This is a genomic window from Roseibium sp. ROS1 (assembly GCF_054658215.1).
Genome location: NZ_BAAGIG010000002.1, coordinates 1,462,284 through 1,564,510, shown reverse-complemented (window position 1 = coordinate 1,564,510; position 102,227 = coordinate 1,462,284). Strand labels below are relative to the sequence as shown.

The 102,227-nt window shown below is 57.5% G+C and carries 98 protein-coding genes and 2 tRNA genes (1 of these 100 only partly in view); 80 read left to right on the top strand and 20 right to left on the bottom strand.

The features are described from left to right. From ACYQ6M_RS15225 to dnaE, 26 genes are all read left to right on the top strand, one after another. A tRNA-Asp gene (locus ACYQ6M_RS15225) sits at window positions 1-77 on the top strand. 55 nt (window positions 78-132) lie between these two features. Further along, window positions 133-209 (top strand) — tRNA-Asp (locus tag ACYQ6M_RS15220). Between the two features lie 510 nt (window positions 210-719). Beyond that, window positions 720-1,085 carry an NADH-quinone oxidoreductase subunit A gene (locus tag ACYQ6M_RS15215; protein ID WP_006934719.1) on the top strand — a complete coding sequence of 122 codons (366 nt, stop codon included), beginning with the start codon at window positions 720-722 and terminating at the stop codon, window positions 1,083-1,085. Beyond that, a complete protein-coding gene (locus ACYQ6M_RS15210) occupies window positions 1,076-1,654 on the top strand; it encodes a NuoB/complex I 20 kDa subunit family protein (protein WP_006934718.1) in 579 nt (192 codons plus the stop codon). The genes ACYQ6M_RS15215 and ACYQ6M_RS15210 overlap by 10 nt, the downstream gene beginning before the upstream one ends. Window positions 1,655-1,835: 181 nt before the next feature. Then, window positions 1,836-2,441: an NADH-quinone oxidoreductase subunit C gene (locus tag ACYQ6M_RS15205; RefSeq protein ID WP_022998427.1), complete on the top strand. Its 606-nt coding sequence runs from the start codon at window positions 1,836-1,838 to the stop codon at window positions 2,439-2,441. Between the two features lie 14 nt (window positions 2,442-2,455). Next, window positions 2,456-2,899 carry a GFA family protein gene (locus tag ACYQ6M_RS15200; RefSeq protein ID WP_209171478.1) on the top strand — a complete coding sequence of 148 codons (444 nt, stop codon included), beginning with the start codon at window positions 2,456-2,458 and terminating at the stop codon, window positions 2,897-2,899. Further along, complete coding sequence (locus tag ACYQ6M_RS15195) at window positions 2,892-4,076, top strand: NADH-quinone oxidoreductase subunit D (protein WP_022998429.1); 1,185 nt, start codon at window positions 2,892-2,894, stop codon at window positions 4,074-4,076. Before ACYQ6M_RS15200 ends, ACYQ6M_RS15195 begins: the two co-directional genes overlap by 8 nt. An 81-nt stretch (window positions 4,077-4,157) precedes the next feature. Next, window positions 4,158-5,432, top strand: a complete 1,275-nt coding sequence (locus tag ACYQ6M_RS15190; RefSeq protein WP_022998430.1) for an NADH-quinone oxidoreductase subunit E — start codon at window positions 4,158-4,160, stop codon at window positions 5,430-5,432. Between the two features lie 9 nt (window positions 5,433-5,441). Continuing rightward, window positions 5,442-6,743: an NADH-quinone oxidoreductase subunit NuoF gene (gene nuoF / locus ACYQ6M_RS15185; RefSeq protein ID WP_022998431.1), complete on the top strand. Its 1,302-nt coding sequence runs from the start codon at window positions 5,442-5,444 to the stop codon at window positions 6,741-6,743. Between the two features lie 26 nt (window positions 6,744-6,769). Next, window positions 6,770-8,833, top strand: coding sequence for an NADH-quinone oxidoreductase subunit NuoG (nuoG, locus tag ACYQ6M_RS15180; RefSeq protein ID WP_062488657.1), 2,064 nt, complete (start codon window positions 6,770-6,772; stop codon window positions 8,831-8,833). Between the two features lie 16 nt (window positions 8,834-8,849). Then, the gene (nuoH, locus tag ACYQ6M_RS15175; RefSeq protein ID WP_031268412.1) at window positions 8,850-9,908 is read left to right on the top strand and encodes an NADH-quinone oxidoreductase subunit NuoH; all 1,059 of its coding nucleotides are present in this window, start codon (window positions 8,850-8,852) and stop codon (window positions 9,906-9,908) included. Continuing rightward, window positions 9,905-10,141: a hypothetical protein gene (locus ACYQ6M_RS15170; RefSeq protein ID WP_006934710.1), complete on the top strand. Its 237-nt coding sequence runs from the start codon at window positions 9,905-9,907 to the stop codon at window positions 10,139-10,141. Before nuoH ends, ACYQ6M_RS15170 begins: the two co-directional genes overlap by 4 nt. 20 nt (window positions 10,142-10,161) lie before the next feature. Then, the gene (nuoI, locus tag ACYQ6M_RS15165) at window positions 10,162-10,650 is read left to right on the top strand and encodes an NADH-quinone oxidoreductase subunit NuoI (protein WP_006934709.1); all 489 of its coding nucleotides are present in this window, start codon (window positions 10,162-10,164) and stop codon (window positions 10,648-10,650) included. Between the two features lie 89 nt (window positions 10,651-10,739). Beyond that, entirely contained in the window at window positions 10,740-11,354 is a 615-nt protein-coding gene (locus tag ACYQ6M_RS15160) for an NADH-quinone oxidoreductase subunit J (RefSeq protein ID WP_460074641.1), read from the top strand. Window positions 11,355-11,451: 97 nt separating this feature from the next. Further along, window positions 11,452-11,760, top strand: a complete 309-nt coding sequence (gene nuoK / locus ACYQ6M_RS15155) for an NADH-quinone oxidoreductase subunit NuoK (protein WP_006934707.1) — start codon at window positions 11,452-11,454, stop codon at window positions 11,758-11,760. Window positions 11,761-11,766: 6 nt separating this feature from the next. After that, the gene (nuoL, locus tag ACYQ6M_RS15150) at window positions 11,767-13,770 is read left to right on the top strand and encodes an NADH-quinone oxidoreductase subunit L (RefSeq protein WP_460074499.1); all 2,004 of its coding nucleotides are present in this window, start codon (window positions 11,767-11,769) and stop codon (window positions 13,768-13,770) included. After that, a complete protein-coding gene (locus tag ACYQ6M_RS15145; RefSeq protein WP_022998436.1) occupies window positions 13,770-15,296 on the top strand; it encodes an NADH-quinone oxidoreductase subunit M in 1,527 nt (508 codons plus the stop codon). The genes nuoL and ACYQ6M_RS15145 overlap by 1 nt, the downstream gene beginning before the upstream one ends. Window positions 15,297-15,318: 22 nt before the next feature. Then, the gene (gene nuoN, locus ACYQ6M_RS15140; RefSeq protein WP_022998437.1) at window positions 15,319-16,758 is read left to right on the top strand and encodes an NADH-quinone oxidoreductase subunit NuoN; all 1,440 of its coding nucleotides are present in this window, start codon (window positions 15,319-15,321) and stop codon (window positions 16,756-16,758) included. An 8-nt stretch (window positions 16,759-16,766) separates the two neighbouring features. Continuing rightward, a complete protein-coding gene (locus tag ACYQ6M_RS15135) occupies window positions 16,767-17,540 on the top strand; it encodes a biotin--[acetyl-CoA-carboxylase] ligase (RefSeq protein WP_075282115.1) in 774 nt (257 codons plus the stop codon). 42 nt (window positions 17,541-17,582) lie between these two features. Then, complete coding sequence (locus tag ACYQ6M_RS15130) at window positions 17,583-19,268, top strand: ribonuclease J (RefSeq protein ID WP_055654514.1); 1,686 nt, start codon at window positions 17,583-17,585, stop codon at window positions 19,266-19,268. 44 nt (window positions 19,269-19,312) lie between these two features. Continuing rightward, window positions 19,313-19,717, top strand: coding sequence for a methylmalonyl-CoA epimerase (gene mce / locus ACYQ6M_RS15125; RefSeq protein WP_006934701.1), 405 nt, complete (start codon window positions 19,313-19,315; stop codon window positions 19,715-19,717). A gap of 3 nt (window positions 19,718-19,720) precedes the next feature. Then, window positions 19,721-20,011: a DUF1467 family protein gene (locus ACYQ6M_RS15120; protein ID WP_022998440.1), complete on the top strand. Its 291-nt coding sequence runs from the start codon at window positions 19,721-19,723 to the stop codon at window positions 20,009-20,011. 561 nt (window positions 20,012-20,572) lie between these two features. Next, on the top strand, window positions 20,573-21,901 hold the full coding sequence (gene proS / locus ACYQ6M_RS15115; RefSeq protein ID WP_055656575.1) for a proline--tRNA ligase: 1,329 nt from the start codon (window positions 20,573-20,575) through the stop codon (window positions 21,899-21,901). A gap of 124 nt (window positions 21,902-22,025) precedes the next feature. Then, a complete protein-coding gene (locus tag ACYQ6M_RS15110; protein WP_460074495.1) occupies window positions 22,026-23,330 on the top strand; it encodes a lipoprotein-releasing ABC transporter permease subunit in 1,305 nt (434 codons plus the stop codon). A gap of 11 nt (window positions 23,331-23,341) precedes the next feature. After that, window positions 23,342-24,058: an ABC transporter ATP-binding protein gene (locus tag ACYQ6M_RS15105; protein WP_022998443.1), complete on the top strand. Its 717-nt coding sequence runs from the start codon at window positions 23,342-23,344 to the stop codon at window positions 24,056-24,058. A 507-nt stretch (window positions 24,059-24,565) separates the two neighbouring features. After that, window positions 24,566-28,069 carry a DNA polymerase III subunit alpha gene (gene dnaE, locus ACYQ6M_RS15100; protein ID WP_436718047.1) on the top strand — a complete coding sequence of 1,168 codons (3,504 nt, stop codon included), beginning with the start codon at window positions 24,566-24,568 and terminating at the stop codon, window positions 28,067-28,069. A gap of 83 nt (window positions 28,070-28,152) precedes the next feature. On the opposite strand, the gene ACYQ6M_RS15095 is transcribed toward dnaE, so the two are convergent. After that, window positions 28,153-29,067 (bottom strand): LysR family transcriptional regulator, encoded by a 915-nt coding sequence (locus tag ACYQ6M_RS15095; RefSeq protein ID WP_022998446.1) that lies wholly within the window; start codon window positions 29,065-29,067, stop codon window positions 28,153-28,155. 123 nt (window positions 29,068-29,190) lie between these two features. On the opposite strand from ACYQ6M_RS15095, the gene ACYQ6M_RS15090 reads away from it, so the two are divergent. Genes ACYQ6M_RS15090 through atzF form a run of 5 tightly spaced genes read left to right on the top strand, consistent with a single transcriptional unit; the run spans window position 29,191 to window position 36,214 of the window. After that, window positions 29,191-30,795, top strand: a complete 1,605-nt coding sequence (locus tag ACYQ6M_RS15090) for an ABC transporter substrate-binding protein (protein ID WP_460074492.1) — start codon at window positions 29,191-29,193, stop codon at window positions 30,793-30,795. A gap of 3 nt (window positions 30,796-30,798) precedes the next feature. Then, window positions 30,799-31,824: an ABC transporter permease gene (locus tag ACYQ6M_RS15085; RefSeq protein ID WP_022998448.1), complete on the top strand. Its 1,026-nt coding sequence runs from the start codon at window positions 30,799-30,801 to the stop codon at window positions 31,822-31,824. Next, a complete protein-coding gene (locus tag ACYQ6M_RS15080) occupies window positions 31,821-32,711 on the top strand; it encodes an ABC transporter permease (RefSeq protein WP_022998449.1) in 891 nt (296 codons plus the stop codon). Before ACYQ6M_RS15085 ends, ACYQ6M_RS15080 begins: the two co-directional genes overlap by 4 nt. Before the next feature lie 11 nt (window positions 32,712-32,722). Then, entirely contained in the window at window positions 32,723-34,354 is a 1,632-nt protein-coding gene (locus tag ACYQ6M_RS15075) for a dipeptide ABC transporter ATP-binding protein (RefSeq protein WP_460074490.1), read from the top strand. 21 nt (window positions 34,355-34,375) lie between these two features. After that, window positions 34,376-36,214 (top strand): allophanate hydrolase, encoded by a 1,839-nt coding sequence (gene atzF, locus ACYQ6M_RS15070; RefSeq protein ID WP_460074488.1) that lies wholly within the window; start codon window positions 34,376-34,378, stop codon window positions 36,212-36,214. 19 nt (window positions 36,215-36,233) lie between these two features. Here the strand turns inward: atzF and ACYQ6M_RS15065 are convergent, their stop codons facing one another. Continuing rightward, window positions 36,234-37,703, bottom strand: a complete 1,470-nt coding sequence (locus ACYQ6M_RS15065; RefSeq protein ID WP_460074486.1) for an aminotransferase-like domain-containing protein — start codon at window positions 37,701-37,703, stop codon at window positions 36,234-36,236. A 105-nt stretch (window positions 37,704-37,808) separates the two neighbouring features. On the opposite strand from ACYQ6M_RS15065, the gene ACYQ6M_RS15060 reads away from it, so the two are divergent. Further along, window positions 37,809-38,171, top strand: a complete 363-nt coding sequence (locus ACYQ6M_RS15060) for a cupin domain-containing protein (protein ID WP_460074640.1) — start codon at window positions 37,809-37,811, stop codon at window positions 38,169-38,171. 67 nt (window positions 38,172-38,238) lie between these two features. On the opposite strand, the gene ACYQ6M_RS15055 is transcribed toward ACYQ6M_RS15060, so the two are convergent. Continuing rightward, window positions 38,239-38,640 (bottom strand): VOC family protein, encoded by a 402-nt coding sequence (locus tag ACYQ6M_RS15055; protein ID WP_460074484.1) that lies wholly within the window; start codon window positions 38,638-38,640, stop codon window positions 38,239-38,241. Between the two features lie 321 nt (window positions 38,641-38,961). On the opposite strand from ACYQ6M_RS15055, the gene rpsB reads away from it, so the two are divergent. The 14 genes from rpsB (at window position 38,962) to lpxB (ending at window position 53,490) form a co-directional block, all read left to right on the top strand. Continuing rightward, entirely contained in the window at window positions 38,962-39,762 is an 801-nt protein-coding gene (gene rpsB / locus ACYQ6M_RS15050; RefSeq protein WP_031268422.1) for a 30S ribosomal protein S2, read from the top strand. 144 nt (window positions 39,763-39,906) lie between these two features. Continuing rightward, window positions 39,907-40,824: a translation elongation factor Ts gene (gene tsf / locus ACYQ6M_RS15045; protein ID WP_062488667.1), complete on the top strand. Its 918-nt coding sequence runs from the start codon at window positions 39,907-39,909 to the stop codon at window positions 40,822-40,824. 69 nt (window positions 40,825-40,893) lie between these two features. Continuing rightward, window positions 40,894-41,613 (top strand): UMP kinase, encoded by a 720-nt coding sequence (gene pyrH, locus ACYQ6M_RS15040; RefSeq protein WP_022998459.1) that lies wholly within the window; start codon window positions 40,894-40,896, stop codon window positions 41,611-41,613. A 111-nt stretch (window positions 41,614-41,724) separates the two neighbouring features. Beyond that, window positions 41,725-42,288, top strand: a complete 564-nt coding sequence (frr, locus tag ACYQ6M_RS15035) for a ribosome recycling factor (RefSeq protein ID WP_022998460.1) — start codon at window positions 41,725-41,727, stop codon at window positions 42,286-42,288. Between the two features lie 31 nt (window positions 42,289-42,319). After that, window positions 42,320-43,087: an isoprenyl transferase gene (locus tag ACYQ6M_RS15030; RefSeq protein ID WP_370200109.1), complete on the top strand. Its 768-nt coding sequence runs from the start codon at window positions 42,320-42,322 to the stop codon at window positions 43,085-43,087. A gap of 15 nt (window positions 43,088-43,102) precedes the next feature. After that, window positions 43,103-43,945 (top strand): phosphatidate cytidylyltransferase, encoded by an 843-nt coding sequence (locus tag ACYQ6M_RS15025; RefSeq protein WP_460074480.1) that lies wholly within the window; start codon window positions 43,103-43,105, stop codon window positions 43,943-43,945. A 16-nt stretch (window positions 43,946-43,961) separates the two neighbouring features. Then, window positions 43,962-45,161 (top strand): 1-deoxy-D-xylulose-5-phosphate reductoisomerase, encoded by a 1,200-nt coding sequence (locus tag ACYQ6M_RS15020; RefSeq protein ID WP_460074478.1) that lies wholly within the window; start codon window positions 43,962-43,964, stop codon window positions 45,159-45,161. A gap of 112 nt (window positions 45,162-45,273) precedes the next feature. Beyond that, window positions 45,274-46,416, top strand: a complete 1,143-nt coding sequence (rseP, locus tag ACYQ6M_RS15015) for an RIP metalloprotease RseP (protein WP_055654491.1) — start codon at window positions 45,274-45,276, stop codon at window positions 46,414-46,416. A 302-nt stretch (window positions 46,417-46,718) separates the two neighbouring features. Then, window positions 46,719-48,962: an outer membrane protein assembly factor BamA gene (gene bamA, locus ACYQ6M_RS15010; RefSeq protein WP_416384140.1), complete on the top strand. Its 2,244-nt coding sequence runs from the start codon at window positions 46,719-46,721 to the stop codon at window positions 48,960-48,962. A gap of 79 nt (window positions 48,963-49,041) precedes the next feature. Beyond that, window positions 49,042-50,079, top strand: a complete 1,038-nt coding sequence (gene lpxD / locus ACYQ6M_RS15005; RefSeq protein WP_055656567.1) for a UDP-3-O-(3-hydroxymyristoyl)glucosamine N-acyltransferase — start codon at window positions 49,042-49,044, stop codon at window positions 50,077-50,079. Window positions 50,080-50,128: 49 nt separating this feature from the next. Continuing rightward, window positions 50,129-50,593: a 3-hydroxyacyl-ACP dehydratase FabZ gene (gene fabZ / locus ACYQ6M_RS15000; RefSeq protein WP_022998467.1), complete on the top strand. Its 465-nt coding sequence runs from the start codon at window positions 50,129-50,131 to the stop codon at window positions 50,591-50,593. Between the two features lie 6 nt (window positions 50,594-50,599). Then, window positions 50,600-51,397, top strand: a complete 798-nt coding sequence (lpxA, locus tag ACYQ6M_RS14995) for an acyl-ACP--UDP-N-acetylglucosamine O-acyltransferase (RefSeq protein ID WP_460074475.1) — start codon at window positions 50,600-50,602, stop codon at window positions 51,395-51,397. A gap of 3 nt (window positions 51,398-51,400) precedes the next feature. Continuing rightward, the gene (locus tag ACYQ6M_RS14990) at window positions 51,401-52,306 is read left to right on the top strand and encodes an LpxI family protein (protein ID WP_460074473.1); all 906 of its coding nucleotides are present in this window, start codon (window positions 51,401-51,403) and stop codon (window positions 52,304-52,306) included. 11 nt (window positions 52,307-52,317) lie between these two features. Next, window positions 52,318-53,490: a lipid-A-disaccharide synthase gene (gene lpxB / locus ACYQ6M_RS14985; RefSeq protein ID WP_286133740.1), complete on the top strand. Its 1,173-nt coding sequence runs from the start codon at window positions 52,318-52,320 to the stop codon at window positions 53,488-53,490. Here lpxB and ACYQ6M_RS14980 read toward each other — a convergent pair. The 7 genes from ACYQ6M_RS14980 to gltX all read right to left on the bottom strand — a co-directional run bounded on the left by ACYQ6M_RS14980 (window position 53,471) and on the right by gltX (window position 61,776). Beyond that, on the bottom strand, window positions 53,471-54,520 hold the full coding sequence (locus ACYQ6M_RS14980; RefSeq protein WP_460074470.1) for an aminotransferase class I/II-fold pyridoxal phosphate-dependent enzyme: 1,050 nt from the start codon (window positions 54,518-54,520) through the stop codon (window positions 53,471-53,473). The genes lpxB and ACYQ6M_RS14980 overlap by 20 nt on opposite strands. After that, the gene (locus ACYQ6M_RS14975) at window positions 54,495-54,827 is read right to left on the bottom strand and encodes a glycine-rich domain-containing protein (protein WP_077292780.1); all 333 of its coding nucleotides are present in this window, start codon (window positions 54,825-54,827) and stop codon (window positions 54,495-54,497) included. The genes ACYQ6M_RS14980 and ACYQ6M_RS14975 overlap by 26 nt, the downstream gene beginning before the upstream one ends. 86 nt (window positions 54,828-54,913) lie before the next feature. Beyond that, on the bottom strand, window positions 54,914-55,075 hold the full coding sequence (locus ACYQ6M_RS14970; protein ID WP_228868016.1) for a hypothetical protein: 162 nt from the start codon (window positions 55,073-55,075) through the stop codon (window positions 54,914-54,916). Between the two features lie 68 nt (window positions 55,076-55,143). Beyond that, window positions 55,144-55,449: a hypothetical protein gene (locus ACYQ6M_RS14965; RefSeq protein ID WP_460074468.1), complete on the bottom strand. Its 306-nt coding sequence runs from the start codon at window positions 55,447-55,449 to the stop codon at window positions 55,144-55,146. Between the two features lie 510 nt (window positions 55,450-55,959). Beyond that, window positions 55,960-58,386 carry a methyl-accepting chemotaxis protein gene (locus ACYQ6M_RS14960; protein WP_460074466.1) on the bottom strand — a complete coding sequence of 809 codons (2,427 nt, stop codon included), beginning with the start codon at window positions 58,384-58,386 and terminating at the stop codon, window positions 55,960-55,962. A 436-nt stretch (window positions 58,387-58,822) separates the two neighbouring features. Further along, window positions 58,823-60,115, bottom strand: a complete 1,293-nt coding sequence (gene gltA / locus ACYQ6M_RS14955) for a citrate synthase (protein WP_022998477.1) — start codon at window positions 60,113-60,115, stop codon at window positions 58,823-58,825. Window positions 60,116-60,351: 236 nt separating this feature from the next. After that, window positions 60,352-61,776 (bottom strand): glutamate--tRNA ligase, encoded by a 1,425-nt coding sequence (gene gltX, locus ACYQ6M_RS14950; RefSeq protein ID WP_209171494.1) that lies wholly within the window; start codon window positions 61,774-61,776, stop codon window positions 60,352-60,354. Between the two features lie 131 nt (window positions 61,777-61,907). Here gltX and ACYQ6M_RS14945 point away from each other — a divergent pair, with 131 nt between their 5' ends. Then, window positions 61,908-64,316 carry a ComEC/Rec2 family competence protein gene (locus ACYQ6M_RS14945; RefSeq protein ID WP_460074463.1) on the top strand — a complete coding sequence of 803 codons (2,409 nt, stop codon included), beginning with the start codon at window positions 61,908-61,910 and terminating at the stop codon, window positions 64,314-64,316. A gap of 4 nt (window positions 64,317-64,320) precedes the next feature. On the opposite strand, the gene lexA is transcribed toward ACYQ6M_RS14945, so the two are convergent. The 3 genes from lexA to ACYQ6M_RS14930 form a co-directional block, all read right to left on the bottom strand. After that, the gene (gene lexA / locus ACYQ6M_RS14940; RefSeq protein ID WP_460074461.1) at window positions 64,321-65,031 is read right to left on the bottom strand and encodes a transcriptional repressor LexA; all 711 of its coding nucleotides are present in this window, start codon (window positions 65,029-65,031) and stop codon (window positions 64,321-64,323) included. A gap of 121 nt (window positions 65,032-65,152) precedes the next feature. Next, window positions 65,153-65,956, bottom strand: a complete 804-nt coding sequence (locus ACYQ6M_RS14935) for a hypothetical protein (protein ID WP_460074459.1) — start codon at window positions 65,954-65,956, stop codon at window positions 65,153-65,155. Window positions 65,957-66,048: 92 nt separating this feature from the next. Then, window positions 66,049-67,629 carry an acyl-CoA synthetase gene (locus ACYQ6M_RS14930; protein ID WP_460074458.1) on the bottom strand — a complete coding sequence of 527 codons (1,581 nt, stop codon included), beginning with the start codon at window positions 67,627-67,629 and terminating at the stop codon, window positions 66,049-66,051. A gap of 152 nt (window positions 67,630-67,781) precedes the next feature. Here ACYQ6M_RS14930 and ACYQ6M_RS14925 point away from each other — a divergent pair, with 152 nt between their 5' ends. Further along, window positions 67,782-68,591: an alpha/beta hydrolase gene (locus tag ACYQ6M_RS14925; RefSeq protein WP_152506474.1), complete on the top strand. Its 810-nt coding sequence runs from the start codon at window positions 67,782-67,784 to the stop codon at window positions 68,589-68,591. Between the two features lie 21 nt (window positions 68,592-68,612). Next, window positions 68,613-69,998 (top strand): class II fumarate hydratase, encoded by a 1,386-nt coding sequence (gene fumC, locus ACYQ6M_RS14920; protein ID WP_022998489.1) that lies wholly within the window; start codon window positions 68,613-68,615, stop codon window positions 69,996-69,998. A 59-nt stretch (window positions 69,999-70,057) separates the two neighbouring features. Here fumC and ACYQ6M_RS14915 read toward each other — a convergent pair whose 3' ends face one another. From ACYQ6M_RS14915 to ACYQ6M_RS14905, 3 genes are all read right to left on the bottom strand, one after another. Further along, window positions 70,058-71,209 carry a fumarylacetoacetate hydrolase family protein gene (locus ACYQ6M_RS14915; RefSeq protein WP_460074457.1) on the bottom strand — a complete coding sequence of 384 codons (1,152 nt, stop codon included), beginning with the start codon at window positions 71,207-71,209 and terminating at the stop codon, window positions 70,058-70,060. Window positions 71,210-71,405: 196 nt separating this feature from the next. Further along, entirely contained in the window at window positions 71,406-72,164 is a 759-nt protein-coding gene (locus tag ACYQ6M_RS14910; RefSeq protein ID WP_022998491.1) for a FadR/GntR family transcriptional regulator, read from the bottom strand. 244 nt (window positions 72,165-72,408) lie between these two features. After that, entirely contained in the window at window positions 72,409-72,777 is a 369-nt protein-coding gene (locus ACYQ6M_RS14905) for a PilZ domain-containing protein (protein WP_228930302.1), read from the bottom strand. A gap of 748 nt (window positions 72,778-73,525) precedes the next feature. Here ACYQ6M_RS14905 and flgB point away from each other — a divergent pair. From flgB to ACYQ6M_RS14750, 31 genes are all read left to right on the top strand, one after another. After that, complete coding sequence (gene flgB / locus ACYQ6M_RS14900) at window positions 73,526-73,906, top strand: flagellar basal body rod protein FlgB (protein ID WP_022998493.1); 381 nt, start codon at window positions 73,526-73,528, stop codon at window positions 73,904-73,906. Between the two features lie 12 nt (window positions 73,907-73,918). Continuing rightward, window positions 73,919-74,335 carry a flagellar basal body rod protein FlgC gene (gene flgC / locus ACYQ6M_RS14895; protein ID WP_022998494.1) on the top strand — a complete coding sequence of 139 codons (417 nt, stop codon included), beginning with the start codon at window positions 73,919-73,921 and terminating at the stop codon, window positions 74,333-74,335. A gap of 2 nt (window positions 74,336-74,337) precedes the next feature. Then, entirely contained in the window at window positions 74,338-74,670 is a 333-nt protein-coding gene (locus ACYQ6M_RS14890; protein ID WP_022998495.1) for a flagellar hook-basal body complex protein FliE, read from the top strand. A gap of 48 nt (window positions 74,671-74,718) precedes the next feature. Then, a complete protein-coding gene (flgG, locus tag ACYQ6M_RS14885; protein WP_075282136.1) occupies window positions 74,719-75,507 on the top strand; it encodes a flagellar basal-body rod protein FlgG in 789 nt (262 codons plus the stop codon). Window positions 75,508-75,520: 13 nt separating this feature from the next. Beyond that, entirely contained in the window at window positions 75,521-75,976 is a 456-nt protein-coding gene (flgA, locus tag ACYQ6M_RS14880; RefSeq protein WP_055654468.1) for a flagellar basal body P-ring formation chaperone FlgA, read from the top strand. Window positions 75,977-75,980: 4 nt separating this feature from the next. Further along, window positions 75,981-77,087 carry a flagellar basal body P-ring protein FlgI gene (gene flgI, locus ACYQ6M_RS14875; RefSeq protein ID WP_055654466.1) on the top strand — a complete coding sequence of 369 codons (1,107 nt, stop codon included), beginning with the start codon at window positions 75,981-75,983 and terminating at the stop codon, window positions 77,085-77,087. Between the two features lie 192 nt (window positions 77,088-77,279). Then, complete coding sequence (locus ACYQ6M_RS14870) at window positions 77,280-77,822, top strand: MotE family protein (RefSeq protein ID WP_055654463.1); 543 nt, start codon at window positions 77,280-77,282, stop codon at window positions 77,820-77,822. Next, window positions 77,822-78,526, top strand: a complete 705-nt coding sequence (gene flgH, locus ACYQ6M_RS14865) for a flagellar basal body L-ring protein FlgH (RefSeq protein WP_022998500.1) — start codon at window positions 77,822-77,824, stop codon at window positions 78,524-78,526. The genes ACYQ6M_RS14870 and flgH overlap by 1 nt, the downstream gene beginning before the upstream one ends. 30 nt (window positions 78,527-78,556) lie before the next feature. Then, on the top strand, window positions 78,557-79,057 hold the full coding sequence (locus ACYQ6M_RS14860) for a flagellar basal body-associated FliL family protein (protein WP_055654461.1): 501 nt from the start codon (window positions 78,557-78,559) through the stop codon (window positions 79,055-79,057). Next, complete coding sequence (gene fliP / locus ACYQ6M_RS14855; RefSeq protein WP_460074456.1) at window positions 79,054-79,797, top strand: flagellar type III secretion system pore protein FliP; 744 nt, start codon at window positions 79,054-79,056, stop codon at window positions 79,795-79,797. The genes ACYQ6M_RS14860 and fliP overlap by 4 nt, the downstream gene beginning before the upstream one ends. Window positions 79,798-80,104: 307 nt before the next feature. Further along, window positions 80,105-81,007 carry a flagellin N-terminal helical domain-containing protein gene (locus ACYQ6M_RS14850; protein ID WP_031268437.1) on the top strand — a complete coding sequence of 301 codons (903 nt, stop codon included), beginning with the start codon at window positions 80,105-80,107 and terminating at the stop codon, window positions 81,005-81,007. A 167-nt stretch (window positions 81,008-81,174) separates the two neighbouring features. Continuing rightward, window positions 81,175-82,821 carry a flagellar basal-body MS-ring/collar protein FliF gene (fliF, locus tag ACYQ6M_RS14845; RefSeq protein WP_460074455.1) on the top strand — a complete coding sequence of 549 codons (1,647 nt, stop codon included), beginning with the start codon at window positions 81,175-81,177 and terminating at the stop codon, window positions 82,819-82,821. Continuing rightward, on the top strand, window positions 82,821-83,459 hold the full coding sequence (locus tag ACYQ6M_RS14840) for a hypothetical protein (RefSeq protein ID WP_055654457.1): 639 nt from the start codon (window positions 82,821-82,823) through the stop codon (window positions 83,457-83,459). The genes fliF and ACYQ6M_RS14840 overlap by 1 nt, the downstream gene beginning before the upstream one ends. Continuing rightward, window positions 83,459-84,955 carry a MotB family protein gene (locus ACYQ6M_RS14835; RefSeq protein ID WP_460074454.1) on the top strand — a complete coding sequence of 499 codons (1,497 nt, stop codon included), beginning with the start codon at window positions 83,459-83,461 and terminating at the stop codon, window positions 84,953-84,955. Before ACYQ6M_RS14840 ends, ACYQ6M_RS14835 begins: the two co-directional genes overlap by 1 nt. Then, window positions 84,955-86,190: a chemotaxis protein gene (locus tag ACYQ6M_RS14830; RefSeq protein ID WP_447238153.1), complete on the top strand. Its 1,236-nt coding sequence runs from the start codon at window positions 84,955-84,957 to the stop codon at window positions 86,188-86,190. The genes ACYQ6M_RS14835 and ACYQ6M_RS14830 overlap by 1 nt, the downstream gene beginning before the upstream one ends. Beyond that, entirely contained in the window at window positions 86,180-87,469 is a 1,290-nt protein-coding gene (locus tag ACYQ6M_RS14825; RefSeq protein WP_460074453.1) for a flagellar hook-length control protein FliK, read from the top strand. Before ACYQ6M_RS14830 ends, ACYQ6M_RS14825 begins: the two co-directional genes overlap by 11 nt. Further along, window positions 87,423-87,998, top strand: a complete 576-nt coding sequence (locus ACYQ6M_RS14820; protein WP_062488687.1) for a transglycosylase SLT domain-containing protein — start codon at window positions 87,423-87,425, stop codon at window positions 87,996-87,998. The genes ACYQ6M_RS14825 and ACYQ6M_RS14820 overlap by 47 nt, the downstream gene beginning before the upstream one ends. A gap of 169 nt (window positions 87,999-88,167) precedes the next feature. Further along, the gene (locus ACYQ6M_RS14815) at window positions 88,168-89,442 is read left to right on the top strand and encodes a flagellar hook protein FlgE (protein WP_022998510.1); all 1,275 of its coding nucleotides are present in this window, start codon (window positions 88,168-88,170) and stop codon (window positions 89,440-89,442) included. Window positions 89,443-89,475: 33 nt separating this feature from the next. Beyond that, window positions 89,476-90,966, top strand: a complete 1,491-nt coding sequence (gene flgK, locus ACYQ6M_RS14810; RefSeq protein ID WP_460074451.1) for a flagellar hook-associated protein FlgK — start codon at window positions 89,476-89,478, stop codon at window positions 90,964-90,966. Window positions 90,967-90,971: 5 nt separating this feature from the next. Continuing rightward, window positions 90,972-92,018 carry a flagellar hook-associated family protein gene (locus ACYQ6M_RS14805; protein ID WP_460074449.1) on the top strand — a complete coding sequence of 349 codons (1,047 nt, stop codon included), beginning with the start codon at window positions 90,972-90,974 and terminating at the stop codon, window positions 92,016-92,018. 51 nt (window positions 92,019-92,069) lie between these two features. After that, complete coding sequence (flaF, locus tag ACYQ6M_RS14800; RefSeq protein ID WP_022998513.1) at window positions 92,070-92,420, top strand: flagellar biosynthesis regulator FlaF; 351 nt, start codon at window positions 92,070-92,072, stop codon at window positions 92,418-92,420. Window positions 92,421-92,424: 4 nt separating this feature from the next. After that, window positions 92,425-92,898: a flagellar biosynthesis repressor FlbT gene (flbT, locus tag ACYQ6M_RS14795; protein WP_022998514.1), complete on the top strand. Its 474-nt coding sequence runs from the start codon at window positions 92,425-92,427 to the stop codon at window positions 92,896-92,898. Window positions 92,899-92,909: 11 nt separating this feature from the next. Beyond that, the gene (gene flgD, locus ACYQ6M_RS14790) at window positions 92,910-93,305 is read left to right on the top strand and encodes a flagellar hook assembly protein FlgD (RefSeq protein WP_022998515.1); all 396 of its coding nucleotides are present in this window, start codon (window positions 92,910-92,912) and stop codon (window positions 93,303-93,305) included. A 14-nt stretch (window positions 93,306-93,319) separates the two neighbouring features. After that, a complete protein-coding gene (gene fliQ, locus ACYQ6M_RS14785; RefSeq protein ID WP_022998516.1) occupies window positions 93,320-93,586 on the top strand; it encodes a flagellar biosynthesis protein FliQ in 267 nt (88 codons plus the stop codon). Between the two features lie 385 nt (window positions 93,587-93,971). Further along, window positions 93,972-96,062 carry a flagellar biosynthesis protein FlhA gene (gene flhA / locus ACYQ6M_RS14780; RefSeq protein ID WP_055654445.1) on the top strand — a complete coding sequence of 697 codons (2,091 nt, stop codon included), beginning with the start codon at window positions 93,972-93,974 and terminating at the stop codon, window positions 96,060-96,062. Continuing rightward, window positions 96,059-96,835, top strand: coding sequence for a flagellar biosynthesis protein FliR (gene fliR / locus ACYQ6M_RS14775; protein WP_022998518.1), 777 nt, complete (start codon window positions 96,059-96,061; stop codon window positions 96,833-96,835). Before flhA ends, fliR begins: the two co-directional genes overlap by 4 nt. A 30-nt stretch (window positions 96,836-96,865) precedes the next feature. Further along, on the top strand, window positions 96,866-97,246 hold the full coding sequence (locus ACYQ6M_RS14770) for a hypothetical protein (RefSeq protein ID WP_055656561.1): 381 nt from the start codon (window positions 96,866-96,868) through the stop codon (window positions 97,244-97,246). Between the two features lie 179 nt (window positions 97,247-97,425). Then, a complete protein-coding gene (locus ACYQ6M_RS14765) occupies window positions 97,426-97,848 on the top strand; it encodes a rod-binding protein (protein ID WP_031268441.1) in 423 nt (140 codons plus the stop codon). Further along, the gene (locus tag ACYQ6M_RS14760) at window positions 97,848-98,276 is read left to right on the top strand and encodes a hypothetical protein (protein WP_022998521.1); all 429 of its coding nucleotides are present in this window, start codon (window positions 97,848-97,850) and stop codon (window positions 98,274-98,276) included. The genes ACYQ6M_RS14765 and ACYQ6M_RS14760 overlap by 1 nt, the downstream gene beginning before the upstream one ends. Next, window positions 98,273-98,728 (top strand): hypothetical protein, encoded by a 456-nt coding sequence (locus ACYQ6M_RS14755; protein ID WP_460074447.1) that lies wholly within the window; start codon window positions 98,273-98,275, stop codon window positions 98,726-98,728. The genes ACYQ6M_RS14760 and ACYQ6M_RS14755 overlap by 4 nt, the downstream gene beginning before the upstream one ends. Window positions 98,729-98,928: 200 nt before the next feature. Continuing rightward, a complete protein-coding gene (locus tag ACYQ6M_RS14750) occupies window positions 98,929-99,123 on the top strand; it encodes a hypothetical protein (protein ID WP_228868038.1) in 195 nt (64 codons plus the stop codon). A 67-nt stretch (window positions 99,124-99,190) separates the two neighbouring features. Here the strand turns inward: ACYQ6M_RS14750 and ACYQ6M_RS14745 are convergent, their stop codons facing one another. From ACYQ6M_RS14745 to ACYQ6M_RS14730, 4 genes are all read right to left on the bottom strand, one after another. After that, window positions 99,191-99,448, bottom strand: coding sequence for a hypothetical protein (locus ACYQ6M_RS14745; protein WP_229003966.1), 258 nt, complete (start codon window positions 99,446-99,448; stop codon window positions 99,191-99,193). A 229-nt stretch (window positions 99,449-99,677) separates the two neighbouring features. Further along, complete coding sequence (locus ACYQ6M_RS14740; RefSeq protein ID WP_022998525.1) at window positions 99,678-100,124, bottom strand: hypothetical protein; 447 nt, start codon at window positions 100,122-100,124, stop codon at window positions 99,678-99,680. A 25-nt stretch (window positions 100,125-100,149) separates the two neighbouring features. Next, window positions 100,150-101,223: a flagellar biosynthesis protein FlhB gene (gene flhB, locus ACYQ6M_RS14735; protein WP_055654437.1), complete on the bottom strand. Its 1,074-nt coding sequence runs from the start codon at window positions 101,221-101,223 to the stop codon at window positions 100,150-100,152. A 52-nt stretch (window positions 101,224-101,275) separates the two neighbouring features. After that, a protein-coding gene (locus tag ACYQ6M_RS14730; RefSeq protein WP_022998527.1) for a flagellar motor switch protein FliG crosses the window boundary here: on the bottom strand, window positions 101,276-102,227 show its 3' portion. 113 nt of this gene lie beyond the right edge of the window; the window shows 952 of its 1,065 coding nt (coding positions 114-1,065); its start codon lies off the right edge, out of view; the stop codon is at window positions 101,276-101,278.

The window sequence follows — 102,227 nt, the reverse complement described above, 5'->3', positions numbered from 1 at the left end:
GTGGGTGTAGCTCAGTTGGTTAGAGTGCCGGCCTGTCACGCCGGAGGTCGCGGGTTCGAGCCCCGTCACTCGCGCCACTTCCCATAGAAGTGCTTTGGTACTTTCGGGAATTGGCGCATATACCGTGAATGTGCGGGTGTAGCTCAGTTGGTTAGAGTGCCGGCCTGTCACGCCGGAGGTCGCGGGTTCGAGCCCCGTCACTCGCGCCACTCACGGTACCTCTTGTTTCCCCAGACTGTTCAATCGAAAACATCAAGCCTCGCGCAAAGCGAGCGCTTTGCCGCGCAGACAGGCAACCCCTTGGCATTGTCGCCAAGATGGCTATCATGCGTTCAAGGCAGGGGCGACGCAGTCCATTCAAATTTCAGCTCTTTTGGTGTTTGTCTGGCGTTTGCTTCGATTCTGCGAGGGGGGTGGAAAACGAACGCAGGTGCGGCATATTTCCTGAAGGGTTGTGCAAAGTTTTTGCCTTCCTGCAAACTGGCTGAAATTAAGGATTTGTCGGGGGTAGGTGCGAAACAGGTGCAAACATGGCAAGAGTTTGACCGCATGTGGGTCTTGCGTTGCACCAAGTCGTAAGCTAAGCGTGCGCTCGCATGTTGGTTTCATAACGCCGACGGGCACAGCGTGACCTGCCGGTATAATGAAGGCAACGGGGCGCGCAGCCCTGGCACCGGATCGCCTCCCGATCCGCCTCCATATGCAAGGACGCGAAAGACATGGAAGAACTCTTGCGGGAATATGTCCCGATCGTCGTGTTCATCGGCATTGCGCTGGTGATCGGCCTTGCGCTGCTGATTTCGCCTTTCATCCTGGCCTACAAGAATCCGGATCCGGAAAAGCTGTCGGCCTATGAGTGCGGCTTCAACGCTTTCGACGATGCACGCATGAAATTTGACGTGCGCTTTTATCTGGTCTCGATCCTCTTCATCATCTTCGACCTGGAAGTCGCGTTCCTGTTCCCCTGGGCAACCGTGTTCGGTGACCTGGGTTGGTACGGCTTCTGGTCCATGATGGTCTTCCTCGGTGTCCTGACCGTCGGCTTCATCTACGAATGGAAAAAGGGAGCGCTGGAATGGGATTGACCACGACCGAGCCGCTCGTTGCACCGCAGCCGCAAGGTATTATCGACCCGAATACGGGCAAACCTGTCGGCGCGGATGACGCATTCTTCCTGGAAGTTAATAACGAGCTGGCCGACAAGGGCTTTCTCGTAACCTCCACCGACAACCTCATCCAGTGGGCTCGTACCGGCTCGCTGATGTGGATGACCTTCGGCCTGGCCTGCTGCGCCGTTGAAATGATGCAGATGTCGATGCCGCGCTATGACGCCGAGCGTTTCGGTTTCGCGCCGCGCGCTTCACCGCGCCAGTCGGACGTGATGATTGTTGCCGGCACGCTGACGAATAAAATGGCACCTGCGCTGCGCAAGGTCTACGACCAGATGCCTGAGCCGCGGTACGTCATTTCCATGGGGTCGTGTGCCAATGGTGGCGGCTACTACCACTATTCCTATTCTGTGGTGCGCGGTTGCGACCGCGTTGTGCCGGTCGATATCTACGTTCCAGGCTGTCCTCCGACAGCCGAGGCGCTGCTCTACGGCGTGTTGATGCTTCAAAAGAAGATCCGCCGCACGGGCACTATCGAAAGATAAGGATCTGCCGCCGAAGAGGCGGCGGATTTTTGAGGGAGTGGGCGCCTGGCGCCCGTTCAACTGACTCTCCGGGTCGCGTCCAGCGGGGCGCAACAAAGACCCGGCAAACTGGATCGATCGGCAGTCGGCACTCAATCGGAACCGGTTGAACGCTGCAGATCTACGAGTGAGGTCGAACACGATGGACGAGACGTTGAAGGAACTCGCTGAGCATATCGAGCTCGGTCTGGGTGAGTCCCTTGTGTCCTGGAAGGTCGAATACGGCGAGCTGACGCTGACCGTAAACGCGACCGACATTCTCGATGCGATCCGCTTTCTGCGCGACAACAGCTCGTGCAAGTTCGTCAATCTGACGGATATTTGCGGTGTGGATTACCCTTCGCGCGAGAAGCGCTTTGACGTTGTCTACCACTTCCTGTCTCCCGTTCAGAACCAGCGCGTTCGTGTGAAGGTCGCAACCGACGAAAATACGCCGGTTGCTTCTCTGACCCCGCTGTTTCCAGGTGCTGAATGGTTCGAGCGTGAAGCCTACGACATGTACGGCATTCTGTTCTCCGGCCATCCGGACCTGCGCCGCATCCTGACCGACTACGGTTTTGACGGATATCCGCTGCGCAAGGACTTCCCGGTTACGGGCTTTGTCGAAGTTCGTTATGACGACGAGAAGAAACGCGTTGTCTACGAACCGGTACGCCTGAACCAGGAAATGCGCTCCTTCGACTTCCTCTCGCCCTGGGAAGGCACGGACTACGTGCTGCCCGGTGACGAGAAGGCAACGACCAACTGAAGGGCGGGGCAGGGATGAGCGAACGGCTTTCAGGTGGGTGTCTTTGCGGCGAGGTGCGGTTTGCCGCAACGCCGGTAGACGGCGAAATGGGAGTCTGCCACTGCGCCATGTGCCGCCGCTGGACCGGTGGTACCTATATGGCTGTCAGCTGCGGATCGATGGACGGTCTGGATGTTCAAGGCAAGGATGCCCTCGGCGTCTACAAGTCATCCGACTACGGCGAACGGGTTTTCTGCAGCAAGTGCGGTTCCTCGCTGATGTGGCGAATGGCCGACGGCTCACACGTGAGCGTCTCCGCGCAAGCCTTTGACGATCCGTCCGTTTTCAAATTCACGTCCGAAATTTTCGTTGACGAACAGCCGGCAAACTACGCTTTCGCTAATGAAACCCGCAGAATGACCGGTCCCGAAGTCATCGCCTATTTCACGCAAAAAATGCAGGAACCTCAAAATGGCTGAGGCTCAGGTTCGTAACTTCAACATCAACTTCGGTCCGCAGCACCCGGCGGCGCACGGCGTGCTGCGCCTCGTGCTTGAGCTCGACGGCGAAGTGGTAACGCGTGTGGATCCGCACATCGGTCTGCTGCACCGTGGAACCGAAAAGCTGATCGAGCAGAAGACTTATCTGCAGGCTGTGCCTTACTTCGACCGCCTCGACTACGTGGCGCCGATGAACCAGGAACACGCTTTTGCGCTTGCAGTCGAGCGTATGCTTGGTGTGGAAGTGCCCAAGCGCGGCCAGCTGATCCGTGTCCTTTATTCGGAAATCGGTCGTCTGCTGTCTCATCTTCTGAACGTGACGACGCAGGCCATGGACGTGGGCGCGCTGACACCGCCGCTCTGGGGCTTTGAGCCCCGTGAAGAGCTGATGGTGTTCTACGAGCGTGCTTGCGGTGCCCGCATGCACGCAGCTTACGTTCGTCCGGGCGGTGTTCACCAGGATCTGTCTCGTGACCTGCTCGACGACATCTGGGACTTCTGTGATCCGTTCCTGCAGACGCTTGACGATATCGAAGGTCTCCTGACCGACAACCGTATCTTCAAGCAGCGCAACGTGGATATTGGCGTTGTCGACCTTGACGATGCCTGGGCCTGGGGCTTCTCTGGCGTGATGGTTCGTGGATCCGGTGCACCTTGGGATCTGCGCAAGTCGCAGCCTTACGAATGCTATTCCGAACTTGATTTCGATATTCCGATCGGCAAGAACGGCGACTGTTACGACCGCTACCTGATCCGCATGGAAGAAATGCGCCAGTCAGTCCGGATTATGAAGCAGTGCCTGGAAAAGCTGACGGTCGAAACTGGTCCGGTCTCGTCCATCGACGGCAAGATCGTGCCGCCGAAGCGCGGTGAAATGAAGCGTTCGATGGAAGCGCTCATCCACCACTTCAAGCTCTACACCGAAGGCTATCACGTCCCGGCTGGTGAAGTTTACGCAGCCGTCGAAGCACCCAAGGGTGAGTTCGGCGTCTATCTGGTCGCGGACGGTACCAACAAGCCGTACCGTTGCAAGATCAAGGCGCCTGGCTACAGCCACCTTCAGGCCATGGACTTCCTGTGCCGCGGGCACATGCTTGCCGACGTTTCGGCAGTGCTGGGGTCTCTGGACATCGTGTTCGGTGAGGTCGACCGCTGATGCGGACGGCACACAACCAATTTTCGACCCTGGCAGCCGCCCGTCCGGCTCCGGTCATTTTGACAGAACGGGGATAACACCATGGCAGTTCGCCGACTTGCCGCGGAACAACCAGAAAGCTTCGCGTTCACCGAGAAGAACCTCGACTGGGCAAAGAAGCTGATCGACCGTTATCCGGCAGGCCGTCAGGCCTCCGCGGTCATTCCGCTTTTGTGGCGTGCGCAGGAACAGAACGAAGGTTGGGTGAGTGAGCCGGCAATCCGCTATATCGCGGACCTGCTCGACATGCCGAAGATCCGCGTTCTGGAAGTGGCGACGTTCTACACCATGTTCCAGCTGCAGCCGGTCGGCAAGAAGGCCCATATTCAGGTTTGTGGCACGACGCCGTGTCAGCTGCGCGGGTCGGAAGACCTGATCAAGATCTGCAAGAGCCGCATTGCCAAGCACATGCACGAGATTTCCGAGGATGGCATGTTCTCCTGGGAAGAAGTCGAGTGTCTTGGCGCCTGTGTGAATGCGCCGATGGTGCAGATCTTCAAGGATACCTATGAAGACCTGACTGAAGACAGCTTCAACCAGCTGATCGACGATATCGCCGCTGGCAAGGAAGTAACGCCGGGCCCGCAGAACGGTCGCCGTTTTGCAATGGCCGAAGGCGGTCAGACGTCGCTCACTGAAATCGATGACAACACGAAGGGTGAGCTGCCGGTTCCCCACTTGGTCGACGGTTCGGAAAAGGCGTCTCATGCTTTTGCCGGCGCACCGATCAATGCAGGTGGCAACGACTATGATGGCGTGCCGACCCCTGCAGAAGATGCTGTTGCCAAGGTAAAGGCGGCGCATGCAGCCAAATCGGCCAAGGCAAGCGAAGCGCCAGCGGCAGCTGCGCCCAAGAAGGCTGAGGCAAAGGCTGAACCGGCCAAGAAAGCCAAGGCAGAAAAAGCAGCTACGCCTGCAGCGCGCAGTCAGAACAAGGGCAAGCCTGATTCCGACGACCGTGCCGAAGTTGAAGTTGCCCGCACAGCCGACACCAGTGGAAGCACCGACGGTCAGGAAAAAGAACCTGAACTTCTGAAGGAAGCGCGCGGCGGCAAGCCGGACGACCTGAAGAAGCTGAAGGGTGTCGGTCCGAAACTGGAAGCGACACTCAACGAACTCGGGTTTTTCCACTTCGATCAGGTGGCCTCATGGGGACCGCAGGAAGTTGCCTGGGTCGACAGCCGTCTGAAGTTCAAGGGCCGTATCGAACGTGATGGCTGGATTGAGCAGGCCAAGGTTCTGGCATCCGGCGGTGAAACAGATTTTTCCAAGCGCGTGGAAGCCGGTGAAGTGGCCTCCTCCAAGAGCGAAGACTAGGGGGAAGAGATGCTGAAGGATCAGGATCGGATCTTCACCAATATCTACGGTCTCCACGACTGGGGCCTGGAAGGCGCCAAGAAGCGCGGACAGTGGGACAATACCAAGGGCCTCATCGACAAGGGGCGCGACTGGATCATTCAGGAAATGAAGGATTCAGGTCTGCGTGGCCGCGGCGGTGCCGGTTTCCCGACCGGCCTGAAATGGTCGTTCATGCCCAAGGAATCCGATGGCCGTCCGGCATATCTCGTCGTCAACGCCGACGAATCCGAGCCGGGCACTTGCAAGGACCGCGAGATCCTGCGCCATGACCCGCACACGCTGGTCGAGGGGTGCCTTGTTGCCGGTTATGCGATGGGTGCCATTGCTGCCTACATCTATGTTCGCGGTGAATTCATCCGCGAGCGCGAGCGTTTGCAAGCTGCGATCGACCAGGCTTATGACGCCGGTCTGATCGGCAAGAACAACAAGAACGGCTACGACTTCGACATTTATGTCCACCATGGTGCCGGCGCCTACATCTGCGGCGAGGAAACCGCGCTGCTGGAAAGCCTGGAAGGCAAGAAGGGCCAGCCGCGCCTGAAGCCGCCGTTCCCGGCAAACGTCGGCCTTTACGGGTGCCCGACCACGGTGAACAACGTTGAATCGATCGCGGTTGCTCCGACCATTCTGCGCCGCGGTGCTGCGTGGTTCTCGGCGCTCGGTCGTCCGAACAACACCGGCACCAAGCTTTTCTGTGTTTCCGGCCACGTCAACAAGCCGTCGACCTTCGAGGAAGAGCTGGGCATCCCGTTTGCCGAGATGATCGACAAGCATTGCGGCGGTATTCGCGGTGGCTGGGACAACCTTCTCGCGGTTATTCCAGGCGGTTCGTCTGTTCCGTGCCTCACGGCAGAGCAGATCAAGGACGCGCCGATGGATTTCGACACGCTGCGCGGCCTTGGCTCCGGCCTGGGGACCGCAGCCGTGATCGTGATGGACAAGTCGACGGATATCATCAAGGCCATTGCCCGCCTGTCCTACTTCTACAAGCACGAAAGCTGCGGCCAGTGCACACCGTGCCGCGAAGGCACGGGCTGGATGTGGCGTGTGATGGAACGAATGGTCAAGGGCGAGTCCTCCTATGAGGAAATCGACATGCTGTTCAAGGTGACCAAGCAGGTCGAAGGCCACACGATTTGTGCACTCGGGGACGCGGCCGCCTGGCCGATCCAGGGTTTGATCAAGAATTTCCGGCCTGTTATCGAGCAACGCATCGATGACTATGTCGCCAAGTCGAAGTCTTCTTCGACCATGGTGGCGGCTGAGTAAGCGGAACGGGATTTGGAGAGCAACGGATGACGAAGCTCATCATCGACGGCAAGGAAGTGGATGTCCCGGCGGACTACACGCTGCTTCAGGCCTGTGAAGAGGCGGGCGCCGAGGTTCCGCGGTTTTGTTACCACGACCGGCTGTCTATCGCCGGCAACTGCCGCATGTGCCTTGTGGAAGTGAAGGGTGGACCGCCCAAGCCGACCGCCTCCTGTGCCATGGGCGTGAAGGACCTTCGTCCGGGCCCGAACGGCGAGCCGCCAGTGGTCGAGACCAAGTCCGAGATGGTCAAGAAGGCCCGCGAAGGTGTGATGGAGTTCCTGCTCATCAACCACCCGCTGGATTGCCCGATCTGCGACCAGGGCGGCGAGTGTGATCTGCAGGACCAGGCGATGGCCTATGGCGTCGACGGTTCCAGGTTCCACGAGAACAAGCGCGCCGTTGAGAACAAGGAAATCGGTCCGCTGATCAAGACGATCATGACCCGCTGCATTCACTGCACGCGTTGTGTGCGGTTCACCACGGAAGTGTGTGGTGTCACCGACATGGGTCTGGTCGGCCGTGGCGAAGATGCGGAAATCACCACCTATCTCGAAGCGGCCCTGTCGTCGGAAATGCAGGGCAACGTGGCAGATCTTTGCCCGGTTGGTGCCTTGACCCACAAGCCTTACGAATTCCACGCCCGTCCGTGGGAGCTGACCAAGACCGAAAGCATCGACGTGATGGACGCGGTCGGTTCCGCGATCCGTGTCGACACGCGCGGCAAGGAAGTCATGCGGGTGATGCCGCGGCTCAACGAAGAGGTCAACGAGGAGTGGATTTCCGACAAGTCCCGTTACATCTGGGACGGTCTGAAGACCCAGCGCCTCGACCGACCTTACGCCAAGAAGGACGGCAAGCTGCAGCCCGTTTCCTGGGGTGAAGCATTCCAGATCATCGCCGAAAAGGTAAAAGGCGCGAGCGCCGACAAAATCGGTGCTCTGGCTGGACAGATGGCAGGCGTTGAGGACATGTTCGCGCTGAAGGCGCTGATGGACAAACTCGGCGTTGCCAACATCGACAGCCGTTTCCCGGGATCTCCGCTGCATCCGAAGAACGGCCGCGCAAGCTATCTCTTCAACAGCACGATCCAGGGCATTGAAGACGCTGACGCGATCATGCTGATCGGCACAAATCCACGTCAGGAAGCTCCGGTTCTGAACGCTCGCATCCGCAAGCGTTGGGTCCAAGGCGACGTGACCATCGGCCTGATTGGTGAAAATGCCGACCTGACCTATCCGGTAACTTATCTGGGTGCCGGTCCGGACAGCCTGAAGGAATTCGTGAACCACGCTCCGGCAAAGGCCGAACGCCCGATGTTCATCATCGGCCAGGGCGCGCTGAACCGTCCGGATGGGGCTGAAGTGCTCGCGACGCTTGCTGCAGCCGCAAAGGCGCTTGGTGTCGTCAAGGACGGCTGGAACGGTTTCAACATCCTGCACACCGAAGCGTCCCAGGTTGGTGCTCTCGATCTCGGTTTCGTACCGGGCGAGGGCGGCAAGGACACAGGCTCCATGCTGGAGCCGGGTGCACTTGACGTGCTGTTCCTGCTGGGTGTCGACGAAGTTGAAGTTCCGGAAGGCGCTTTCGTTGTCTACCAGGGAACGCATGGTGACCGCGGTGCACACCGCGCCGACGTTATCCTGCCAGGTGCTGCCTATACGGAGAAATCCGCGATCTACGTCAACACCGAAGGTCGCGTCCAGATGGCCGACCGGGCTGCGTTCCCTCCGGGAGATGCCCGCGAAGACTGGGCGATCCTTCGCGCATTGTCCGCGGTGCTTGGCCAGACGCTTGAGTTCAACTCTCTTGCCGAATTGCGCTCAAAGTTGTTCGAAGCTGTTCCGCACATGACGGGCATCGATGCGATCGAGGCAGGTGATGCTGGCGATATCGCCAAGCTTGGCAACGCCAAGGCCAAGATGGATAGCGCAGGCTTCGCCAACGTGATCCGCGATTTTTACCTGACCAACCCGATCGCTCGCGCGTCCAAGACGATGGCCGAGTGCTCGGCGCTCGCCAAGACGCGAGCGGCAGAAGCAGCAGAATAAGGGGTAGGGGACCGATATGGCTGAGTTCATGACGACCTACGGTTGGCCGTTCCTCTGGATGGCATTCCAGAGCATTCTGCTGATGGTCGTGCTTCTGGTGATTGTCGCCTACGTGCTTTACGCGGATCGCAAGATCTGGGCTGCCGTGCAGATTCGCCGCGGCCCGAACGTGGTTGGTCCCTGGGGCTTGCTGCAAAGTTTCGCCGATCTATTGAAGTTCGTTCTGAAAGAACCGGTGATCCCGTCTGGATCCAACAAGGTTCTGTTCCTGCTGGCTCCACTGGTATCCGTGCTTCTGGCGCTGGCTGCCTGGGCCGTTATTCCGGTTGCCGACGGCTGGGTGATTGCCAACATCAATCTCGGTGTGCTCTTCGTCTTCGCAGTGTCTTCGCTGGAAGTCTACGGCGTGATTATCGGTGGTTGGGCTTCCAACTCCAAGTACCCGTTCCTGTCGGCGTTGCGCTCGGCCGCCCAGATGGTCTCCTATGAGGTTTCCATCGGTTTCGTCATCGTGACAGTGCTGCTTTGTGCCGGCACCTTGAACCTGACCGGTATCGTGCAGGCACAGGAAACCGGCCTTGCCAACATGCTGGGTGTGCCGTGGCTGTCGTTCCTGAACTGGTATTGGCTGCCGCTGTTCCCGATGTTCGTGGTGTTCTTCATCTCTGCTCTGGCTGAAACCAACCGTCCGCCATTCGATCTTGCGGAAGCGGAATCGGAACTGGTTGCCGGCTTCATGGTGGAATACGGCTCAACCCCGTACATGATGTTCATGCTCGGTGAATATGTCGCCATCTGCCTGATGTGCGCGCTTATGAGCATCTTTTTCATGGGGGGATGGCTGCCGCCGTTCGATTTTGCACCGTTCACCTGGGTTCCGGGCATCGTCTGGTTCCTGCTGAAGTGTTTCCTTGGCTTCTTCATGTTCGCCATGGTGAAGGCAATGGTTCCGCGTTACCGCTATGACCAACTGATGCGTCTGGGCTGGAAAGTGTTCCTGCCGCTGTCGCTGGCCATGGTCGTGGTCGTCGCCGCAGTCCTGATGATCATGGGCTGGGCACCGGGCGCAGCGTGACGATCTCGCTCGCCGGTGCAATCGGTGCCGCTGTCGGTCTTTATGTCGGCTGGCTCGATTGGAAGATCCTGAAGGGTATGCTTCAGGCGGCGGAGACGAAAAACAGACAAGCTGGCGGCGACGGTGGTGTCGCGGCCAGACACAAGGCGCTCCTGGGCGCACTGGTTTTTGGAGTTCCGGTGTTCGGTTTCCCGATCATCGGCTATTGGGCCGCCAGTCAGCTGGCTGGTTGAGGAAAGAGAGGCTAAAAGCGATGGGACTTAGTCAAGCCGTCAAATCGCTGTTTCTGCAGGAGTTCGTGTCGGCCTTCGTTCTGGCGATGCGTTACTTCTTCAAGCCGAAACCAACGGTCAATTATCCGTTCGAGAAGGGCCCGGTGAGCCCGCGTTTCCGGGGTGAGCATGCCCTGCGCCGTTATCCGAACGGCGAAGAACGCTGCATTGCCTGCAAGCTGTGCGAAGCCATCTGCCCGGCACAGGCAATCACCATTGAGGCCGGACCGCGGCGCAACGACGGCACGCGCCGTACCACGCGCTACGACATCGACATGGTCAAATGCATCTATTGCGGCTTCTGTCAGGAAGCTTGCCCTGTGGATGCAATTGTCGAAGGCCCCAATTTCGAATTCGCCACGGAAACCCGCGAAGAGCTTTACTACGACAAGGAAAAGCTGCTTGCGAACGGCGACCGTTGGGAACGCGAAATTGCCCGTAACATTGAAATGGATGCTCCTTACCGTTAGGAGCATACCCAACAATGGTTTCCAGCCCGGCAATCCGGCCGGGCACCGCACTTCCGGCCGCAAGGCCACACGACAGGCAGGTCTTCGAAATGATCCTGAAAGCCCTCTTTTTCTACCTGTTTGCCGGCGTCACCCTGGCGTCAGCATTCATGGTGATCGCGTCGCGCAATCCGGTGACGTCGGTTCTGTTCCTGATCCTGGCGTTTGTGAATTCCGCTGGTCTTTTCATTCTGCTGGGCGCCGAATACCTGGCCCTGCTTCTGGTGGTCGTCTATGTCGGCGCGGTGGCGGTGCTGTTCCTGTTCGTCGTCATGATGCTTGATGTGGACTTCGTCGAACTGCGACAGGGCTTCCTGCAGTATCTGCCGGTCGGCGCGCTGGTCGGCGTGATCCTGATGGTCGAGCTGCTGATGGGTCTGGGGGCCTGGATCATTGCACCGGGTGTTCTCGGGCATGGCGCAGAGCCGATGCCGGCACTTAGCGACGTGAGCAACATCCAGGCGATCGGGTCTGTGCTCTACACCAGATACATCTACTTCTTCCAGGTCGCTGGCCTGGTTCTTCTGGTGGCCATGATCGGGGCAATCGTCCTGACCCTGCGCCACAAGCCGAATGTCAAACGTCAAAGCATTCCGGACCAGGTTGCGCGAAACCGCGAAGCCTCAGTTGAGGTCCGCAAGGTGGAAACGGGCAAGGGTATCTGACGCAACCTGGTTGCGTTTTCGAGAAAGTCCGGGAACCGGCACGCTCCTCCGTGCTGTTTCCGGTTGGGGTAAACGAGGGGAGCACGGCGAGGCGCCCATGGAAATCGGTCTGTCGCACTATCTGTCGGTCGCGGCGATCCTGTTCACGATCGGGATCTTCGGGATCTTCCTGAACAGGAAAAACGTGATTGTTATCTTGATGTCTATCGAACTGCTGCTGCTGTCGGTGAACATCAACTTTGTCGCCTTTTCGTCGTTCCTCGGCGACATGATGGGCCAGATCTTCACCATGCTGGTTCTCACCGTGGCTGCCGCAGAGGCCGCCATCGGCCTTGCGATCCTGGTGGTCTTCCACCGGAACCGCGGCTCCATCGCCGTGGAAGACGTCAACGTGATGAAAGGGTAGGAGCTGATGTATTCCGCAATCCTGTTCCTGCCGCTGATCGGCTTCCTGATCGCCGGTCTTTTCGGCCGCGCCATCGGCGCCAAGGCCAGTGAATATATTACCAGTGGCCTCCTGATCCTCGCTGCGCTGCTGTCCTGGATCACTTTCTTCGGGTTCTGGCTCGGCGGCTCGGAAATGCAGATCGTCGATCTGTTCCGCTGGATCGATACCGGTGATCTGAAGGTGTCCTGGTCCATCAGGGTCGACACGCTGACCGCCGTGATGCTGATCGTCGTGACCACTGTGTCCGCGCTCGTGCATGTCTATTCCATCGGGTACATGCACCATGACCCGCATCGGCCGCGTTTCTTCGCCTATCTGTCACTTTTCACCTTCGCGATGCTGTCGCTGGTGACGGCAGACAACCTTCTGCAGATGTTCTTCGGCTGGGAAGGTGTGGGCCTTGCCTCCTATCTTCTGATCGGCTTCTGGTATCAGAAACCGTCCGCAAATGCGGCCGCCATCAAGGCATTCGTCGTCAACCGCGTTGGTGACTTCGGATTTGCGCTCGGCATCTTCGGCGTCTTCTATCTGTTCCAGAGCATCGAGTTCACCACCATCTTCAACGACGCGCCGTCCTTCATCCAGGAGCACGGCGAGGTGATGACCTTCCTCGGCTACCATCTTGATCCGCATTCAGCGATGACGGTTGTCTGCCTGCTGCTGTTCATGGGGGCCATGGGCAAGTCGGCGCAGTTCCTGCTGCACACCTGGTTGCCGGACGCCATGGAAGGCCCGACACCCGTGTCTGCGCTTATCCATGCCGCGACGATGGTGACCGCCGGTGTCTTCATGGTGGCACGTCTGTCACCGTTGATGGAACTTTCGCACACCGCGCTGACGGTCATCGTGTTCTTTGGTGCAACGACGGCCTTCTTCGCCGCAACTGTCGGTCTGGTGCAGAACGACATCAAGCGCGTGATCGCCTATTCGACCTGTTCGCAGCTCGGGTACATGTTCGTTGCACTTGGCGTCGGCGCCTATTCGATCGGCATCTTCCACCTGTTCACCCACGCCTTCTTCAAGGCGCTGCTGTTCCTATGCGCCGGTTCGGTGATCCACGCCGTTTCCGACGAGCAGGACATGCGCAAGATGGGTGGTCTTCGGAAGCATATTCCGATTACCTACTGGACGATGATGATCGGAACGCTGGCCCTTACAGGTGTGGGCATTCCATTCACTCATATCGGTTTCGCCGGCTTCATTTCCAAGGATGCGATCATTGAGGCAGCCTTTGCGGGCTCCGTGGGTGAACACGCCAATCCGATGGCCCTCTACGGCTTCTGGATGACTGTTATCGCTGCTGCGCTGACGTCGTTCTATTCCTGGCGCCTGACGTTCATGACCTTCCACGGCAAGCCGCGTGCGCCTGTCGATGTGATGAAACACGTACATGAATCGCCACTGGTGATGACCGTGCCGCTGTTCATCCTGTCCATCGGCGCTGTGCTGGCGGGCATGGTCTTCTACGGTTCGTTCTACGGCGAAGGTTATGCAGAGTTCTGGAAGGGCGCACTGTTCAACAGTGAAACCAACCACATCCTGCATGCCATGCACGAAGTTCCTGGCTGGGTGAAGGTGTCCCCGTTCGTCATGATGGTGCTCGGCTTCCTGGTTGCCTACCAGTTCTACATCCGCTCTCCGGAAATGCCGAAGCAGCTGGCGGAGCGCCATTCCGGCCTCTATCAGTTCCTGCTCAACAAGTGGTACTTCGACGAGCTTTATAACTTCATCTTTATCCGTCCTGCCATGTGGCTCGGCCGGGTCCTCTGGAAGAAGGGCGATGGCACCGTGATCGACGGGTTTGGCCCGAACGGTGTTGCTTCCCGTGTTCAGAATGTGACCGCCTGGGTCGTCCGCCTGCAGACCGGATATCTCTATCACTATGCATTTGCGATGCTGATCGGTGTGGCTGCGCTTATCACCTGGTCGATGTTCACCGGTGCAGGCACCGGCGGGGGTGCACACTAATGATTGACTGGCCAATTCTGTCACTCACGACGTTCTTGCCGCTGCTGGGCGTGCTCTTCATTCTCCTGGTTCCGGGGAATGACGAGGGCAGCAAGAAGAACATCCGGATGGTCGCTCTTGTGACCACCTCGGTGACCTTCCTTCTGTCGCTGTTCATCTGGGGCAATTTCGACTACGCCAACTCGGGCTTCCAGTTCGTGGAACACCGGGAATGGCTTGGAAGCAACATCAGCTACCGCATGGGCGTTGACGGTATTTCCGTCCTCTTCGTGATCCTCACGACCTTCCTGATGCCGTTCTGCATCCTGGCCTCCTGGGACAGCGTGCAGAAGCGGGTAAAGGAATACATGATTGCCTTCCTCGTTCTGGAAACGCTGATGATCGGCGTTTTCTGCGCGCTGGACCTGGTCGTGTTCTACGTGTTCTTCGAAGCTGGCCTCATTCCGATGTTCCTGATCATCGGTGTGTGGGGCGGTGCACGCAGGGTCTATGCATCCTACAAGTTCTTCCTGTACACGCTGCTCGGTTCGGTGCTGATGTTGATCGCGATCATGGCGATGTACTGGAACGCAGGCACCACCAACATTGAAGCGCTCCTGGCGCATCAGTTCCCGGGTGGGATGCAAACATGGCTGTGGCTGGCCTTCTTCGCGAGCTTTGCCGTGAAGATGCCAATGTGGCCGGTGCATACCTGGTTGCCGGACGCACACGTGGAAGCACCGACCGCCGGTTCCGTCATTCTGGCGGGCGTGCTCCTGAAGCTCGGCGGCTACGGCTTCCTGCGCTTCTCCCTGCCGATGTTCCCGCTTGCCTCCGACATGTTCGCACCCTTCGTGTTCACATTGTCTGTGGTTGCGATCATCTACACGTCGCTGGTGGCGCTTGCTCAGGAAGACATCAAGAAGCTGATCGCCTATTCATCGGTCGCACACATGGGCTACGTGACCATGGGCATCTTCACGATGACGGAGCAGGGTGTGCAGGGCGGTATCTTCCAGATGCTTTCCCACGGCATTGTCTCCGGTGCGCTTTTCCTTTGTGTAGGCGTTATCTACGACCGGATGCATACCCGCGAAATCGCTGCCTATGGCGGTCTGGTCAACCGGATGCCGAAGTATGCGGTTGCGTTCCTGATTTTCACCATGGCCAACGTCGGCCTGCCAGGTACTTCCGGGTTCGTTGGGGAAATCCTGACGCTGATGGGGGCGTTCCAGGTCAATTCGTGGGTAGCGTTCTTTGCTACCACCGGTGTGATCCTGTCAGCTGCCTACGCGCTCTATCTCTATCGCCGCGTCGTCTTCGGCGCGCTGGAGAAGGAAAGCCTCAAGTCGATCCTCGACCTGAACCTCAGGGAAAAGGTTATCCTGATCCCAATGATCATCCTGACGATCTTCTTCGGCTTCTATCCGATGGCGATCCTGGATGTGACCCAGGGTGCGGTCGACAATCTCATCAATCAATACACCGCGGCGCTCGACGCGGCTGGCGTTGTCCAGCACGCAGCGTCTGCCGCGGCGGCCCACTAGGTTTCGAGGACGAGACAGAGCTATGTCTGAATTGACCCTATTGCCAGATCTCAAGCCGGTTCTGCCGGAGATCATCCTGGCCCTCGGAGCCATGGTGCTGCTGATGATCGGCGCCTTTGGCGGCAAGCGCGTCAGCTACGCCGTCTTCGGTGGAGCAATGGGCCTGCTCGGCGGCACCTTCCTGGTGCTTCTGTTCGTGCCGGCCTTTGGTGAAACGTTCGGCGGTTCGTTCGTTCTGGACGATTTCGCCTACTTGCTCAAACTGCTGGTGCTGGCAGGTTCGTTCTTTGCCATCGCCATGTCCTGGGCCTACGCCAAGAGCCAGTCCTTCGACCATTTCGAGTATCCGATCCTGATCGTTCTTGCGACGCTCGGCATGATGCTGATGCTGTCGGCGAATGACATGATCGCACTTTATCTCGGCCTGGAACTGCAGAGCCTTTCGCTCTACGTCGTTGCCGCCATCAACCGGGACAGCGTGCGCTCGACCGAAGCCGGCCTGAAGTACTTCGTGCTGGGCGCGCTGTCGTCGGGCATGCTGCTCTATGGCATGTCGCTTGTTTACGGCTTCACCGGGCAGGTGGCCTTCGAGGGTATCGCGGAATCGCTGTCCCACGATGGCGCTTCCATCGGACTGGTGATCGGCCTGACCTTCATTCTTGCCGGTCTTGCCTTCAAGATTTCCGCGGTTCCGTTCCACATGTGGACGCCGGATGTCTATGAAGGAGCGCCAACCCCGGTTACCGCATTCCTCGCCGCAGCACCGAAAGTTGCCGCTATGGGCATGCTCGTCCGGATCGTGATCGAGGCCTTCCAGCCGGTTACAAACGACTGGCAGCAGATCATCGTGTTCGTGTCGATCGCATCGATGGCACTCGGAGCCTTCGCGGCTATCGGTCAGCACAACCTGAAACGACTGATGGCCTATTCGTCCATCGGTCACATGGGCTACGCGCTGGTGGGTCTTGCTGCCGGCACCCAGACAGGTGTCGAAGGCGTCATTTTCTACATGATCGCCTACATGGGCATGACGCTTGGTGTCTTCGCCTGCATCCTGTCCATGCGCCGCAAGGATGGCATGGTCGAGGAGATCGGCGATCTGGCCGGGTTGTCCCAGACAAACCTGCCGATGGCAATCCTGCTGGGTCTGCTGATGTTCTCGCTCGCCGGTATACCGCCGCTGGTCGGTTTCTTCGGCAAGTGGTACGTGTTCAGCGCGGCCGTCGAGGCTGGTCTCTTCCCGCTGGCCGTGATCGGCGTGGTCGCGTCGGTGGTAGGTGCCTATTACTACCTGCGGATCGTCAAGGTCATGTTCTTCGACGAACCAGTTGAAGGTTTCGAGGCCATGCCGATGGAGCTGCGCGTGGTTCTGGGCCTGTCGAGCGTTTTCGTGATCTTCTTCTGGCTGGCACCGGGACAGATCGTCAGTGCGGCCAGCTCTGCTGCCCAGTCGCTGTTCTGATCGATCGCATGACAAGTTATGGACATGAACGTCCGGCGCCAGGTGCGCCGGACTTTCGCTTTGTGGAGCTGGAAACTGTCGGCTCCACGAATTCGTTGTGTTTCGACAAGGCACGGCAAGGGGACGCCGGTCATCTGTGGATCAGGGCAGACGAGCAGACCACAGGTCGTGGGCGCCGCGGGCGTGACTGGTCCTCACCGATAGGCAACATGTTCGCCAGCCTGCTTCTGATCGACCCAAAACCGGCTGAACGGATCGGCGAATTGCCGCTTGCCGCTGCCGTTGCATTGGCGGAAGCCGTTGACAAAGCCGCAGGTACACTGCAACTGGTAAGCCTGAAATGGCCAAACGACCTGCTTGTAGAGGGCTCGAAACTGTCCGGCATCCTGCTGGAGGCTGAAACGCTTAACGATGGCCGGCAGGCAGTTGTCCTTGGTTTCGGTGTCAATTGTGTTTCCCACCCGCCGTTGTCCTTGTATCAGGCGACGGATCTCAGGAGCCTGGGCTATCAGGTAACAGCTGAACGGTTGTTCGAATGTCTTGCGGAGACGCTGGCGGACAACCTGTCTCGCTGGCAGCAACCGGGCGGCTTTGAAGGAATTCGCCGAGCCTGGCTGAAACGGGCGGCACATCTGGGCAAGACCATAACGGTTCGGACTGCCCAGGAAGAAATTACCGGCACTTTTGCCGATTTGGACGCGCGCGGCCACCTGGTCCTGAAACAGGATGGTGGCGGTGAGCGAACGATTTATGCGGGTGATGTGTTTTTGCCTGGCGCTTGAGCGCCGGGCCGTTGCCCGATCTGACGTTTAAAGGAGCAATCCATGGCTTCGGCCAAGAAAAACAACAACAACAACGACATCGTGTTTCTGCCCCTGGGCGGGGTTGGCGAAATCGGCATGAACCTCGGTTTGTACGGCTATGGTCCGGAAGATGACCGGACATGGCTGATCGTCGACTGTGGTGTGAGTTTCGCCGGACCGGAGCTTCCGGGCATCGACGTAGTCGTTCCGGACATCAAGTTCCTGGAAGATGAAGTCGACAATATCGCCGGTATGGTGATTACCCACGCACATGAAGACCATTACGGCGGGATCCTGCATCTGTGGCCCTTCCTGAAGGTACCGGTCTATGCAACGGCCTTCACTGCCGGTCTGCTCGCAGCCAAGACGGAAAGCGAGCCGGGAGCAGAAGAGGTTCCGGTGACGGTGGTGAAGCAGGGCGAGCGCCACAAGATTGGTCCGTTTGATGTCGAATTTGTTGCGATGGCGCACTCCATTCCGGAGCCCTGCGCGCTGGCGATCCGCACGCCTGCCGGCATGGTGCTGCACACCGGCGACTGGAAGATCGACAGGACGCCTGGCGTCGGCCTTCCCATCGATCTGGACCGGCTTGCCGAGCTCGGCCGGGAAGGGGTGATGGCGCTTGTTTGTGACAGTACCAATGCAATTCGTGACGGTGTCAGCCCCAGCGAGGCAGATGTTGCTGTCGAGCTGAAAAAGGTGATGGCAAAGGCCAGCAAGCGAATTGCGGTCACCACCTTTGCATCCAACGTCGCCCGCATTCGGGCGATTGCGGAAGCAGCCGCCGCGAACGACCGCGACATGGTGATTGTCGGCCGTTCGATGCACCGGGTGATCGAGGTTGCCGGAGAGCTTGGCTATCTGGATGGACTGAAGCCGTTTCACGATGAAGAGGCCTATGGCTATCTGCCGCGGGAAAAGACCGTGCTTTTGTGCACGGGATCGCAAGGCGAAGCCCGCGCTGCCCTTGCCAGGATCGCAGCCGGCGACCATCGCAACATCGCGCTGTCAAAGGGCGATATGGTGATCTTTTCTTCGCGCACGATCCCCGGCAACGAGAAAGCCGTTGGTGAGGTGCTGAACAACCTTGCCGACAAGGATGTCGACATCATCACCGACCGTGACGCTCTTGTGCATGTGTCCGGTCACCCGCGCAGGGGTGAGCTGGAGCAGCTTTACAAACTGGTCCAGCCGAAAGTCGTGCTTCCCGTCCACGGGGAACCGTTGCATCTTGCCGCCCACGCTGCGTTCGCAAAGGACCTCGGGGTGCCTGAAGTGGTGCGCGGCAAGAACGGGGACATCATCCGCCTGAGTGCGGGGCGTGCCGGCATCATCGACGAGGCGCCGTCAGGCATCCTGGTGAAAGACGGCGATATCCTGGACGATCCGGAAGTCACCGGCGTAAAGGAACGGCGCAAGCTTTCGTTTGCGGGCGCTGCGGTGATCGCGCTGGTGGTCAACCGATCCGGGGAGTTGCTGGACGACCCAAATGTTGTCCTGTTGGGTTTGCCGGACACGGATGATGAAGGTGATCCGATGGAGGACATCGTCATCAAGGCTGTCAGGGGCGCTGTAACCAGCATCCCGAAGAACCGGCGCAAGGACAAGGATCTGGTTGCAGAGGCTGCGCGTCGTGCAGCCCGGTCCGAGATCCTGAACGTCTGGGGCAAAAAGACGCTCTGCAAGGTGATGGTGACCCAACTATAGTCATCTCGGCGGCCTGAGTGGCCGCTGACAGCGGAGGTTTGCAAATGATCGGACGGCTCAATCACGTCGCCATTGCGGTGTCGGATATCGAAGCAGCAACGGCAGTCTACCGGGACACTCTCGGTGCAGAGGTTTCAGCCAGGGAAGAGCAGCCGGATCACGGCGTCAGCACGGTGTTCATCAACTTGCCGAACACCAAGATCGAGCTGCTTGAGCCGCTTGGCGAGAATTCTCCCATTGCAAAGTTCCTGGAAAAGAACCCCTCAGGTGGCATTCACCACGTTTGCTACGAAGTCGATGACATTATTGCCGCTCGCGACAAGCTGCTGGCAGATGGGGCCCGGGTACTTGGCGACGGTGAGCCGAAGATAGGGGCGCATGGCAAACCCGTGCTGTTCCTGCATCCCAAGGACTTTCTCGGTACCTTGACTGAACTGGAAGAGGCTTAATTCATGTCCATCGCGTTTGGCATGGCCATCTATTTCATGCTCTGGTGGATCATTCTGTTTGCCATCCTGCCGTTCGGCATGCGCCGGACGCAGGAGGAAGCAGGCGAGGTTGTACCAGGAACCGAGCCAAGCGCTCCCGAGCAGCCGCGATTCCGTCGGGTAATCATCCTGACCACCATCGTGACCACTGTGGTTTTTGCCGGATACCTCGGTATGCGCAACTCGGGATTCGGGCTGGACGACATTCCGTTCCTCAACCCGCCAACCGGCAGCTACAGTCACCCGTCCAACTGACGGGTGCGCCTCCCGGGGCATATTTGTTCGGATCCCACGACAAGTCCGCCCGGTTGCAAGAAAACTGACGCTATTCCGCAAAGAAAAAAGGCAGAGCCAAGCTCTGCCTTTGTAAAGTTCCGCGTCTAAATTCGACCCTGTACCCTTACTGTCCGGTATTCCCGTACAGCTGGGCGGCTGCAAACCTAAAGGTGCGCCTGAGGGTCCTTCCTCCCAAGACTCAGACCGCGATGTCCTTGAGCCTCTTGGCATTTCTGCCAAGGCATCTTTTTGTTATGAAGATGGAAACTAGCGGATTGATTCAGCCTTGTCACCTATTTGTCGTGCACAGGCTATTTTTTTTGCTTGCCTATTTCCTTGGCGGTAATTGGTACTAAGACCTTAGTTCTGAAGCCGGCAAAAAATTAGGCGGCAAACTTCAGCAAATACCTGCATTTGCGCGCTATTTTGCCGTCATTTCTGTAAAAGGCAGGCATGCCTGCGCAAAGGGCTTGTATTTGGTGGCTGCTTGCGCTTTGACTGCGCACAAAACAGGCGATGCCCAAGATTGAGAGAACATTCATGCGTCTTTCCCGTTACTTTCTGCCCATACTGAAAGAAACACCCAAGGAAGCGGAAATCGTGTCCCACCGGCTGATGCTGCGTGCCGGCATGATTCGTCAGCAGTCCGCCGGAATCTATTCCTGGTTGCCACTTGGGTTGAAGGTCCTGCGCAAGATCGAACGGATCGTCGAAGAAGAACAGGCCAGGGCAGGCGCGATCCAGTTGCTGATGCCGACGATCCAGTCAGCCGATCTGTGGCGTGAGAGTGGCCGGTATGATGCCTATGGCAAGGAGATGCTGCGCATCACCGACCGTCACGAGCGGGACATGCTGTTTGGGCCGACAAACGAGGAGATGATCACCGACATCTTCCGTGGCTACGTGCGATCCTACAAGGACCTGCCGCTGAACCTCTATCACATCCAGTGGAAGTTCCGTGACGAGGTGCGCCCGCGCTTTGGTGTCATGCGCGGCCGGGAGTTCCTGATGAAGGATGCCTATTCCTTCGATCTGGACAAGGAATCGGCCCGCCACGCCTATAACCGGATGTTTGTCGCGTACCTGCGCACCTTCGCGCGCATGGGGCTGAAGGCGATCCCGATGAAAGCCGACACTGGCCCGATCGGCGGCGACATGAGCCACGAGTTCATCATTCTTGCCGACACCGGCGAAAGCGAAGTGTTCTGCGACAAGTCGTTGTTGGAGCTGCCGACGCCTGCGGAAGATACGGACTTCTCCTCCGACCTGACGCCGATCGTGACCGAATGGACGACGCCCTACGCTGCAACGGACGAAATGCACGACGAAGCCGCCTTCGGTGCACTGGCTGAAGACACCCGGGTGTCGGCTCGTGGTATCGAAGTCGGTCATATCTTCTATTTCGGTACCAAGTATTCCGATGCGATGGGTGCCAAGGTTGCGACTGCAGAAGGCACGGAAGTGCCGGTCCACATGGGCTCCTACGGTGTCGGCGTTTCACGCCTTCTTGGCGCCTTGATCGAAGCCAATCATGATGAAAATGGAATCGTCTGGCCGAAATCCGTCGCGCCGTTCCATGTCGGGCTGGTCAATCTGAAGCCGGGTGACGACCTGACGGATCCGGTGTGTGAAGATCTCTATGCCAAGTTTGAAGCTGCCGGCATCGAGGTTCTTTACGACGATACGGACACCCGGGCCGGTGCCAAGTTTGCGACGATGGATCTGATTGGCTTGCCGTTCCAGGTCGTTGCCGGGCCGCGTGGATTGAAAGACGGCTTGCTGGAAGTCAAGGACCGGGCAACTGGGGAAAAGGAAATGCTTTCTCCGGAAGCCACCTTGAACAAGCTGACGGCGGCATTGACGGACTAACCAAGTCCGGTGATCCTCTGTGTGGGGATTCGGTCGCGGCGTCTGCTGCGGCCAGCCGGCCTGCCGGAAATATTTTGGTAGGTGGGCTGTGCTGAATTTGGGGCTGTGCTGAACTGGATGGACAATGACAGCGGTAGATACGGCGGACATTGACGACGGTCGCAAACCGGCAGCCCCGACACGCGCCTTTTCCGCATTTGAATGGATGATTGCAGGGCGCTACCTGCGATCAAGGCGCCGCGAAACTTTCATATCCGTCATTGCAGGCTTTTCCTTTGCTGGCATCATGCTTGGCGTGGCAACGCTAATTATCGTGATGGCGGTGATGAACGGGTTCCGGACCGAGCTTCTCGGCAAGATCCTGGGTATCAACGGTCATATGCTGGTTCAGCCGATCGACCAGCCACTGACGGACTATGATGCGGTTTCCGCCCGGTTGCAGGGTGTGCCGGATGTGGTCAGTGCGATGCCTTTCGTGGAAGGCCAAGCGCTGGTTTCCGGGCCTGCAGGGAATTTCGGAGCGCTCGTTCGCGGCCTTTTCGAAAGCGATCTGCGCCGTGTGCCGCTTATCGCGAACAATGTGCGGGCCGGAACCCTTGACGGGTTCGACGAGGGCGAGGGGGTTGCCATCGGTTCGCGCATGGCGCAACAGCTCGGCATCACCCTTGGTGACAATGTCACCATTATCTCACCGCGCGGTAGTGTGACCCCCATGGGCGTTACGCCGCGGTTGAAGGCCTATCCGGTCACCGCCATTTTCGAAATCGGCATGAGTGAATACGACGCGACCTTCCTGTTCATGCCACTGGAAGAGGCGCAGGCCTATTTCAATATGGATACCAAGGCGACCGGTATCGAAGTTTATGTAGCTGACCCTGACAGGGTCGGTATCATGAAGGACACGATCGAGGAGGCCGCGGATCGGCCGGCTTTCGTAACCGACTGGCGCCAGCGCAATGTCACCTTCTTTGCAGCCCTTGAGGTGGAGCGGAACGTGATGTTCATCATCCTGACGCTGATCGTTCTGGTGGCGGCGCTCAATATCGTTTCCGGCATGATCATGCTGGTAAAGGACAAGGGCAAGGACATCGCGATTTTGAGGACCATGGGCGCGACGCGTGGGTCGATTATGCGGATCTTCCTGATAACAGGCGCTAGCATCGGCTTCGTGGGTACTTTCGCCGGCTTCTTCCTTGGACTTTTGGTCTGCCTGAACATCGAGAGTATCCGTCAATTCGTTTCCTGGCTTACCAGGACGGAACTGTTCGATCCGACGCTCTACTTTTTGTCACAGCTGCCCGCGGAGATTGACTCCGGAGAGACGATAACAGTGCTTGTCATGGCGCTTGCGTTGTCACTGCTGGCGACGGTCTATCCTGCGTGGCGGGCTGCGCGGCTCGATCCCGTTGAAGCCCTCAGATATGAATAGGGAGACGGGAGATGAACATGGCCGTTGACCCCAACCAGGCACCGGGACTGGCGCCCGCCGCCCTGCAATTGTCTGGCATTACCCGCAGTTTCGACGAGGGTAATCGCGAACTTCATATCCTGAACGGTGCCGATCTGCGCATCGAGGCCGGTGAGATGGTTGCCCTGGTGGCGCCTTCCGGAACCGGCAAATCGACCCTCTTGCATATTGCAGGTTTGCTGGAGCGCCCGGACGAGGGCGATGTCTTCCTGGGACCGGTCAACTGTTCGGATCTGTCTGATGATGAGCGCACGGCCATCCGGCGTAACGACATCGGGTTCGTCTATCAGTTTCATCACCTGCTGCCGGAGTTTACCGCGCAGGAAAACGTGATGATGCCACAGATGATCCGTGGCTTGCCGCGAAAGATGGCAGCGGAGAGAGCAGACGAACTTTTGAAATACATGCGTCTCGGTGAGCGTGGCAGCCATCGCCCTTCGGAGCTTTCCGGTGGGGAGCAGCAGCGCGTTGCCGTTGCCCGTGCAGTTGCGAATGCGCCTCGTATCCTTCTTCTGGATGAACCGACGGGAAATCTGGACCCCAACACTGCAGGCTATGTATTCGACGCCTTGCAGGCATTGGTGCGGGCGTCCGGTGTTGCGACGCTGTTCGCAACTCACAACCTGGAACTGGCGGGCCGTATGGACAGGGCAATAACGCTGTCCGAAGGCCTGGTCAGGGACCTGTAGGTTTTTTCCGGTAAGACAATCCCAAAAAAAATGCTTCCTACCCGTATGAGCGGGCTCCTCACGGGTGCGGTTACCCAGAAGAACAAAGCAAAAACCCAAAGTTTTCAGCAAATTTGATTTGCTTGATGACAAGGGGAACAAAAAGGGCTTGCAATAGGAACAAAAATGGAACATCATCCAGTTACGCAATTAGCAACGGTTGGAGGATGTGATGATCCATATCGCTCGTGATTTTGCCGCTTTCGGTGCAATGGTTTGCTTCTGCACGACGCTCGCCGTCTGGGGCGACGTGCTTCTGTCCGTCGGCTGATCAATCTCTGCTGAACGGTCATTGTTTCGGCAAATGGTGCCAGTGCGTTTTTTGAGTTCCTGGACTCAGTCCGCTGCGGTGTGATGCGAAGTCAGGATTACAAAGAACAGCGGTAACAACTCCTTCGGCGTCTCGACACGCTATTCCGAACACGCTTCACTTGAGCGCTGATTCTGGAAGATGTTATGAGAGCCGCCATGTCTGCTACAGATCCCAATAATTCTCTGTCTTCCGGTTCGTCAGAAAATGCCGGCAGTGAGGCAAGCGGTCCCGGCTATGTTCACCTCCGGGTCCATTCGGCGTTGTCGCTTCTGGAAGGTGCGTTGCCGATAAAGAAGCTTCTCGACCTCGCCAAGGCCGATGACCAGCCGGCGCTGGCGATTGCCGATACCAACAATCTGTTTGGCGCGCAGGAATTTGCAACCAAAGCGTGGGGATCCGGAATTCAGCCGATTGCGGCGTGTCAGCTTTCCGTCTTTTTCGACGATGGACTTGAAAGCGGGCGGAGAGGGGAACCTGCGCTTTCGGACGTTGTTCTTCTCGCCATGACAGAGGCCGGTTACGGCAATCTGATGGAGCTGAGTTCTCGGGCCTTCCTCGACACGGAAACCGGTCTAAGGCCACACGTTTCCTCCGGGTATCTTCTATCAAAGTCCGAAGGCGTTATCATTCTGACCGGTGGTGTCGGAGGGCCGATCGGGGCTGCGCTCCTTGCCGGACGCAAGGACCTTGCAAAAAGCCGGTTGGAAACATTGGCGGACCGTTTTCCCGGTCGTTGCTACGTCGAAATCCAGCGCCATGGCATGGAAGCCGAGCGCAAGACCGAAGATGCGTTTCTCGATCTGGCCTACGAATACGGGCTGCCACTGGTCGCCACCAACGAAGCCTTCTTTCCCAAGCGCGAAGACTATGAAGCTCATGACGCACTGATCTGCATCTCCGAGGGCAGGGTGCTGATCGAGGATGACCGCAGACGCCTGACACCGGAGCACTACTTCAAAAGCCGCGCGGAAATGTGCGCGCTCTTTGCGGATTTGCCAGAGGCGCTTGTCTCAACGGTAGAAATTGCCCGGCGCTGCAGCTTCCGCCCGTTGAAGCGCGCGCCGATCCTGCCCCGGTTTGCCGGTGCAGATGCGGATCCGGAAGAAGCGGAGAAGGCAGAAGCGGAAGAGTTGATCCGCCAGGCACGCGAAGGATTGCAGGCGCGCCTTGATGCGCATGGACTGGCGCCGGGTCTTGAGGAGAAGGACTACTGGGACCGTCTCGACTACGAGACCGGCATCATCGAGCGCATGAAGTTTCCCGGGTACTTCCTGATCGTTGCCGACTTCATCAAATGGGCAAAAGGGCAGGATATTCCGGTCGGCCCGGGTCGCGGGTCCGGTGCGGGGTCCCTGGTTGCCTGGTCCCTGACCATTACCGACCTCGATCCCATGCGGTTCTCGCTGCTGTTCGAACGCTTCCTCAATCCTGAACGCGTTTCGATGCCTGACTTTGATATCGACTTCTGCCAGACCCGACGTGAAGAAGTGATCCGTTATGTTCAGGAAAAATACGGCCGGCAGCAGGTCGCGCAGATCATCACCTTCGGATCGCTTCAGGCCCGTGCCGTGTTGCGCGATGTCGGCCGCGTGCTGCAAATGCCTTATGGCCAGGTCGACCGGCTCTGCAAACTTGTTCCTGCCAACCCGGCAAATCCTGTAACGCTTGGTCAGGCGATCGAGGAAGAGCCACGCCTGCGCGAGGCAGCCAAGGAAGAGGAAATCGTCGAGCGGCTGCTGGGCATGGCTCAGAAGCTCGAAGGCCTTTACCGGCACGCTTCCACGCACGCTGCGGGCGTTGTCATCGGTGACAGGCCCCTGGAACAGCTGGTGCCGCTCTACCGAGACCCGCGTTCCGACATGCCGGTCGCCCAGTTCAACATGAAGATGGTGGAAGACGCCGGACTTGTTAAGTTCGACTTCCTCGGCCTGAAGACACTGACGGTTATCGATACGGCGGTGAAGCTGATTGAACGGCGCGGTATCGATGTCGACGTCGCAGCCCTGCCGATCGACGACGAGAAAACCTACAAGCTGCTGGCGCGCGGCGAAACGTTTGGCGTGTTCCAGCTGGAAAGTCAGGGCATGCGCCGCGCGATTGCAGGCATGAAACCCGACCGGTTCGAAGACATCATTGCCCTTGTGGCTTTGTATCGTCCCGGACCGATGGAGAACATCCCGGTCTACAACGCGGTGAAGCACGGCGAACAGGACCCGGACTGCCTGCATCCCCTGCTTGAACCCATCCTGATGGAGACGAACGGCATTATCGTCTACCAGGAACAGGTGATGCAGATTGCGCAGGTTCTGTCCGGCTACTCTCTCGGTGAAGCTGACCTTCTGCGCCGCGCCATGGGTAAGAAGATTGCCGCGGAGATGGAAGTCCAGCGGGCGCGTTTTGTCGACGGCGCGGTGGAGCGTGGGATCAACAAGAGCCACGCCGGAACAATCTTCGATCTTGTGGCGAAGTTCGCCAACTACGGCTTCAACAAGTCGCACGCTGCGGCGTATGCACTGGTCTCCTATCATACGGCCTGGCTCAAGGCGAACCACCCGGTCGAGTTCATGGCCGCTTCCATGACACTGGATCTGGGCAATACGGAAAAACTGGGCGACTACCGGCAGGAATGTCGGCGCATGAAGATCGAGATCGAGCCGCCGTCAATCAACCGCGGGCAAGTCTATTTTGACGTTGCCGACGGCAAGATCCTTTACGCGATGGGCGCGATCAAGGGTGTCGGCGAGCAGGCGGTTGAACACATTGTTGAGGTTCGGGGCGACAAGCCTTTCAAGAGCCTTGGCGATTTTGCGCGTCGGATTTCACCCAAGGCCCTCAACAAGCGAACGCTTGAAAACCTGGTCGCAGCCGGAGCATTCGATGAGCTTGAGCCCAACCGGGCACGGGTTTTTGAAGGCCTCGACCGGATCATGGGCCTGGCTCAACGCACCGAGGAAAACAAGACGCTCGGCCAGGACGAGCTTTTTGGCGGCAGCGACAGCGAAGAACCCTTGCAGCTGGATGATGTCCATGGCTGGACAAACGAAGAGAAGCTGCAGCGAGAACACTCGGCGATCGGGTTTTACCTGTCAGCGCATCCGATCGACGAATACGCCTCCGTGCTGGAAAAGATGCGGGCACAGCCGTGGAGCCAGTTTTCGGAAGCAGTCAAGAAGGGGGCGTCTCACGGCCGGCTTGCCGGCACCGTTGTGTCCATGCAGGAACGCAAGACCAAGACCGGCAATCGCATGGGTATCGTTCGCTTGTCCGATGCTACGGGCCAGTATGAGGCGTTGCTCTTCCGTGAGAAACTCGAACAGTTCCGGGATGCCTTGCAGGCTGGACGTTCCGTTGTCGTGCTCGTCGGGGCCGACATGCGCGACGACGAGCCTTCCCTTCGAATCGAACAGGTTGATCCGATCGATCAGGTTGCAGCCCGCCTGCAGAAAAGCATGCGTGTCTTTGTTCGCGATGAACGTCCAATCCCGAGCCTTGCAAAGCAGTTGCAGGTGAGGGGTGAAGGCGACGTGACGGTGATTGTGCTTCTGGAAAACGGCGCACGGGAAGTGGAGGTCAAGCTCCCCGGCCGGTTCCGCCTGTCACCGGAAATTGCGGGCGCGCTCAAGGCAGTGCCAGGTGTAACGGACGTACAGGTGGCGTGAGCATCCAGGGCGCCGACAATGCGATTTCACTGTGGGAGCGCTGGCGCGCCAGGGTTTCAATGGTCCTGAAAATGGTCGCTCTGTCAGTTGCCGATGCGGGCGCTGTGATAGTCCTTGAGCGCGGTGGCCAGTTGCAACGCAAAGCGCGCTGAAGCCACGGGAAGTGTTCGCCCGCGCATCTGGCCCAGAATTAGGTTCCCGGGTGGCAGGTCCTTGCTCGAGATCGGTTTGAAAACCAGCGAGCCGTCATCCTGCTCTCTGAGCCCCAGAGGGATCTGGAAGCCGATCAGTTTCTCACAAAGAACGTAGTGCCGGATCAGGTCGAAGCTTTCGGTTTCGACAGCGGGAGATACGCGGCGACTGCCACGCCGGGCAGCAAAGTCCAGCAGATGCCTGACGCCATATTTGGTTGTCGGGGCGACGTGGGGCACATCGAGACAATCCCGCAGGCGCACCTCCGCTTTTTTTGCCAGTGGATGGTCGCTTGCCATGACCGCATAAACCTCCTGCGGGATGACATGAAGCACCTCGAAATCCACCAGATAGACTGGCTCGAACACCAGTGCCAGGTCGCTGGAATAGGAGACGAGTTCCTGTTCTGCCTGGGTTCTGTCCCTGACGTTGACCGAAAACGTGACGCCTGGATGATCACGCCGGTACCGGGCGATCTGCTCGGGCAGGAAATAAGGAACCATGGCCTGGGAGCAGGCGATGGAAACGTGCCCTCTGCGTTCTCCTGCAAGATCCGCGACCTGGCTCTGCACACGAGCAAGGTCTGAAAGGCTTGCGCGGTAGTGGTGGAGAAGAAGCTCTCCAGCAGGGTTGAGACGTACGCCCTTCGGTAGGCGCTCAAAGAGCTGTGCGCCAAACTCCTGCTCGAACCTTTGCACCCGACGCGTGAGTGCCGAGGCGGTCAGGTTCATGTCTTCCGCCGCTTTTCTGATGGAGCCCGCTCGGGCGACAGCCTCAATGAGCTGAAACGTGTATAAGTGTCTCATTTCAATAGGCTTTGTTAATAGCGTTGCATTTTTTTCATCGCATCTGTGAATTTATAGCATTTTTCGGAAACAGAAAACACCTGCAAGCTTCGGAAAGCCAATCGCACAGCGGAGTTTCCGAACATGTCCCTACACAGACGCGAATTCCTCAAAGCCGGAGCTGCCGTCGTCGGCGCCCTCCCGTTTTCCCGGTCCCTGTCTGCCTTCGCCGCAAGCGATACTCTGGTGGCGGTGACCGGTCAGACCATCAACAGTCTGGATCTTCACCGTACCGGTACCAACAGGGCCAGCTATCAGGTTGCCATCAACAGTTATGACCGGTTGATTACGTTCGGCAGCAAGATCCTGGACGATGGCAGCGTTTCCTTCGACTATTCGAAGCTGGAACCGGAACTCGCGGAAAGCTGGACAATTTCCGACGACGGTTTGACCATTACCTTCAAGCTGAAGCCGAACGCCGTTTTCTGGGACGGCAGCAAGGTGACCGCTGAGGATGTAAAATGGTCTTTCGACAGGGCAGTGTCAGTTGGCGGGTTCCCGAGCACGCAGATGAAAGCTGGCGGCCTTGTGCGGCCGGATCAGTTTGAAGCCGTCGATGAGGAAACCTTTGTCGTCAAGCTCGACAAGCCATCAAAGCTATCCTTGCCGGATCTGGCAGTTCCTGTGCCGTTCGTCATCAATTCGAAAGTCGCGAAGGAACATGCGACAGCCGATGATCCCTGGGCGACTGAGTATCTTCACACGACACCTGCCGGGTCCGGGGCCTATAAGGTTGCCCGTTGGGATTCCGGCCAGCAGATCGTTTACGAACGCTTTGACGAATGGGCTGGTGGACCTTTGCCCAAGGTTCGCAGAATCATTGTTCGAGAAGTGCCGAGTCCGGCAACGCGCCGCGCCCTGATCGAACGTGGTGATGTGCAGGTGTCCTTCGACATACCGGATAAGGATGCTGCTGAGCTCGCTGAAAAGGTGAAGGTGTATTCAACACCGATTGCCAACACCATGCATGTGGTTGGCCTGAATTACACTTTCGAACCTTTCCAGGATCCGAATGTGCGCAAGGCTATCGCCTACGCGATTCCCTACAAGGACATCTTCGATACTGCAGCTTACGGCCGCGGCGCACCGTTGTGGGGCGGTAGCGAGACCATTGAAGACACCTCCTGGCCACGCAAGTCGCCCTATAGCCATGACATGGAGAAAGCCAAGGAGTTGCTTGCGGCATCCGCCTATCCTGATGGCTTCGAAGTCCCTCTGTCGATCAGCACAGACCTTGCATCCTGGATGGAGCCAACTGCACTGCTGATCCAGGAAAGTCTCGGCAAACTCGGCATCAAGACGGAAATCGAGAAGATCCCCGGGGCAAACTGGCGCACCGCGGTGCTCGTGGAAAAGCGCTTGCCGCTACATCTTGAAAACTTCGGCGGCTGGCTGGACACACCCGACTACTACTTCTTCTGGGCGTATCAGGAAGGCAACCTTTTCAATTCCTCGAATTATCGAAACGAGGAAATCGAGACCCTGACCTCGGAAACGCTTCACATGGCGCAGGACGATCCGGAGTACGCGCCGAAGATCAAGCGGATGTTCGAGATCGCGATGGAAGACCTGCCGAGGATTCCGCTTTATCAGCCGGCGCTTAACGTCGCGGTCAACAGTGCCGACGGTTACGAGTTCTGGTTCCACCGCCAGCTCGATGTCCGCTCTCTGACGAACGTGGAGAGCTAGGTCATGGCGCGTCGCAGCTCAGCTACGCTTAACCGCATTCTGCAGGCGATACCGGTTCTGATAGGCGTTGTGGTGATCAGCTTCATCCTCACCCGTGCCTTGCCCGGTGACCCAGCAGTGCAATTTGCCGGAGCTGCGGCAACGCCTGAATCCATTGAAGAAGTTCGACGGTCTCTGGGCCTCGACAAACCGTTGCCGGAGCAGTTCCTGATCTATGTAGGAGATCTGCTGCAGGGAGATCTGGGCCAGTCGGTTTCCACCGGCCGGCCGGTTGCGACGGAACTTGCGTCCCGACTGCCGGCCTCGCTCGAATTGACACTGTCCGCCCTGATCCTGTCCTGCCTGATAGCCGTTCCACTCGGCGTTCTGGCAGCGACACGGCCGGGAACCTGGATTGACCAGCTATGCCGGATCCTTGTCACCGCCGGCGTATCTCTGCCGACATTCTTTACCGGCATCGTTCTGATCTACGTTTTCTATTACCTCCTGGGCATCGCTCCGTCGCCCCTCGGCAGGCTCGATTTCATCTATCTTGATCCGCCCAGGATTACCGGGTTCTTCCTGATCGACGCTGCAATTGCCGGAGATTGGGAAACCTGGTTCGGAGCGCTGAAGCAGCTGGTCTTGCCAGCAACGACGCTAGCCCTCTTCACCCTTGCCCCGATCGCGCGCATGACGCGGGCGGCGATGCTGTCTGCACTGGCGGCCGACTATGTCAGGACCGCACGCGCAGCAGGTCTCGGGCCAGGGATGGTGCTTTACGGCTACGCCTTCCGCAACGCCCTGCTTCCGGTCGTGACCACGCTGGGCATGGTGTTTTCCTTTGTGCTTGGGGCGAATGTGCTGGTCGAGAAGGTCTTCGCCTGGCCAGGAATCGGGTCCTATGCGGTCGAGGCGCTTGTGGTTTCCGATTACGCTGCGGTTCAGGGGTTCGTTCTGGCGATGGCATTGCTGTTCGTCATTCTCAACCTGTTGATCGATCTGTCCTATTCGCTGATTGATCCACGTTTCGGGACATCTTCGAAATGAGTGATACGACGTTGCCTCCAACCGTTGCGGAGCGGAAGACCGGCTCCGGTGCTCTGGCCCATACGATCTATGTCCTTCGGGAAAATCCGGTCACGGCCCTGTCTTTCGCCATGTTCGCTTTTTTCATCGGATCAGCAGTGCTCGGACCTGCACTGGTTCCCTACGATCCGCTGCAGACGAATGCGGCAAATGCATTGCAGGCCCCAAGCTGGTCTCATTGGTTCGGAACCGACAATCTTGGCCGCGATGTCTTTTCAAGGGTGATCGTTGCAACGCGCCTTGATCTGATCATCTCGGTGTCCGCTGTCGCGCTTTCCTTCGTCATCGGTTCGGTCCTCGGTGCCGTGGCCGGTTACCGTGGAGGCTGGCTGGATGTAGTGCTCAACCGGTTTCTCGACACCATCATGGCCTTTCCATTGTTCGTGCTGGCCATGGGCATTGTAGCGGCGCTCGGGAATTCGATTTCCAACATCATTCTGGCCACCGCGATCATCAACATTCCGTTCTACGCCCGTCTTGTTCGTGCGGAGGTTAACATCCGGCGGGAAGCCGGCTTCACGCTTGCCGCAAAGCTTGCCGGCAATTCGGATACCAGGGTGCTTGCGTTTCACATATTCCCGAATGCCCTGCCGCCGATGATGGTGCAGGTCTCGCTCAATCTCGGGTGGGCCATTTTGAACGCGGCCGGATTGTCCTTTATCGGCCTTGGTGTTCGTCCGCCCACACCGGAGTGGGGCATCATGGTTGCTGAAGGCGCGAATTTCATCGTGTCCGGCGAGTGGTGGCTGGCGTTGTTTCCGGGGCTCTGGCTGATGCTGGCAGTCTTTACCTTCAACCTGATGGGAGACGGTCTACGCGACATCGTCGACCCGCGTCGCCGGACCTGAGGAGCTTTGCCATGCTGACCATCAAGGATCTCAAAGTTGCCTTCAAGACGCGCCGCGGAGACGTTCAGGCCGTCAAGGGTATCAGCTTCGACCTGGCCAAGGGCGAACGTCTGGGCATAGTCGGGGAAAGCGGATCGGGAAAATCCGTTACATCTTATGCCCTGATGCGCATTCTGGACGCCGGTGGCCGGATCAAATCCGGTGAGGCGGTATATGACGGTATCGATCTCAAACAGGCGGCGGAGCGCGACATGCGTGAAATCCGCGGTCGGGAGATCTCGATGATCTTTCAGAACCCGCGTGCCGCACTCAATCCCATTCGGAAGGTTGGGCACCAGCTTGAGGACGTCCTTCGCCAGCATGGCCGGGCGACCAGGCAAAATGCGAAAGCAAAGGCAATCGAGGCACTGGAGGCGGTGAAGATCAACGAGGCTACTGAGCGTTACGAAGCCTATCCCTTCGAGCTTTCGGGTGGCATGTGCCAGCGCGTCGTGATTGCCATTGCGCTTGCCTGTGACCCCAAGCTTCTCATCGCGGACGAGCCGACCACCGGCCTCGATATCACCACCCAAAAGGCTGTCATGGACCTTGTCGATGATCTTGTTCGGGCGCGCGAAATGTCGTCGATCCTGATTACGCACGATCTCGGCCTGGCGTCCGAATATTGCGACCGCATCGTCGTGATGAAGGACGGTGTCATTGTGGAGGAGGGCAGGCCGGCGGACCTGTTTTCAAACCCTCGACATGCCTATACCAGAAAACTGGTGGACGCGACGCCGCGGCGCGGAGCCAGCATTCGTTCATTGCTGCCGGAAGATCAGCGCGCACCGCTGGCCGCACGGACAATCGGCAATTCTCCGATGATGGAAGTCGTCAACCTGACCAAGACCTACCAGGGCAAATCCGGTCCGGTGTACGCCGTCAAGGGCATCAGCTTCACCATTCGCGAAGGCGAAAGCGTGGGACTGGTCGGCGAATCCGGCTGCGGAAAATCCACCACGTCTTCCATGATCGTGCGACTGCTTGATCCCACGTCGGGCCACCTGCTTTTCAGGGGCGAGGATATTGCCAAGCTCCCGTCGGAGAACTTCTCCCGGCATCCACTGCGGCAGAAAATCCAGATGGTCTTCCAGGATGCGACGGACAGTCTCAATCCCAGACATACCGCCCGTCAGTCGATAGCCGAACCCTTGAAGCGTTTGACAGGATTGAAAGGCGCCCACTTGGGCGAACGGGTGGAAGAGCTGGCCGCATTGACAGGCTTGCCGAGCCATCTTCTTGATCGGTTTCCGCACCAGTTGTCAGGGGGGCAGAAGGCGCGCGTCGGCATAGCCAGGGCAATCGCCCCGGATCCCGATCTCCTGATCCTTGATGAGCCGACTGCCGCTCTGGATGTTTCCATTCAGGCCGTTGTCCTGAACCTGCTTGCAGACCTGCGGGCCCGGCTTGGCATGAGTTACCTTTTCGTCAGCCATGATCTCAATGTCGTGCGTCTGCTGTGCGACCATGTCGTCGTCATGAAGGGCGGCAAAGTTGTTGAGGCGGGAGCCGTCGAGACGGTCATGGACACGCCCCAGAACCCGTACACTCGCGAATTGCTTACGGCTGCGCCCCAGGCACCGGCGCGCAAAACCGCCGCCTAAGATATTTTGGAAGGACTAGACATGATCCGCGAACTTCCCTTCACGCTCGCCGGGCTCCGGCAGGCCTACGCCGAAGGCTTGTCTGTTGAGGCCGTGATCGAAGAAGCCTTCAGGCGGCTTGATGCCATCGGTGACCCGGGAATCTTCATTCACCAGGCACGAGAAACGGCACTTGCTGAGGCCCGTAGTCTTGGCAACCCCGATAGCCGGCCCCTTTGGGGAATTCCCTATGTGGCCAAGGACAATATCGACGTGGCTGGCATGCCGACGACTGCGGCGTGCCCGGATTTCGAGTATTTCGCTGATAGCGATGCTTTTGTCGTTGGACGTCTTCGGCAAGCGGGTGCAATTTGTCTTGGCAAGACCAATCTCGATCAATTCGCGACTGGCCTCGTCGGAGTGAGAACGCCATACCCCGTGCCATTGAACGCGGTGGATCCGGAAATCGTTCCCGGTGGCTCTTCCTCAGGCTCGGCCGTTGCTGTTGCCCACGGGGTCGCGTGTTTCTCGCTGGGAACCGACACGGCAGGGTCCGGGCGTGTGCCTGCTGCCCTCAACGGCATTGTGGGGCTCAAACCAAGCCTGGGCGTTCTGTCCGGCTCAGGTCTGGTCCCTGCGTGCCGGACCCTCGATACGATCTCGATTTTTGCCATGACTGTTGCGGACGCATGGGCCGTATTCGAGACTGCTGCAGGCTACGACCAGGCAGATGCCTATTCCAGGCAGCTGCCGGTCCAGAAACTGTCTGCCAGTCCGGGAACTGTACGGATCGCGGTCCCTGACGATGCTTCACTGAAAACCTTCGGTGACGTGGCTCAGGCGGACCATTTCAGGGCAACGATCGCATCGCTGCGCACGCAGGGGGCCGTTGTGCAGGAAATCGATTTTCAGCCGTTTTACGATGTCGCCAGCCTGCTCTACGAGGGGGCCTGGGTCGCGGAACGTACAGCTGCTGTCGGTAGTCGTCTGATTGATGCGCCGCAGACGCTTCATCCGACGACGCGCGCAATTATCGAACCGGGTCTTTCTTTGACCGCTGTCGACGCATTCCGTGGACTTTACAAGCTGCAGGACCTGCGCCGGATATGTGATGAGCTTTTGGCAGAAACGGACTTCCTCTGCGTTCCGACGATACCGACATTCGTCTCGGTAGAAGAAATTACCGCTGACCCCATTGGCCCGAATTCGGGCCTTGGCACCTACACGAATTTCGTAAACCTTCTAGATCTTTGCGGTATTGCCGTGCCAACAGGTTTGCGACAGGACGGCCGGCCTGGAAGCCTGACCGTTCTGGCCCGCTGCGGTCAGGATGCAGCCGCCGCCGCGCTTGCCGCTACAGTGGAAGCGGGGCCGCTTGGAGCAACGACCTGGGCTCGCCAGAAACCTGCGCTGACCACAAGCGAGATCGCTGCCGGTGAAATAGCTGTTGCGGTCTGCGGCGCCCACATGTCGGGACTGCCGCTAAACAAGGAGCTGATTTCTCACGGCGCACGCTTTGTAAAATCCAGCAAGACAGCACCGGAATACCGTTTCTTTGCACTTGCAGGCGGGCCTCCGAAGCGGCCGGGCCTTGTGCAGGTTGGGGCCGGCTCGGGCGGATCAATCAATGTGGAGGTCTGGGCAATGCCGCTTGAGACCTTCGGCAGTTTCATGACGGGTATTCCGGCTCCGCTGTGCATCGGCACGGTCAAGCTGGAAGACGGAACCGACGTAAAGGGATTTTTGTGTGAAGGACATGCAGTTGAAGGGGCTGTTGAAATCACCGAACTGAGTTCCTGGCGAACCTATCTTTCGTCAGTGGTTGCTTCCGTTTCCCAGCCGGATGTCTCGGACGAGAAGCTGACCGCGCATGCAAGCTGAACTTTTGACATACGAGGGTTCAGTCAGTGCGGGAAATTGAGGGTAGGCGGAATGTTTCTTCTGATTGGTGATTGCCAAGCTCTTCGCAGGCCAGCGTCCCCAGGCGGTGAATAGCGGATTCAAGCGTGTCCGACCAAACGTCGCCGCAACTGATGCGAAGGCAATGTGCATAAAGGCCTGAAGCGGTGAAAAGACTTCCAGGAGCAAAGCAGATGTTTAGATTTAAGGCCTTGTAATAAAGCGCTGTTGTGTCGATGTTTTCGTCCATTTCTACCCACAAGACGAAACCGCCGTCCGGATGTGTGACCCTGGTACCCGCCGGAAAGGACTGTGCAATGGCCCGGCGTGCGCGCGCGACATTGGTTTCCATTCTCCGGGCCATGCGAGACACATGGCGCTCGAAGTCCCGGGATGACAGAAATTCAGCCAAAGCCAGTTGAGGTGCCAACGGGTTGCAGATTGAGGCGGAGAACTTGGCTTTGGTGATTTGGACAATGCGGCCGGGAGCGCGGATCCAGCCGGTTCGGTAGCCTGGGGCGAGGGTTTTCGAGAAAGAGCTGCAATAGAAGATCTCGGTCTCGTGCGGCAGACTGAAAAACGGTGCCGGACGGCATCCGCCAAACCCGAGGCCGCCGTAGGTATCATCTTCGATCAAGGGTGTCTTGTAACGGTCCAGCAGCTTCAGGACAGAACGTTTCACAGGCTCCGGCATCATGGTGCCAAGTGGGTTGGTGAAGCTGGACGACAAGGCAACGGCAATTACGGTTCCCGACTTCAGAGCCAGCTCGAGTGCGGACGGATCGATGCCGTCCCGCGAGGTTGGCAACTCCCAGGCCTTCAGTTTCAGGCGTTCGAGAACCTGCAGCAGTCCGAAATAGGCGGGCGATTCGACGGCAATCGTATCGCCCGGCTGTGTGAGCGTTTGAAGTGCGAGCCCTAAAGCTTCGGTGCAGCCACTCGTAATGACAATTTCTTCCTGGGAAACTGTGCTGCCATGCAGGCACATAAGCTTTGCGATTTCTCTCCTGAGTTCCGGTAAACCCTGAGCAGACCCATAGGCGTTGAGTTGCTGTCCTTTCGAGCGGAGGATGCGTGCCTGCAAGGCGTTCAGCGGCTCTGCGGCCAGCAGAGACGGGGCGGGAATGGCGCAGCCAAGCGGCACATATGCCGGGTTTGACGCATGTTCGAGCATCTCCAGGTAAGGAGCTTGAAACACGACACTGCGGCTGGTCTCGGGTGGCGTTGTTTTACTGGGCTCGATGAGCCTGTGGCTTGCTGGACGGGTGACGAAATAGCCGGACTTTGCCTGTGCCCGGATATAGCCTTTGTCTTCGAGATGGGCATATGCCTGGTTGGCTGTCGACAGGCTAACGGAATAACTGCGCATGGTGCGCCGGAGGGAGGGGAACCTCTCCCCGGGCTTCAAGGTGCCATTGTCGATCAGCTGAGCCAGGGACTGGGCAACGGACTGGTATTTGAACGAAACCATTTCATCTGTATTGGTTCATTTTCGAGTTTTTGTATCTGTTTTGATTTTAGGAGAGATGTCAAACCGGGCCGGACATTTCATCAGTCAGGAGTGCCGGGCATGGCAATGGAACATCCGATCCGTTTCACGGAAAAACTTGCAAGGCTCGAAGGGTTATGGTCGCCTCGCGTCATTGCGGAAATGAACGATTACCAGTTCAAGATCGTCCGCATTCAAGGAGACTTCGTCTGGCATGATCATCCTGAAACGGATGAGGCTTTCATCGTTCTCAAGGGCGAAATCCGCATCGATTTTCGCGACCGCGCCGTCGTACTGGGTGAGGGGGAAATGTACGTCGTTCCGAAGGGCGTCGAGCACAAGCCTTATGCGGAATCGGAAGCCGAGCTGCTGCTGATCGAACCGAAGGGTATTCTCAATACCGGCCATGCGGGCGGAGACAGGACCCAGGAAAACGATCTCTGGATCTGACAAGGTTGTTTGGGCCGGGACTTTTGTGCGTTCCGGCCTGGCCAACGAGGCAGTTCTCGGCGCGCTGTTACTGCCCTGCGGGCCAGATAAATTCGATGCGGATACCACCGGGTTCAGCCAGCATCATGTGCTTGCGTGGGCCTCCGCCGAGAGGCTCCGGCAGAAATTCGATCTCGACTCCCGGCCAGGCCTTCACCTTTTCGGCAATTTCCAGCAGCTTTTCTTCGCTTGAGACTTCAAGGGCCAGATGGTGGAGGCCGATATTGGTTTTCCTGTCGAAGCCCGTCACAGGCCTTGTGCGGTCTGCCTGCCAGAGCGTCAGGCGGGCGGTACCGTCGGAAACGGTTGTTCGCGGGTAGTTGTCATCACGTGCCAGCAGTTGCCAGCCGAGCAGCTCGGTGAAAAAGACGGTGGTCTGGTCTAGATCTCGGACTGTAAGGCCCAGGTGGTTGATGCCTTTGGTGGTCACGGTGGAGTGTCCTTGCTGTGGCGAGTTCAAAATAGGTATAAATGACATGATTGATCGTCAACACACGTCGCTGCTTTTCAAGGTATCGAAACGTGAGCTTGCGCCAGGGCGGGAAAATTCGATTTTCAAACAGCGATTGGGTTGAAGAAATCCGGCCCTTGGGCCTTGAAATAAAATTTCTTCCCAACTATAAGGCGCGCATTCCACACGCAAGGGGCGGAAACCGAGCTTATCGGGGTCCTTCCGGTGGCCGAAGGGAAATCTCTCCGGTCCACATCCTCTTGCGGAGGTCAAACCGGAAAAACTCAGGAGATAAGGGCCATGTCTTTGCCCGATTTCACCATGCGTCAGCTGCTGGAAGCTGGCGTTCACTTTGGTCACCAGAAACACCGTTGGAACCCGCGCATGGGTCAGTACATCTTTGGTGTACGCAACGATGTTCACATCATGGACCTGTCCCAGACCGTTCCGCTTCTGCACCAGGCTCTGAAGGCCGTGTCCGACACGGTTGCCGGCGGTGGCCGCGTTCTGATCGTAGGTACCAAGCGCCAGGCACAGGAATCTGTCGCATCTGCAGCGCGCAACTCCGCTCAGTATTATGTCAACGCACGTTGGCTCGGCGGCATGCTGACGAACTGGAAGACCATCTCCCAGTCCATCCAGCGCCTGCGCAAGCTGGAAGAAACCCTGTCTTCCGACGCTGCCAACGCTCTGACCAAGAAAGAGCGTCTGTTCATGGACCGCGAGCGTGAAAAGCTCGAGCGGAACCTTGGCGGTATCAAGGACATGGGCGGTATTCCGGACCTGATCTTCGTGATCGACACCAACCGCGAAGCCATTGCCATCCAGGAAGCCCGTCGTCTGGGTATTCCGGTTGCCGCGATCCTCGATTCCAACTCCAATCCGGAAGGCATCACCTATCCGGTGCCGGGTAACGACGATGCCGGCCGCGCTCTGTCGCTGTACTGCGACCTGATCGCTCGTGCCGCCATCGACGGTATTTCCCGTGCACAGGGTGCTTCCGGCATGGACATCGGCGCTTCCGAAGAAGCTCCGGTTGAAGAAGTTCTTGCTGAGGCTTCTGAAGAAGCTCCGGCTGAAGCAGCAGCTGCCGAGGCTTAAGCCTCTCCTGCCGCGGTCTGCCGCGGCAGAATACTGTTGAAATTCGCAAGGCGGGCTGCATTTTGTTGCAGCCCCGTCATAAAGGCGCGGAAGGCCATGGGCTAAACCGTGTCTCATCTGAAACCCCCATGCACGAGGCAATCGATGAGCATTACCGCTGCGATGGTAAAAGAGCTCCGCGAGAAATCCGGCGCTGGCATGATGGACTGCAAGACCGCCCTGACTGAAGCAGGCGGTGATATGGAAGCAGCTGTTGACTGGCTGCGCACCAAAGGTCTGGCCAAGGCTGCCAAGAAGGCAGGCCGTGTGGCTGCTGAAGGTCTGGTCGGCGTTGCCGCTGATGGCAACAAGGCTGCCGTGATCGAGCTGAACTCCGAAACCGACTTCGTTGCACGCAACGAAGGGTTCCAGGAGCTGGTCTCCAATGTGGCCAAGGTAGCCGTCGGCACCGATGGTTCCGTTGAAGCCGTTTCCGCTGCAAACCTTGGCGGCAAGCCGGTTGCAGAAGCGATCACCGATGCGATCGCCACGATCGGCGAAAACATGACCCTGCGCCGCACTGCGGTTCTGGCCGTAAACGAAGGCGTTGTCGCGACCTACGTTCACAGTGCTGTTTCCGACGGTCTCGGCAAGATCGGCGTTCTGGTGGCCCTGGAGTCCACTGGTGACAAGGACAAGCTGAATGGCCTTGGCCGTCAGATTGCCATGCACGTTGCTGCAACCAGCCCGCTGTCGCTGAACACCGAAGAACTGGATCCGACCGTTGTCGAACGTGAGAAGTCTGTCTTCTCCGAACAGGCACGCGAATCCGGCAAGCCGGAAAACATCATTGAAAAAATGGTGGAAGGCCGTTTGCGCAAATTCTACGAGGAAGTTACCCTCGTGAAGCAGGCCTTCGTGATCAACCCGGATCAGACGGTTGAGCAGGCCGTAGAGGCGCTCGCTAAAGAAATCGGCGCTGAAGTCAAACTTACCGGCTTTGTCCGCTTCGCAATCGGCGAAGGGATCGAGAAGGAAGAGCAAGACTTCGCCGCAGAGGTGGCAGCAGCCACCGGGCAGTAAGCTCAAGGAAAAGCGCCGGCAAGTCCGGCGCTTTTTTTTTAGAAAGACAATTTCAAAAAGGGTGCACCCATGACGAATTCCTTGCGCTGGAAACGGATCCTTCTGAAACTCTCCGGCGAGGCCCTGATGGGATCGCAGGCTTTTGGAATTGACCCGGCCATCGTGCAAAGGATCGCCAAGGAAATCGCCGACGCAGTGGCTCTTGGAGCTCAGGTCGGTGTTGTCGTCGGGGGAGGGAACATCTTCCGCGGTGTTGCAGTCGCCGCCAAGGGTGGTAACCGCGTCACGGGCGACCACATGGGCATGCTGGCCACCATCATGAACAGCCTGACGCTGGCGGATGCCCTGCGCCGCCTGAAGGTCAATGCCCGTGTTCTGTCCGCCGTATCCGTTCCCTCGATCTGTGAAACCTTTTCGCAGCGTGTCGCTGACCGCTACATGGAAGACGGCGATGTGATCGTCTTTGCAGGGGGCACCGGCAACCCGTTCTTCACCACGGACAGCGGTGCGGCTCTGCGGGCTGCTGAAATGAAGTGCGACGCCTTCCTGAAGGGAACACAGGTGGACGGCGTCTACTCCGAAGACCCCAAGGTCAACCCGAACGCGGAGCGCTATGACACCCTTGGTTATGACGAAATCATAACCCGCAACCTGAAAGTCATGGACACGACGGCCATTGCCCTGGCCCGTGACAATTCCATTCCCGTCATTGTGTTTTCCATTCACTCACCCGGCGCCCTCGTCAGTGTGCTTCAGGAAACCGGCACCTACACTGTCGTGGGTGACTGAAAGTTTTAAGAACCAATCCCGGTTCAAGCTCTTGTGTTTCGGTGCGTTTATGCCATGTTGGCGCGCGCCGAGACTCTATTAAGCCAAGCACAAAACAACAGTGAGGATAAAATGTCGGTAGAAGGTGTGGACCTTGATGATCTGAAGCGCCGCATGCAGGGAGCCTTGTCGGTTCTGAAAACGGAATTTGCCGGACTGCGTACCGGCCGCGCCTCTTCTTCCATGATGGATCCGATTACTGTTGATGCCTATGGCCAGTCCATGCCGATCAACCAGGTAGCCACTGTCTCCGTTCCCGAACCTCGCATGCTGGCTGTTCAGGTCTGGGACAAGAGCATGGTGTCGGCCGTTGAAAAGGCGATTCGAGAATCCAACCTTGGTTTGAACCCGGTTGTAGACGGCATGCTTCTGCGGCTGCCGATTCCCGAGCTGAACCAGGAACGCCGCCAGGAGCTCATCAAGGTGGCCCACAAATACGCCGAACAGGCAAAAGTTGCGATCCGTCACGTCCGCCGCGATGGCATGGACGCTGCCAAGAAGGCCGAAAAAGACGGTGACATTTCCCAGGACGACAGCCGTGTCGCATCCGATGAAGTGCAGAAGCTGACCGACCAGATGATTGCTGAGGTCGACGGCATGCTGGAGAAAAAAGAGCAGGAAATTTCCCAGGTCTGATCGACCTGGGGAGTGTGAGTTGGGGGAGCACATGAGCGTCAGCCCGGACCGCAACCTGCATGCACCTGCTGCGGATGAAACCGGTGCGAAAATGCCCCGTCACGTTGCCTTCATCATGGATGGCAACGGGCGATGGGCAACTGCGCGCGGTTTGCCACGGACAGAGGGACATCGACAGGGGCTTGCCGCGCTGCGCAAGGTGATCCGCCATGCTGGCCGTGTCGGCATCGAAACCATCACGATCTACAGCTTCTCTTCCGAAAACTGGAACCGGCCACAGGCTGAAGTTTCTTTCCTGATGGGGCTGTTGCGCCGTTTCGTGCAGCGCGATCTGAGCGAGCTTCACGAAGCCAATGTGCGTATCCGCATCATCGGCGGGCGCAGTGATCTGGAACCGGGGATTTTGGCGCTTCTGAAAGAAGCCGAAGACCTGACCCGTCACAACACCGGCCTGAACCTGGTCGTTGCGTTCAACTATGGTGCACGGTCGGAAATCGTGCGGGCGGCACAGGAGCTGGCAGCAAAGGTTCAGGCTGGAGACATGCAGCCGGCCGAGATAACCGAAGACGCGATCACGGCGGCGCTGGATACCTCCGGTTTGCCGGATCCCGATCTCATCATCCGCACCAGCGGAGAAATGCGTCTTTCCAATTTCCTGCTGTGGCAGGCCGCCTATTCCGAGTTCTATTTCTGCGATCTTTTCTGGCCGGACTTCGATGAGGCGGCCTTCGACAAGGCTTTGAGCTGTTTCTGCAGCCGTGAGCGCCGGTACGGCGGCCTTGACGCCAAGGCCAACTGACCCCCGGCTTGAGCAATGGCAGAACCACACCAGAACCCGAAAAAACTGTCCGACCTTCGCCTCAGGTTCATTTCGGCACTCGTTCTGGGGCCTCTTGTTCTTCTGATCACCTATCTGGGCAATCTGCCCTTTGCTGCGCTGACGCTGGTCGCGTCCGGACTGTTCCTGTGGGAGTGGTTCACGATCACCGGGACACAGGCAAAGTCACCCAGTTCACTCACCGGGTTTGCAACGCTGTTTGCCATTGGGGTGCTGACCGTAGCCGGACATCCTGACCTTGGTCTCGGGGCCATGGTTGCTGGTGTTTTCATCGCCTATGCGCTTGGTGGTTTCTCCAAGGCTGGACGATGGGCCATCGAAGGGATCCTCTACAGCGGGCTTGCACTGTTCTCGCTGCTTGTACTTCGTGAAGGAAGCAACGGGCTTCTGGTCGCGTTTTTCCTGCTGTTTGTTGTCTGGGCAACCGACATTTTCGCCTATTTTACCGGCCGTGCGTTGGGTGGGCCCAAGCTCTGGCCACGTGTATCACCTAAAAAGACCTGGTCTGGTGCCATTGGCGGGCTGGTGCTCGCCACGGTTTTCGGCGCTGGCGTTGCTTTTGTCGCAAATGCACAGGACCTGATGCTTTGGGCTTTGCTGGCGGCCGGGCTCTCGGTCGTCTCTCAGGCAGGGGACCTACTGGAGTCTGCCATCAAGCGGCGGTTCGACGTCAAGGATTCCAGCAAGCTGATCCCCGGGCATGGCGGCATCATGGACCGGATCGACGGTCTGGTGGCCGCAGCCATTTTCGCCGTGCTGATTGGCCTAGTTGCTGGCGGCAGCCTTGCAGACCCTATTGCCGGCCTCGGTCTGATTTGAATTTGGAGTAACAGGCATGGCAGCTGCCTCTGCAGCCCGCGACCCTGGCGCGAAAACCCGGATAACCGTTCTAGGGGCCACTGGGTCCATCGGCCAGAGCTTGGCGGATCTCATTCAAAGAAATCCGGACAGCTATGAAGTCGTCGCGCTGGTTGCGAACCGGAACGCCGCGGGCCTCGCCGACATGGCAAAAGCGCTAAAGACCGGTTCCGCTATCCTTGCCGAGGAAAGCTGTTATCCGGAGCTCAATGAGCGGCTTGCCGGCAGCGGCATTGCAACGGGAGCCGGTGAGGCTGCCGTTCTGGAAGCGGTCACGCAGGATACGGATATCGTCGTCGGTGCCATTGTAGGGTCAGCTGGATTGAAGCCGACCATGGCCGCGATCCGATCAGGACGCCGCATTGCACTTGCCAACAAGGAATGCCTGGTTTGTGCAGGTGATCTGTTCATGGCCAAGATCCGCGCGACCGAGGCGGAACTCCTGCCCGTCGACAGCGAGCACAATGCCATCTTTCAGGTTTTTGAAACCGACAAGGCCGACATGGTCGAGAAGGTTATTCTGACGGCGTCGGGCGGACCGTTCAGGAGTGTCTCGAAAGCCGACATGGCACGGGTAACACCACAGCAGGCGCTCAAGCATCCGAACTGGGACATGGGCGCACGCATTACGATCGACAGCGCAACGATGATGAACAAGGGCTTCGAGGTTATCGAAGCGTCCCATCTTTTTCCGGTTGCCCACGATCAGCTTGGCGTGCTGGTCCATCCGCAATCGACGGTTCACGGACTTGTGCAATACAAGGATGGATCCCTGCTGGCTCAACTCGGCAGTCCGGACATGCGCACGCCGATCGCCCATTGCCTTGCCTTTCCCCGCCGGATGAACGTTCCGGTGAAACGTCTGGATCTGGCCGAACTCGGTACACTCACTTTTGAAGCCCCGGATCTCGACCGGTTCCCGGCGCTCCGTCTTGCACTGGAAGCCATGCGGGCAGGGGGAATGGCACCGGCTGTGCTTAACGCTGCAGATGAGGTTGCCGTGGACGCATTTCTGAAGGGCCGGATCGGCTTCATGGACATTCCGGCTGCCATTGAAGAGGTGCTGGATGTGATGGGGGCAGGCGGCAAGCTGACGGACGCTGCCGGCGTCGAGGATGTTCTTGCCATCGACGCAGAAGCACGGCAGAAGACTGGTGAATGGATAAGAACGCGGTAATCGGGGTGTCGAAGACCCTGAATTTTTGGTCTCCCACCATTAACACGCCGTAATTTTATTTTTAGTACAATCCTTCAAAACAATCCTAGCTGCGCAGGATCGGACACAGTTCATGGACCTTCTCGTTTCCGCCTATTCCCTGATAGTCGGCACAATCATTCCCTTTCTTTTTGTGCTTACAATCGTCGTCTTCTTCCATGAGCTCGGCCATTTCGCTGTGGCTCGTTGGTGCAACGTAAAGGTGGATGCTTTTTCCGTCGGCTTCGGGCGTGAGCTTTTCGGTTTTAATGACCGGAAGGGAACTCGTTGGAAACTCTGCTGGATTCCACTTGGTGGCTACGTCAAGTTCGCCGGCGATGAAAATGCGGCAAGCGTACCAAGCCGTGAGGCAATTGCGCAGATGAGCGAAGAGGACCGGAAAACGGCTTTCATCGCCAAACCGGTCTGGCAACGCATGGCCGTTGTGGCCGCGGGGCCCATCGCCAACTTCCTTCTCGCGATCGTGATCTTTACCGCGCTCTTCGTAACCTCCGGCAAACAGGGTTTCGAGCCTGTCGTCGAACAGGTTTTTGCGGGCGGTGCAGCCGAACGTGACGGGCTTCTGGCCGGCGATATCGTGAAGGAAATTGACGGCAGGCCTATCCAGACGTTCGGCGAGATGCGTCAGATCGTCCTGATGAACGCCAACACGCCTCTCGTTTTCGAAGTCGAGCGGGGCGGGCAAGACGTCACTTTGACCGTTACGCCCGACGCGAAGGAGAAAGAAGTCTTTTTCGGTGAGAGGCAGGTGGCTGGCGATATCAGCCTTCGCGGCGTGTCCGATCCGTCTCATCTCATTCACATCAAATACGGGCTTGGCGAAGCGGCTCTTGAAGGGACTGCGGAAACCTGGCGCATCATCGAAAGCACGGTCAGCTATATCTGGGGTATCATTTCCCAGCGGCAGTCGGCTGACCAGCTTGGTGGTCCGATCCGCGTGGCCCAGATCTCCGGGCAGGTCGCAGATCTCGGGTTCCTTCCGCTCATTTCTCTGGCGGCCGTACTTTCAGTCAGCATCGGTCTGATCAACCTGGCGCCGGTGCCGATTCTCGACGGTGGACACCTCGTTTACTTCGCTGCAGAAGCCCTGCGTGGCAAACCGCTCAGCGAAAGGGTGCAGGACGTTGGTTTCCGGATCGGTCTGGGACTTGTTCTCATGCTGATGGTGTTCGTCACATGGAAGGATATCATGCGGCTCGTGGGAACCAATTCATGACACCCGTGACATTGACGCAACGTCTTCAGACTAAATCGCTTTCCGCCCGGAAGGGCGGTTGCGTTATCGGTAAAAACCTATAAAACACTCGTCGGTTCCGAGAATCTGCTGGGGTGAGTGCGGATTCTCGGGAGGGGTATTAAAAACAAAGGCATAGCGCAATAATGCAGCGATTGCAGAGACTTACACGGGCCGTACTGTTGGCGGTTGCCGTATTTTCGATCGGGACGGTTTTGCCGAAAGCTTTCGGGCCGGTGTCCCTGGTTTCACAGGCACAGGCAGCGGTGGCCAGAAGCATTGACGTGCGTGGCAATACCCGTGTCGAGGATGAAACCGTTGTCAGTTACATGACCATCGTTCCCGGACGCTCCTACAGCGCGTTCGATGTCGACGAGTCACTGAAGGCGCTCTACGCAACCGGCCTTTTTGCAACGGTCGACATCACCCCGCGTGGCAGCGTTGTCGTTGTGACGGTTACCGAGAACCCGATCATCAACAGGGTCTCTTTCGAAGGTAACCGGAAGATCAAGGACAGCGCGCTGGAAACCGCCGTACGGTCTCAGCCGCGCTCGATGCTGTCCCGTGCCAAGGTTCAGGCTGACGTCCAGAATATTCTTGAAGCTTATCGTCGCTCCGGTCGCTATGGCGCGTCCGTCGAGCCGCAGATCATCGATCGTGGTCAGAACCGTGTCGATCTCGTTTTCGAGATCAACGAAGGTGCGAAGACCGGCGTCGAGCGGATCAGCTTCATCGGCAACTCCGCATTCAGCGACGGCCGCCTGCGCGATGTCATCCGTACACGCGAAAGCGGCCTTCTGAGCTGGCTGCGCAGCACCGACACCTACGATCCGGACCGTTTGGCTGCGGACGAGGAGTTGCTGCGTCAGTACTACAACAAGAAGGGCTATGCGGACTTCCGTATCGTCTCTACCAGCGCAGACCTCGATCGCGAGCAGAACATCTTCTACGTGACCTTCACGGTGGAAGAGGGCGAGAAGTACGAGATTGGCGATGTCGAGATCGTTTCCACGATTGCCGACGTTGATCCGGAAGATCTTCGCCGCCTGATCCGTACCAAGAGTGGTCAGACCTTCAACTCGCTGCGCGTCGAGCAGTCTGTCGAAGACATCACGCTTCGCGTGTCGGAAGAAGGTTATGCCTTTGCTCGTGTCCGTCCGCGTGGTGCTCGTGACTACGACAACAACACGATCTCCCTGATCTACTACATCGAAGAAGGTCCTCGCGCCTACATCGAGCGGATCAACGTGATCGGCAACGACCGTACCCGTGAGTATGTCATTCGCCGCGAGTTCGACATTGCTGAAGGCGATGCGTTCAACCGTGCGCTTGTCGACAAGGCGGAACGGCGTCTGCGCAATCTCGGTTTCTTTGAGAAGGTTTCCATCACGACGCAGCAGGGCAGTGCACCTGATCGCGTGGTCGTGAACGTTCGCGTCGAAGAAAAGCCGACTGGTGAAATCTCCTTCGGTGTCGGTTATTCGACGGTTGACGGTGTCATTGGTGACATTTCGCTGACCGAGAAGAACTTCCTGGGCCGTGGCCAGTTCGTGAAGCTCGCTGTTGGCGGCGGTACGGACACCCAGTCCTACGAGTTCCGTTTCGTTGAACCGTTCTTCATGGGACGCCGTGTTGCCCTTGATCTGGACCTCTATCGCAAGGTGGATGATGCCAACGACTACCGTTCCTTCGATCAGAAGAAGACCGGTGGCGGGTTCGGTTTCACTCTGCCGCTTCGGGAAGATGAGCTGACTGTCCGTCTGTTCTACAACATCTTCCAGGAGAAGAACTCCGATCCGGACAACAACTCGACCAACATCAACAACTGTGACACCGCAAGCCTGTCCCTGGCGGTCTGTGACTCCCTCGGCACCTACCTGACGTCTCTGGTTGGCTACGAGCTGCGTTACAACACGCTCGACCGGATCCTGGATCCCTCCGACGGTATCTATGCTTCCTTCGGTCAGGAAATTGCTGGTCTGGGTGGCGACAGCTTCTACATCAAGACCGAAGCTCAGGCTCGCGCCTACAAGGAAATTCTGGCTGACTACGGTCTGATCGGTAGCCTGTCGGTGCGTGGTGGTAACATCATGGCCCTTGGTGATGAGCGTCTGCGTGTGTCCGAACAGTTCATGCTTGGCGGCACTCTCGTTCGTGGCTTTGAGAACCAGGGTATCGGCCCGCGTGACGCAACGACCGAAGACGCTATCGGTGGTCGGTTCTACTTCGCGGCAACTGCCGAAACCCGGTTCCCGTTCCCGGTCATCCCGAAGGAATTCGGCCTGAGTGGTGCAGTGTTTGCCGATGCCGGTTCGCTGTGGGATGCAGACAGCAGCCTGGTGAACCTGGTGGAAACCAACGGTGGCCAGATCGACTCGAACGACTTCAACGTTCGTGCGTCGGTTGGTGCAGGTATCCGCTGGAACTCTCCGTTCGGACCTCTGCGGGCAGACTTTGCTTACCCGATCGTCAAAGATGACTCCGACAAAACGCAGATTTTCCGGTTGAGCGGCGGTACGCGCTTCTAAACTGCGGTCACATAGGATAAAAAACGGCCGCCGACACGTTCGGCGGCCGTTTTTGTTGGCTGGCAAGAAGGATAACATCATGTCCGAGCCAAAATTTTTTGAATCTCCGGCTCCGGTCTCTCTTTCAGACATCGCAACGTGGGCGGAAGCTGAGATCGCTCGCGGCGAACCTACCCTGGAAATAACAGGTGTAGCGCCATTGGAAGATGCCACGCCCGGCGCTCTGGTGTTCTTCGACAACACCGCTTACCTGAAACAACTGGACGGGACCACGGCAGCTGCATGCCTGGTCAACCGGAAACACAAGGACAAGGTGCCGGAGGGCGTTGCTGTTCTTGTATGTTCAGATGCCTATCGCTCCTGGGCGAAGGTTCTCGCCAAACTTTATCCTGCAGCCATGGTGCCGGTAGAACCTGGCGCCGCAGTCATTTCAGAACGGGCTGTAATCGATCCGGCTGCGTCACTGGAAGACAATGTCACGGTCGAACCTGGTGTCGTGATCGGTGCGGGGGCAGAGATTGGTGCAGGCACTGTGATCCGGGCCAACGCTGTCATCGGACAGGGCGTCAAGATTGGCCGGGACTGTGTGATCGGTTCGAATTGCACGGTTCAGCACACCGTGCTTGGCAACCGCGTCTATATGCATCCTGGTGTTTGCTGCGGTCAGGATGGCTTTGGCTATGCGATGGGGCCGATGGGTCATCTCAAGGTGCCCCAGGTTGGCCGCGTGATCATTCAGGACGACGTTGAAATCGGCGCCAACACCACCATCGATCGTGGCGCAAACCGGGATACCATCATCGGCGAAGGCACGAAGATCGATAACCAGGTTCAGATTGGCCACAATGTCGTGGTCGGACGTCACTGCGTGATCGTTTCTCAGGTCGGTCTTTCCGGAAGCTGCACGCTCGAGGATTTCGTCGCCATTGGCGGGCAAACCGGCGTGCGTGGTCATGTAACGATCGGCATGGGGTCGCAGGTGGCCGCGGTGAGCGTAGTCAACGATGATTTGCCTGCCGGGGGACGCTACGGCGGCACGCCCGCAAAGCCGGTCAAACAGTGGTTTCGTGAAGTCGCTGCCGTCAGAAAGCTTGCAGAGCGTGGCGGCGGATCGTAAACGGAATACAAACAGGACTTTGCGGCGGTAATTCGCCAAGGGGTATTATATGGAAGACGCAGAAAACAAAACACTTGCCAGCGCAGACATCATGCGGATCATGAAGCTGCTGCCGCACAGGTATCCTTTTCTTCTGATCGACAAGATCATCGAGATGGATGGGGACAACAGCTGCATCGGCATCAAGAACGTCACCATCAACGAACCGCACTTCACCGGACATTTTCCGGAGCGGCCCGTTTTCCCGGGTGTTCTTCTGATCGAAGCCATGGCACAGACAGCCGGGGCCCTTTGCGTTCATGCCCGTGGTGACGATGCGCCGCCGCAGCTTGTCTATTTCATGACCATCGACAAGGCGAAGTTCCGCCGGCCTGTTGAGCCTGGTGATCAGGTTCATTTCCACGTCAAGAAGATCAAGCAACGCTCCAACATCTGGAAGTTCGACGCCGTTGCCAAGGTAGATGGCAACAAGGTCGCAGAAGCTGAAGTCAGCGCCATGCTGGTAGATGCGTGAGGAAATATGACTGACATACATCCAACGGCCATAGTCGAAGACGGGGCCGTAATCGGCGAGGGCGTTCGAATCGGGCCTTATTCTACAGTTGGCCCGAACGTGAAACTTGCTGACGGAGTTATCCTGGAGTCGCATGTCGTCGTCACGGGCCACACGAGTGTGGGTGCCAAAACGCATATCTTTCCCTTCGCCAGCATTGGTCACAAGCCACAAGATCTCAAGTTCGCGGGTGAAGTGAGCTTTCTGGAAATCGGCGCCAACAATCAGATCCGTGAACATGTCACCATGAGCCCCGGTACGGAAGGTGGCGGTGGCTATACCAGGGTCGGTGACAATTGCCTGTTCATGATGAGCTCGCATGTCGGCCACGATTGTCAGGTCGGCAATCACGCAATTCTGGCGAACAACGCCACGCTTGCAGGTCACGTCGAGCTTGACGACTTCGTCATTCTGGGCGGCTTGAGTGCGGTCCGGCAATGGTCTCGCGTTGGAACCGGTGCGATCGTCGGCGGAATGACCGGGGTCGAATTCGACGTCATTCCCTATGGTTCAGTGATTGGTGACCGCGCACGTCTTGCCGGTCTCAATCTGGTTGGTCTCAAGCGCAAGGGCTTGCCTCGGGAGCAGATCCACGCTTTGCGGGCAGCTTATCGCGCGCTGTTTGAGAGCTCCGAAGGAACCTTGCGCAGCCGGGCGGAAGCTGTTGCTGCAGAAGGTGCCGATCAGCCCCTGGTCAAGACGGTTACCGACTTCATCCTTGAAAAGGTAGACCGCCGGTTCTGCACACCGCGCAGCGAAGACTGACGGATGAACGGGGCAGATACGGGACTGAAGCCACGCCTTGCCCTGATCGCAGGCAATGGCAGTCTGCCCTGTCAGATCGCTGAAGCGCTCGACAGCGCCGGACGTGAATTCAGGATTATCGCCATCAAGGGCGAGGCTGATGAACGCACGCGGGCGCAGGCCGATACCGAACTCGGCTGGGGTGAAATCGGCCGGCTTTACAAATTTCTGAAAAAGACCGGGTGTCGGGACGTGCTTCTGATCGGAGGTGTCTCCAGGCGCCCTGATTTCACGTCCATACTTGGCGATTTGGGTACCTTGAAGCGATTGCCGACGATTATCCGGGCACTGGCCGGCGGTGATGACAGTCTGTTGACCAAGGTGATCCGGCTGTTTGAAGTTGAGGGGTATCGCGTTGTGGGGATCAAGGATGTGGCGCCGCAACTGCTTGCCTCAAGTGGTGTGCTTGGCAAAGTTCAGCCGAACCAGGGAGACTGGCGGGACGCTGAGCTGGCCTTGCGGGCGACGGAAAAGCTCGGTGAACTCGATATCGGTCAGGCGGCGATTGCTGTTGGTGGGCGGGTCGTTGCGCTTGAGGGGGCAGAAGGGACCGACGCCATGCTTCAGCGCTGCGCGGAGCTCAAGCGCATTGGCAGGATCCGTTCCAAAGGCCGCGCGGGTGTCTTGGTAAAGACAGCAAAGCCGAACCAGGATTTGCGGGTGGATCTTCCAACCGTCGGCCCCATGACTATTGACCTCGCAGCTGCAGCAGGCCTTGCCGGCATTGCAGTTGAGGCGAGTGGCGCACTGATCGCGGAAAAGGAAGAGACGCTCAAGAAGGCGGATAACGCCGGCCTTTTTGTCATCGGTATAGAGCACGGCACCAGGTTCGGGGTCACCTCAAAGGGACAATCGGACGAGCGTTCGTGATGACAGGAAAAATGCCCACGATTTGCCTGGTTGCAGGCGAAGAATCTGGTGACCAGCTCGGGTCGGAATTGATGAAGGCGCTCAACGAACGTTTGGGCGTAGGTGTTCGTTACTGCGGTGTCGGCGGCGAACGGATGATGTCTCTGGGCCTCAAAAGCTTCTTTGACATGTCTGATGTTTCCGTCATGGGATTGACGGCAGTACTCGCCAGATTGCCGTTGATCATCAAGCGGGTCTACCAGACCGTGGATGCCGTGGTTGCGGCCAATCCGGATATTCTGGTTATCGTCGACAGTCCGGACTTTACGCATAACGTTGCCAAGCGCGTGCGCAAGCGCGCGCCGCACATACCCATCGTTGGTTATGTTTCACCTTCTGTCTGGGCTTGGCGTCCAGGCCGGGCCCGCAAGATGAGCGTCTACGTCGACGACCTTCTGGCCTTGTTGCCGTTTGAACCTGATGTGCACCGCAAGCTCGGTGGCCCGCGCACCCATTACGTCGGCCATCCCTTGAGTGAAATCGCATCCGAACTGCGCCCCTCGGTTGGCGAAAGAGCGCCTGTAGAGGCAAACGAGAAGATCCTGCTTGTGCTGCCGGGGAGCCGGCGAAGCGAAATTGACAGGTTGCTAGGCGACTTCGCTAAGACTGTTGCGATCGTCAAAGAAAAGTTGCCCGGGCTCAAGGTTATTCTGCCGGCAGTCGCGCACCTTGAAGACAAGATCCGGCAGGATACGGCCCATTGGCCTGTTCCGGTCGAGATTGTGACCGGCCTGGACGCCAAGCGGGCGGCCTTCCGAAAGGCGCACGCAGCCTTGGCCGCGTCCGGCACTGTTTCACTTGAGTTAGCTCTGTCAGGCGTTCCGATGGTCGTTGCCTACAAGGTCGACTGGTTTTTCAGACGGATGAAGGAACTCAACCGGGTCTTCAAATTCTCGAGCGTTGATTCTTTTGTCCTGCCAAACATCATCCTGGGAACAAAAGCCATCCCGGAGTTCCTTGATGAGGAAGTGCAGCCAAAGGTGCTGGCGAACCATCTCGTTGAGCTTCTGAACAGCGGTCCTGAACGCCAGAAACAGATCGAGCATCTGCAAAAGCTTGATGATGTCATGCGCTTGCCGGATGGGCATAGCCAGCGCGGGGCTGCGGCCGATGTCGTGCTTGCTGCTATGAAGACAGAATCCTGACGATGTCGTCGCCTCGCTCAAAAGCGGCAGGGAACAGTTTCACCACGTCTTCATAACCGGGCAGCCGTTGATAGGCGAGTGCGGGTATTCCACTGTCATTCATCGTGCGGACGATTTCGCTGCAATCGCTGCGTCCAGTGCGTAACAGAAGAAAGTCACAACTGCCAGAAACCGGATGGCATCGGGTCTCCTGCGCGATCCTGCGTCCAGTGTCGTCGCGCATGCCTGCGAGACGGGCTGCCATGCGCCGGAGCTCATCGTATTTGCCGAACAAGCGTATCGCCATGGCGGCTTGAATGGCACTTATCATACTGCTCACACGCGACTGCAGGAACTCCACGGCAGTTGTCTCGCAACAAAGCATGTAGCCAAGTCCTATCCCCGCGAGACCGCTCTTTGAGGTGCCGCGCAAAAGAACCAGGTTGGGATGCTTCTTCAAAAAGGCGAGGCGGTGTTCTGGGGCTTTTGAGAAAAGCACGTAAGCCTCGTCCAGGAGCACCAGTCCTTCTCTGGCACTCACCAGGCTCTCCAGTTCACAGGGTGAAAGATCCTGCGTGGTCGGATTGTTTGGGGCACTTAGCAGGACAGTGTGATGCGAAGGAGATTTCCTGATCAGCTCGTCCAGTGTCGGGAACTTCTCCTGTGCGATACCGAGTTTCATCAAGGTCTTGTCGAACAAGAAGAAATCCCTGTTCAAGGTCGACACTGGATGGTTCTCGGATCGGGTGATCAGAACCTGCTCCAGGAGCTGGATAATACTGTGGCCGAAGACAGCCGAGACACCATCCGAAAGTCCCAAAGCAGTGCGCGCTGCTCTCTCGGCTTTTTCCTGAAGGTCCGTTTCAATCCCGGCCAGTACGTCCGCGCTGGCAGCTTCGCCAATGTTGGCAGTTATTGCATGAATGTCAGCTTCGAAGGTTTTGGGCCACCTGAAAAGGTCCTGGCGCTCCTTCAGAAGATGATCCAGCCTGAAGGGAGCAGCAGTTCTCGGGTGTTTGAGACGGTTACTGACTGGGCAAAACTGGTTCATGGTGCAGATATTGTCCGAAGACCGCTTCGCAGTCCTTGAAGTATTTTCGCGTGAAGAGGATGTGGGTGTGCCAGAAGATATCGACGACGTGGGTTGGCTGCAGGTGCACACTCGTGTCGGCGCCACATTGCATCTGGTCTCTGGCAGATTTGAGGAACGACCTGTAGGCCTCTTCAACCTTGCGGGCCGAGGAGACAGGCCAGTTGTATCCGCCGGCGGTATCCGAGGCAGTCAACTTGGTGATGATGCATTCCAGATCAAGCTCATCGACAGTATCGAAGGGCAAGGCAAATTCAGCTGACGGCATCGCATTCCCTTTCTCCTTGATGACCGATTCCCGGGGCGAACGAAGGCTCACCTTTTCGCCCGGGAAACGGTTAAATGTTGGAAGGGTTACTTCTTTTCTGACGTTTTACGGTCGGCCGTTTCGACCTCGGCAGAGGGATCAATGTGTACAACGCAATGACCGCCGTAGCAGAGAGCCTTGCTGTCGGCCTGGTTGATGTCGTGCGGAAAACGATTTGCTTTCTGGTAGAGTTTCAAGAGATTTTTCATGTGATTTTCTCCCAATTCAATGAATGCGGAAACAAGAAGGAAATTATAGAAGTTGCGGCTTCGCCGGTTCAGGACGCTGACATATCAACGTGGCCGCGGCAGGTGCCATCCGAGAAAGTTCCACGGAACACCGGTTCGCCGACCAGACCTGTCGCCCACAGCTCAGCTGAAACAGGGTCCGTTTCACCATCAAAGGACATCAGGTAGGTATTGTGAAACGAAACGACCCCCATGTTCTGAGAAACATCGTTGCTGACTACTTTGAAGGAGTGTCCGTTGTCCGTCACACGGTGCTCAGCGCCTTTGTCAGATGCGCTTGGTTTTGTAACCGGATCCATACCTTTTGGTGCACACCGACATGTCACCGTCAGCATCGACAGTTGTTATCTTGTCAAAGGAAAGACTTACGTCGGCTGCGATTGCTGGCAACCCGAAGAGGCTAATTGTTGCCGCAACTGTAAGTGATTTAATACTACGAGCATTCATCAACTTCTCCCTTCATTTTAAAGAAACGAAATGACTAGAGGAGCGTATCAGCAAATTTTTTAAGTGCTAACCGAATAAGGTTGATGAATTTATACAAACTAACTTTAGGTGAATTTCTGCTTAATCGATGGTATTTTTACGAATATTGATTGGAATATTGTGAATATTCTTGTCTTCTTCAAGTGGTTGTTTTTACGCGAGAAAAGCTCAGCTTTCGCTGAAATGGTAACTCTGTCGCGACGACATTTTCATGCTGAAAATTAAGACATGAAGCAGTCGCGCCCCTGTTTGGGGCACGCTTTTGGAGGTTCCGATGAACAGGTGCAGGCCAGACAAACAAAAACCGGGTGCAGTTCGCCCCCGGTTTTTCCAAGTCTCGTGGGATCAGGTTGCTTCGTTCAGGCGTTGGCTACGTTGTCCAGGAAATGCCCGACTTCATTCTTCAGAATATCGGTTTTCTGCGACAATTCGCTTGAAGCGCCGAGAACCAGATTGGCGTTCTGACTGGTCTGGGCGACTGCCTGCGATAGATCCGACATGTTGGTCTTGACGGAACCTGTGCCCTCGGCAGCCCGCTGAACGTTGACCGAGATTTCGCTCGTTGCAGCACCTTGCTGTTCGACTGCCGCTGCAATGGTTGAGGTGTATTCGTTGACCTCTTCCATAGTCTGTGTGATCGCCTCAATTGCGACAACGGCGTCCTTGGTTGCGTTCTGGATTTCGGAGATCTGCGAGCTGATTTCCTCGGTGGCCTTGGACGTCTGGGTTGCCAGTTCCTTCACTTCGGCGGCAACGACTGCAAAACCTTTGCCAGCCTCGCCGGCGCGTGCGGCTTCGATCGTTGCATTGAGGGCCAGGAGATTGGTCTGCTCTGCAATCGCCTGGATCAGGTTGACGACTTCGCCGATCTTGGTGGCTGCTGTCGAAAGGCTTTGAACCTTTTCGTTGGTGACCTGTGTGCCTTCGGTTGCCCGATCGACAACCTGCGTGGTCTGGTTCACCTGACGGGAGATTTCCTGAATAGAAGCGGCAAGCTCCTCTGCGGCGCTTGCAACCGTCTGAACGTTCTGTGTCGCTTCGTCGGTTACACCATAGGTGCTATCGGCAAGGCTGGAGTTCTGGCTGGCGATAGCGCTGAGATCCTGAGCGGTGCCATCAAGTGTCTGTGCCGTTTCTGCAACGGAGCCCAGGACTTCTGTCGCTTTCTCACGGAAACCGGAAATCAGCGCCTCAATGCGGGCTTGCCGCTCTGCACGCAGGTGCTGGTCTTGCTCTGTTTCCGACTGCAGGCGCAGTCGCTCAACAGCGTTGTCGCGGAAGACCTGCATGGTTCGGCTCATGTCGCCAATCTCGTCACCGCGCCCGATACCGTCGATCTCGACATCCGTGTCACCTTCCGCCAGGCGGGACATGGTTTCGGTGGTCCGGCGGAGAGGGCGTGTTACCGCGAAATTGAGTGCGATAGCCATCCCAACGCCCGCCAGGATGGCTGTCAGAAGGGCGAGGCTGATAACGCCAAGTGCGCTGGTGCTGGAGGCTTGTGCAGCAGCGCTCTGATTGGTGGAGATGGTGGTGATTTGCGTCTGCACTGTCTGAGACAGTTCCGTCATGGTGTCGATCTGTTCGGCGAGCTGGAGCTGGTTTGAAGCCAGTTCGGAAAAACTCGCAGCGAAGCTGTCGATAGAGCTCTTCACAGCCGGGACGATGTCGGAGATCGCCGGGAAGTCCTTGGCGCTCGATTCGAGCCGGGACGCCAGTTTGTCGAGGCCCTCGATACCAGTCGTCACGGTCTGCTGGGACGTATCGCTCGGCGACAGCATGAAGTAGAACGCGGCGGCCTTTACTGCGTTTGCGTCTGCCTCGATCTGCATAACCGTGTCCGCGACACTGTCGACGACATAGAAACGCTGGTTGATCTGGTCAGCCTGTGCATAGACACTGTCGATGGCCACATTTGCCTGTGAACGGATTTCCTTCACATCGGAAACAAGCTGCTCGAACCCCGCCTTTGCGGCATCAGTCAGGTCGAAGATCGCGATGTAGTCCTTCGTCTCGGTCAGTTTGCCGAGTGTCTGCTCCAGTTCGGCCGTTTTGGCAGCAAGCTGCTGGAACTTGCCCGGGTCGACGCCGTCAAAACTGTTTGCGGCCATCTGCTTGGCAGAAGGAACAAGCAGGGCAACCCGATCCTTGATATCCGAAAGCTGCTTGGCGTTGTTGGCTGCAGCGTTGAAAAGATTTTGAAGAGTAAGCGCCTCTTCCTGGAAACCGGCAGCAGCCTGGCCGACCTTGTTGGCGAGCACCAGCGTCTTGCGTGCGTTTGTTTCGTCCTGGCTGACGCCGTCTCGCGCCATCAGGGCCTTGCCGAGGATCTCCGAAGAGATCTTCTCAAGATTTTGCACAGCGCCATCAAGTTGCTGTTGCTTTGAGGTCTGTGTCTGCGTCAGGCCGACGACCTCTTCGAAAGCCTCACGGAATTGCTTTACAGCATTAGCTGCTTCAGCGACTGGAACCTGAGCTTCGGGATCAGCCTTAAGCTGGTTCTGGAGCGTTTCAAGTTCGGCACTCAACACACCGATGTCGGAGATTGTTGCCTCAGCTGTCTGAAGGTCCTGTGAGGACAGGAAGCTTTCCTTCTTGCTTGCCAGGTTTTGCAACTGTGCAATGGCGGAAGTTGACTGTTTGGCAACCTCCATGCGCTCCGAGAGGGTCAAGACGCTGTATGCGCCAACACCACCTACAATGCCCGTAAGGGCAACAACGGCAGCAAAACTACCGCCGACTTTTACCCCAAACTTCAAGTCAGAAGCGAACTTTAGGAAACTCATGTTAACCCCTCGAAACCCCAGCGTGTTCAATGCGCGCTATTTGTTTGAAAGGGTAAGCAAAGATTCCTTATTATTCGTGAAAATTCTCTATTACGGGAATTTATGGTGTAATTATAACGATTAATTCTTTATATCATATGTAACTTTGGGGAGTTTGAACAATATCGTTTCGAGTTTTAAATGCGTGTTTTTTATTTTTTTGTTTCATTTTATTTTTCGAAAAATATTCGATATTTTCTATTCTCAAGAATAATGACAGGTGAATGCTTTTTTTCTTGCCTCGAATGAGAAGGAAAAATATTTCTTGGATTTGTTTTGTTTCCGCTGGGTAACAAAATAAAGAAGACGCCCGGCAATAAAGCCGAGCGTCTTCCGTTTTGATATGCATTCAGTTGAAATGCTGCTGCAAATTCCAGGCGTTTGTCTGTGTGCGGCCTTAGCGGCGCTGGTCGATCGGCGTGTAGTCGCGCAGTTTCTCACCAGTGTAGAGCTGACGCGGACGGCCGATGCGCTGGGACGGATCTTCCACCATTTCCTTCCACTGGGCGATCCAGCCGACGGTACGGGCCAGAGCGAACAGAACGGTAAACATCGTGGTCGGGAAGCCAAGCGCGCGCAGCGTGATGCCGGAATAGAAGTCGATATTCGGGTACAGCTTCTTCTCGACGAAATATTCGTCGTTGAGCGCGATTTTTTCGAGCTCCATGGCAACGTCCAGCAGCGGATCGTCCTTGATGCCAAGCTCGCCGAGAACTTCGTGCGTGGTCTTCTGCATGATGCGCGCACGCGGGTCGTAGTTCTTGTAGACGCGGTGACCAAAGCCCATCAGACGGAATGGGTCGTTCTTGTCCTTGGCACGAGCGACATATTCCGGAATGCGGTCCACGGAGCCGATTTCCGACAGCATGTTGAGCGCTGCTTCATTGGCGCCGCCATGTGCCGGCCCCCAGAGGCAAGCGATACCGGCTGCGATACAGGCAAACGGATTTGCACCGGAAGAACCTGCCAGACGAACCGTGGAGGTCGATGCATTCTGCTCATGGTCGGCGTGAAGAATGAAGATGCGATCCATGGCGCGGGCCAGAACCGGGTTCACCTTGTATTCCTCGCAAGGGACCGCAAAGCACATATGCAGGAAGTTTGCCGCATAGCTCAGGTCGTTGCGCGGATAAACGAATGGCTGACCAACGTGGTACTTGTAAGCCATTGCAGCGATGGTCGGCATCTTCGCGATCATGCGCAGGGAGGCAACCATGCGCTGGTGCGGATCGGTGATGTCGGTCGAGTCGTGATAGAAGGCGGACAGCGCCCCAACCGTTCCGACCATGACTGCCATCGGGTGGGCGTCGCGACGGAAACCGGAGAAGAAACGGTTCATCTGTTCGTGGATCATCGTGTGGTAGGTCACACGATTGACGAAGTCGTCCTTCTGGGTCTTCGTCGGCAGTTCGCCGTAGAGCAGAAGATAGCAGGACTCCAGGAAGTCGCCGTGGTCGGCAAGCTGCTCGATCGGGTACCCGCGGTAGAGCAGGGTGCCTTCGTCACCATCAATATAGGTGATCTTGGACTCGCAGGAGGCGGTGGAGGTGAAGCCCGGGTCGTAGGTGAACATGCCGGTGTCCTTGTACAAGGACGAGATGTTCACAACCGACGGTCCGATGGATCCGTCAAGAACGTCGAATGCGTGGTCGTTACCACCGACATTGAGCTTGGCGTTGTTGTCGGCCATTCAGAAACCCCTTTACGTTAAACGGATGTGCTGTCCTGGTTTGACCCTTCAGGCGATGGGTCCCGTTTCCGGTTGCCGGACCAGCACTGGAGACTTTTTCGCGTCTTGCGTAGCCCATTTACTGCACTGCCGCAAGCTGGCCGATATAACGCTTTGGTCAAAGACGGATTTCGCCAACCAGAGCGACTGCCGGAAGCTTGGCTTTTGCCTAAAAATGCATCCGGCAGTGCTTTGTCTCAGGCTGCCTGATCCTGAATTCTGGCAAGGGATTCTTCCCGGCCAAGAGCGATCAGGACGTCATAAATGCCGGGTGACGTGCCTCGGCCCGTCAGCGCGGCCCGTAGCGGCTGAGCCACCTTGCCCAGTTTCAATTCCTTGTCTTCCGCGTAGGCCTTTACAGCAGTTTCCAGCGGGTCCGCGCTCCAGTCAGAAGCGCTGGAAAGAACTTCGTGAAGATCCTTCAGGATCGCCCGGGCGTCGTCGTCCAGGATCTTCTGGGCCTTTTCGTCGGTGTCGAGCGGGCGCTGACGCCACAGATAGGAGGCGCTTTCCGTCAGTTCGACCAGGGTCTTGGCCCGTTCCTTCAGTCCGGGAAGTGCTGCAAGTGCGGTGTTCTCGTTGTCACCATCGGCAAGCCAGGCGAGAATCCGGTCGCCGCCTTCGGCGTGTGCGAGATAGACCTTCCAATGGCTCAGCAATTCGCCGTCATCGGTCGCGCGCATGTAATGACCGTTGAGGTTCTCAAGTTTCTTGAAATCGAAACGCGCAGCCGACTGGCCGACGGCGTCGAAACCGAACCACTTGATCATGTCTTCGAGCGAAATGATTTCCTCGTCACCATGGCTCCAGCCGAGACGTGCCAGATAATTCCGCATGGCCTGCGGCAGATAGCCCATCTCGCGATAGGCTTCGGCGCCGGTCGCACCGTGACGTTTGGAAAGTTTTGCGCCGTCCGGCCCGTGAATGAGCGGAATATGCGCCATTGCCGGCACATCCCATCCCAGAGCCTTGAAGATGAGCGTCTGGCGAGCTGCATTCGTCAAGTGATCGACGCCGCGGATGACGTGCGTGATGCCCATGTCGTGATCGTCCACCACAACAGCGTGCATATAAGTCGGCGTCCCGTCGGAGCGCATCAGTACGAAGTCATCAAGGTCCTTGTTCGGGATCACGACGCGACCCTGTACGAGATCGTCGACCACCGTCTCGCCTTCCTGAGGGGCCTTGATGCGGATGACTGGGTCAACGCCGGCCGGGGCTTCGGAGGCGTCTCGCTCGCGCCATGTCCCGTCATAGCGAGGCGGCTTGCCCTCGGCGCGGGCTTTCTCGCGCATGGCGTCGAGCTCTTCCGGGGTGCTGTAGCAGCGATAGGCGGTGCCGTTGGCCAGCATTTCCTCGACCACTTCCTTGTGGCGCTCAACACGGGAAAACTGGGAGATCGGGTCTCCGTCCCAGTCGAGCCCTAGCCAGGACAGGCCGTCAATCAATGCGTCCACCGCTTCCTGCGTGGAGCGAGCCCGGTCCGTATCTTCGATCCGCAGCAGCATCTTGCCGCCGTGATGACGCGCGAAGAGCCAGTTGAAGAGCGCGGTGCGGGCGCCGCCGATATGCAGGAACCCGGTCGGGGACGGGGCGAAGCGCGTGACGATGTTCTGTGCCATGGTGCTTTATGAAAGTCTCTGTCAGTATGACGGCGCGGAGCGCGCCGAATTGGTGGCGCGGTCTTAGCACAGGCTTTGGCGAGGCTAAATAGGGGCTCCGGCCATTTCTTGGACCAAAATGAGGAGCTGAAGTGACGTCACGGTCCGGTCCGCTCGATATTTCTGCCGGCCGGTCGCAAACGGCAACCCTTGATGTTGAGCGCGAGGATTTATCACCTGCCGTGCTCACGCCTGAAGTGCGTGAGAAACGGCGTTCAAGGCTAGCGGGTGCTGGTCACACTTATTTTGCTCACAATGCGTCAGCAGATCGTCTTTGGGATTCGCAAGGGCTGTTGTGGTGTGCCTTCGCGTTTGCTGCGGGAATTGGTGTTTACGTTTGGTTGCCTGAAGAACCTTCCTGGGTTCTGTTGGGAGTTCTGGTCGTGCTGGTAAGCGCGGTACTCTGGCGTGTGAAGCTGCGCGGCACGGTGGCGGTTTCCGTCGTTCTCTTCCTGGCATTCTTTGCCGGACTGGCAGCTTCCAGTCTTCGCACGGCATATGTTTCGGCGCCGCGCCTTGCCGAACAGATGAACGCAGATCTTGCTGGCTACATAGAAGAGATTGACAGCGCGGCAGCCGGTCACCGGATCGTGCTGGCCGTATCCTCGGTCAATGGGCGTCCTGTCGAGGAGGGCGAGTTTCCCGCCAAGGTGCGCTTGCGCGTTCCGGCAGGAAGCGACATTGAAGTGGGGCGCACCGTGAGCGTCAGTGCGCGGTTGTTTCCCCCTGCAGGTCCCGTCTTTCCAGGAGGATACGATTATTCCTTCCGGGCCTTCTTTCAGCAGATAGGTGCGACGGGTTTCAGTTTCGGGTCTCCCGAGGTCATCGAGACTGAGGAGGCTGGAAATGAATTTCGCCCAGCCGTTGCCGTTGCCAAGCTTCGAATAGACCTTGCGGAGCGTATCAGGGGCAATCTTTCGGAACGGCCGGAAACCGCACTGATCGTTGCTCTTCTGGTTGGAGACCGCAGCGGAATAACCGACGAGCAGGAAGAGATTTTGCGGGCCGCCGGACTGGCTCACATTCTTGCAATTTCCGGACTGCATATGGCGCTCTTTGCCGGCGGCGCCTATGGGGCGGTCTTGCTGCTCTTTTCCTTGGTGCCGATCCTGACGCTCAGGTGGCCGGTGCACAAATGGGCCGCGCTTTCAGCCCTTGGTGCTGCAGTTGTCTATCTGCTTCTGTCCGGTGGTGCGGTTGCGACGCAGCGCTCGTTCCTGATGATCGCGATTGTCTTTGTCGGAATTCTGGTGGGGCGACGCGGCCTGACCCTGCGAAGCGTAGCGTTGGCTGGCCTCGTACTCTTGCTGATTGCTCCTGAGCGGTTGTTTTTTCCCGGCTTCCAGATGTCCTTCGCTGCCGTGATCTGCCTGGTCGCCGTATATGACCTGTGGCGGCAGCGAGATCGTTCCCTGTCATCTGGTGAAAGACTGTCCGGATGGGGCATGGCGACTTGTCTTTACCTCGGCAAGTGGGTTGCAGGGCTGTTTGTCACCGCATTGGTCGCAGGGCTGGCGACCGGCATTATAGGAGCTCATCACTTCAGCCGCATTGCGCCCTATGGCCTTGTCGGCAACTTGCTGGGAATGCCGGTGTTTTCACTTGTTGTGATGCCGATGGGAGTATTTGCATTCGTTCTGATGCCCTTCGGCCTTGCGGCTCTCCCTCTGGCTGTCATGTCTTTCGGAGTTTCACTTCTGTTGAAGGTTGCTTCCTTTACCGCAGCCCTTGATGCCGGCGGCGGAACTTCCGGAAGGCTCGACGGGGCTGCTGCATTGCTGTTGCTATCATCATTATTTGCCGGATTGTTGGTGCCTGGCAGAAAGCGTGTGCTCGCAGGAGTGCCTCTCGTCGCAGGAATATTGATTGTTCTCACCAGCCGGCCTCCGGATATCCAGATTGCTGCAAGCGGCTCTCGAATTGCTGCCCGCGATGAAACGGGAATTTTGCGCTACGCAGCAAGGGGAAGATCGTTTGCAAGTGATCTCTGGCTGCAGTCGGAAGGAGTGAGGAATGATGCGATCTTGTCGCGCAAGATGAAATCGCCTCAAAGAAATTGCGATGAGGACGGTTGTGTCATCAGGGCCTACGTCAATTCAGAGGACGCAGAACGGTTGGATGGCAGGCAATCGTTTCTTGCAATCGCGCAGCCAAAGACATTTGAAGCGTTTCAGCTGGATTGCCGATATGCCGATTTGGTCGTGACCGATCTTGTCGCTCCGGAGAGCTGCGGTGCAGCCCTCGTTCTGGATCACGGTACGCGCACCGAACGTGGTGCCGTCTCCATCTGGCTATCGCCCGGTGATTTCAGCGAGGCCGCGAATGCTACGAGCGGTGCCAGTGGACCGGGCCATCCGCCAAACGAAAATCTGAAAATCGGGAAACTGAAGTTTGCCATCCCTGACCCACCGCGCCCCTGGCATCAGCAGGGAACGGTAACAAGAGACAGCCTGCGTCTAGCCGAGCGCGCCTCGGTGGCCGAAGCGCGCGCAGAGGAGTGACTGGTCAGTACTGACGAAACAGGGCAACGAGGCGGCCCTGAACACGAACGCGGCCGGGACCGAAGATCCTGGTTTCATATGCCGGGTTGGCTGCTTCAAGAGCGATGGAAGCGCCTTTCTTGCGCAGCCGTTTCAAGGTGGCTTCTTCATCGTCCACGAGTGCAACCACGATGTCGCCACTGTCGGCGCTGTCGGTCCGGCGGATAAGAACGGTATCACCGTCCAGAATGCCCGCCTCAATCATGGAATCACCACGAACCTCCAGCGCGTAGTGTTCCCCGCGACCAAGCAGGTCCTGCGGCACTGTGATGGTATGGCTGTGTGTTTGAATGGCCTCGATGGGCACGCCGGCTGCAATGCGGCCCATGACGGGAATTTCCGTAACACTGGACACTGGCACCGGTGCAGCTTTTTCCGGCTCCGGTTTGCCGAGTGAGCCTTCAATGATTTCAGGTGAGAAGCTGCCTCTTGGTCGTGGAGCGCCCAAGCCGGGTGCGATGGAGTCCGGAAGACGAACAACCTCCATGGCTCTGGCCCGGTTTGGCAGGCGCCGGATGAAGCCACGTTCTTCAAGCGCGGTGATCAGGCGGTGAATGCCGGACTTGGAGCGCAGGTCGAGCGCATCCTTCATTTCGTCGAAAGACGGCGGCACACCGGTTTCTTTCAGTCTTTCGTGAATGAACATGAGCAGTTCGTACTGCTTGCGCGTCAGCATGTAGGCGTCCCCTGACCGAGAAAACATCTGGTACAAATCAAGAACATGGTACCTGTTCTCATTGTGTTCTGCAAGGGTAAATGTTCTCTTACTGTTCTTGGCTTCGAACAAGTTGCCGTATTCAATCCGTCTCCGATATCGGATTTAGGTCGTCCTTCGATCCGGTCATGATCAGCAGTTCACAGGTGATCAAAGTCGGCGCGCCACCAGCGGTGAGAATGCCCCGATGCAGTCCACCTTCGAGATCGACGGCGCGGATTGGGACGCAAAGCTCTTGCTCCGGTTTCGCGCCAGCGTTTGCAGACAGGAGTATCTCGGAGATCAGACCTGTCATCGGCTGGGCATCGCGGAACGCTGCTCCGGCCAGACTGCCCAGTCCATAGACTTCGAAGGAGGGTGCTTTCAGCTCTTTTGCGAGTTCTTGGATGCTGTCCGTCAGGTCGGCAAACGGAGCGAGTGTGGTGATAAGCGCATTGTAGTCGGTTGTCCGTGACTGTTCGTCATCCTGTTGCACACGAAACAGCGTGAATTCGGTTTCCGGATCCAGCGATGCCACGAACGCTGCGCCTTGCAGGCCGTACCCTTTGATAGCCCCCTGATGCGCAACCTTCAGCGTATGCGGCAGTAAGTGGCCAAGGTGCTCGACTTCTTCCTCGTGCCAATAAGCGTGTACATGAGCGAACCATTCACCATCTCGTATCCCGAGAATGGCAACTGCGGACTCCAGCGTTGCGCCTTTCGAAGAGTGCGTGTCGCTGTACCAGGCTGCATGTCGGTCATCGATTGCACAGGCAGGCATTACGAAGTCGAACGCTTCGAGCGTGAGCCCGGAAAGATCGAGAACGGCGGAGCTCAGTCCTTGGTGCGTGGCGAAGCGGCCCAGCGCCTCCAGCAAGGGAGTTTGCTCTGCCAGGGAGATTTCCAATGGTTTCGCCAGACATCTGGCATGTGGGAGCCGATTGATGGCAGAAGGGCCGGGATGACGAATGTCGGACAGAGATCTGGGGGCGGGCCGTCTCACAACAGGCCTTTCTCGGTCAAATGCTCCCGCACCAGTTTCTTGGTGATCTTGCCATAGGCGCTTGTCGGCATTCCGGGAATGAAGAGATAACGTGCAGGCATCTTGTAGCGGGCGATCTTGCCGTTCAGATAGTCGCTGAGTTCCTGAGGGTCGGGTGACTTGTCTGGGGCAGCCACACAAACGGCTAGGCCGACTTCGCCCCATTGCCTGTCCGGAATGCCGAGAATTGCGACCTCGGAAATATCCGGATGTGTAAGCAGCACTTCCTCGACTTCCTTCGGGTAGACGTTGGAGCCACCAGAAATGTACATGTCCGACGCTCGGCCTGTCAGGAAGAGGTAGCGCTGTACATCCATGTGACCGATGTCTCCGGTGCGGAACCAGCCGTTCCGGAAAGACTTCTGGTTGGCGTCTTCGTCTTCCAGATAGCCAGCACAGACTGCCGAACCGATGACGCAAACTTCACCCGTTTCATTGGGGGGTAGATGATTGCCATCCTCGTCCTGGATCGAAACCTCTATACCCGTGCGCTCCGTACCGCATGTGCCGCTGCGTGTCTCAGGTCCATCCTCCAGAAAATGATCCTGTGGCCGTAGCACGGTGATGTTTCCGGTGACCTCGCCAAGTCCGTAGTATTGAACCAGAACGTGCCCCAATTTCTGGAGTGCCAGCTTCTGATCCTCCCTGTACATGGGAGCCCCCGCATAAATGACGTGACGAAGGCTCGAGTGATCGTACTGATCGACAGAAGGGTCTTCCACCAGGCGTTTGACGATTGTGGGAACGGTGAAGAGATTGCTGACCTTGTGTTTTTCGATCAACTCGAATGCAGTCGAAGGATTGAAGCCACCTCCGGGCAGGAGAACATGTGTGGAACCAACTGATAGCTGGGCAATCAGTTGCAACCCTGCACCGTGTGACAATGGAGCTATGACCAGCGACGCATCGCGCTCCGTCGTCCCGGGCAACAGGTCTGCCATGTAGTTGACGCAAACGAATCCGATCTGCCCGTGACTGAGGACAACCGCCTTCGGGCGGCCAGTCGAGCCTGAGGTGAAGAACAGCCAACAGGGATCGTTATAGTCCACTGCCTCGTTCTGCAGGACCTGTCCCTGGTAACGGGAGAGGAGATCCTCATAGCTTGTGCCAAAGTCGCTGGCTCCAATTGTAATGCATCGTGTCAGCTGATCTCTGGCGTTTCGCACTGCATCGGCCTGAGCACCAAAATCAGCGTCACACAGGAAAACCTTCGCCTTCGCTTTTACCGCAGCATAGGCCGTCTCGCCCGGAGCCTGTCTGAAATTGCAGGGAACCCAGATGGCTCCCAGACGAAATGCCGCCAACATGATCTCTATCATCTGATGCGAGTTCTGGGCCTGGACCAGCAAGCCGTCGCCCTTGGAAACGCCGAATTCCGATTGGAGACCTTTGGCAAGTGCGGAGACGCGCGAATCGATTTCTGACCAGCTCAAGGTGACCCCATCCTCGACAACCGCAGGCCCTGAGGGCCACCGGGCAGCGTTCCTGGACAGAAAATGCGCAAGATTGGCCACGCGATTGGAACAGCGCTCCACCATCTAAGTTTGCCTCCCGACTACTGGTTTTTCAGACGTTAGGTTGATGGCAGTCCATTTGACAAGTTGAGATTGGCATTCAGACCGTTCCGCTTTCTAGGTAAATCGTGCAAGTATGCCGCCGATCGGTTTCGACGTTTGCCTGAGGATTTCGAATGAGTGAGATGACGATTATTGATTGGGACGATGCCTACTCAAATGCTGCCTATATTCCAGGCGCTGACGATTTCATCGTGCGCTGGGCACAGGAAGCGGAAACCTTCCGGAAAAGCTGGGTCGAAAAGGATCTGGATGTCGTTTACGGGGAAGGGGATCGTCAGCGGTTCGATGTGTTTCGGCCACAGAGGAAGTCCAAGGGGCTCGTCGTGTTCGTGCACGGTGGCTACTGGCTGAGATTCGATAAAAGTTCCTGGTCGCATTTTTCTAGCGGCTGCCTGGCAAGAGGCTGGACGGTATGCATGCCGTCGTATGATCTGGCTCCTGATGCGCGGATCGCAGATATCACGCGGCAAATCTCTGTCGCGATTACGAAGGCGGCTGCTCGCGTCGGTGGCCCGATCCGTCTTGCCGGGCATTCCGCTGGTGGGCATCTGGTCACACGCATGATTTGCGAAGACAGCCGGTTGCCGAAAGACGTTCTGGATCGAATCGAGCGTGTTGTTTCCATCAGCGGTTTGCACGACCTTCGCCCGCTCAGAAACACGGTGATGAACAAGTCCTTCCAGATGAACGAAGACGATGCCATGGCCGAAAGTGCGGCATTGATGGTGCCCGCCGTCGACTGTCCGGTTGTCGCCTGGGTCGGTGGAGCGGAGCGTCCGGAGTTTCTAAGGCAATCGAAACTCCTTGCGGATGCCTGGCCAATGGCCACCTACAAGGAGGATCCCGGCCGCCATCATTTCGATGTCATAGACGGTTTGAAGGATCCCGATAGTGAACTGACGGAAACCTTGCTGGCCCCTTGAGCCACTCACGAGGAGGCGCATATGCGTACTGAAAGCGACAGCATCGGCGAAATAGACGTGCCGGAGGACAAATACTGGGGGGCACAGACACAGCGCTCCTTGAAGTATTTTTCCATCGGTAGCGACCTGATGCCGATAGAGCTTGTCCACGCTTATGGCGTTTTGAAGAAGGCAGCGGCCCTTGCAAACGAAGAGCTGGGGTTGCTGGATGCAGATCTTGCGCGGTTGATTGTCCAGGCAGCCGACGAAGTTATTGATGGAAAACTTGACGACCATTTTCCGTTGCACGTGTGGATGACCGGCAGCGGAACACAAACCAACATGAACGTGAACGAAGTGATCTCCAATCGCGCCATTGCCCTTGCCGGTGGTGTGCTGGGGTCAAAGGATCCGGTTCATCCGAACGATCACGTGAACCTGTCTCAATCGTCCAATGACAGCTTTCCCGCAGCAATGCACATGGCCGCTGCACTCCAGGTGACACATCGCCTCTTGCCCGGCGTGCAGATGCTCCACAAGAGCCTGCAAGACAAAGCCGACGCCTGGGACGACATCATAAAGATCGGCAGAACGCATATGCAGGACGCCACGCCGTTGACGCTTGGTCAGGAGTTTTCCGGCTATGCGGAAATGCTGCGTCAGGACATTGAGCGCATCAGTTTTGCCCTAAAGGATGTCTATGGACTAGCGCTGGGCGGAACCGCAGTCGGGACGGGCATCAACGCTCATCCCCTTTTTGCGGAGTTGTCTGCCACCCGGATCGCGGAATTGACGGACTTGCCGTTTTATACGGCTCCGAACAAGTTTGCTGTTCAGGGGGCGCATGATGCTCTCGTCATGTTGAGCGGAGCCTTGAAGACACTTTCAGTGTCCTTGTTCAAGATCGCAAACGATATCCGCCTCTTGTCCTGTGGGCCCCGCTGCGGTTTCTTTGAGTTGAAAATTCCGGCAAACGAGCCCGGCTCTTCGATCATGCCAGGCAAGGTCAACCCGACGCAGTGCGAGGCACTGGCGATGGTTGCGGCACAGGTGATGGGCAATGACGTCGTCGTCGGGATAGGTGGCGCCAGTGGCTACCTGGAGATGAATGTCTACAAGCCGCTGATGATCAATGCGATCCTGCAGTCGGTAAAGATCATGGGCGACGGTTGCACCAACTTCTCACTTTTCCTGGTGGAAGGCATGGAGCCGAACGAGAAGCGCATCAGGGAGTTTCTGGATCAATCCCTGATGCTTGTGACAGCGCTAAGTCCGGTGATCGGATATGACAAGGCCAGTCATGCCGCACACCATGCGTTTGAGCATGATCTGACCTTGAAGCAGGCGTGCCTTGACCTTGAATTCGTCAGTGCGGAGGAATTCGACCGGGTTGTTGATCCGGCGAAGATGGTCCAACCGTCGCTTTAGGTCGGCCGAAAGTTTCCTGATGAGCGCCTTCGTGACGCGCTGGGCAATTCGGCGTACGACTACAAGAGACCCCTTTGCGCGAGATTGCGCATGAGGGAGCTTATGCCGAATGTCCATTCCGGACATTCGGTCGAAAGCCGGACCGTGTTGCTCAATCGACCGAGGCCCGGACTTTCGATTGTAACGACGTCGCCCAGTTTGTGAGTGAAACCTTCTCCGGCAACGTCCCGGTCCTGCGTCGGTGCGAAGAGGGTACCGAGAAACAGCATGATCCCGTCGGGATACTGATGGTGGCGGCCCAGGGTTTGCCGGACCAGATCCACAGGGTCCCGACTGATTTCCTTCATCGAAGATCTCCCCTTCAGGATGAAGCCGTCCGTTCCCTCCACCGTCAGGTCCAGCTCTGCCAGTCGAACGTCATCCAATGAATATCCCTGGTCGAATAGTCGGATCATCGGTCCGATGGCACAGGATGCATTGTTGTCCTTTGCCTTGGACAAGAGCAGAGCCGAACGGCCCTCGACATCACGTAGATTGACATCGTTTCCTAGCGTCGCGCCAACAATCACACCCTTTGAGGAGACTGTCAGAACCACTTCCGGCTCTGGGTTGTTCCAGCTGGACACCGGGTGCAGTCCGACGTCGGCTCCGGTGCCGACGGAGGAAAGAACCTGCGCCTTGGAAAAGACCTCGGCATCCGGGCCGATGCCGACTTCCAGGTATTGGCTCCAGAGGCCCTCGGAGATAAGCGCTTGTTTGACCTTGGCGGCTTCTTCGGATCCGGCTCGCAGGTTCCGCAGGCTGTCGCCGATGGTTGCACCTACCCGTGCCCGGATGGCTTCGGCCTTTTGAGGATCTCCTGCCGCTTTCTCCTCGATCACGCGTTCGACCATGGAATTTGCGAAGGTCACGCCACATGCCTTCACTGCCTGTAGATCGCAGGGAGCCAGAAAATGCAGGTTGGCGATATCGCTGCAGGTACCAGCCGCGATTTCATCCAGAGTGCCAAGATCTTCTCCTTTAGCTGCGGCAACATAGGCAGCCGGTTCCGTTAGTTCGCAAATATCCCGAACGGTGGGGGCGGCTGCGGACGTGATGTCGAAAACGCGGTTTTCTCGCAGTGTGACGACGGCAGGACCCTTGACATCGGGTCGCCAGACACGGCCCAAAAATGTGCCGGAGGACAATTCGGTTTCTGAATAGAATTTCATGGCGTTCCCAGGTTGGCCGTTAGGCCATCATTGTTGGTTTTCCCTAGTCTGCTGGGAAAATTCTCAGTTGTCCAACAAATGTGGAAACGCAGGCGCCATTCCATAGGTGCGCTAGAGAGAGTGGGTATCTGGTCAGGAAATTACCGGTGTCTCTCTCTGTTTGCCAGACAGACCAACAGGTTTGCCGGCAACCAGGTCACTCCTGGAGGGTCGAAGCGACCAGCTTGTCCGCCATGGCCTTGTTTTGCACCAGCATGTCTTTCATGCGTCCACGCGCCAGTTCTGCGTCTCCGGAATCGATCGCTTCAGCAACGCCGACGTGATTGCGACGCGCAATCTTTTCTTCCGGAGGGGTTCGTTGTGAGGCGGCATAGGAAAAGAGCATGACCGCGTAGATCAGATTCTGGAGCTGGGAAAGCATCTGATTGCCACTGGCCTGCAGGATCGTGGCATGGAACATGTAGTCGGCGCCGATCATGCTTTCCTGACCATCCAGAGGATGTATGGCACGCGCGGCCGCAAGAATGGTGTCGCGTTGCTCCCGGCTTGCGTTGACGGCTGCCAGGGCGGCGGCCTCCGGCTCGAAAATCAGTCTGAGGTCGGTTGCTTCCGCATAAATTCTCGCAGTTTGCGGACTTCTTGGGTCATGCCAGCGAATGACGTCCGGATCGAGAAGGTTCCAGTCGTCAAAGGGGCAGACCCGAGACCCATATCTGCGTGCCGTTCGAACGAGCCCTTTGCCGCAAAGCACCTTGATGGCTTCTCGGACAACAGTTCGCGAAACACCGAGGCTGTCGACAAGTTCGTCCTCACGCGGAAGGATCGCGCCTGTCGGATATTCTCCCCGCGCAATCTTTCTACCGAGATGTTCGACCGTATCTTTGACTGCCCCCGTCGGCAGGGATGTGAGGACCTTGTCCGGAAGTTCGAAGAAATTACGCTTTTTATTATCCATTCAACAGACTCAGGCAGTCGGGTCTTTCCAATCGAACTTGATCGGCGAGACCGGCGTTGTGTCCTGCGCATGTTTTACAAGCGAATTTTATAAAATACTAGATTTAATGAGTTGCCACGACGTTTTGCAAAGCTAATACGTCGCTTCTGGAGTCTCTTTATGTCGCTGCTGTTTGAATTATTGACCATTCAGGCAAGGAAATGAATTCGCTGCTTTTGAAATTTGTAGGACAATTACTCGGGACCTAGCCATCCAGAGCATAAAGCCTTTGTGCAAGTTTTCTGACGCCGGTGTTCTTGAAGTGCCGGATACTTGCAGGTGGAACTAAATAGACAACTCCGGCGGCCAGTCCGTCGCGCCAGCGCAGCTGCACTTCGGCAACGGTTTTGGGGACGGCATCGAAGACATAGAACTCTTCCGGCAGGTCGGTAACCTCGTTCAGCACGAGACGGACACCTCCATCGGAAATGTCCCTGATCGTGCAATCGCAAATAAATTCATTGTCCAGACTCGCAAGTTTCGCGGGGCGCAATCTTGTGCGTTGGCGCGGATGCAGGCGACGCTGAATTGCTGCGGCAATGGAGGCCCGTTTCGAAGACAGAAATGAAAACATGGCACAACCTCAGTTGTTGGGTCTTGATGGGGCGAGCGGTCCCGTTGGCCTTAACGGCTCTGGTCTGCTGGAATCGGGGAGTGCGGGCCGATAGCTGGGATCTCCCAGCGTAGAGGGGCGGTGTGTTACTGGTGATTGTGCGTTCCGGCAAAGGCGATATGCAAGATCATACAAACCGCGCCATCCAGCCGGTGTACTGCCAAGGTTGTCCAGCACGGCAAGTGCACCGCCCGTCAATGCACCCCTGCGTGCTCCACTTAGGCCTTCCCAGGCGCCACCTGCAACGGCTCCCTCCATCGCGCCGTCGACGATCGGCATGTCCGATTGATCCGGGTTGATATGCGCATCTGCGTAGGCTCTTGCGTAGGCGTCGCAGTTCGTGATCTGGGCTGAGGCTTCTGGAGCCAGGCAGGCAACTGAAGCAGCGATTGCAGCCTGCAGGAGCCCGGCCTTCGCGAGCTGGACACGGTGCATCGTGAAGGTGCGACATATGAATAGTTGGACCGAGGGTCTGGCTGCTTTCCTTGCGCAGGTCGGCGGCTGCAGACGTTTCATACGCTTCTCCCAAATACCGATTACTGAAAGGGCAGGGGCGCCCGCACCGGTAATGCATGCACACCGAAGATTGCGTGAAACTTGCGTCGCAGGCGTCCGGGAAGGAACACTGCCAAATCATCACGGTCGAACAGTTTCGGGCAAGCTTGGCTGACTATCCCTTGGGGCAACCTGAGCTGATAGGAGGTCTTCTATGGAACCTGTGTTCCTGACCAAACTCGTTTCGAATAGCAATGACTGGCTGTCCGTCCGCCAGGCGACCATTGCCGAAAACATTGCCAACGCCAATACGCCAGGCTTCCGCTCCAAGGACCTGGAACCGTTCACAACCGTGATCAGCAAGACCCAGCTTGCCATGACCGCAACCCATGACGGCCATCTTGGTCAGACCATGGAAGCCGCGCGCAAGTCCGATGTCGAAAAGGCGGACAGCTGGACGGTCACGCATTCCGGTAACTCCGTCAGTCTGGAACAGGAACTCATGAAGGCAGGAGAGGTCGCACGCGATCATTCGTTGAACGCCAGTATCGCGAAGTCCTTTCACCGCATGTACCTCTCCACAGTGAAATCCTAAAGGAAAACAATCATGTCTGATCCGCTTTCCGCAACCTTGCAGATTTCCGGCGCCGGTCTCAGAGCGCAGTCGGAGCGGTTGAGAGTTGTGTCCGAAAACCTCGCCAACGCCCGCTCTACCGGCGAAGCAGCCGGCGATGATCCCTATCGGCGCAAGACCATCACGTTCGAAAGTGAATTCAACCGCGCCGTCCAGGCCAACCTGGTGTCCGTGAAGGACATCGGCAAGGACAAAGCCGAGTTCGCGGTGGAATACGACCCCGGCCATCCGGCGGCGGACGAGAACGGCTACGTCAAAATGCCGAATGTCAACACGCTGCTTGAACTGGCCGATATGCGCGAAACCAACCGTTCTTACGAAGCCAATCTGAAAGTCATGACGCAGGCCCGCGAGATGGTCATGCGCAACATTGACCTGTTGAGGAACTGATCATGATCAATGAAATCTCCGCGCTGACATCGTCGACAGACGGCGTCCTGAAAGCAGCCTCCACCACCAGGTACACGGCGAGCACGCCGGATCTTGGCGGCACGGGCGCCGTGGGCGAAACCAGTTTCTCCGATGCGATGGCGAAAGTTTCGACCGATGCGATCGACAAGATCAAGCAAGGCGAGGCCGTATCGATTGCAGGTGTCGACGGACAGGCTTCGGTACAGCAGGTGGTCGAGGCCGTAATGGCTGCTGAATCGACCCTCCAGACCGCAATTGCCATCCGCGACAAGGTCGTGAGCGCCTATCAGGAAATCAGCCGCATGTCGATCTGATCGAAGACTTGGCCTCGATAAGCGATTGTAATTACCAGGAGAAAATCCATGAAAGCCCTTGCTATCGCCGCGACCGGCATGAGCGCCCAGCAGACGAATGTCGAAGTGGTCGCCAACAACATCGCCAATATGAACACCACGTCCTTCAAACGTTCGCAGGCGGAATTCTCAGACCTTCTCTATCAGGCCGAGCGCCTGCAGGGCGTGCCTAACCGGGGTGGTGAAGACCCTGTGCCGGAAGGTGCTCAGCTTGGTCTGGGCGTTCGTACCGCCGGGATCCGCAAACTCCATGCCCAAGGCTCGCTGACCAACACCGGCAACCAGTTCGATGTTGCGCTCGACGGGCGGGGATGGTTCGAAATTACCGGTCCTGATGACGAAACACTGTTTACCCGAGCCGGTTCGTTCAACAAGAATGCCGACGGCAGACTGGTGACCATTGACGGCTATGCCGTCGAACCGGCGATCATCATTCCGGAAGAAACCATTGAAGTTGTCGTCAATGAATCGGGTCAGGTCTATGCCAAGGTCGATGGCGAGATGACGCCTCGTGAACTCGGACAACTGACGCTTTCCAATTTTGCCAACGATGTCGGTCTGGAACCAGTGGGTGGCAACCTTTTCCGTGAAACCGAGGCCTCTGGCACGCCTGTTACCGGTGTTGCGGGTGATCCGGGTTTCGGAGTGGTTCGCCAAGGGTATCTGGAAAGCTCCAACGTTGATCCGGTAAAGGAAATCACAGCCTTGATCAGCGCTCAGCGCGGCTATGAAATGAACTCCAAGGTCATGAAAGCCGCCGACGAGATGGCGGGTACCGTCACCAACGGCATTCGCTAACAGGGAGAAGGTGATGACGATCCGATCCCTTTTCCTGGTGCTGGTCATGATCTTCAGCACCGGGGCAGCGAAAGCAGCCGGAGGCATAGATCTGCCGGTTCCGCGCCAGACCATACCGGCTGGAACCGAAATCACTCACCAGGATCTGATCGAACGATCGTTTCCAACGCGGACAGCGCAGCAATTCGCGGTGTCTACCAACAGGGGCCAACTGGTTGGCATGGTTGCACGGCGTACGTTGCTTCCAGGACAGCCGGTACCGATCAATTCGGTCGAAAAGCCGGTCCTTGTTCGTCGTGGTGAGCCGGCGCGACTGGTTTTCCGTGAGCAGGGGCTGGTGATCATCATGCAGGTGGAAGCTCTTCAGAACGGCGGAGCCGGCAACTTCGTACGCGTACGCAATGTCGATAGCGGTCTGGTTGTTTCCGGGCGGGTTCAAGAAGACGGCACCATACGTGTGGAGAACTGATTTTATGACCCGGTTACTCGTTTTTGTTCTGGCTGCACTGTTGGCCTTGCCGGTGTCGGCAATGTCTATGGTGCGGATCAAGGACATCGCAAGTCTGCAAGGGGTGCGCGACAACCAGCTTGTCGGCTATGGCCTCGTTATCGGTCTGAAAGGATCCGGCGACACGTTGCGCAATTCCCCATTCACGGAGCAATCGCTGCAATCGATGCTCGACAGTCTGGGGGTGAACGTACGCGATGCGCGGCTGCGGACGCGTAACGTAGCAGCCGTTGTCGTGACCGCCGAAATGCCGTCTTTTATCGGTCAGGGATCGACGATCGACGTAAGTGTGTCCTCGCTTGGCGATGCGACGTCACTTGCCGGGGGTACTCTCATCGCTACCCCTTTGCTGGGAGCTGACGGGCAAATCTACGCGGTTGCGCAGGGTCCGGTTGCAGTATCCGGTTTCTCGGAGCTGGGGCAGGCGGAAAGCCTGACCCAGGGGATACCGACCGTCGGTCGGGTTCCAAACGGTGGTCTCATCGAAAGAGATTTGCCGGCTAAGTTTTCGCAAATACCCAATCTGGTTCTCGAACTTTCCAATCCGGATTTCCGCACCGCAGTGCGTATTGCCGATGCGATCAATCAGTTCACCAGGGAGCGATACGGCATCAAGGTGGCCAAGGAGCGAGACTATCGCACCGTGGTACTCACGCCTCCGCAAAACATCAGTGTCACGCGGTTCATCGCTGAAATCGAGGCTATTCGGGTGACGCCTGACCAGATTGCGAAGGTCGTGATCGATGAGCGAACAGGGACTGTGGTCATAGGCAAGGATGTGCAGATTTCGACCGTTGCGATTACCCATGGCAATCTGACGGTTCGTATATCGGAAGCACCCGAGGTTTCGCAGCCGTCGCCGTTTTCGCTGAATGGCCAGACAGTGGTCGTGCCACGAACATATGTCGATGCTCAGGAAAGCGGTGGTCAACTGGCTGTCGTCGGTGGAACGGACCTGCCCACACTGGTGCGGGGTCTCAACCGGATCGGTCTGCGACCAACTGGTATCATCGCCATCCTTCAGGCGATCAAGACAGCCGGCGCGCTGCAGGCGGAACTCGTGGTGCAATAAGTCAGACCTGCTCCTAGCCCAACAGGGAAATCAACACTCATGTGGTCTGACCCCTGAAGGCGCGGGGACGTCTCCTTCATGAGAGCAATTCTGAAACGCCGCTTTTTGAAGCGGCGTTTTTTTTGCGACAGCCTCACGCAAGCTCGATCTCCGATTGTGCGGTCAAAGAGGTTCTGCACAAGGGAAGGCCTTATGCCACGACATTTGGATCGCGGCCGCACATTCACGCTTCTGGTGCTTGCGGCAGTTTCGCTCACATTCGGCGGCCAGGCCATTGCCCAGGCGCCGCGTCAGAAGCCGCAGGCACGCGAAAGCGCGATTGCGCCCGTACCGCCACAGGACAGCGAGCTCTATTGCAAGAACATCGCCGAAGCGGCTTCGGATGCGCGCATCAAGTGGCAGACCTGGAAACTGATCAGCCTGGAGGCAAGTCTCCGGGACAGGATTGAAGAATTGCAGCGCAAAGAGCGCGAATTCGAAAAATGGGTCGAGCGGCGCGAAGACCTTCTCAACGAAGTCGAGGATCAGGTCGTCTCCATTATCGGGCGCATGCGTCCGGAAGCAGCTGCGGCGCAGCTGCAGACGACCGACGAGGAAGCCGCTGTTGGCGTTCTCCTGAAACTGAAGGCCCGTGTTGCCAGCAGCATTCTCGACGAGATGGAACCTTCCCGTGCTGCCCAGCTGACCCAATCGATGATGGGCCTGACCCATCCCGAAATACAACGGAGTTTCTGATGCGCGCTTTTGTGATCTCCCTAGGAGCTGCGATGCTGACCGGCTGTGCCGGGCAACTGGAAGACGTTGGCCGCGCACCGGAGATGTCTCCGGTCGGGTACGGCCTTGCCGTTCAACAGCCGGCAGCTTATCCGCTGAGTACTTTCGGGCAGGGCACGGTCAAGGATTACAACTCCTTGTGGGCCAGCGGTCGCGACAATTTCTTTGCAGACCCGCGTGCGAAGAAGGTCGGTGATGTGCTGACCGTGACCATCCAGATCAATGACCGCGCGAACATGGACAACAGTTCGGATCGCCGCCGCACTTCCGATATCGGCTGGGGCGGCACCATGGATTACGACTGGGATGGCATCGGGCATGGCGGCAGCGGCAATCTTGGCGTTGATTCCGGCTCCGGTTCCGCGGGTTCCGGCTCCATCGATCGGTCGGAAGAAATCCAGCTGTCCGTTGCGGCCGTGGTCACGGACCGCCTGCCGAACGGCAACCTGGTGATCTCCGGCTCGCAGGAAATGCGCGTCAACTTCGAGATGCGCATCCTGCAAATCGCCGGGATCGTACGTCCGCGGGACATCCAGGCCAACAACACAATTCCTTACGACAAGATTGCCGAAGCGCGGGTCTCCTATGGTGGCCGTGGCAGGATCACCGAGGTTCAGCAACCGGCCTGGGGGCAGCAGATCTACGACATCGTGACGCCCTTCTGAGCCCTTCCTGAAAGTACCGGAAAGACCCAAATGCCTAATATCATTGAAGTTCCTTTTGAGGGGGCGCGGGAAAATCAGCGCAGCTCCGGTTTCGTCGCGGCGTTGGTGCTCCTGACGCTGATTGGCGGTGGCGCTGGAGCGGGCCTTGCAAAATATGTTGCGGACTATACGGAAGAGGAAGTTCATGGCCGGCTTCGCCAACAACAGAGCTTCACCGAAACGCTGCCGTTTTCGCCTTCGACACGTCTGCAGACGCTTGAACCGCTCGTGACAAACCTGGCGTCGCCGCAAGACGCCTGGATCAGGTTGCAGGCGTCAATTCTTCTGGAAGACGATCCGGACGGTGATGTTGGCGTGCTCAAGAAAAAGGTCGAGGACGATTTTCTCGGCTACATGCGCACGCTTACGCTCTCTCATCTGGAAGGTGGTATCGGTTTGCAGCATCTTCGCGAAGATCTCACCGAGCGCGCTCAGACACGCACCAAAGGTCAGGTGAACGAAGTCATTCTGGAATCGGTGGTTATTCAATGAGCCGTCTTTTTGTTGCCGGCCTTGTACTGGTCGCGATGACGGGGGCTGCGGCTGCCCAGGTGCCGGATCTTTCTGCGTTGCTACCTGCAGGAGAGGGCAGTGCCAGCGGCCGTATCATCCAAATGATTGCACTCTTGACTGTGCTTTCTCTGGCTCCGGGCATCCTGATCATGGTGACAAGCTTCACCCGTTTCGTGATCGCTTTCTCGTTCCTGAGGTCCGGTATCGGTCTTCAAACAACACCGGGTAACCTGATCCTCATTTCGCTGGCCCTCTTCATGACTTTTTACGTCATGGCTCCAACCTTCGACAAAGCCTGGGAGCAGGGTGTTCAGCCTCTGATGAACAACGAGATCTCCGAGGAAGAGGCCTATGTGCGGATTACAACGCCCTTCCGGGACTTCATGCTCAGCCAAGTGCGCGAGGAAGATCTCGTTCTCTTTGATGATCTTGCGGCCGGCCGCGTGACAGAAAACGAAGCGGCCTCTGCAGAGGAAGTTGAACTGCGTGTCTTGATCCCGGCTTTCATGATTTCCGAGTTGCGCCGGGGTTTCGAAATCGGATTTTTGATCGCATTGCCTTTTCTCGTGATCGATATGATCGTCGCAACGATCACCATGTCCATGGGTATGATGATGTTGCCACCAACAGTCATATCGTTGCCTTTCAAGGCGTTGTTCTTTGTTTTGATCGACGGATGGAACCTTCTGGTCGGTAGTCTTGTGCGATCATTCTTGTAACCGACGGGGGCGTCGGGGCGCAAAAGGGCGGGGTCGAAAGGCTCCGCTTTTTTGTTTTTGGCGATAAGGTCGCGCGCGACTATATCTTTTGATCCAAGATTAGGTCTTGGAGAAATTCGAAAAAGATCAAATTGCCCGTATCGACGTAAGCTTCACGCAAGATTGAGCCGCTAGGGTCATTTTCACAGCAGGTTGAACCCCAAACTACCCACGGTTCAAAAGCATGACGCTGCTCCTGCTGTGCCGGTGCAAACCCGGCATGTCCCAATCCAATCCAGTACACACTGACACATTGAAGGGACATATCATGTCTAGCTTGATGACGAACGCTTCCGCAATGACCGCTCTGCAGACTCTGCGGAACACCAGCGCCAACCTGGCAGAGACGCAGAACCGCATCTCCACCGGTTATCGCGTTGCCGGCGCGGAAGACAACGCTGCCTACTGGTCCATCGCAACCACCATGCGTTCTGACAACATGGCTCTTAGCGCCGTTGAAGACTCTCTGGGTCTGGGTGCTGCGACCGTCGACGTCATGTACACTGCTATGGACAGCACTGTTGATGTCATGAACGAAATCAAAGCCAAGCTTGTTGCTGCCCGTACTCCGGGTGTCGACCGCGGCAAGATCCAGTCCGACATCAACGAACTGCAGAACCAGCTTAAGTCGACTGCCGAATCCGCTGTTTTCAACGGTGAAAACTGGCTGTCTTCCGACGTGACCACCGTTACGTCGAAAGAAATCGTCAGCTCCTTCACCCGCGTCGGTGGTGCGGTTTCCGTTCTGACGACCACGGTTGATATCACCGCTACCCAGCTCTATGACACCACTGGTGGTGGTACCGGTATCCTTGATCGTGCTCTGACGAACGGTAACGTTGTCGACACCATCGACATCTCCGCTCTGACGGACAGCGCTGCCGACCTGACCACTCTGGAAGGCATGATCTCGGATGTCGACGAAGCTCTGGGCCTCATCACAGACTCCGCAACCCTGCTCGGTTCCACCAAGAAGCGCGTTGATCTGCAGAAGGACTTCGTGTCCGCTCTGATCGACTCGATCGACCGTGGTGTCGGCCAGCTCGTGGATGCTGACATGAACAAAGAATCGACCCGCCTCCAGGCTCTGCAGACTCAGCAGCAGCTCGGAATCCAGGCTCTGTCGATCGCCAACCAGGGTTCGCAGAACATTCTGTCCCTGTTCCGTTAATCCAACCAGTTCATCTGACCGGATTTCCAGGCAAGAGGACCGCGCCCTTCGGGGCGCGGTTTTTTTGTGTCCAGAATTTCCGTCTTCAGGCCCGGGTGACAGGCTCGCGCAAGGTCCAGTTCCGATAGTGGGTCAAACAGAACGTTACGTGCATGAAGGGGTTATGCATGCCGGGCCGTGAACACGCCGAAAAACTATGGGCAAACCTGATGGAACTGGGAGTGCGCAGACTTGTCGCGCTCGCCTTGATCGGGCTCGCCACAATCGCGACCGTCGGCGCGGGAGCATATTACTTGAGCCGACCGGAACAGACCGTCCTCTATACGGGTCTCGACGGTGAAGACGTCACTCGCATCGGTTCCGCGCTGCGGGACGCCGGCATTCCTTTCGACATCAATTCGGAAGGCTCCGCCGTCATGGTGAGTCATGCGCAGACAGCCAAGGCGCGCATGCTTCTGGCCGAAAAGGGTCTCCCGCGTGGAGCCAACTCCGGCTACGAGCTCTTCGACGAGTTGGGGTCGCTTGGGTTGACCTCCTTCATGCAGGAAGTGACCAGGGTGCGAGCGCTTGAAGGTGAGCTTGCCCGAACCATCCAGCTCATGAAGGGGATCCGGGCAGCGCGCGTTCATATCGTGTTGCCAGAGAAAGGATCTTTCAGGCGCGATCAGCAGCCGCCGTCGGCATCTGTCGTCATCCGTTCCGATGTGCCAGACGATGTGCGCACCGCCGATGCCATCCGCCACCTGGTTGCAGCCGGTGTTCCGGGCATGCAAGCCGACAAGGTTACAGTGCTCGACACGTCCGGTGGTATCCTGGCGGCCGGCCAGGATCCGACCAAGGCCTCCGCAGGCCAGCTTGCCAGCCTTGAGACGGCTGTCAGCAGCCGGATCCAGGAAAACATTCGTAAGACCCTGACGCCATATCTTGGCCTGGACAACTTCGAGGTCAGTGTCGCCGCGGAACTAAACACGGACCGCAAGACGATTGCCGAGACGATTTTCGATCCGGACTCACGGACCGAGCGATCCATCCGGACCATTCGCGAAAACGAGAACGCTCAGAATTCCAGCGTCTCGGCACCTACAACGGTCGAGCAGAACCTTCCTGAAGAGGATGTGTCCGCGGACAACGGTGAGCGTTCCAGCGAAGAAAACGAGCGGCGCGAGGAAACCGTCAATTACGAGATCTCCTCCAAACGCATCGAGACGTCTCAGGATGGCTATCGTGTCGACCGTCTGTCCATTGCGGTTCTGGTTGATAAGTCCCGTCTTGCACAGTCTCTTGGCGGCGAACCGACCCAGGCTCAGCTGGATGAACAGCTGACGGAAATCGAAGCACTAGTTGCTTCTTCTGCGGGGATTGAAAAAGAACGGGGAGACCTGGTCAAGGTTGCGGTCGTCGACTTCATTGACGGCGGCCGGGCCATGGAGCCGATCCCGCCGATCAGCATCACCGAGTATCTGATGCGCCAGTCCGGCAACATCATCAATGCGCTCGCAATCCTGACCGTGTCGATGCTGGTGATCTGGTTCGGTCTGCGGCCTGCCGTGGCTGCCCTGGTGCCGCAAATGGCCAAGCCGCAGGTCGAAATGGCCGAACTCGGAATGCTGCCGGAAGCTGCGGAAGGGACTGCAGAAGCAGTCGACGGGGATCAGACCTTCCTGATGCCGCCGGATCATTCCGACATGCTGCAGGACCTCAACAGCCGGCGCAACAAGTCTGCGCTCCGGAAGCTGGAATCCTTGCTGGAGTTCAACGAGGAACAGTCTGCCGCGATCCTGCGCCAGTGGCTCTATGAATCGGAGCGCATCTAATGACCACCTCAATCGCTTCCCATATTCCCGTCCTGTCCGCCTCCAGATTCAAGTCCTTCGGTGCATTCGACCCCGCTCTCGTGGACGTTCTGGAGCCTTGCGAGGAAGCTGTGCCCGAACCCAGCCTGGAAGAACAGCTCCAGGCCGAATACGAGCGCGGCCTGGCGGAAGGCAGTGACCGCACGATGGCTCATTTTCAGGCCATCCTGGAACAGGAGCGCGAAGAGCACGCAAGGCAGCTCAAAGACGAGCGTGACCGGTTCGACATGCGTGAATCGGCCAACGTGAGCGCCTCTATCGAAGGCTTCCTCAATGTTATGGAGCAGCGGATCTCCTATTCGCTTTCCAAGCTTCTTCAACCTTTCCTGACAGAGCAGATCGTCGACCAGCTGGTCGATGCCTTTGCCGGCAATCTTCGGCAACTGACCGAGGAAACGGAGGGCAAAATGATCAGGCTGCGCGGACCGGAAACTCTGGTCAGCCGAGTGCTGGAGCAGTTGCCGGCCTTGAGAGACCGGATCGACGTTCAGCATGCTGATCAGGTCGAACTGGTGGCTCTGCTTGACGAGACAACCATTGAAACACGGCTCGGACAATGGCTCGGCCAGCTTGAAGCCTTGAAAGGGGAGGCAGACTGATGTTGGACGGCGTCCCGAATGAAATCGTAATTGTCCGGCGCAAGAACGGCTGGGAAGACGATCAGCTGCCACATGGCGTCTGGAAGATTGCCTACGCGGATTTCATGACCGCATTGATGGCCTTTTTTCTGGTCATGTGGCTGATCAACGTGACCGACGACAGCGTGCGTCGCGGCGTTGCGCAGTATTTCAACCCGGTCAAACTTGCCTCCACGGCTCCGAACCGCAAGGGCCTGAACGATCCGGAGATCAACGGCGATACCAACGAAGCCGGCACCAAGCTTTTCACCGGCAAATTGGGTGGGTCTGATGCGCCGGTCGATCAGGATGAGAACTTCGGTGATGGCCTGGACAAGGGACACAGGCTGGAGGAGGTGGTCGAGACACCGGAGATGGGTGGGGCACCGGCCTCTGGGCAGTTTACCCAGACCCATTCGGAATCGATTCTTTTCACGGATCCCTATGCCGTACTCGACACCCTTTCGCAGAAAATCCGTGTCGCCGATGTGCGGGAGGACAACCCAAAGGGTATCGGCACAGGTCTTCAGAAAAACGAAGGCGTCCAGGGTGGGCAGGCCTATCGGGATCCCTTTGATCCGATGTTCTGGCAGTTCCGTCCTGGCCGAGGTGTCGCCAGTGCCGAGGCAGCTCCTGACGTAAGTTTGCCGGGCGATGGTTCCGCGCCTTCTACCCAGGCTCTGGCCGGTGAATTCGCCTTTGCTGCGCCGTTTGAAGATGGCACGCAACCTGAGACCGGCATTACCCGGCAAAACGGAAACGCTGCCCCTGGAAATGGGCCTAGCAACGGGGACTACATGGCGGAACAATCCGGAACGACGTCCTTTGAATTTGTCGGCAACGGCGCACTTCCCGACAACGGGGATACGACGGATCAGGTCGTCGCTCATGTGCTTGGCAAGTCGCTTGAGACGTCTTCAGCCGAGGTGATCTCTGAAGTCCAGACAGAAACGGTCATTGGTACCGGAGACGGTGAGGGCACTTACGAAGAAGACTTCACGGAAAGCAGTGCCGAGGTACTGGTCGCCCGTCTTTCGGAAGTCCTTGCCCAGACTGAAGGGACTGCTCTTGAGGAAACCGCCAGTCAGATTACGGTGACGAGAGAAGGTGAGGGAGCCTTGATCAGCCTTACCGATGACCAGAACTTCGGTATGTTCGCCATCGGGTCTGCCGAGCCACGCCCGGAACTCGTCAAACTGCTTGAACGGATTGGCAAGGTGGTTGCCGAAACTCCGGGGCAGATAGTCATCAAGGGTCATACGGACGCGCGCCCTTTCAAAAGCAAGACCTATGACAACTGGCGCTTGTCGTCGGCACGCGCTCACATGGCTCTCTACATGCTCACTCGCGGAGGTGTCGGCAAGGACAGGTTCAACCGGGTCGAAGGCTACGCCGATCAGGATCTGAAAGTTCCGTCCGATCCTCTAGCTGCCTCCAACAGGCGGATTGAGATCTACTTGCTGGAAGGGGCTCGGTAATGCGCTGCCTCTCCATAAGGATCCCCTGCTTCAAAGGTCTGCTCCTTGGCTTGATGGCGGCCGTCTTCTGGGTGTCGGCAGGCTGGGCGCAGCAGGTTGGCAAGCAGACTTCGGATCCGGAACCATTTGAAATGATCCGGTCGCTGCAGTCCTTGCAGGAGCAGATCGCACAGGGCAACAGCCATGCGATGCAGGCGCAGCGAGCCTTGCTGACAAAGATGGACGCAAGTTTCGTCGTGTTGCCAGCCGATGCGTGGCAGGAACCGCGCAACGCCCGGGCGGCCGTCATCCATCTTCTGAGTGGCGGACATCCAGACGTAATGCGGTATCTCTTGTCGCTCGATCCGGCCCCCGCTGTCGACCGCAAACTCATGGAAGCGTCGCTTGCCTATGTCGAAGGCAGGGAAGAGGACATGATCGTTCTTCTGGCGGAGATTGATCCGCTGGAACTGCCGGCAAGCCTGGGGGGGCATGTCGCACTGGTAAAGGCTGCACCCTACATCCGCACGGATCCAGAAAAGGCGATGGAACTGCTTCAGGTCGCCAGCCTACTGATGCCTGGAACACTCGTCGAGGAAGCTGCTCTTCGCCGGGAAGTCTTCGTCGCTGGGATGACCGGCAATGTCGATCGCTTTCGAGTTCTCAGCATCCGATATCTTCGCCGGTTCCGCACGTCGGTTTACGCCGGTGATTTTCGCAGGCGATTTGCCCTGTCACTGGACACGCTCGGATTTGTCAAAAGCGAGGACAAGTTCGCGCTCCTGGATGACGTGCTGCACGAATTCGATGCCGACAGCAGGCGCGGTCTTTATCTTCGGCTGGCCCGTTCCGCCTTGCTGGCAGGCCATCTGAATGTCGCGCGAAAGGCAACGGGAGAAGCGCTGACGCTAACCGTCGACGGCACCAAGGAAAACGAAATCCTGAAGATCTACCTGGCGGCAACCCGTCTCGACCCGGAGTTCATTACAGCCAACCGAGACCTGTTGTGGTCGATTGACAAGTCGATCCTGACTGCGCAGGACCTGGCGATGCTTGACGGCGTCTACACCGTGCTCAACTCGGTCCGGCATTTTCCGGAGCCGCCGCCCAACGTGATCGGCGAATTCAACGTCGCGACCAATATGGACGCTCCTGAAGATCAAAGCTGGGTCAGCGCGGACATGGAACTTGCGAATGTTCTGTTGCGCCGGACGGGAAAGTCCCTCGCTCAATTGGGAGAACAGGATGAGCGTTAACACTCAGGCATTCGTTCCGACTGCGCCGAAGTCCGGCAAGTCGACGGACGCTGGAACGGGCGAGCGCGGGCAAACCTCTTCCAAAGAAGCCGCGGCTGCATTCCAGGCCGTGATGCAGAACATGAAAAAAGGCGATGCCGCCGAAGATGCGGCAGGAAAACCCGGGTCTGAAACATCTGATCAGGCAGACGGGGCTACGGGCGATGCCAACGGCAAGACCGGTTCCGGCAAGGAGCAGGCGGCAGGTTCGGCGGCATTTTCGACCAGCAATCTTGTCGACGCCCTGCGTCAGGCTTCCCAGAACGCACTGTCACGCAAGGCGAAGGATGGCGAAGGCCTGGATGGTGCGGCCGAGGGACAAACGGACCCGAAAGCCGAAACCATGTTGCAGAGTTCGGCAGCGCATGTTGGATTGTCGCTAAATGCGATGCTGGCTGGAAAAACCGGTCAGGTTCCCTCGTCGCAGCCTCAGTCTGGCGCGGCCCCTATGCCTACGCTCCTGCAAGGGCAGGCCAACGGCATGCCGGTTGGCGATCCCGATGGACCTGCACAGACCGGAACGTCTTCGCTCTTCGCGCAGTTCGGCGTCGAACCGGAGGCAATTTCCGACGGCGAGGGACGTGGGGCTATTGGCCGGTCCATGTTGCCGGACGAAGCGGCGGGCACCGTCAAGGTTCTGCGCCAGGAAACCCACTTTGCACCGAATATGCGACTCTCCCCCGCGCAACAGGTAGGTGACCAGATCGCCGCTGCGGTAAAGGATATGGCTTCCAGCTCCGCATCACTTGACGGTGGCATAACTGCCAAGGCGGAAGGCCCTGTTCTGAAAACACTGGATATCCAGCTCACGCCACATGAGCTCGGCACCGTGAAAGTGTCTCTCAGGATGGTCGGTGATACAGTGGAAGTGTCGCTTGTAACGAGCAGGGCGCAAACTGCGGAACTCCTGAAGCAAGACCGGCAACTGCTCGATCAGATGCTCAGGGCGACCGGGGTCAAGGCTGATGCCATCACGATCCAGGCCGGAGACGATCGGATCCAGGTCCAGGCGGGAAGCAACGCTTCAGGCCCTCAGGCCCAGAACCAGAACCAGAGTGGCGCTGGTGGCGGTAACCCGTTTGACGGCCAACCGCAGAGTTCCGGCAACGGTGCCGGACAGCAGAATGGGCGTCCGGGCCAAAACTCCAGAGAAGACGCGTATCAGGCTTCTGAAACAACAAGAGGAATAGGTCATGAGGAAGGTTCTGACATCAGCCTTTCTGACGGCATCTATCTTTAGTGCTCTCGCCGTTAGCGTGCCTGCGGCTGCCGAGACCCAGAACGTTTGCGAACGCGAGATGATCTCGGCAGCGCGAAAGTACAACGTGCCGCTCGGCGTGCTTTATGCGGTCGGGCTGACGGAAACCGGGCGGCGCAATTCGCTGTACCCCTATGCCCTCAATATCGAGGGAAAGTCCGTGTTTCCTCCCAGCCGGCAAGCCGCGAAGCAGGATGTGATTGATGCACAACAACACGGCAAGAAGCTGATCGACATCGGCTGCATGCAGATCAACCATCACTATCACGGTGACCAGTTCCGTTCGGTGGATCAGATGCTGGAACCACGTGCAAATGTGCAATATGCGGCAAGGTTCCTGAAGGACCTGAGGCGGCGCCAGGGATCCTGGACGATGGCTGTAGCCCGCTATCACGCGGGGCCGAACAATGATCCCGCGCAAAAACGGTATGTCTGCACGGTGATCCGCAACATGGTTGCTTCCGGTTTTGGAAACTGGACACAGCAGTCCAAGCAATTCTGCGGCGCCTGATCTCTCAAAAGCACCGGACAGCTTGCCCGGTGCTTTCGTTTTGTTTGATAGATAAATTTTTACATAATTAAGTATCTGAATGGAAAGAATAATTATTTTCTCGCAACAGCTTCGCGCAAGTTAGGTCGGTTTGACTGTCTCCAGTTGATTTGGACACAGGAGACCTGTCATGGGCCTTTTCGGAGTTATGCGAACCGGCGTTTCCGGCATGAACGCACAGTCGAGCAAGCTCGGCACAGTTGCCGAAAACATTATGAACTCGAGCACGACAGGCTATAAGCGGGCCCAGTCGGAATTTTCCTCACTGGTTGTTTCGCAAGGGGCTGGCTCGTTCAACTCCGGCGGCGTCGAGGCACACACCCAGTACCAGGTTTCCAAGCAGGGAAACATCAGCTTCACCACGTCGAAGCTTGATCTTGCGGTGGATGGCAACGGCTTCTTCGTTGTCGGCAACGAGGCAGGTGAAAGCTTTCTGACCCGCGCCGGTCACTTCGTTCCGGATGGAGATGGCTATCTCCTGAATACGGCCGGCTATTATCTCCAGGGCTATCCGATCACGGGCAACACCGCGCCAACAACCGTTGCCAACGGTCTTGGTGGTCTGGAGCGGATCAACATCACCCAGAACCAGCTGGAAGCCACTCCCACCAGCGAAGCGTTTCTGCGCGTGAACGTGAGTGAAGACGCGGCGATTGTACCGGCGGCGGATCTGCCCTCCGCCAACGCAGCCACCGCGAGCTATTCCCACAAGACGTCCATGATCGTGTACGACAACCTCGGCAACGAGGTGAAATTGGATGTCTATTACTCCAAGGTCACGGAAACGGCTGCAGACAGTGACTGGGAAGTCTCGATCTACAACGCGGCAGATGCCGCACCCGGCGGCGGGTTTCCCTATACTGCTCCGGCATTGAATACCCAGACGCTGACCTTCGACGTCACCACAGGCAATCTCACCGGTGCCAGTGCGACCGCAATCAATATCGCGGTTCCCAATGGTGGCACCTTCGACCTGGACCTTGATCAGTCGACCTACCTGAATGCTGATTTCACGGTCACCAACGTTGATGCGGACGGGAACGCACCGAGTGCGGTGAAGAACGTCGAATTCTCCGACGACGGCACTCTGTTTGCCATCTACACCAACGGTGACCGCCGGGCGATCTACAAGATCCCGCTGGCGGATGTACCGAGCCCGGACAGGCTCTCCAACAAATCCGGCAACGTCTACAGCACGTCCTTCGATTCCGGTGATGTCCGGGTCGGTTTCGCGGGGGAGGGCGGCCTGGGCAGCATCAAGGTTGGTGGTCTTGAGGACTCCAACGTCGATCTCGGCAACGAGCTCACCTCAATGATCGAATCCCAGCGTACCTACACGGCCAATTCCCAGGTGTTCAAGGCCGGTTCCGACCTGCTCGAGCAGCTCGTCAACCTGGTCCGCTAACAAGGCTCACCCGCCAATCGGAAAGTTATTGTCATGAGTTTGTCTGTAGCCCTCAAAGTCGCCCAGTCCGCGCTGGCCGCAAGGCAGACAGAATCCTCCGTGGTTTCGCGAAACATTGCCGGGGCTCAAGACCCCGGCTACTCGCGCAAATCCGTTCTGTTGAGCCAGACCTACACCGACACCGGTCAGGCCGGCGGCCTCAAGGTCGACGGTATCGGCCGGGTGACGGACAGCGCGCTGTATTCGTCGCTCCTGTCCTCCACCTCCACTGGATCCTCCCAGGAAGCGGTCTTGGCGGGCCTTACCCGTCTCGCTGAAACCACAGGCGATACCCAGAACCACATGTCCGCTGCGGCAAAACTCGGGGCGCTGAAGCTGTCGCTTCAAAACTATGCTTCCGACCCCAGCAACGCGATCCAGGCGCAGGACGTTCTGCAGGCCTCCAAGGACATGGTGCAGACGCTCCAGTCCGGAACGGCACTGGTGCAGGATGTGCGCACCAAAGCGGATGCGGACATGGCGACCTCCGTGCGTGAGATCAACACGCTGTTGAAACAACTCGAAGATCTCAACTCGGTTATCGTGCGGGGAACGCAATCGGGGGCTGATGTCACCGATGCCCACGACAGCCGCGACCAGGTTCTGCTCAAGCTGTCCGAGGAAATCGGCATTACCACGCTGAACCGCAGCAATGGCGATATTGTGGTCTACACGGACAGCGGCGTGACGCTGTTTGAAACCAAGGCCAGAGCGGTCACCTTCGAGCCGACCATTGTTTATGGTGCTGCTACCACGGGTAATTCCGTGATGGTGGACGGCGTTCCCGTGGCGGGACCGGGCGCTCTCATGGAGATCAAGTCCGGCAGGCTGCAAGGTCTTGCTGAACTGCGCGACGAAGTCGCGGTGACCTACCAGAGCCAGCTCGACGAAATCGCGCGTGGTCTGATCGAAGCCTTCGCCGAAAGCGATCAGAGCGGTGGCGGCAACCCGGATCAGGCTGGCCTGTTCACGTGGTCTGGTGCACCGGCGGTGCCGGCATCCGGCACCCATATCACCGGGCTTGCTGCGGAAATCGTCGTCAATGCCAACGCCGATCCGGATCAGGGCGGCGACCTGGACAGGTTGCGCGATGGCGGCATCTCCGATCCGTTCGATCCCAATTACAACTACAACCCGTCCGGCGCTGCCGGGTTCTCCGACCGTCTGCAGGAACTGGTTTCCGCGTTTGACAAGGACACCGTTTTCGACAGTGGCGTGGAACTCGATCCGACCGACACGTTGTCCGGCTTTGCCGCTTCATCCGTTAGCTGGCTGGAAGCCGGCCGAAAGACCATGACGAGCAATGTCGAGGTGCAGACCGTCATTCTCAGTCGGACGGCAGAAAACCTCAACAACAAGACAGGCGTCAACATCGACGAAGAAATGACGCTGCTACTGGAAATCGAGCGATCCTACTCAGCGGCGACACGGCTCATCAGCGCCGTCGACGGCATGCTGGAAGACCTTCTGGCCGCGGCGAGGTAACAGTTATGAAAACCACCTATATCTCCACGATCACACTCGCCGATGCGTCTCGCCGGCAGATCCAGAACCAGTCCAGCCTCGTGCAGAAGCTCAGCATCGAGCTGTCCTCCGGCCGCAAATACGACGTCGGCCTGGATCTTGGGACCAAGACCGGCGAAAGCGTGTCGCTTCGTTCCGAGTTTCATTTTCTCAATGGCATCATGGATACCAACGCGCTTACCGCGTCGCGGCTCGATGTCAGCCAGGCGGCAATGGGCGACATTCTGACGGATGCGCAGGACTTTCTGGCGACCCTTGTGGCCCTGCGTGAGAACAACGGCAGTTCGGACATCGTCAAGGCGGATGCCGTCGGCAATCTGGAGCTTCTGACGTCCCGTCTGAACACCCAGCTCAACGGCAATTTCGTCTTTGCCGGCATCAATACGGACCAGGAACCCTTCGCGGATTATTCCGATCCGACGTCTCCGAACAAATTGGCCGCCGATGCAGCGTTCATGACCGAGTTCGGGATGGCGCAATCCAACCCGGGCGTTTCGGGCATCACACCTGCGGCAATGTCCACTTATCTGAACGGTGCCTTCGAGACGATGTTCCAGAACCCGGCCTGGGGCACGTCCTGGTCGAGTGCGTCCAGCAACGTGATGGTCAGCCGTATTTCGGCGAGTGAAACGGTGTCCAGTTCCGTCAGCGCAAACGAGCAGGCCTTCAGAGACCTGGCCGCGGCCTACACGATGATGTCCGACCTCGGTAACGAGGACGTTGATCCCGAGACCTGGAAGGTGGTGGTCAACAAGGCGATCGAGAAGCTCGGCACCGGTATTGCCGATGTCACCAGCCAGATGGGCAAGCTCGGCAATGTGCAGGAGCAGGTCAAGCTGGCGAGTGAACGGTTGAAGGTTCAAACCGACATCCTGAACCGGCGCATCAACGACCTTGAAAACGTCAATCTGGAGGAAACGTCGGTGCGTCTCAATACGGCTCTGACACAGCTTGAGACCACCTATGCGGTCACGGCCCGAATGCAGGGTCTGAGCATTCTCAACTACCTGTGATCGTGGCCGAATGTCTGATTTTTCGTATCAAACCCAACCTTGAGAGGGCCCATGTACAATCTGTCTTACGCTGAGGTTATGGACGATCTTTGCTCTGACCAGCGGCTCAACGAACATGAGGCAATGTCGATCGTGATCGGCAAGCTCAACGTCGCCCAGGAGCGCGGCGTCAAGTCTCCCGAAGCCGTCGACGCGCTGTTCTACACACGGCGCCTGTGGAGCTACTTCCTGGAACACCTGGCGGACGACGCCAACGAACTGCCGATCGAAACGAGAGCCAATCTGATCTCTGTCGGCATCTGGGTCCTGAAAGAGGTCGAATCCTTGCGCCAGTGGGAGCAGGAGGACTTCTCCGACATCATCCAGATCAATTCCATCATCCGCGACAGCCTGGACGGTTAAACTCATGAAAATCGGTTTGAAAGCGGGCGAACGCCTGTTCATCAACGGTGCGGTGATCCGGGCCGAACGGAAAACCAACATCGAACTGCTGAATGATGCCGTTTTCCTGCTGGAAGCCCATGTGCTTCAGCCAGAAGAGGCGACGACGCCGCTTCGCCAGCTCTACTTCATTCTCCAGACCATGATCATCGATCCGGCAGCCGCCGGTGCGGTTCAGGACATGTTCCATCTCGTGCTTGGTTCCGTGAAGTCGGCGTTCTCGAACAAGGAGGTGCTGATGCATCTCGACAAGGTTGAGGAGCTGGCAAAAACGGATCGGTGGTTCGAGGCAATGAAGGTTGTGCGTGCGCTCTATCCGCTGGAGGCAAGCCTGATGCTGGCCGAAAAGAACCGGCGCGCGCAGGAAACCCGGCAGACCGCCCCCCGGCCGGCGCCAAGAGAAAATTTTCAGTACGGCCCCAGGCTGGCCGTTGTTTAAGGAGTGATTAGATGACCAGTGTTGAAGGCGTCAGCGCCACCCAGGGTGCTGCCTCGACTGCATCCGCTCAGAAGCAGCTGACTGTCGACTACGACACCTTCCTGCATCTGATGATGGCTCAGATGCAGAACCAGGATCCGACCAATCCCATGGACGCGTCCGAACAGCTCGCGCAGCTCGCAAGCTTCAGCCAAGTTGAGCAGTCTATTCAGACCAACGCCAAGCTGGAAACGCTTCTGACCAACCTTTCGTTCGGTCAGGTAGATGATCTGATCGGGCGGACAGTGACCGACGCCAACGGCACGACGGGTGTCGTGGAAAAGGTTGAAGTCTATTCCGACGGCACCGTGCTCGCGCTCGACAACGGTCAGGGTGTTCTGCTTGGACCGGGTGTAACCATTTCCTGAGCGGATGGAATGACATGAATGAAGTTGATGCCCTGGACCTGGTCCGGACTGCAATCTGGACGATCCTCGTCGGATCTGCCCCCGCGATCGTACCGGCGATGATTGTCGGTATCGGAATTGCGTTGCTGCAGGCTCTGACCCAGGTTCAGGAAATCACTCTTACCTTCATTCCGAAGATCGTGGCGATCCTGGTCATGATCGTGGTCGCCGGACCTTTCATCGGCGGCCAGATCTACTCGTTGACGACCCTGATCTACAATCGGATCGAAACGGGGTTCTAGCGACGGTTTGCAGGACTATTCTTGCATGGTTTCAGGTGCCGTCGTGGTCCTGAATTTATCTGTCGTCCCGGTTTGCAGCGAAAGCTGTAAGCCGGGATCAGGTCCTTTGCGTTGTCGGCGAAACCTTTCACCTTGGCGCATGTCGCTAATGGATCCAGGCCTTTGCCGCGATGACAAGGTAGATGCGTTTCTCGCATCCATTTCTCCTTGAAACACGACTTGCTTCAAGTGCGAAGGCCGCTCCCTTCAGAGCCTGGAGCGACCATCGTCGGTCAGAGCGCTCAACCTTTCCTGAACTTCCCTCCTGAAATCCTTCTTCAAAAAAGCCTCGCGCAAGCTTCAAGGGCGAGGTTGCCAGGTATCAGACCTGCAGCAGAGAGAAGGCATGACAGACACCTCCCTTTCGCCGGCTGCCGGCAATGCGCCGGACAGCCGCCGCGACGTCGGCTTTGCCATAGGCATCGTCCTAATCCTGGCCGTTCTTTTTCTGCCAATCCCGACATTCCTGATCGATATCGGCCTGGCCATGTCGATCGCACTGTCGGTGTTGATTCTGATGGTCTCGCTCTGGATCCAGCGTCCGCTCGATTTCTCGTCTTTCCCGACGATCCTGCTGATCGCCACCATGCTGCGGCTGTCGCTCAATATCTCGACAACGCGCATGATCCTTGCCAACGGCCACGAGGGGCTGAACGCGGCAGGCTATGTGATCAACGGCTTTTCGCAATTCGTGATGAGCGGTGACTTTGTCATCGGTCTGATTGTTTTTGCGATCCTGGTCATCGTCAACTTCATGGTCATCACCAAGGGCGCAACCCGTATTGCGGAAGTCGGCGCACGCTTCACTCTGGACGCGATCCCGGGCAAGCAGATGGCGATCGATGCGGATCTTTCCGCAGGCCTTATCGATGACAAGGAAGCGCAGCGTCGGCGCAAGGAACTGGAAGAGGAAAGCTCCTTTTTCGGCGCCATGGATGGTGCCTCCAAATTCGTCCGCGGCGACGCGATTGCCGGCCTTATCATTACGGCTGTGAACATCCTTGGCGGCATCGTCATTGGCGTGACCCGCTATGACATGACGGTTTCCAACGCGGCAGACGTTTTCACCAAGCTCTCCGTAGGCGATGGCCTCGTCTCCCAGATCCCGGCGCTGATCGTTTCGCTGGCAGCTGGTCTGCTGGTGTCCAAGGGCGGCACCAGAGGGTCGACCGACAAGGCTGTTCTCGGCCAGCTTGGCGGCTATCCGCGTGCCCTGTTCGTCGCAGCTATCCTGATGGCCATCTTCGCGTTGATGCCGGGTCTGCCCATGTTGCCGTTCCTGCTGCTGGCGATCCTGATGGGCTTTATCGGTTATGCCATTCCGCGGCGTTTGGCAGCGGCGAAAAAGGTCGAGGACGACAAGATACGCGCAGCGGAGGAACAGGCAAAGCTTGAGGAAAAGGACTCCGTCAAGGAAACGCTCAAGTCGGCTGAGGTCGAACTGGTGCTTGGCAAGCAGCTTTCCGCCGAGCTACTGACGCGAACCGGTGAACTGTCTCGCCGCGTTGCCAAGATGCGCCGGAAGTTTGCCGAGCAGTATGGTTTTGTCGTGCCCGATATTCGGGTCACCGACAGTCTGACGCTTGATCCGAAGAGCTACCAGATCAAGATCCACGGCACCATCATCGCCTCGCAGCATCTGAAAGTGGGTGAACTGCTGGTCATTCCGAACAATGACGAGGCACTGCCGGTACCGGCTGACCAGACGCGTGAGCCTGCATTCGGGATGCCAGCCTACTGGGTGCCGCCTGCGTACAAGGACGAACTCAAGCGCCGCGGCATGACGCCGGCCGAGAACATCACGGTCATCCTCACGCATCTGAGTGAAGTGATCCGCAACAACCTGCCGCAGCTCTTGTCCTACAAGGATATGCGCAAACTGTTCGACAGGCTGGACCCGGAGTACCAGAAGCTTCTCGACGATATCTGTCCGGCGCACACGTCTTTCTCCGGTCTGCAAGCGGTGCTCAAGCTTTTGCTGGCGGAACGGGTTTCGATCCGGAATCTCAACCTGATCCTGGAAGCCGTTGCCGAGATCGTTCCGCACGTTCGCAGATCGGAGCAGGTGGTGGAGCACGTTCGAATGCGCATCGCCCAGCAGATTTGCGGCGACCTTGCAGAAGGCGGCCCTCTGAAAGTGCTGCGTCTCGGAAACCGATGGGATCTAGCCTTCCACAATGCCCTGAAACGGGACGGGAAGGGCGACGTCATCGAGTTCGACATCGAGCCGCAACTGGTGGAGGAATTCGGCACGCAGATGTCCGACGCGGTCAAGAAACACATGAAGGACGGCAGCCGCTTCGCGGTGGTAGCGGCACCTGATGCCCGGCCATACGTACGCATGATCGTGGAGCGCATGTTCCCGACCTTGCCGGTCCTGTCGCATCTTGAAATCGCTCGCGGAGTGGATGTTTCCGCGCTCGGAAGCGTCTCGTGATTTCCGGCGGCCTCTTTTTCAGCACCTTCAGCTCCTCGCTGCTTCTGGCGGTCTTCCTGTTGTTCTGCCGGATAGGAGCGTGCCTGATGGTGATCCCGGGGTTCGGCAGCAACCGTGTGCCGGTGCATGTTCGCCTGTTCATCGCGCTTTCCGTCGCGTTGGCATTGTCGCCTCTGTTGGCACCAGGCGTACAGGCGTCCCTGCCGGATGAGCAGCTCGGCACTGTTGCCGGCTTCATCGGGGCGGAGTTGCTGACCGGAGCCTTCATCGGTTTTCTGGGACGCATCTTTCTGGCGGCCCTGGAGACTTTGACGACGCTGGTGTCCATGGCAATCGGCCTGTCGAACATGCCGGGCATGCCGATCGATGGCGTGGATTCCCTGCCGCCTGTCGCAAACCTTTTCACGGTGACGGCAACGGCGATGGTCTTCATCACCAACCAGCATTGGGAAATTCTGCGCGGGCTGGCAGCCTCCTATGAAGCGATCCCGGTCGGGCAGCCGCTGGCGGCCGTGACAAGCCTGGAGCAGTTCGCCGAGCAGTTGGGCCGAACCTTCATCCTGGCATTGCGGGTGTGCAGCCCGTTCATCGTCTACACGGTTGTTGTGAACTTTGCCGTCGGCCTCGTCAACAAGCTGACACCGCAGATCCCGGTCTACTTCATCTCCATGCCGTTCGTGATCGCGGGCGGTCTCTACTTTCTTTATCTCGTCATCGCGGAGGCCATCATGATCTTCCTCGACGGCTACTTCACTTGGCTCCAGATAGGTTAGGCAAACCTGACCGTGAAAGGTTCCTGTTCCATGGCAAGAAAAAGTCAGGATATTGAACGTTTGTTCCGGATGCAGAAGCAGATTTTCCTGTTTTCATCCTGGCTACTTCAGAAGCTTGACGCTCAGGTCTATCAGCTGAACGAAAAGGAAAGACGCATTCTGCTGGCCCTTTCGAATGGCGACCTGGCACAGCACGACAGGTTTATCGCCAATGCTGCCGAGCGGCTGAGACGCATCATCGAGGAGATGTCACGGCTCAGCGAAGCACGCGCAAAGGTGAACTCCGAATATGATCGCCAGCGGTTGATGCTGAAACTCATGGCTGAACGTCTCGCCAGGATGCGTGGGGAGGAACAGCGTGCTGAAGAAGAACGGGACCTGATGGATCTGCTCGACCGCAGATACGGGTGAAAGCCGCTTGGCGTGAACGGGGCATATTCGTCGCCGTCCAGCAAGAAGACGCAAGCCTCCCGCAAGCTGCGCAGGCTATTCCTGAGGATGCAAACAAGGTTCGGTTCAAGTGTATTGCTTGCCTTGCCCTGTCGCCTGCCGGGCCTTGTTTGCACCTTATGTTTTTCGAGGAGCCCAGCATGGCGATTTCGCCTCCTTCAGATCTGATCCTGGATGTGTCCAAGGCTGCCGATCCGGTGAACCTTGCTGACGCCACGAACCGTCTCAGGTCCATTTCCGCTGGTGGTTCGGGAGATGGCTTTGCACTTGCCTATGCCGGTGCGACGAACCGGGCAGGAGCCACTGAAGGCAGTTTTCGAACCGCCAATTACGAAGGACCGTCACAAAAGTCTCCTGCGGAGAAATTTGAGGCGATGATCCTCAGCCAGTTCGTCGAAACAATGCTTCCGGATGACTCCGAAGCGGTCTTCGGGTCTGGAACCGCCGGGGAAATCTGGAAATCGATGCTTGCCGAACAGGTCGCAAACCAGCTTGCCGCCAGTGGTGGTGTCGGTATCGCCGGCCTGATTTCAGATACGCTTGAAAAGGGAGTTAAAGCCTGATGGACGCTGCCAACGATGTTGACTTTCAGGACGTTGCCGTGACCGATCTCGCACTTCAGGAATTCACCCCCGATCCGGTGCGATCCATGCCGCTGGTGGTCGCCGTTCGCCGAGCAATCGGCGCTGTGCGCGAGGAAACCCGGGCGCTTCGTGCAAACCCGACAGCGGACCTGAAGATCTTCGAATACGGCAAGAGCCAGGCTTTGCTTGACCTGTCCAGGGCTCGGACACTCGTGCCGCCGGCGTTTTATTCTGAAGAGCTGCGCGAAGACATCGCCGAATTCAAGGAAGTGCTCGATGAGAATGTCGGCCTGTTGCAACTGCATATGAATGCGGTGACGGAAGTTGTCGGCATGATGTCCAGAACCATGATCGACTATGAATCCGACGGCACGTATCAGGCACCGTTTCCGGAGAGGGCTCGATGATAAAGACCCTCGTTGCCGGCCTCTGGATGTCTGCCACCATGCTGGCGTCCGGTTACGGCACCACGCAGTATCTGGCAGCTCAGAAAAGGGTCGGCGACGATGAGCCGGCGTTTGTAGGGCTGGATTATGAGACAGTGAATCCGGTCAACGTGCCGATCCTGTTTAATGGCACGCTGCAGGGATATGTGGTGATCAAGATGGTCTTCACAGCGGATGGCGATACATTGCGCCGCCTGCCTGTGCCGCCACACCCTTTCCTGGTGGATGAAGCCTTCCGGGTACTCTATTCGGATGAAACCCTCGATTTCCGTAGCCTGGAACGTTACGACCTGGAGGCTTTCACCGAACGTCTCAAGAAAACCACCAACGCTCGTCTCGGCCGGCCTGTGGTGCACGACGTCCTGGTGGAGGAATTCAACTATTTCGACAAGGAAGACGTAATCACGCACTAGCTGTTGATCCTTGTCTTGTACTGAAAAACTTCTTCTGCCGCCTCCCAGGCAATTGGCGCCCAGTTTCGGCTGGGCGCTTTTTTTTGATCCTCACCGCGGCCTGTTTTGTGCTTGATGGAACAGGACTATTCGGAAAACCTACGGAATAGACCGAGCGCAGAGTGCGCGACTTTGCCTGGTACGGTTTGGAGGATAGGCCCATGAAGACGATAACGGTATCGAGCAGTAGTGGCTCAATCGATCTGACTTCCGATGATATCCAGGTTTTGGAAAACGCAGTTGAAATCCTGCTTTATTCCGATGTTGAAGACGGTGAGCAGGCGAGGGAAATGCGGCTAACCGGAAAAAGCCTGCACGAAATCATGGAGCGCTTGTCGACGCTTCTGGGAGAGTGAATTGGTGCAATAGCTGGTCAATATAAATTCGTGGTGCTTGTTTCGCGGCATTTAGTGAATGCCGATTTCAGCCATCGGTATCGAAAATCGTGTCGATAGCCTGGAAAATGGTCTTGTAGACACCGATTTCGTCTTTGGCGAAATCTCCGTGAGGCACCGCTCTTTTTGCTTCGGCAATCAAGTCGGCCTTGATGGCTTCCAGATCCACTTCCGTACCCATCGGCCGATTTGAGAGCTCCACATGCAGGCGTTTGGCGATCCCGGCATAGGCGACGATTGCAGTCACCATGTGGGCGGGATCCTCCGGGATCTGGATTTTCTTCATACGCGCCGTTTCTCTGGTTTCAGTTGCAGGTAGTTTCCAGGTCCGGAAGACCCGAAACGCGCGGCAGGGCCAACAGCATATGGTGCTAGGCTGGCAGAATTGAAGCAAGTTGGCGAATTTCGGTAAGTTGCCGAGGCGTCAGGCGAAATAGCCGGCCGGCACATCGTTCGCATCTGTGCGGACGAGCTGCCTGACAAACCGAAAATTATTTGAGATGCCTGAAACGCAACTACCGCAATCGGGCGTCCTTCAGGGCCTCAAGCAGCAGTTCCGTTTCTTTCGCCTTGTTGCCACCGGCGTCCGGCACTTCGACATAGGAAACGTTGACTGCATTGTCCGGCCAGGCGAGGACGGCGGTAAAATAGATCCAGACACCCTTGTTGAAGAATTCCAGGTCCAGGGAAATGCGCGGGGTGGTTTCCCACTCGACATCTGCCTGTGCGGCCATGGAATAGCGCAAGGACCCTTCCTTGAAGAAGAGCTCGGCCGATGTCTTGATCAATTCATCGATATTGCCGTGCTGGTCTGTTCGGATATAGGCGACGAAGTCGACCACATCGACGAGTTTCAGATCTTCGATAAATTCGGTCAGAGCAGAGGCAATTGCTTCCTGGCGCTGCCGGTCGCATTCCAGTGGCGACGGTTTCGTGCCGTTGCCTTCAGGCATATCGTGCATTCCCCGGACCTCCAAATACATTAAATTATACAGCAGTTTTGGTCTGGCGTGAGTACACGTAGCAAATGATTTCCGCAACTGCCCTGTAGAATTCCGGCGGGATCATCCTTTCAACTTCTGTAGCGGCGTAGAGAGACCGTGCAAGTTGCCGGTCCTCGATCACGGGAATATTGTTCGCCTCGGCGATCTCCCTGATCTTCAGCGCAATCAGATCCTGCCCTTTAGCTACAACAATCGGGGCAGGGTTTTGGTCCCCGTCGTAGCGCAAGGCAACAGCGAAGTGTGTCGGATTGGCAACAATGAGGGTTGCTTGCGGCACGGCTGACATCATGCGATTTCGTGCCCGGTCGCGTGCGAGCGAGCGTTGCCGGGCCTTGACGATCGGGTCGCCTTCCATCTGCTTGTGCTCGTCCTTGATCTCCTGCTTGCTCATGCGCAGGTTCTTGCGCCAGTGCGAGCGGGACCAGAGAATGTCGACTGTAACCAGTAGAATGGTAACGATGCAGACGCCGGCGATCAGCTTCATCGATATCTGAAGGATCGCTTCGGGAAGTGCGCTTGGATCTGTGAACATGGCGTTGATCAGTTCCGCTTCATTCGCCCGGAACTGGCCATAGACGATGGCACTGACCGTGGAGAACTTGAAGACTGCCTTGAGGAACTCCACAAGGCCCTGGGCTCCGAATATGCGGCTCCAGCCCTTCGCCAGCGAGAGCTTGGAGGCATCCGGCTTGATGCGGTGAAAAACGATGCTGGGCGTGTTCTGCAAAAAGGCGGACGCAAGACCGGACACGGCAAGCAGTGCGACAATCGGGGCGAGGAAGACCATGACCTCGATCGACACCGCATGGGAGAGCAACAATGCATCGGCGCTGTTTCCAAGATCCACTCCTCCCGAAAGGTCCAGAAGATGCGTCAGCGTTTGCACGAGCTGACTCGATGCCGATGTAACAACGAAACTGCCGATCAAGAGCGTCGCGATAAATGTTGCCAGAACGGGGGCTTCCCGTGAGACCGGGGTGTTGCCCTTTTCTATGGCATCGCTGATCTTTTTCTCGGTCGGTTCCTCTGTTTTTGAATCCTTGTCTTCTTCCGACATCCAGCCACCCGGTGTTCAGGCTCAGATCACGTCGAACCGCTTGCAAAGACGATCACGCAAAGAATGCGCCTTCGTCCTGCTTCGGATTCAGCTCGATTTCACCACGCGACGCCATTTCCAGCGCGAGGTTGGTGATCGCACTGCGGGCATCCAGTACGTCGCGCTGAGCGGCCGGTTCGCCGGCTGCCAGTTCGTGTTCGGCGATACGACGTGCGCGTGATGTCAGCGATGACAGGATCACTTCCCGGAACTGGGCATTGGTTCCCTTCAGTGCCAGCACGATCCGGTCCGTCGGGATCTGATCGAAAATCGCCATGCGGGTCCGGGCGTTGAGATTGGTGATGTCGTCGAAGGTGAAGAGCAGACCCTTCAGAAGTTCTGCGGTTTTCGGTTTCACCTCGTTCAGGTTCTCCAGAGCGTCTTCCATGTGCTCGCGGTCCATCTTGTTGAGAATGTCCGCCATGCGAGCATGGGAGTCGGCTTCCAGGGTGCCCGACAGGTTGAGCATGAAATCCTCATGCATGGTCTTTTCGACGTCGCGCATGATTTCCGGCACAACCGCCTTGATCGACAGCATGCGCCGGACAAGAGAGTTGCGCGTCTGGTTATTGATCTGGCCGAGAACCTTCGCTGCTGCACTCGGCTTTATTTTTGTCAGGATCAGCGCTGCGGTTTGCGGGTGTTCCTTCAGGAGATAATTTGCGAACACCGTTTCGGAAACCGTGGTCAACCGGTCCCAGATGGACCGGTTGGAGTTACCAAGCACGTCCGACATGATGTCTGCAAGCTGATCGTCCGGCAGGACACCTTCCAGCATTTTCTCCACTTCGTTGGCCGAACCATAAAGCGTCGTGCCATGTGAGAACTGCTCGATGAATTCCTCGGCCAGCCGATCAAGTTCTTCCGATGCCACCGTGCCGAGCTGAGCTGCGGAGACGGTGATCATCCGGATTTCTTCCTGATCGAAATGCCGGAGCAGTTTCTGCGAACTCGTCTTGCCCAGC

Coding starts and splice junctions, on each gene's coding strand:
- ACYQ6M_RS15065 (WP_460074486.1), bottom strand. CDS start 37,703: ATGGTTTCGTTCAAATACCAGTCCGTTGCCCAGTCCCTGGCTCAGCTG.
- flhA (WP_055654445.1), top strand. CDS start 93,972: ATGACAGACACCTCCCTTTCGCCGGCTGCCGGCAATGCGCCGGACAGC.
- flhB (WP_055654437.1), bottom strand. CDS start 101,223: ATGTCGGAAGAAGACAAGGATTCAAAAACAGAGGAACCGACCGAGAAA.
- flgH (WP_022998500.1), top strand. CDS start 77,822: ATGCGCGCTTTTGTGATCTCCCTAGGAGCTGCGATGCTGACCGGCTGT.
- ACYQ6M_RS15080 (WP_022998449.1), top strand. CDS start 31,821: ATGAGTGATACGACGTTGCCTCCAACCGTTGCGGAGCGGAAGACCGGC.
- nuoH (WP_031268412.1), top strand. CDS start 8,850: ATGGCTGAGTTCATGACGACCTACGGTTGGCCGTTCCTCTGGATGGCA.
- ACYQ6M_RS14750 (WP_228868038.1), top strand. CDS start 98,929: ATGAAGACGATAACGGTATCGAGCAGTAGTGGCTCAATCGATCTGACT.
- tsf (WP_062488667.1), top strand. CDS start 39,907: ATGAGCATTACCGCTGCGATGGTAAAAGAGCTCCGCGAGAAATCCGGC.
- flaF (WP_022998513.1), top strand. CDS start 92,070: ATGTACAATCTGTCTTACGCTGAGGTTATGGACGATCTTTGCTCTGAC.
- nuoG (WP_062488657.1), top strand. CDS start 6,770: ATGACGAAGCTCATCATCGACGGCAAGGAAGTGGATGTCCCGGCGGAC.
- ACYQ6M_RS14910 (WP_022998491.1), bottom strand. CDS start 72,164: ATGGATAATAAAAAGCGTAATTTCTTCGAACTTCCGGACAAGGTCCTC.
- flbT (WP_022998514.1), top strand. CDS start 92,425: ATGAAAATCGGTTTGAAAGCGGGCGAACGCCTGTTCATCAACGGTGCG.
- rpsB (WP_031268422.1), top strand. CDS start 38,962: ATGTCTTTGCCCGATTTCACCATGCGTCAGCTGCTGGAAGCTGGCGTT.
- ACYQ6M_RS15075 (WP_460074490.1), top strand. CDS start 32,723: ATGCTGACCATCAAGGATCTCAAAGTTGCCTTCAAGACGCGCCGCGGA.
- ACYQ6M_RS14890 (WP_022998495.1), top strand. CDS start 74,338: ATGATCAATGAAATCTCCGCGCTGACATCGTCGACAGACGGCGTCCTG.
- ACYQ6M_RS14990 (WP_460074473.1), top strand. CDS start 51,401: ATGAACGGGGCAGATACGGGACTGAAGCCACGCCTTGCCCTGATCGCA.
- ACYQ6M_RS15020 (WP_460074478.1), top strand. CDS start 43,962: ATGGCAGCTGCCTCTGCAGCCCGCGACCCTGGCGCGAAAACCCGGATA.
- ACYQ6M_RS14970 (WP_228868016.1), bottom strand. CDS start 55,075: ATGAAAAATCTCTTGAAACTCTACCAGAAAGCAAATCGTTTTCCGCAC.
- gltX (WP_209171494.1), bottom strand. CDS start 61,776: ATGGCACAGAACATCGTCACGCGCTTCGCCCCGTCCCCGACCGGGTTC.
- ACYQ6M_RS14840 (WP_055654457.1), top strand. CDS start 82,821: ATGACCACCTCAATCGCTTCCCATATTCCCGTCCTGTCCGCCTCCAGA.
- flgI (WP_055654466.1), top strand. CDS start 75,981: ATGACCCGGTTACTCGTTTTTGTTCTGGCTGCACTGTTGGCCTTGCCG.
- lpxD (WP_055656567.1), top strand. CDS start 49,042: ATGTCCGAGCCAAAATTTTTTGAATCTCCGGCTCCGGTCTCTCTTTCA.
- nuoN (WP_022998437.1), top strand. CDS start 15,319: ATGTCTGAATTGACCCTATTGCCAGATCTCAAGCCGGTTCTGCCGGAG.
- ACYQ6M_RS15105 (WP_022998443.1), top strand. CDS start 23,342: ATGAACATGGCCGTTGACCCCAACCAGGCACCGGGACTGGCGCCCGCC.
- gltA (WP_022998477.1), bottom strand. CDS start 60,115: ATGGCCGACAACAACGCCAAGCTCAATGTCGGTGGTAACGACCACGCA.
- ACYQ6M_RS15160 (WP_460074641.1), top strand. CDS start 10,740: ATGATCCTGAAAGCCCTCTTTTTCTACCTGTTTGCCGGCGTCACCCTG.
- flgA (WP_055654468.1), top strand. CDS start 75,521: ATGACGATCCGATCCCTTTTCCTGGTGCTGGTCATGATCTTCAGCACC.
- ACYQ6M_RS15195 (WP_022998429.1), top strand. CDS start 2,892: ATGGCTGAGGCTCAGGTTCGTAACTTCAACATCAACTTCGGTCCGCAG.
- ACYQ6M_RS14805 (WP_460074449.1), top strand. CDS start 90,972: ATGAAAACCACCTATATCTCCACGATCACACTCGCCGATGCGTCTCGC.
- flgC (WP_022998494.1), top strand. CDS start 73,919: ATGTCTGATCCGCTTTCCGCAACCTTGCAGATTTCCGGCGCCGGTCTC.
- proS (WP_055656575.1), top strand. CDS start 20,573: ATGCGTCTTTCCCGTTACTTTCTGCCCATACTGAAAGAAACACCCAAG.
- dnaE (WP_436718047.1), top strand. CDS start 24,566: ATGTCTGCTACAGATCCCAATAATTCTCTGTCTTCCGGTTCGTCAGAA.
- rseP (WP_055654491.1), top strand. CDS start 45,274: ATGGACCTTCTCGTTTCCGCCTATTCCCTGATAGTCGGCACAATCATT.
- ACYQ6M_RS14870 (WP_055654463.1), top strand. CDS start 77,280: ATGCCACGACATTTGGATCGCGGCCGCACATTCACGCTTCTGGTGCTT.
- nuoK (WP_006934707.1), top strand. CDS start 11,452: ATGGAAATCGGTCTGTCGCACTATCTGTCGGTCGCGGCGATCCTGTTC.
- fliF (WP_460074455.1), top strand. CDS start 81,175: ATGCCGGGCCGTGAACACGCCGAAAAACTATGGGCAAACCTGATGGAA.
- fliQ (WP_022998516.1), top strand. CDS start 93,320: ATGAATGAAGTTGATGCCCTGGACCTGGTCCGGACTGCAATCTGGACG.
- lexA (WP_460074461.1), bottom strand. CDS start 65,031: ATGCTGACGCGCAAGCAGTACGAACTGCTCATGTTCATTCACGAAAGA.
- nuoF (WP_022998431.1), top strand. CDS start 5,442: ATGCTGAAGGATCAGGATCGGATCTTCACCAATATCTACGGTCTCCAC.
- ACYQ6M_RS14755 (WP_460074447.1), top strand. CDS start 98,273: ATGATAAAGACCCTCGTTGCCGGCCTCTGGATGTCTGCCACCATGCTG.
- ACYQ6M_RS14745 (WP_229003966.1), bottom strand. CDS start 99,448: ATGAAGAAAATCCAGATCCCGGAGGATCCCGCCCACATGGTGACTGCA.
- mce (WP_006934701.1), top strand. CDS start 19,313: ATGATCGGACGGCTCAATCACGTCGCCATTGCGGTGTCGGATATCGAA.
- flgG (WP_075282136.1), top strand. CDS start 74,719: ATGAAAGCCCTTGCTATCGCCGCGACCGGCATGAGCGCCCAGCAGACG.
- ACYQ6M_RS14740 (WP_022998525.1), bottom strand. CDS start 100,124: ATGCACGATATGCCTGAAGGCAACGGCACGAAACCGTCGCCACTGGAA.
- ACYQ6M_RS14930 (WP_460074458.1), bottom strand. CDS start 67,629: ATGGTGGAGCGCTGTTCCAATCGCGTGGCCAATCTTGCGCATTTTCTG.
- ACYQ6M_RS14980 (WP_460074470.1), bottom strand. CDS start 54,520: ATGAACCAGTTTTGCCCAGTCAGTAACCGTCTCAAACACCCGAGAACT.
- ACYQ6M_RS14850 (WP_031268437.1), top strand. CDS start 80,105: ATGTCTAGCTTGATGACGAACGCTTCCGCAATGACCGCTCTGCAGACT.
- ACYQ6M_RS14965 (WP_460074468.1), bottom strand. CDS start 55,449: ATGCTGACGGTGACATGTCGGTGTGCACCAAAAGGTATGGATCCGGTT.
- ACYQ6M_RS14975 (WP_077292780.1), bottom strand. CDS start 54,827: ATGCCGTCAGCTGAATTTGCCTTGCCCTTCGATACTGTCGATGAGCTT.
- ACYQ6M_RS14925 (WP_152506474.1), top strand. CDS start 67,782: ATGAGTGAGATGACGATTATTGATTGGGACGATGCCTACTCAAATGCT.
- ACYQ6M_RS15095 (WP_022998446.1), bottom strand. CDS start 29,067: ATGAGACACTTATACACGTTTCAGCTCATTGAGGCTGTCGCCCGAGCG.
- ACYQ6M_RS14760 (WP_022998521.1), top strand. CDS start 97,848: ATGGACGCTGCCAACGATGTTGACTTTCAGGACGTTGCCGTGACCGAT.
- frr (WP_022998460.1), top strand. CDS start 41,725: ATGTCGGTAGAAGGTGTGGACCTTGATGATCTGAAGCGCCGCATGCAG.
- fumC (WP_022998489.1), top strand. CDS start 68,613: ATGCGTACTGAAAGCGACAGCATCGGCGAAATAGACGTGCCGGAGGAC.
- ACYQ6M_RS14815 (WP_022998510.1), top strand. CDS start 88,168: ATGGGCCTTTTCGGAGTTATGCGAACCGGCGTTTCCGGCATGAACGCA.
- ACYQ6M_RS15060 (WP_460074640.1), top strand. CDS start 37,809: ATGGAACATCCGATCCGTTTCACGGAAAAACTTGCAAGGCTCGAAGGG.
- ACYQ6M_RS14915 (WP_460074457.1), bottom strand. CDS start 71,209: ATGAAATTCTATTCAGAAACCGAATTGTCCTCCGGCACATTTTTGGGC.
- nuoL (WP_460074499.1), top strand. CDS start 11,767: ATGTATTCCGCAATCCTGTTCCTGCCGCTGATCGGCTTCCTGATCGCC.
- ACYQ6M_RS14960 (WP_460074466.1), bottom strand. CDS start 58,386: ATGAGTTTCCTAAAGTTCGCTTCTGACTTGAAGTTTGGGGTAAAAGTC.
- ACYQ6M_RS15085 (WP_022998448.1), top strand. CDS start 30,799: ATGGCGCGTCGCAGCTCAGCTACGCTTAACCGCATTCTGCAGGCGATA.
- ACYQ6M_RS15130 (WP_055654514.1), top strand. CDS start 17,583: ATGGCTTCGGCCAAGAAAAACAACAACAACAACGACATCGTGTTTCTG.
- ACYQ6M_RS14905 (WP_228930302.1), bottom strand. CDS start 72,777: ATGTTTTCATTTCTGTCTTCGAAACGGGCCTCCATTGCCGCAGCAATT.
- ACYQ6M_RS15145 (WP_022998436.1), top strand. CDS start 13,770: ATGATTGACTGGCCAATTCTGTCACTCACGACGTTCTTGCCGCTGCTG.
- ACYQ6M_RS15215 (WP_006934719.1), top strand. CDS start 720: ATGGAAGAACTCTTGCGGGAATATGTCCCGATCGTCGTGTTCATCGGC.
- fliP (WP_460074456.1), top strand. CDS start 79,054: ATGAGCCGTCTTTTTGTTGCCGGCCTTGTACTGGTCGCGATGACGGGG.
- ACYQ6M_RS15190 (WP_022998430.1), top strand. CDS start 4,158: ATGGCAGTTCGCCGACTTGCCGCGGAACAACCAGAAAGCTTCGCGTTC.
- ACYQ6M_RS14860 (WP_055654461.1), top strand. CDS start 78,557: ATGCCTAATATCATTGAAGTTCCTTTTGAGGGGGCGCGGGAAAATCAG.
- ACYQ6M_RS15030 (WP_370200109.1), top strand. CDS start 42,320: ATGAGCGTCAGCCCGGACCGCAACCTGCATGCACCTGCTGCGGATGAA.
- flgD (WP_022998515.1), top strand. CDS start 92,910: ATGACCAGTGTTGAAGGCGTCAGCGCCACCCAGGGTGCTGCCTCGACT.
- ACYQ6M_RS15110 (WP_460074495.1), top strand. CDS start 22,026: ATGACAGCGGTAGATACGGCGGACATTGACGACGGTCGCAAACCGGCA.
- ACYQ6M_RS15210 (WP_006934718.1), top strand. CDS start 1,076: ATGGGATTGACCACGACCGAGCCGCTCGTTGCACCGCAGCCGCAAGGT.
- lpxB (WP_286133740.1), top strand. CDS start 52,318: ATGCCCACGATTTGCCTGGTTGCAGGCGAAGAATCTGGTGACCAGCTC.
- ACYQ6M_RS15090 (WP_460074492.1), top strand. CDS start 29,191: ATGTCCCTACACAGACGCGAATTCCTCAAAGCCGGAGCTGCCGTCGTC.
- ACYQ6M_RS15135 (WP_075282115.1), top strand. CDS start 16,767: ATGACAAGTTATGGACATGAACGTCCGGCGCCAGGTGCGCCGGACTTT.
- nuoI (WP_006934709.1), top strand. CDS start 10,162: ATGGGACTTAGTCAAGCCGTCAAATCGCTGTTTCTGCAGGAGTTCGTG.
- ACYQ6M_RS15200 (WP_209171478.1), top strand. CDS start 2,456: ATGAGCGAACGGCTTTCAGGTGGGTGTCTTTGCGGCGAGGTGCGGTTT.
- ACYQ6M_RS14825 (WP_460074453.1), top strand. CDS start 86,180: ATGAGCGTTAACACTCAGGCATTCGTTCCGACTGCGCCGAAGTCCGGC.
- ACYQ6M_RS14830 (WP_447238153.1), top strand. CDS start 84,955: ATGCGCTGCCTCTCCATAAGGATCCCCTGCTTCAAAGGTCTGCTCCTT.
- ACYQ6M_RS14770 (WP_055656561.1), top strand. CDS start 96,866: ATGGCAAGAAAAAGTCAGGATATTGAACGTTTGTTCCGGATGCAGAAG.
- ACYQ6M_RS15025 (WP_460074480.1), top strand. CDS start 43,103: ATGGCAGAACCACACCAGAACCCGAAAAAACTGTCCGACCTTCGCCTC.
- flgB (WP_022998493.1), top strand. CDS start 73,526: ATGGAACCTGTGTTCCTGACCAAACTCGTTTCGAATAGCAATGACTGG.
- flgK (WP_460074451.1), top strand. CDS start 89,476: ATGAGTTTGTCTGTAGCCCTCAAAGTCGCCCAGTCCGCGCTGGCCGCA.
- fabZ (WP_022998467.1), top strand. CDS start 50,129: ATGGAAGACGCAGAAAACAAAACACTTGCCAGCGCAGACATCATGCGG.
- pyrH (WP_022998459.1), top strand. CDS start 40,894: ATGACGAATTCCTTGCGCTGGAAACGGATCCTTCTGAAACTCTCCGGC.
- ACYQ6M_RS15120 (WP_022998440.1), top strand. CDS start 19,721: ATGTCCATCGCGTTTGGCATGGCCATCTATTTCATGCTCTGGTGGATC.
- ACYQ6M_RS14820 (WP_062488687.1), top strand. CDS start 87,423: ATGAGGAAGGTTCTGACATCAGCCTTTCTGACGGCATCTATCTTTAGT.
- lpxA (WP_460074475.1), top strand. CDS start 50,600: ATGACTGACATACATCCAACGGCCATAGTCGAAGACGGGGCCGTAATC.
- ACYQ6M_RS14835 (WP_460074454.1), top strand. CDS start 83,459: ATGTTGGACGGCGTCCCGAATGAAATCGTAATTGTCCGGCGCAAGAAC.
- ACYQ6M_RS14765 (WP_031268441.1), top strand. CDS start 97,426: ATGGCGATTTCGCCTCCTTCAGATCTGATCCTGGATGTGTCCAAGGCT.
- atzF (WP_460074488.1), top strand. CDS start 34,376: ATGATCCGCGAACTTCCCTTCACGCTCGCCGGGCTCCGGCAGGCCTAC.
- ACYQ6M_RS15205 (WP_022998427.1), top strand. CDS start 1,836: ATGGACGAGACGTTGAAGGAACTCGCTGAGCATATCGAGCTCGGTCTG.